General features: G+C 32.2%; 78 protein-coding genes, 1 tRNA gene, 3 pseudogenes and 1 riboswitch. Of the genes and pseudogenes, 57 read left to right on the top strand and 25 right to left on the bottom strand.

Going from position 1 to position 87,377, the window contains the following annotated elements; all coding sequences use genetic code 11:
* Window positions 1–377: 377 nt before the first annotated feature.
* The 3 genes from HMPREF2578_RS02625 to HMPREF2578_RS02615 are packed head-to-tail and all read left to right on the top strand — an operon-like array spanning window position 378 to window position 4,391.
* Window positions 378–2,441, top strand: a complete 2,064-nt coding sequence (locus HMPREF2578_RS02625) for a heavy metal translocating P-type ATPase (protein WP_049419869.1) — start codon at window positions 378–380, stop codon at window positions 2,439–2,441.
* Window positions 2,442–2,455: 14 nt separating this feature from the next.
* Window positions 2,456–3,889: a multicopper oxidase family protein gene (locus HMPREF2578_RS02620; RefSeq protein ID WP_049382181.1), complete on the top strand. Its 1,434-nt coding sequence runs from the start codon at window positions 2,456–2,458 to the stop codon at window positions 3,887–3,889.
* 19 nt (window positions 3,890–3,908) lie between these two features.
* Entirely contained in the window at window positions 3,909–4,391 is a 483-nt protein-coding gene (locus HMPREF2578_RS02615; protein WP_049419870.1) for a YdhK family protein, read from the top strand.
* A 460-nt stretch (window positions 4,392–4,851) separates the two neighbouring features.
* On the opposite strand, the gene HMPREF2578_RS02610 is transcribed toward HMPREF2578_RS02615, so the two are convergent.
* The 3 genes from HMPREF2578_RS02610 to HMPREF2578_RS02600 all read right to left on the bottom strand — a co-directional run bounded on the left by HMPREF2578_RS02610 (window position 4,852) and on the right by HMPREF2578_RS02600 (window position 8,393).
* Complete coding sequence (locus HMPREF2578_RS02610) at window positions 4,852–5,799, bottom strand: ketopantoate reductase family protein (RefSeq protein ID WP_049419871.1); 948 nt, start codon at window positions 5,797–5,799, stop codon at window positions 4,852–4,854.
* Between the two features lie 421 nt (window positions 5,800–6,220).
* Window positions 6,221–6,688 carry a DinB family protein gene (locus HMPREF2578_RS02605; protein WP_061544396.1) on the bottom strand — a complete coding sequence of 156 codons (468 nt, stop codon included), beginning with the start codon at window positions 6,686–6,688 and terminating at the stop codon, window positions 6,221–6,223.
* Window positions 6,689–7,241: 553 nt separating this feature from the next.
* Window positions 7,242–8,393, bottom strand: a complete 1,152-nt coding sequence (locus tag HMPREF2578_RS02600; RefSeq protein ID WP_049379057.1) for a zinc-dependent alcohol dehydrogenase — start codon at window positions 8,391–8,393, stop codon at window positions 7,242–7,244.
* 129 nt (window positions 8,394–8,522) lie between these two features.
* Between HMPREF2578_RS02600 and HMPREF2578_RS11430 the strand changes: the two genes are divergently transcribed.
* Window positions 8,523–8,669, top strand: coding sequence for a hypothetical protein (locus HMPREF2578_RS11430; RefSeq protein ID WP_128805162.1), 147 nt, complete (start codon window positions 8,523–8,525; stop codon window positions 8,667–8,669).
* Window positions 8,670–9,095: 426 nt separating this feature from the next.
* Here HMPREF2578_RS11430 and HMPREF2578_RS02595 read toward each other — a convergent pair whose 3' ends face one another.
* The gene (locus HMPREF2578_RS02595; protein WP_070508261.1) at window positions 9,096–9,635 is read right to left on the bottom strand and encodes a hypothetical protein; all 540 of its coding nucleotides are present in this window, start codon (window positions 9,633–9,635) and stop codon (window positions 9,096–9,098) included.
* Between the two features lie 316 nt (window positions 9,636–9,951).
* Window positions 9,952–10,995, bottom strand: a complete 1,044-nt coding sequence (locus HMPREF2578_RS02590; RefSeq protein ID WP_070508260.1) for an NAD(P)-dependent alcohol dehydrogenase — start codon at window positions 10,993–10,995, stop codon at window positions 9,952–9,954.
* Window positions 10,996–11,278: 283 nt separating this feature from the next.
* On the opposite strand from HMPREF2578_RS02590, the gene HMPREF2578_RS02585 reads away from it, so the two are divergent.
* The gene (locus HMPREF2578_RS02585; protein ID WP_049417538.1) at window positions 11,279–11,920 is read left to right on the top strand and encodes an NAD(P)-dependent oxidoreductase; all 642 of its coding nucleotides are present in this window, start codon (window positions 11,279–11,281) and stop codon (window positions 11,918–11,920) included.
* A gap of 260 nt (window positions 11,921–12,180) precedes the next feature.
* Complete coding sequence (locus HMPREF2578_RS02580) at window positions 12,181–12,672, top strand: TspO/MBR family protein (RefSeq protein ID WP_002454602.1); 492 nt, start codon at window positions 12,181–12,183, stop codon at window positions 12,670–12,672.
* Between the two features lie 141 nt (window positions 12,673–12,813).
* On the opposite strand, the gene HMPREF2578_RS02575 is transcribed toward HMPREF2578_RS02580, so the two are convergent.
* Together HMPREF2578_RS02575 and HMPREF2578_RS02570 are read right to left on the bottom strand one after the other, a co-directional pair.
* Window positions 12,814–13,014 (bottom strand): cold-shock protein, encoded by a 201-nt coding sequence (locus tag HMPREF2578_RS02575; RefSeq protein ID WP_017174716.1) that lies wholly within the window; start codon window positions 13,012–13,014, stop codon window positions 12,814–12,816.
* Window positions 13,015–13,317: 303 nt separating this feature from the next.
* A complete protein-coding gene (locus HMPREF2578_RS02570) occupies window positions 13,318–14,724 on the bottom strand; it encodes a glycosyltransferase family 2 protein (protein WP_070508259.1) in 1,407 nt (468 codons plus the stop codon).
* A gap of 417 nt (window positions 14,725–15,141) precedes the next feature.
* Between HMPREF2578_RS02570 and HMPREF2578_RS02565 the strand changes: the two genes are divergently transcribed.
* Window positions 15,142–16,503, top strand: coding sequence for an SLC45 family MFS transporter (locus HMPREF2578_RS02565; protein WP_037541663.1), 1,362 nt, complete (start codon window positions 15,142–15,144; stop codon window positions 16,501–16,503).
* A 293-nt stretch (window positions 16,504–16,796) separates the two neighbouring features.
* Window positions 16,797–17,996, top strand: a complete 1,200-nt coding sequence (locus tag HMPREF2578_RS02560) for a GTP-binding protein (protein WP_049416015.1) — start codon at window positions 16,797–16,799, stop codon at window positions 17,994–17,996.
* A gap of 214 nt (window positions 17,997–18,210) precedes the next feature.
* Here the strand turns inward: HMPREF2578_RS02560 and HMPREF2578_RS02555 are convergent, their stop codons facing one another.
* Window positions 18,211–18,543: a hypothetical protein gene (locus HMPREF2578_RS02555; RefSeq protein ID WP_070508258.1), complete on the bottom strand. Its 333-nt coding sequence runs from the start codon at window positions 18,541–18,543 to the stop codon at window positions 18,211–18,213.
* Between the two features lie 191 nt (window positions 18,544–18,734).
* Between HMPREF2578_RS02555 and HMPREF2578_RS02550 the strand changes: the two genes are divergently transcribed.
* The 4 genes from HMPREF2578_RS02550 to HMPREF2578_RS02535 all read left to right on the top strand — a co-directional run bounded on the left by HMPREF2578_RS02550 (window position 18,735) and on the right by HMPREF2578_RS02535 (window position 21,258).
* Window positions 18,735–19,199: a hypothetical protein gene (locus tag HMPREF2578_RS02550; protein ID WP_017174721.1), complete on the top strand. Its 465-nt coding sequence runs from the start codon at window positions 18,735–18,737 to the stop codon at window positions 19,197–19,199.
* Between the two features lie 85 nt (window positions 19,200–19,284).
* Window positions 19,285–19,797, top strand: a complete 513-nt coding sequence (locus tag HMPREF2578_RS02545) for a universal stress protein (RefSeq protein WP_061544159.1) — start codon at window positions 19,285–19,287, stop codon at window positions 19,795–19,797.
* A 196-nt stretch (window positions 19,798–19,993) separates the two neighbouring features.
* Complete coding sequence (locus HMPREF2578_RS02540; protein WP_093514785.1) at window positions 19,994–20,863, top strand: mechanosensitive ion channel family protein; 870 nt, start codon at window positions 19,994–19,996, stop codon at window positions 20,861–20,863.
* Between the two features lie 194 nt (window positions 20,864–21,057).
* The gene (locus HMPREF2578_RS02535) at window positions 21,058–21,258 is read left to right on the top strand and encodes a hypothetical protein (RefSeq protein WP_017174724.1); all 201 of its coding nucleotides are present in this window, start codon (window positions 21,058–21,060) and stop codon (window positions 21,256–21,258) included.
* A gap of 60 nt (window positions 21,259–21,318) precedes the next feature.
* Here the strand turns inward: HMPREF2578_RS02535 and arsC are convergent, their stop codons facing one another.
* From arsC to HMPREF2578_RS11280, 3 genes are all read right to left on the bottom strand, one after another.
* Complete coding sequence (gene arsC / locus HMPREF2578_RS02530) at window positions 21,319–21,717, bottom strand: arsenate reductase (thioredoxin) (RefSeq protein WP_061544158.1); 399 nt, start codon at window positions 21,715–21,717, stop codon at window positions 21,319–21,321.
* Between the two features lie 39 nt (window positions 21,718–21,756).
* A complete protein-coding gene (locus tag HMPREF2578_RS02525) occupies window positions 21,757–23,304 on the bottom strand; it encodes an SLC13 family permease (RefSeq protein ID WP_070508257.1) in 1,548 nt (515 codons plus the stop codon).
* 193 nt (window positions 23,305–23,497) lie between these two features.
* Window positions 23,498–23,629, bottom strand: a complete 132-nt coding sequence (locus tag HMPREF2578_RS11280) for a hypothetical protein (RefSeq protein ID WP_256096037.1) — start codon at window positions 23,627–23,629, stop codon at window positions 23,498–23,500.
* Window positions 23,630–23,768: 139 nt separating this feature from the next.
* Here HMPREF2578_RS11280 and HMPREF2578_RS02520 point away from each other — a divergent pair, with 139 nt between their 5' ends.
* The 6 genes from HMPREF2578_RS02520 (at window position 23,769) to HMPREF2578_RS02495 (ending at window position 31,419) form a co-directional block, all read left to right on the top strand.
* The gene (locus tag HMPREF2578_RS02520; RefSeq protein ID WP_070508256.1) at window positions 23,769–24,752 is read left to right on the top strand and encodes a metal ABC transporter solute-binding protein, Zn/Mn family; all 984 of its coding nucleotides are present in this window, start codon (window positions 23,769–23,771) and stop codon (window positions 24,750–24,752) included.
* Window positions 24,753–24,938: 186 nt separating this feature from the next.
* The gene (locus HMPREF2578_RS02515; RefSeq protein WP_019835027.1) at window positions 24,939–25,163 is read left to right on the top strand and encodes a hypothetical protein; all 225 of its coding nucleotides are present in this window, start codon (window positions 24,939–24,941) and stop codon (window positions 25,161–25,163) included.
* 212 nt (window positions 25,164–25,375) lie between these two features.
* Complete coding sequence (gene brnQ / locus HMPREF2578_RS02510; RefSeq protein ID WP_070508255.1) at window positions 25,376–26,734, top strand: branched-chain amino acid transport system II carrier protein; 1,359 nt, start codon at window positions 25,376–25,378, stop codon at window positions 26,732–26,734.
* Window positions 26,735–26,870: 136 nt separating this feature from the next.
* Window positions 26,871–28,991 carry an AAA family ATPase gene (locus tag HMPREF2578_RS02505; RefSeq protein ID WP_070508254.1) on the top strand — a complete coding sequence of 707 codons (2,121 nt, stop codon included), beginning with the start codon at window positions 26,871–26,873 and terminating at the stop codon, window positions 28,989–28,991.
* Window positions 28,988–30,022, top strand: a complete 1,035-nt coding sequence (gene mcrC, locus HMPREF2578_RS02500) for a 5-methylcytosine-specific restriction endonuclease system specificity protein McrC (RefSeq protein ID WP_070508253.1) — start codon at window positions 28,988–28,990, stop codon at window positions 30,020–30,022. The genes HMPREF2578_RS02505 and mcrC overlap by 4 nt, the downstream gene beginning before the upstream one ends.
* Window positions 30,023–30,117: 95 nt before the next feature.
* Window positions 30,118–31,419: an NtaA/DmoA family FMN-dependent monooxygenase gene (locus HMPREF2578_RS02495; RefSeq protein WP_017174730.1), complete on the top strand. Its 1,302-nt coding sequence runs from the start codon at window positions 30,118–30,120 to the stop codon at window positions 31,417–31,419.
* A 79-nt stretch (window positions 31,420–31,498) separates the two neighbouring features.
* On the opposite strand, the gene HMPREF2578_RS02490 is transcribed toward HMPREF2578_RS02495, so the two are convergent.
* Window positions 31,499–32,875 (bottom strand): amino acid permease, encoded by a 1,377-nt coding sequence (locus HMPREF2578_RS02490; protein WP_049335269.1) that lies wholly within the window; start codon window positions 32,873–32,875, stop codon window positions 31,499–31,501.
* Between the two features lie 307 nt (window positions 32,876–33,182).
* On the opposite strand from HMPREF2578_RS02490, the gene HMPREF2578_RS02485 reads away from it, so the two are divergent.
* The 4 genes from HMPREF2578_RS02485 to HMPREF2578_RS02470 all read left to right on the top strand — a co-directional run bounded on the left by HMPREF2578_RS02485 (window position 33,183) and on the right by HMPREF2578_RS02470 (window position 37,219).
* Window positions 33,183–33,803, top strand: coding sequence for a nitroreductase family protein (locus tag HMPREF2578_RS02485; protein WP_070508252.1), 621 nt, complete (start codon window positions 33,183–33,185; stop codon window positions 33,801–33,803).
* A gap of 208 nt (window positions 33,804–34,011) precedes the next feature.
* Window positions 34,012–36,021 carry a catalase gene (locus tag HMPREF2578_RS02480; RefSeq protein WP_048680502.1) on the top strand — a complete coding sequence of 670 codons (2,010 nt, stop codon included), beginning with the start codon at window positions 34,012–34,014 and terminating at the stop codon, window positions 36,019–36,021.
* Between the two features lie 244 nt (window positions 36,022–36,265).
* Window positions 36,266–36,799: a VOC family protein gene (locus HMPREF2578_RS02475; RefSeq protein ID WP_070508251.1), complete on the top strand. Its 534-nt coding sequence runs from the start codon at window positions 36,266–36,268 to the stop codon at window positions 36,797–36,799.
* 126 nt (window positions 36,800–36,925) lie between these two features.
* Window positions 36,926–37,219 carry a hypothetical protein gene (locus HMPREF2578_RS02470; RefSeq protein WP_019835036.1) on the top strand — a complete coding sequence of 98 codons (294 nt, stop codon included), beginning with the start codon at window positions 36,926–36,928 and terminating at the stop codon, window positions 37,217–37,219.
* 215 nt (window positions 37,220–37,434) lie between these two features.
* Here HMPREF2578_RS02470 and lip read toward each other — a convergent pair whose 3' ends face one another.
* The 3 genes from lip to HMPREF2578_RS02455 form a co-directional block, all read right to left on the bottom strand.
* Window positions 37,435–39,723, bottom strand: coding sequence for a YSIRK-targeted triacylglycerol lipase (lip, locus tag HMPREF2578_RS02465; protein WP_070508250.1), 2,289 nt, complete (start codon window positions 39,721–39,723; stop codon window positions 37,435–37,437).
* Window positions 39,724–40,117: 394 nt separating this feature from the next.
* Window positions 40,118–41,629 carry an MFS transporter gene (locus HMPREF2578_RS02460; protein WP_070508249.1) on the bottom strand — a complete coding sequence of 504 codons (1,512 nt, stop codon included), beginning with the start codon at window positions 41,627–41,629 and terminating at the stop codon, window positions 40,118–40,120.
* Between the two features lie 152 nt (window positions 41,630–41,781).
* Window positions 41,782–41,872: transfer RNA gene (locus HMPREF2578_RS02455), tRNA-Lys, on the bottom strand.
* Window positions 41,873–42,090: 218 nt separating this feature from the next.
* On the opposite strand from HMPREF2578_RS02455, the gene HMPREF2578_RS02450 reads away from it, so the two are divergent.
* Together HMPREF2578_RS02450 and HMPREF2578_RS02445 are read left to right on the top strand one after the other, a co-directional pair.
* Window positions 42,091–42,963, top strand: a complete 873-nt coding sequence (locus HMPREF2578_RS02450) for a trypsin-like serine peptidase (protein ID WP_048761071.1) — start codon at window positions 42,091–42,093, stop codon at window positions 42,961–42,963.
* Between the two features lie 121 nt (window positions 42,964–43,084).
* Window positions 43,085–44,008 (top strand): hypothetical protein, encoded by a 924-nt coding sequence (locus tag HMPREF2578_RS02445; RefSeq protein WP_070508248.1) that lies wholly within the window; start codon window positions 43,085–43,087, stop codon window positions 44,006–44,008.
* Window positions 44,009–44,034: 26 nt separating this feature from the next.
* Here the strand turns inward: HMPREF2578_RS02445 and HMPREF2578_RS02440 are convergent, their stop codons facing one another.
* Together HMPREF2578_RS02440 and HMPREF2578_RS02435 are read right to left on the bottom strand one after the other, a co-directional pair.
* Window positions 44,035–44,910, bottom strand: coding sequence for an HTH domain-containing protein (locus tag HMPREF2578_RS02440; RefSeq protein ID WP_061544154.1), 876 nt, complete (start codon window positions 44,908–44,910; stop codon window positions 44,035–44,037).
* A gap of 118 nt (window positions 44,911–45,028) precedes the next feature.
* Window positions 45,029–45,883: an oxidoreductase gene (locus HMPREF2578_RS02435; RefSeq protein WP_070508247.1), complete on the bottom strand. Its 855-nt coding sequence runs from the start codon at window positions 45,881–45,883 to the stop codon at window positions 45,029–45,031.
* An 82-nt stretch (window positions 45,884–45,965) separates the two neighbouring features.
* On the opposite strand from HMPREF2578_RS02435, the gene panB reads away from it, so the two are divergent.
* From panB to HMPREF2578_RS02415, 4 genes are all read left to right on the top strand, one after another.
* Window positions 45,966–46,793: a 3-methyl-2-oxobutanoate hydroxymethyltransferase gene (panB, locus tag HMPREF2578_RS02430; RefSeq protein ID WP_061544152.1), complete on the top strand. Its 828-nt coding sequence runs from the start codon at window positions 45,966–45,968 to the stop codon at window positions 46,791–46,793.
* Entirely contained in the window at window positions 46,777–47,628 is an 852-nt protein-coding gene (gene panC, locus HMPREF2578_RS02425) for a pantoate--beta-alanine ligase (RefSeq protein ID WP_061544151.1), read from the top strand. The genes panB and panC overlap by 17 nt, the downstream gene beginning before the upstream one ends.
* Before the next feature lie 5 nt (window positions 47,629–47,633).
* Window positions 47,634–48,017, top strand: coding sequence for an aspartate 1-decarboxylase (gene panD, locus HMPREF2578_RS02420; protein ID WP_002449536.1), 384 nt, complete (start codon window positions 47,634–47,636; stop codon window positions 48,015–48,017).
* Window positions 48,018–48,252: 235 nt separating this feature from the next.
* A complete protein-coding gene (locus tag HMPREF2578_RS02415; RefSeq protein WP_017174743.1) occupies window positions 48,253–49,062 on the top strand; it encodes an alpha/beta hydrolase in 810 nt (269 codons plus the stop codon).
* 104 nt (window positions 49,063–49,166) lie between these two features.
* Here the strand turns inward: HMPREF2578_RS02415 and HMPREF2578_RS02410 are convergent, their stop codons facing one another.
* A complete protein-coding gene (locus HMPREF2578_RS02410) occupies window positions 49,167–49,838 on the bottom strand; it encodes a M15 family metallopeptidase (protein WP_017174744.1) in 672 nt (223 codons plus the stop codon).
* 204 nt (window positions 49,839–50,042) lie between these two features.
* Here HMPREF2578_RS02410 and HMPREF2578_RS02405 point away from each other — a divergent pair, with 204 nt between their 5' ends.
* The 3 genes and pseudogenes from HMPREF2578_RS02405 (at window position 50,043) to HMPREF2578_RS02395 (ending at window position 53,964) form a co-directional block, all read left to right on the top strand.
* The gene (locus HMPREF2578_RS02405) at window positions 50,043–50,918 is read left to right on the top strand and encodes a hypothetical protein (RefSeq protein ID WP_017174745.1); all 876 of its coding nucleotides are present in this window, start codon (window positions 50,043–50,045) and stop codon (window positions 50,916–50,918) included.
* 185 nt (window positions 50,919–51,103) lie between these two features.
* Window positions 51,104–52,393 carry an arsenite efflux transporter membrane subunit ArsB gene (gene arsB, locus HMPREF2578_RS02400; protein WP_070508271.1) on the top strand — a complete coding sequence of 430 codons (1,290 nt, stop codon included), beginning with the start codon at window positions 51,104–51,106 and terminating at the stop codon, window positions 52,391–52,393.
* Window positions 52,394–52,570: 177 nt separating this feature from the next.
* A pseudogene (locus tag HMPREF2578_RS02395) lies at window positions 52,571–53,964 on the top strand (YfcC family protein).
* Window positions 53,965–54,083: 119 nt separating this feature from the next.
* Here HMPREF2578_RS02395 and HMPREF2578_RS02390 read toward each other — a convergent pair.
* Window positions 54,084–55,268, bottom strand: a complete 1,185-nt coding sequence (locus HMPREF2578_RS02390) for an MFS transporter (RefSeq protein WP_017174748.1) — start codon at window positions 55,266–55,268, stop codon at window positions 54,084–54,086.
* A 130-nt stretch (window positions 55,269–55,398) separates the two neighbouring features.
* Between HMPREF2578_RS02390 and HMPREF2578_RS02385 the strand changes: the two genes are divergently transcribed.
* From HMPREF2578_RS02385 to HMPREF2578_RS02355, 7 genes are all read left to right on the top strand, one after another.
* Window positions 55,399–56,289 (top strand): LysR family transcriptional regulator, encoded by an 891-nt coding sequence (locus HMPREF2578_RS02385; protein ID WP_048761092.1) that lies wholly within the window; start codon window positions 55,399–55,401, stop codon window positions 56,287–56,289.
* Window positions 56,290–56,395: 106 nt separating this feature from the next.
* A complete protein-coding gene (locus HMPREF2578_RS02380; RefSeq protein ID WP_017174750.1) occupies window positions 56,396–57,175 on the top strand; it encodes a (S)-acetoin forming diacetyl reductase in 780 nt (259 codons plus the stop codon).
* Window positions 57,176–57,639: 464 nt separating this feature from the next.
* Window positions 57,640–57,864: a hypothetical protein gene (locus HMPREF2578_RS02375; protein WP_231451787.1), complete on the top strand. Its 225-nt coding sequence runs from the start codon at window positions 57,640–57,642 to the stop codon at window positions 57,862–57,864.
* A 266-nt stretch (window positions 57,865–58,130) separates the two neighbouring features.
* Window positions 58,131–59,834 carry an ABC-ATPase domain-containing protein gene (locus tag HMPREF2578_RS02370; RefSeq protein ID WP_070508246.1) on the top strand — a complete coding sequence of 568 codons (1,704 nt, stop codon included), beginning with the start codon at window positions 58,131–58,133 and terminating at the stop codon, window positions 59,832–59,834.
* Between the two features lie 367 nt (window positions 59,835–60,201).
* Window positions 60,202–60,642 carry a MarR family winged helix-turn-helix transcriptional regulator gene (locus HMPREF2578_RS02365; protein ID WP_070508245.1) on the top strand — a complete coding sequence of 147 codons (441 nt, stop codon included), beginning with the start codon at window positions 60,202–60,204 and terminating at the stop codon, window positions 60,640–60,642.
* Window positions 60,643–60,659: 17 nt separating this feature from the next.
* Window positions 60,660–62,003, top strand: a complete 1,344-nt coding sequence (locus HMPREF2578_RS02360; protein WP_070508244.1) for a dihydrolipoyl dehydrogenase family protein — start codon at window positions 60,660–60,662, stop codon at window positions 62,001–62,003.
* 134 nt (window positions 62,004–62,137) lie between these two features.
* Entirely contained in the window at window positions 62,138–62,995 is an 858-nt protein-coding gene (locus HMPREF2578_RS02355; protein ID WP_070508243.1) for an ABC transporter substrate-binding protein, read from the top strand.
* A gap of 76 nt (window positions 62,996–63,071) precedes the next feature.
* Here HMPREF2578_RS02355 and HMPREF2578_RS02350 read toward each other — a convergent pair whose 3' ends face one another.
* The gene (locus HMPREF2578_RS02350; RefSeq protein WP_070508242.1) at window positions 63,072–64,067 is read right to left on the bottom strand and encodes a YeiH family protein; all 996 of its coding nucleotides are present in this window, start codon (window positions 64,065–64,067) and stop codon (window positions 63,072–63,074) included.
* Between the two features lie 113 nt (window positions 64,068–64,180).
* On the opposite strand from HMPREF2578_RS02350, the gene HMPREF2578_RS02345 reads away from it, so the two are divergent.
* Window positions 64,181–65,002, top strand: coding sequence for a LysR family transcriptional regulator (locus tag HMPREF2578_RS02345; protein WP_049382211.1), 822 nt, complete (start codon window positions 64,181–64,183; stop codon window positions 65,000–65,002).
* A 70-nt stretch (window positions 65,003–65,072) separates the two neighbouring features.
* Here HMPREF2578_RS02345 and HMPREF2578_RS02340 read toward each other — a convergent pair whose 3' ends face one another.
* Window positions 65,073–65,759: a type 1 glutamine amidotransferase domain-containing protein gene (locus HMPREF2578_RS02340; RefSeq protein ID WP_070508241.1), complete on the bottom strand. Its 687-nt coding sequence runs from the start codon at window positions 65,757–65,759 to the stop codon at window positions 65,073–65,075.
* Between the two features lie 291 nt (window positions 65,760–66,050).
* Between HMPREF2578_RS02340 and HMPREF2578_RS02335 the strand changes: the two genes are divergently transcribed.
* The 7 genes from HMPREF2578_RS02335 to HMPREF2578_RS02305 all read left to right on the top strand — a co-directional run bounded on the left by HMPREF2578_RS02335 (window position 66,051) and on the right by HMPREF2578_RS02305 (window position 72,607).
* Window positions 66,051–66,563 (top strand): DUF308 domain-containing protein, encoded by a 513-nt coding sequence (locus HMPREF2578_RS02335; protein ID WP_070508240.1) that lies wholly within the window; start codon window positions 66,051–66,053, stop codon window positions 66,561–66,563.
* Window positions 66,564–66,741: 178 nt separating this feature from the next.
* Window positions 66,742–67,938: a 3M3SH-releasing C-S lyase gene (locus HMPREF2578_RS02330; RefSeq protein WP_048678735.1), complete on the top strand. Its 1,197-nt coding sequence runs from the start codon at window positions 66,742–66,744 to the stop codon at window positions 67,936–67,938.
* A gap of 16 nt (window positions 67,939–67,954) precedes the next feature.
* Complete coding sequence (locus HMPREF2578_RS02325) at window positions 67,955–68,362, top strand: carboxymuconolactone decarboxylase family protein (RefSeq protein WP_061544142.1); 408 nt, start codon at window positions 67,955–67,957, stop codon at window positions 68,360–68,362.
* Window positions 68,363–68,557: 195 nt separating this feature from the next.
* Window positions 68,558–69,406, top strand: a complete 849-nt coding sequence (locus tag HMPREF2578_RS02320) for an SAM hydrolase/SAM-dependent halogenase family protein (RefSeq protein WP_049419895.1) — start codon at window positions 68,558–68,560, stop codon at window positions 69,404–69,406.
* A 16-nt stretch (window positions 69,407–69,422) separates the two neighbouring features.
* On the top strand, window positions 69,423–69,977 hold the full coding sequence (locus HMPREF2578_RS02315) for an ECF-type riboflavin transporter substrate-binding protein (RefSeq protein WP_049419896.1): 555 nt from the start codon (window positions 69,423–69,425) through the stop codon (window positions 69,975–69,977).
* An 87-nt stretch (window positions 69,978–70,064) separates the two neighbouring features.
* Window positions 70,065–71,771, top strand: a complete 1,707-nt coding sequence (locus tag HMPREF2578_RS02310) for an ABC transporter ATP-binding protein (protein WP_070508239.1) — start codon at window positions 70,065–70,067, stop codon at window positions 71,769–71,771.
* 2 nt (window positions 71,772–71,773) lie between these two features.
* The gene (locus HMPREF2578_RS02305) at window positions 71,774–72,607 is read left to right on the top strand and encodes an energy-coupling factor transporter transmembrane component T family protein (RefSeq protein WP_061544140.1); all 834 of its coding nucleotides are present in this window, start codon (window positions 71,774–71,776) and stop codon (window positions 72,605–72,607) included.
* A gap of 51 nt (window positions 72,608–72,658) precedes the next feature.
* Here the strand turns inward: HMPREF2578_RS02305 and HMPREF2578_RS02300 are convergent, their stop codons facing one another.
* Window positions 72,659–73,276: a CadD family cadmium resistance transporter gene (locus HMPREF2578_RS02300; protein ID WP_049419899.1), complete on the bottom strand. Its 618-nt coding sequence runs from the start codon at window positions 73,274–73,276 to the stop codon at window positions 72,659–72,661.
* Between the two features lie 259 nt (window positions 73,277–73,535).
* Here HMPREF2578_RS02300 and lpdA point away from each other — a divergent pair, with 259 nt between their 5' ends.
* The 7 genes from lpdA (at window position 73,536) to rarD (ending at window position 81,899) form a co-directional block, all read left to right on the top strand.
* Window positions 73,536–74,888, top strand: a complete 1,353-nt coding sequence (gene lpdA, locus HMPREF2578_RS02295; protein WP_054105533.1) for a dihydrolipoyl dehydrogenase — start codon at window positions 73,536–73,538, stop codon at window positions 74,886–74,888.
* A 41-nt stretch (window positions 74,889–74,929) separates the two neighbouring features.
* A complete protein-coding gene (locus HMPREF2578_RS02290; protein WP_002454646.1) occupies window positions 74,930–75,883 on the top strand; it encodes a thiamine pyrophosphate-dependent dehydrogenase E1 component subunit alpha in 954 nt (317 codons plus the stop codon).
* A gap of 69 nt (window positions 75,884–75,952) precedes the next feature.
* Window positions 75,953–76,993, top strand: coding sequence for an alpha-ketoacid dehydrogenase subunit beta (locus HMPREF2578_RS02285; protein ID WP_049335336.1), 1,041 nt, complete (start codon window positions 75,953–75,955; stop codon window positions 76,991–76,993).
* A gap of 14 nt (window positions 76,994–77,007) precedes the next feature.
* A complete protein-coding gene (locus HMPREF2578_RS02280; RefSeq protein WP_054105534.1) occupies window positions 77,008–78,291 on the top strand; it encodes a dihydrolipoamide acetyltransferase family protein in 1,284 nt (427 codons plus the stop codon).
* 95 nt (window positions 78,292–78,386) lie between these two features.
* Window positions 78,387–78,602, top strand: a complete 216-nt coding sequence (locus HMPREF2578_RS02275) for a zinc ribbon domain-containing protein (protein ID WP_017174769.1) — start codon at window positions 78,387–78,389, stop codon at window positions 78,600–78,602.
* A gap of 188 nt (window positions 78,603–78,790) precedes the next feature.
* Window positions 78,791–78,895, top strand: a riboswitch (TPP riboswitch).
* 203 nt (window positions 78,896–79,098) lie between these two features.
* Entirely contained in the window at window positions 79,099–80,841 is a 1,743-nt protein-coding gene (gene thiC, locus HMPREF2578_RS02270) for a phosphomethylpyrimidine synthase ThiC (RefSeq protein ID WP_070508238.1), read from the top strand.
* A 152-nt stretch (window positions 80,842–80,993) separates the two neighbouring features.
* Window positions 80,994–81,899, top strand: a complete 906-nt coding sequence (gene rarD, locus HMPREF2578_RS02265) for an EamA family transporter RarD (RefSeq protein ID WP_070508237.1) — start codon at window positions 80,994–80,996, stop codon at window positions 81,897–81,899.
* 71 nt (window positions 81,900–81,970) lie between these two features.
* Here the strand turns inward: rarD and HMPREF2578_RS11275 are convergent, their stop codons facing one another.
* Together HMPREF2578_RS11275 and HMPREF2578_RS11270 are read right to left on the bottom strand one after the other, a co-directional pair.
* Window positions 81,971–82,105: a hypothetical protein gene (locus HMPREF2578_RS11275; protein WP_002449300.1), complete on the bottom strand. Its 135-nt coding sequence runs from the start codon at window positions 82,103–82,105 to the stop codon at window positions 81,971–81,973.
* Between the two features lie 24 nt (window positions 82,106–82,129).
* The gene (locus tag HMPREF2578_RS11270) at window positions 82,130–82,252 is read right to left on the bottom strand and encodes a hypothetical protein (protein WP_017174772.1); all 123 of its coding nucleotides are present in this window, start codon (window positions 82,250–82,252) and stop codon (window positions 82,130–82,132) included.
* Window positions 82,253–82,855: 603 nt separating this feature from the next.
* Here HMPREF2578_RS11270 and HMPREF2578_RS02260 point away from each other — a divergent pair.
* From HMPREF2578_RS02260 to HMPREF2578_RS11220, 3 genes and pseudogenes are all read left to right on the top strand, one after another.
* Window positions 82,856–83,374, top strand: coding sequence for an immunodominant staphylococcal antigen IsaB family protein (locus tag HMPREF2578_RS02260; protein ID WP_070508236.1), 519 nt, complete (start codon window positions 82,856–82,858; stop codon window positions 83,372–83,374).
* 570 nt (window positions 83,375–83,944) lie between these two features.
* Window positions 83,945–86,203, top strand: coding sequence for an ATP-binding cassette domain-containing protein (locus tag HMPREF2578_RS02255; protein WP_070508235.1), 2,259 nt, complete (start codon window positions 83,945–83,947; stop codon window positions 86,201–86,203).
* 80 nt (window positions 86,204–86,283) lie between these two features.
* Window positions 86,284–86,394 (top strand): annotated as a pseudogene (locus HMPREF2578_RS11220) (winged helix-turn-helix transcriptional regulator); the annotation flags it as partial.
* An 82-nt stretch (window positions 86,395–86,476) separates the two neighbouring features.
* Here HMPREF2578_RS11220 and HMPREF2578_RS02250 read toward each other — a convergent pair.
* Window positions 86,477–86,626 (bottom strand): annotated as a pseudogene (locus tag HMPREF2578_RS02250) (alcohol dehydrogenase); the annotation flags it as partial.
* A 522-nt stretch (window positions 86,627–87,148) separates the two neighbouring features.
* On the opposite strand from HMPREF2578_RS02250, the gene HMPREF2578_RS10810 reads away from it, so the two are divergent.
* Window positions 87,149–87,244 (top strand): type I toxin-antitoxin system Fst family toxin, encoded by a 96-nt coding sequence (locus HMPREF2578_RS10810; RefSeq protein ID WP_000493114.1) that lies wholly within the window; start codon window positions 87,149–87,151, stop codon window positions 87,242–87,244.
* Window positions 87,245–87,377: the final 133 nt, after the last annotated feature.

Genomic DNA, 87,377 nt, shown 5'->3' with positions numbered 1-87,377 from the left:
CTAGAAAAATAGCCAGTAAATGAGTTTATTATGAATTCATTTACTGGCTTCATTAAATAATGATCTAGACAATTTGCTTTTCTAGACCTACTTTGAAATGCGTTATTTTCTTTAAGAATAGTAATATATGATTTGTGTTGATAATGCTAACCTTGGTCAGAGTGTATTGTCATGCGATAGTTCAGATGAGATTTTTTAATTAAAACCTTGTTTTAAACATCGATGACAAGGTCTAATGTAGGACGTGTAGACATCATTTTCAGAATGATATAAATAAATCCATAAATGGAGATAAATCGAAACTATTTATACCCTAGGGGGGTATATGTTATAGTATAAGTAGTTTTACTATAACATTTTTATTAGGAGGGGTTAATTTGAATAATAATGGTGAAGCGCATAATCATCAAAATCACATGAATCATTCCAATCACATGCATCATGATAACCATGAATCACATAATCATCATAGTGGCCATGCACATCATCATGGAAATTTTAAAGTTAAGTTTTTTGTTTCATTAATTTTTGGAATACCTATCATTTTTTTATCGCCACTGATGGGTGTTAACTTACCTTTTCAATTCACATTTCCAGGTTCTGAATGGGTAGTGTTAATATTAAGTACAATTTTATTCTTTTATGGTGGTAAACCGTTCTTGTCTGGTGGTAAAAATGAAATTGCTGAAAAAAAACCAGGCATGATGACCTTAGTTGCCCTAGGTATTTCAGTAGCTTATATTTATAGCTTGTATGCTTTTTATATGAATAACTTTAGTAGTGCAACTGGTCATACAATGGACTTTTTTTGGGAATTAGCAACCTTAATTTTAATTATGCTATTAGGACATTGGATAGAAATGAATGCTGTCGGAAATGCTGGAGATGCTTTAAAGAAAATGGCAGAACTGTTACCTAATAGTGCGATTAAAGTTATGGATAATGGCCAACGCGAAGAAGTTAAAATATCAGACATCATGACTGATGATATCGTCGAAGTAAAAGCCGGAGAAAGTATTCCAACAGATGGTATTATCGTTCAAGGACAAACATCTGTAGATGAATCCCTAGTCACTGGAGAATCTAAAAAAGTACAAAAAAATCAAAATGACAACGTCATCGGGGGTTCTATTAATGGGTCTGGAACAATACAAGTCAAGGTTACAGCTGTGGGAGAAGATGGATATCTTTCTCAAGTGATGGGACTTGTTAATCAAGCACAAAATGATAAATCTAGTGCTGAATTGTTATCTGATAAAGTAGCGGGTTATTTATTCTACTTTGCTGTAATTGTTGGCGTGATTTCGTTTATTGTCTGGATGCTCATTCAAAATGATGTTGATTTTGCATTAGAACGTCTTGTAACTGTGTTAGTCATTGCTTGTCCACATGCTTTAGGCTTAGCAATACCTTTAGTCACTGCACGTTCGACTTCAATTGGTGCACATAATGGTTTAATTATTAAAAATAGAGAGTCTGTAGAAATAGCTCAACATATCGATTATGTAATGATGGATAAAACTGGTACTTTAACTGAGGGTAACTTTTCTGTGAATCATTATGAGAGCTTTAAAAATGATTTGAGTAATGATACAATATTAAGCCTTTTCGCCTCATTAGAAAGTCAATCTAATCACCCATTAGCTATAAGTATTGTTGATTTTGCGAAAAGTAAAAATGTTTCATTTACTAATCCACAAGACGTTAATAATATTCCAGGTGTCGGATTAGAAGGTCTAATTGATAATAAAACATATAAAATAACAAATGTCTCTTATCTTGATAAACATAAACTTAATTATGACGATGACTTGTTTACTAAATTAGCTCAACAAGGTAATTCAATCAGTTATTTAATTGAGGATCAACAAGTCATTGGCATGATTGCTCAAGGAGATCAAATTAAAGAAAGCTCAAAACAAATGGTAGCTGATTTACTATCAAGAAATATTACACCAGTCATGCTTACAGGTGACAATAATGAAGTGGCACACGCTGTCGCAAAAGAATTAGGTATTAGGGATGTCCACGCACAACTCATGCCAGAAGATAAGGAAAGCATTATAAAAGATTATCAAAGTGACGGTAATAAAGTCATGATGGTCGGAGACGGTATCAACGATGCCCCGAGTCTTATAAGAGCCGATATTGGTATAGCAATTGGTGCAGGCACAGATGTTGCAGTGGATTCAGGTGATGTCATACTTGTTAAAAGTAATCCATCAGATATCATTCATTTCTTGACTCTTTCAAATAATACTATGAGAAAAATGGTGCAAAACTTATGGTGGGGTGCAGGTTATAATATTGTTGCTGTACCTTTAGCAGCTGGCGCATTAGCTTTTATCGGGTTAATATTATCACCAGCTGTAGGAGCAATATTAATGTCTTTAAGTACAGTTATAGTAGCGATTAATGCTTTTACATTAAAATTAAAATAAAAGAGGTAAACCTTATGTATAATAAAGTTTTTGCAATTTTAATTATAATTTTTTCCATAATAATTATTGCGTCTAATGATACTTTCGCAGAAAGTAAGAATGATATGATGAATATGAAAGAAGATAAGAAAAATACAATGGATATGACAAATATGAAACATCATGACGAAAGAAAGAAATTAAATTCTTCACAAGGAAAAAATGAAATAATATTTCCTGAAGTTGCAGAGTCAAAAAAAGATAACAATGGTTATAAAAATTATACATTAAAAGCTCAGGAAGGAAAGACAGAGTTTTACAAAAATAATTTTTCTAATACTCTAGGCTACAATGGAAATTTACTTGGACCAACTTTAAAATTAAAAAAAGGAGATAAAGTTAAAATTAAGTTAATAAATAACTTAGATGAAAATACAACATTTCATTGGCATGGATTAGAAGTAAATGGAAAAGTGGATGGAGGGCCTTCTCAGGTTATAAAACCAGGAAAAGAAAAAACTATAAAATTTGAGGTTAATCAAGATTCTGCTACGTTATGGTATCACCCCCACCCCTCTCCAAATACAGCTAAACAAGTTTATAATGGCTTATCAGGATTATTATATATAGAAGATAGTAAAAAGAATAATTATCCTAGTAATTATGGAAAAAATGATTTGCCTATAATAATCCAAGATAAAACATTTGTATCTAAAAAATTAAATTATTCAAAAACGAAAGACGAAGATGGCACTCAAGGTGATACTGTTCTTGTGAACGGAATAGTAAACCCCAAACTGACAGCAAAAGAAGAGAAAATACGTTTGAGACTTTTAAATGGTTCTAATGCTCGAGATTTAAATCTTAAGCTAAGTAATAATCAAAGTTTTGAGTATATTGCTTCAGATGGCGGTCAATTAAAAAACGCTAAAAAATTAAAAGAAATTAATTTAGCTCCTTCAGAGAGAAAAGAAATAGTAATAGATTTATCTAAAATGAAAGGCGAGAAAATCAGTCTGGTCGATAATGATAAAACTGTAATTTTACCGATTAGTAACAAAGAGAAAAGTTCTAACAAAGGTAATACACCAAAAGTAAGTAAAAAAATAAAATTAGAAGGTATGAATGATCATGTTACCATTAATGGTAATAAATTCGATCCTAACAGAATAGATTTTACACAAAAGTTAAACCAGAAAGAAGTATGGGAAATTGAAAATGTCAAAGATAAAATGGGTGGTATGAAACATCCTTTCCACATCCATGGAACGCAATTTAAAGTTTTATCTGTGGATGGTGAGAAACCTCCAAAAGATATGAGGGGTAAAAAGGATGTTATATCTTTGGAACCTGGACAAAAAGCTAAAATAGAGGTTGTATTTAAAAATACTGGAACATACATGTTTCACTGTCATATACTTGAGCATGAAGATAATGGAATGATGGGTCAAATAAAAGTAACAAACTAATCAATAGGGAGATTTTAATATGATGAAAAAAGATAAAGACACTAATGACCAAAAAAGTGAGAATCATATGAAGCATAATGATGAAAGTAAAGTTCCTGAAGATATGACATCGACTAATGAGGGTGAATTTAAAGTAGGAGATAAAGTAACCATTACAGCAGGGCATATGCCAGGTATGAAAGGTGCAGAAGCTACTGTAAAAGGTACGTATAAAACATATGCCTATGTTGTAAGTTATAAACCCACAAATGGAAATGAAAAAGTAAACAATCATAAATGGGTCGTAAACGAAGAGATCAAAGATGCACCTAAAGATGGATTTAGTAAAGGCGATACTGTTAAATTAGAAGCAAGTCATATGTCTGGTATGAAAGGTGCTACAGCCAATATAGATAACGTGAAAAAGACGACTGTTTACGTAGTTGATTACAAATCCAAAGATAATGGTAAAATCATTAAAAATCATAAATGGATGACAGGAAATGAACTGAAAGCACGATAAAAATCTAGTTCTAGATTGAGAAATAAATAGATATAAAGATATCCTCCTTAATCAATAATTTAAATAACTTATTATTGTTAAGGAGGATATCTTTTAGTGTGTAAATTAAAAAGAATTTTAGAAGAATAACATTTATCAAAAAACTGTTCATTACCTTATTAAATGAAATTATATAATTAAAAACCGCATCATTAACCGATACGCAGACGCTTATCATAAGTGATGCGGTTTTTCAGCAAGTTTAGAACAAATGAGACAAGAATTAGAAGAAAAATATATCATATTACTTAAAATATGTTACTTCATATCAGATTGATTAGCTTTCAATTCACATATATGATTAAGCAACAACCCCCTAAGCTATAATAAGTTTAGGGGGTTATACAATCATAAAAATGTATCAAAAGAGTAAACAATTTTTCAATCATTTACCAAAGTGATCTAGTTCGTTTCATATTACTTAATATTCATTTATATTTAACTTCATTTCTAATTGATGAATGAGATGAGTAATCAGTTCATTATTAGGAGTTTCGATACCTAATGATTTACCATAGTCCACAATTTGACCATTTAAGTAATCTATTTCAGTTAAACGACCATGATTATAATCTTGATGCATTGAAGGATAGTGTAAACCTTGTGCATGATCAGGATAAGCTGCTTCAATTTTCGAGATTAAGTCGTTAATATGAATATCTACATTTTTAGCATGTGCTACGTCGACAATTTCTTCAATGATTGGGCGTATCATTGCTCTAGAATGATCATAAGCGCCCAATTCACCGATTGTTTTATCTAATATCGTGCACAATGGATTTAAAACACTGTTAAGCGTAGCTTTAGACCATATCGCTTTAAATACATCATTACTGATAGTGGCATTTAAATGGGCTTGATTTAAGATATCTGCAATTTCTTGAGTACGTGGGTCTTTTTTACCATCAGCACGTTGAAAGTCAATTGAACCTTCACCTTCTAATAGCAATTGACCTGGACCACGTAATCCAGCTGTCCACATTGTTACGGCTAAGAAAATTTGTGATTTTGGAACAAATTGTGATAGACGTTCGTCATGGCCTAAACCATTCATCATACATAAGATGGCAGTATCCTCGCTAATTGCTCCCTGATTTTTTAAAGTTTGCATCATTTGTTCAGATTGCATTGATTTTGTCAAAAGTACAATAATATCATAGGTTTGATTGACCTCTTCAGGGAATGTGGCATGCATTTCAACAGTATAAGTATCATGTTCAGTTTGAACTTCTATTCCTTTTTCATTTATTCGATGAACATGATCTTTCCAGTAATCTATTAATGTAACATCTTGTCCACTTTGTTTTAGGTAAGTACCAATACGGCTTCCCATTGCACCCGCACCAGCAATTGCAATTTTATTAGCCATACTTAACACTCCTTATTTTCTTTATATAGTATGTATTTTCACACAGACAATTTTTTTAAACTTTTTTTACCTCGTGTTCATTTATTTTGGAATACAAATATGCATCAAGTAAAAATATATGTTCTATTAAATCAATAGTGATAAGGATAATTTTCAAATCATTACGTGTATAGTTTATTGAAAGAAGAATATAAATGTAATAAAAATAAATCCTGATACTTAGTTTCATTTAAATACGTTAGTATCAGGATTATAATTAGCACGAAAGTTATATTAGACTTTTAGATATCGTTTTAAGCCAATCATATTCATCGTAGTAAATATGATAATGAAAACAAACAGTCTTAATTTTTCACAACATACTATTCGCAATCATAATACGCAAATATCTTCTCGTAAACTATAAATGATGACCCTTAAATTATTCGTCGTGTTTAAGCACACGAGTCATTTCTTCAATCTTGCCGGCATGTAATGGAACATGGAAGGCATTTAGTACTAATAATTCATTGAGTGTTTGGCAACCAGCAACGGGTTCGTTAAGTTCTTGTGATAATTGTTCATCCGTTAGTTTGCGCGCACGTTCAGGAAGTGTTTTTAAGTTTTCTTTAATCGTTTCGATTGATGGAACATCTTGTCCTTCCCAGTTAGCAGGGCTAGATCCGTAACCAAATAGTTTAGTATATTTAGCGATATCTACGGCATTTTGACCACCTATTGATAAAGCAGAATCGAAAATCGTTAAAACGTGTCCAAATTGCCAATGTAACGTATTTGGAAAAACATCATTTTCTTTATCTAATACGTGTTCAACATTCCAATTATCATATACAGATAGTAAATGATTTACACCTATATCAATTACATCATAAACTGTTTTATCATTCATTTAAGTTTCCTCCTATATTTAAAAAGTGTATTACTAAAAGCCTACCCGTTAAAAATTAGTCACAAACACTATGATTAGAAGTACCCGTTTTATTTACTGTATAGCACAAATGGATGTAAAGAAGATGAAGACTAGACAAGTATCGAAGCTATATTACTGAAAAAATGTTATTAAAACTACAATAATAAATATTTATAGCAGAGAGACCGACAACATCATCTCTTCAATTTCTTAGAAGGTAACTTAAACTAGTCATCCTTAGCTCGTTTTGTTCTCTCGTCTTCTATTCTTAAAATGGAGAAATTTCTTAATCATAGCATCAAAATAATGTAAAAAAAGAGTGGAATAGAATGTATTTTAAATTCATCGTCCCACTTCACTAAGTTTAGTAAGAAGAACTGGGATTGAAAAAAGCTTAGCACAAGCGCATTTTCAACTCAGTCATCGACTGTTAACATATTAAAAATGCCCAAGACACTTAATAATGTCCTGGGCTTTTTTATCTATTTGTTCAAGAAGTTACGTATATATTTCTTGTTTATTTATATAGTCATTATTGTGGTTTTAAAATGACTTTAATATTGTTATCTTTTTTCTGATCGAAAATATCATACGCTTGTTTTGCTTCTTCTAAAGGCATGGTATGCGTTATAATTTCTGTTGGATCAAACACTTCATTTTTAATCATTTCATATAATTTTGGCATTTGATGAATAACTGGCGCTTGACCACTTTTTACTTGAACATCTCTATTAAAAATTAAATCTATTGGAAAATTATCTGCAGGTGTAGCATAAATACCAGTTAATTGAATGGTACCAAATTTTCTTACTGATTCTGCTGCTGTAATAATTGGACTAATATTACCGCGTTGTGCTGAATTTGAACTCATCTCTAAATCATCTTGAGCGACTTGTCCATCCATTCCCACACAATCTATCACAACATCTGCACCACCACGTGTAGTTTCACGAAGTAATTTTCCGATATTATCTTCTTTAGAAAAATTATACACTTCAGCACCATTGAATTTTTTCGCATGGTTTAATCTATGTTCCACATTATCAATGGCAATCACACGTTCAGCACCTTTTAATTTAGCAAATTTTTGTGCCATTAAACCGATTGGACCACAACCTAGAACAATAACAGTATCACCAGATTTTACGCCCGCATGTTCTACACTCCAATAAGCTGTTGGGACAACATCAGATAAAAATAATACTTGTTCGTCTTTCAAATCACTATCTGGAACTTTGAAAGAAGAGAAGTCAGCAAATGGAACTCTTAAATACTCTGCTTGTCCTCCCCAGTGATTCCCGTGCATGGCACCAAAACCGAAAAGTCCACCATTGTCCATTTTCCAATTTGCAGGGGATGGATTAGAGTTGTCGCATTGAGACTCCATATGGTTATTACAATAGAAGCAGTCACCACAACCGATGTTAAAAGGTATAACCACTCTATCCCCTTTTTTTAAGGTCTTAACGTCTTTTCCTACTTCTTCTACAATTCCCATTGGCTCATGTCCAATAACAAAGCCAGGATCCATAAATAAATCGCCTTGATGATAAAGATGTAAATCAGAACCACATATACCTGAAGCGGTTATTTTAATAATTGCATCTGTTGATTCTTCTATCGTTGGATCGTTTACTTCACGAACTTCCATATTTTTATGACCTTGATAAGTAACTGCTTTCATTAATATCGCCCTCCTCCTGCCAATCTACCCCTTGTAACATATTATAAACGCTGAAGAGTCATATATTATGTTGAGATGATATAGATATGTTCGAATTAGAGGTTATTTTAGTAGAAAGGATATAGACGCATCGATGTTACATTCATTTATGGAAATGAAGAAAAATTAGGGGAGAGTCTTGTAACAACAGGACTTAAACGTGAAGACGTATTTATCACTACTAAATTATGGTTAGACGATTTTAGACGAGACAACGTAGAAAAAGAATATCATTAATCATTAAACAATTTTAGTTTAGATTATTTGGAGTTATATTAAGTACACTAACCAGATACAAATGAGGTGGTAATGATTGATACATGAAAAGGGAAGAAAGATTTATATCAATCAGACAAAGTTAAAGTATTGGATTAAGTTACTTTAATAGAGAAGTTTTGCTTTAGAAATTTACATGATGATGAGCAATACTATTGAAGAAGATAAAAAAAGAGATTATACCATCCGTATAATCCCCGTAGATACATAATATATAATTGAACTCCCAACTCATACATAGTCTTTCTCCTAAGGCCATTATGCGACTATTCGTTTTATTTGTCTATGTTCAAATATATTAATAATAAAAAATGAGTATAACATTTATATAAACGTGTGCATTGTTTTTATACTATCTGCCTAGTTAGACCATGAGAAATGACATACTTAATCAAGGCCATAAGCAAATTTGATTTTATATAGTTCATGGTCACTTAAATGAAATTCATTAGTATGGAATACATATTTGCCAAATATATTTTTAGCTTCTTTAGGTGAGATAATATATTCATTTTTTAATTTTTCTAACTCTTGAGCTACACTTGTTGCAAAATTATATTGATCATCACGTGTGTGATAATCATTAAAACCATTTTCTGATTGTTTTATTAAGTTTTCTATTTGAGTTGAATTCTTATTATTTCTTGATAATCTAGATTTTCTAAGTCTTTCTAAAGTTCTCATTGCTTTAGCGTATTTATCTTCGATTGCTTTTACTCTATTTAATGTTTTTAATGAAGTTCTATTTGGTGTAACGCGAGGTGATGAATCATAAGCATATTTATCTTCAATTGCTTTTAAAGTTTCATTAAATTTATCTGTAGCTTGATCTTCATTGTTTTGACTTGCTCTATTTAATTCACTATATGCATTTTGTATCTCTAATTGCTTGGCGACTTCTTTTAAATATTGTGTTAATTCATTCATCTAGACAAACTCCTTTATTTAATGTTCTTTATTGAATATTTTCTCTATCTGTATATATATATCACTTAATACATATAATAAAACATTATGATTTAATTATAAATTGTTTAACAGGACATAATTATTCAGTATTAAGACCATTAGATATATTAAATGTAAAAAACGATAACAATCAATATTAAATATTGTAAAAAGTATAGTTGGAATCTATAACTGATGAACTGTTTATCTTAAATAGTGAGAGAAAGACTAACAGAAACTTAATATAATAGTTAAGTAATAAAAAAATGCCCATATCTCATGGGCATTTTTATGATTACATTGTACTGATATCAATAACAAAACGATATTTAACTTTAGATGCCAACACTCTTTCGTAAGCATCATCAATATCATCTGCTGTAATTAATTCAATTTGTGGGGCGATATGATGTTCGGAACAGAAATCTAACATGTCTTGCGTTTCTTTAATACCACCGATAGCAGATCCAGCAAATGAACGGCGATGACCAATTAAATTAAATACTTGTAAGGATACAGGCTCAGCTGGGGCACCAACATTAACGAGTGTACCATCTAAGGCTAATAATTTAAGATAGTCATCTATGTCTAATTTTGCACTTACAGTATTAATAATTAAGTCAAATGAACCAGCAAGTTCTTTAAATGTTGATTCGTCACTTGTTGCATAATAAGCTGAAGCACCAAATTTTAAACCATCTTCTTTTTTATTTAACGTACGTGATAACACAGTCACGTTAGCGCCCATTGCATGTGCAATTTGAACTGCCATATGTCCAAGACCACCCATACCAATGATTGCTACATTTTTTTTACCTTCATAGGCTTTCCAATGATTTAAAGGTGAGTAAGTTGTAATCCCCGCACATAGTAAAGGAGCAGCAACCTCTAAACTGATATTGTCAGGAATACGTAATACGAAATCTTCTTGGACAACAATATGTGTTGAGTAACCGCCTTGTGTTTTCTCACCATATTTGTCAGTACTTGCATAAGTACCTACACTTCCATTTAAGCAGTATTGTTCTTCGTTATTTTTGCAGTTTTCACATTCACCACAAGAATCCACCATACATCCAACACCTACACGGTCGCCAACTTTATATTTAGTGACGTTAGGACCGACTTCTTTAACAATACCTGCAATTTCATGACCTGGTACGAGTGGATAATCGACAGGCCCCCATTCTTCTCGAGCAGTATGGATATCAGAGTGACAAATACCCGCATATTTAATTTCTATTAATACATCATGTTTATCCAAATCACGACGTTTAATTTCAGTAGCGAAAAATTCAGAATCTGGGCCATTTACAGCTCTTGCTTTTACATTCATCACAGTCATTTCCCCTTATACATATAAGATAGAATATACGCGTTTGTATGATTCTTCATATTGACAATAGAGACTTAGATTAATTAAGTCAACACATTGAACTCAATATGTATAGCACAAGGTGATTTTAAACTAATCGTTGTGAAGCATGTTTCAATGACTTCATATTAGAAAGGAAAATAAAAACAGATCAATAGGCTTTTAATAAAAATGTAATTATATTGATAACATGTTGAGGGACATCCAAGAGACAGCTCTGATAAATATAGAAGTGGAGGAACAAACGATGAACATTGGTATTATTGGGGCAACAGGTAAATTAGGAACTAAAGTATTAGATGAAGCACAACAACGTGGACATGAAGTCACTGCGATTGTAAGAAATGTTGCTAAATTAGATGCTGATAAAGATGTTAAAGTGATTGAAAAAGATGTATTTGATTTAACTTCAGACGATATTAAAGATTTAGACGTGGTAGTCAATGCATTTGGCGCGCCATTAGGTGAAGAAGAAGTGCACGTTGAAGTAGGACGCATATTGATTAACATATTAAAAGATGTAGATACAAGAGCCATTATTGTAGGGGGTGCTGGTAGTCTATTCGCAGATGATGCGCATACTATACGTGTTATGGATACACCAGATTTCCCGGAAATAGTGAAACCAACAGCTAAAGGATCAAGTCGTAACTTACAAGACTTACAACATGCTGAAGGAATTACTTGGACCTTTATTAGTCCATCAGCGGAATTTGACTTTGAAGGTAAACGTACAGGCACCTATACGTTAGGAAAAGATCAATTATTATTTAATAGTAAAGGTAATAGTTATATCAGTTATGCAGATTTTGCTATTGCTATAGTAGATGAAGCTGAAAATAAAGCGCATATTAATGAACGTTTCACAGTTGTTGGTGAAGAAGAATAATAGTGACTCTAGATGCCCTTTAGGAGAAATAATTAAAAAGGCCAATCTAAATTAAAAGTAATTAGCCAAAATATAATGGTAGCCATAAAAACATTAAATGAACTGTTTAAAGAATGTCCTCCTATGTATCTACATGATGGTATTTAGGAGGATATTTTAGCGTGAGACTACATTATTTTGTTTTTTAATAATAGATTCATAACTCATTAATTATATAAAAGTAGGGTATTAAATATAGGAAGACTTTAAAGGAGAGAATTATGATTAATATTAAAAAAGTTACAAGAATTGTATTACCTTTAGCAGGTGGAATGGTTATTGGGAGATTAACAGCTAAAGCTCAAAATGATTATAAACATTATGAAAAACCACCTTTTTCACCTCCAGCTAAAGTATTTCCAATTGTATGGCCACTACTTTATACCTCAATGGGAGTAGCTTATCAATTATCATATGCGCATGCAGCTCATAAAAGAGAGAAACAGTCTATAACACGTGCTCATTATGCACAATTAGGATTGAATTATGCGTGGACGATACTTTATTTCAATTTAAAACTGAGAAAGACATCTTTAATTGAAAGTTATGTATTACTTGCAGCTGGAAATATTACTGCACATCGTTTTTATGCATCTAATAAGTATGCTGGTTTATTAATGTTACCTTATGTCATTTGGTTAAGTTACGCAAGTTATTTAAATGGAGGTAATTTAATCTTAAATGAAGATAAACCAGGTTATACTAGGGATTAACACTGAGTGATATGTATGACAGAATATATAGTAGGATATATTAAGTGACAGTAGGAGATTAATTTTAAGTATTATTCTTTTATAAATTATGTAAAAAAAGCACAAGCACGTATACATACATGCTTGTGCTAAAATTTATGTTTAAACAGGGACAACATTTGTTGCTTGTTCGCCACGTTGACCTTCAGTGATGTCAAACTCTACTTTTTGACCTTCTTCTAAAGTTTTATATCCATCAGTAGCGATACCTGAGAAGTGAACAAACACATCGTCACCGTCTTCTCTTTCGATAAATCCAAACCCTTTTTCTGCGTTAAACCATTTAACTGTACCGTTATTCATATAGAATACCTCCAAGTGCTTTTGCACATCATATTTGTAACAAATTCATAAATTAAAAGAGAATATTCTATAAAAATATACTACAATCCAAAATACGAGCTTTTATTACGTGAAACCAACTATACACCTTTTGAATGAATAAGTACAGCATTATTTTGAAATTTAGCATAATTTCTTTTGGAATTATAAAAATACATAGATAACAAGACTAAGATTTATAATTTATTAAGATCGTTATTTTACATATATCGAATAAATATATGTAAAATGAATGCTAAGGTGGCGAAACATCTAAGATTTTAATTACTTTTTAATATATCCTAAATTGCCACCAACAGTTTCATAAAAATCAAAACGCATGCCTGATTTGATAACTGAGCCATTTAAATCTTTATCTAAAACTGTAAGGGCTAATTTTCCATTAGGTAAATTCTTTGTTGTAAATTGAACAGTATATTCTCCAGATTTAAAACGATGTTTCTTAATATCTAATACGATGAATTGAGTTGGATTTTTTCGATGTTTTACTTCTAGATACTTTAACTCAGAGTTTTTAGAAAGTATTTTTAAGAACACCTTATCATTCTCTTGAGAGATTTTTAGTAATGTAGGATGCATTCTTTTTTTGTAATGTGTTCCTTTAAACGAATAGTAATATATATCGTTTTTCTCATGAAGCGGCTTATCATCTTTTTTAAGATAGAATTTAACAAAACTGATAATGTCTTCTTTATTCCCCTCACGTATTAGTTTGATGGCTTGTCGGTTTAAATCATCATCTGCATAGTCTAAAGCATCGAAATGTTCATCTACCATATGAATGATATTTTGAAAAATAGGAAGTAACTCATTTATGTTTTTAATAAAGCTTTTTTTATAGAATTTAGCTTCTAAAACATCTTTATTAATAATACGATATAGTAAATTAGGCATTAATTTATTATTTTTATACTTACTCATTAAGTGACGATAGGCTTCACCTTGCCATTTCATACGATTAATATGTGTTGATTTTTCTGATTTTACTAAAGAAATATTATCGTCGTAACGGTTAGCACAATAAACCACATCTTGTGTTGTACTAATACGTTTAGTATTGAAAAAGACTTCTGCGAAAAATTGTAAATCTTCTCCAAAAATCATTTCTGGAAATTGAATATGATTCTTTTTAATGACGCTAGCTTTAATCATACGACCAGCAGGTGCTAAATGATAAAATGATTTTCTAAAGTGTTTTAAATCTACTTTATTATATGCAATTTTAGATAGAGCAACGCCACTTCTAGCTATGCGATCACTATGCACATATTTTGTTAAGCCTGTAGCATAGTCTGTCTTGTTTGTTTTTAAAAGTGTATATAACCTTTCTAGAGCATCTTCAGGTAACCAATCATCACCGTCTATAAACATGATGTACTTTCCCTTACTTAAATCAATAGATAAATTTCGTGGTTTCGCAGGTGTACCCGAATTTTGATCTAATTGAATAAATTTGTAATTAGAAAAACTGTCTATTTTTTTAGAAACAATATCAACGGTTTGGTCAGTAGAACAGTCATCCACCACGATTAATTCAAAATCTCTCATATCCATCGATTGTTTTAAGACACTATCTAATGTTTTATTAATAAATTTTTCTTTGTTATACGTACTAATTAATACACTTACTTTAGGCCTATGATTGATTTCTTTACTCTTTATAACCTTCATTTTTATACTCCTTTAATTAGTAATCTTTTTGATAATCTAATGTATTTTAAAAAGTAGTTAAAATACAAATAATAATCTAATTATATTTAATATAATCAATTTTTTCTATCGTTATTTATTGTAATAATCTAATTATAGATTATGTTATATATTTTGTTTTTAAGTATTAATATATCTATTATCATCACAATAATCTTTAATTATCTATAAAAATACCTAAATTAGGTAATTATGATATATATGAGATTAGAAAATAAAATGAACTCTGATTTATTTATAGGAAATGCGAGCGTTCTCAAAGAAACTCAAAAATGTTATAATTACAGTTGAAAACGATTCCAACAAATTGTTATTTGATATAGCTATTTAATTATTGAATTAAATGACTATATCAAGTAATAAATAGGAGAGATAGAAATGAAAGATACAGATCAAATACATACTAAAAATACTGAAGAACAAGGTATTACGCTACCCTATTTAAAAAAAGCAGTTATTTTTTCTATTACATTTGGTTTCTTCGGAGTAAACATGGCATTTGCACTTCAATCAGCAATGATGGGAAGAATATTTCAAACGCTCGGCGCCGATCCTAATAATTTAGGTTGGTTTTTTATTTTGCCGCCATTAGCAGGAATGATTGTACAACCACTTATTGGATACTATTCTGATAGAACTTGGACTAGATTTGGACGTCGGATGCCGTATCTTTTAATTGCTGGTCCCATTGGAGCGATCGTATTAGTCCTACTACCTAATGCAGGTTCGTTTGGATTTGGATATGCATCACTTATGGCGTTGTCATTTGGTGCAATCATGACGTTACTTATGGATTTGACGTCAAATGCGTGTATGCAGCCCTATAAAATGATTATTGGAGATATGGTAAACGAAAAACAAAGAGATATGGCCTGGTCATGGCAACAAATCTTCTCAAATTTAGGTGGTATTATTGCTACACTATTACCATTTTTACTAACAATTATGGGAATGAGTAATGTAGCGCCTAAAGGGGAAGTACCGATGACAGTAAAAATAGCTTATTATATTGCAGCAGCGGTATTACTCATTGCTTCTATTTGGACGGTTCTTTCCGTTAAAGAATATGAACCTAAAACATATAACTATTATCACGGCATTTCAGATGACAATAGGAATGAGAAATTAAATTTATGGCAACTGTTAAAAACTGCGCCTAAACAATTTTGGCAAATTAGTGTAGTTCAATTTTTTAACTGGTTTGCATTAATGTATCTCTGGACGTATTCAACAGGTGCAATAGCAAAAAATGTATGGAATGCGACAGACCCTTCTTCAGCAGGATATCAAGCAGCAGGGAACTGGTATGGTGTGTTATACTGTATACAATTTTTAAGTTCAGTTATTTTTGGTTTTGTCATTGCAAAATCTAAACCCTCTCAAAGAAAATTTTGGTATAGTTTTGGATTAATTTTTGGTGGATTAGGTCTTATTTCAATGTTCTTTATTCATAACCAATGGTTACTCATTATTTCATTTATATTCATTGGTATTAATAACTTAACGATGAATACTCAACCATTTACACTATTAACCGAAGCAATTGATGGAGAAAATTCAGGTGCTTATCTAGGCTTATTTAACACAAGTATTTGTCTACCACAAATTGTTGCTTCTGTAGTAAGCTTTGCACTTTTCCCACTATTAGGAAGTTCAATGCCTGCGATGTTATTATTTGCAGGAATCATGATGCTTCTGGGTGCAATCTCAGTTAAATTTATTAACGCAAAATTTGAATGAAATACTAAAAAATAAAAAATTTATTTATAATTTGTAAGAGCGAAAAATAATTTTTCGCTCTTTTTTTATAAAAACTATCCGCAATGTTTCATAAACAATATCATTGATGTCATTAAAAATTTAATGCATTTAAGGAATATCAAACTTTGAAGTATAGGTGAGGACATACGCGGTAAATCACTCGCCATAGAAAAGTCATATCACACATCATTCATTTAATTCATATTGACATTATTAAAAATCTCTGTACAATTTAAATCGTAATAATTACGATTTAAAAGGAGAGAATATAAATGAGTAAGATACCTGTAACTGTATTAAGTGGTTATTTAGGTTCAGGGAAGACAACGTTATTAAATCATATTTTAAATCATCGAGAAGGCCGTCGTATTGCAGTTATTGTGAATGATATGAGTGAGGTTAATATTGATAAAGATTTAGTTGCTGATGGGGGTGGACTGTCTAGAACAGATGAAAAATTAGTTGAACTATCTAATGGATGTATTTGTTGCACGTTACGTGACGATTTATTAAAAGAAGTTGAACGACTGGTACATAAAGGCAATATTGATTATATCGTTATTGAATCTACGGGCATTTCTGAGCCAGTACCTGTAGCGCAAACGTTCTCGTATATCGATGAAGCGATGGGAATAGATCTCACTTCGATTTGTCGTTTAGATACGATGGTTACGGTCGTTGATGCGAATCGATTTGTTAATGATATTCATTCTGAAGATTTACTTGTGGATCGTAATCAAGGTGCGGATGTGACAGATGAACGTTCAATTGCGGATTTATTAATAGACCAAGTTGAATTCTGTGATGTACTTGTATTGAATAAAACAGATTTAGTTACAAATGAAGCGCTAGATAAATTAGAACATATACTTAGAACATTACAACCAGATGCAAAAATAATTAAAACAACGCAGTCTCAAGTAGATATTAATGATGTCTTAGATACAGGACGATTTGATTTTGAAAAAGCTAGCAATTCTGCAGGATGGATTAAGGAGCTAACAGAAGGCGGCCATGAGGCACATACACCGGAAACTGAAGAATATGGTATGAGTTCGTTTGTCTATTCAAGACGATTACCGTTTCACGCGAAACGTTTCAATGATTGGTTAGAACAAATGCCTCAAAACATTGTTCGTTCAAAAGGTATTGTATGGCTTGCGCAATATAACGAGGTTGCGTGTTTACTGTCACAAGCAGGATCGTCATGTAATATCAGCCCAGTTACATATTGGGTTGCATCAATGCCTAAAGAAAAACGTGAAGAGATACTTGCTCAACGTCGTGACGTAGCGGAAAGCTGGGATATTGAATATGGGGATAGAAAGACACAATTTGTCATTATTGGTACCGACTTAGATCAAGAAAAAATCGAAAAAAAACTCGATGAATGCCTGCTAAATAGTAGCGAAATGAATTCTGATTGGTATCAACTTGAAGATCCTTATCATTGGAAAATAAGAAAACCTTAAGAAATAATGGATATTAAACAAGTTATGATGATAAAAATATTGATTACAACTTTCATATAAACATCATACAACTTTTCGTAATATGGTATTGCCTTTTGTACTGAAAACGATAAAGTTTAAAATATTATGATGGGTCATTTTTTAGTTTAATACAATAAATGATTAATATAATTAAAGAGGAAACGACGAGATTATCGTCATTTCCTCTTATTTTTTATGGCATCATTAATTTAATACCTCTAATGATATTTTTTAAAAATAGCACCAGTGCCCATATAAAGAAAATAACTGCGATGAGGACTGCAATGATCCAGCCGATACCGTGTTCACTATTTACAAAAGCTGGGGAAATAGATAGGGTTACTAATCCTAATACCACCATAACCCAACTCATGATGTGATTGAATAACGCATTTCTAGCATGGGTCGAAGCTGGTGGTTGTGCGACGATCCATACAATAAGTGGAAATAATACTGGTGCAAAGAAGACACTTAAATAGCTAATGCCTCCTAAAATATCATTTTCTCTATAGTTTTCATTTGGCATATCATGATCACCTCAATTCTATAAAAACATATAATAAAATAAATAGTAAGTAAGATATTCTAAAATTACAACACTGTAAGTTAGTATAAGGTTGATGTTGAAAATAGTTAATTAAATATTTTGATGAATATAGCATATAAATGTATTAAATTGTACAATATTAATATATTAACTTTTAAAAGGTGGATATTATGCGGGAATTTTTAAATCTGTTAGGGGCATTACTAACAATGATCATTACATTTAGCATTTCAATTTTATTTAGTTTCTTAATACCTTTAATGGTCGAAGGAAATATTTTAAACATGGGGAAATTAAATCATCCGACATTTATTATGTTGTGGATTATTTTTAGTGTTATATTCAATATTATTATTCTTATTTTAGCTTTTTCAATGATTCAGTTTAGTAGTGACTTTGTAAATAAAATGAAATTAATGGCGATGTTAACTTTTTTTGTAATTATTAGTTATGCAAGCTTTAGTCATATAGATATGCAAGCTTTAACTGATCATTTAACATTAACGAGTTCTAAACATACCCGAGAGTTATCAATCAAACTTTTACCATTTGTTTTAACGATATCATTAGGATGTTATAGCGCTATTTTATCCTACTTACAGTATCAAATTGATAGCGAAGAACGTATGATATAAATTTTGAAAGCGCTTTACATATTAATACTAATTTTTTTGAAATAGTGCTAAAATAAAGATGAGAACAGATAAGGGGGAGATTAAAATGTTATCATACAAAAACATTTTAATTGCAGTTGATGGATCAAACGAAGCAGAATGGGCCTTTAATAAAGCCGTTGATGTAGCAAAACGTAATGATGCAAAGCTAACGATTGTGCATGTGATTGATACAAGAACATATACCGCTTATGAAGTGTACGCATCTCAATTCGATCCGTCTAAAGAGTATTCTGAGAAATTACTTGAAGGCTATAAAGAACTCGCTGTTACAGAAGGCGTGACAAATGTAGAAACACGACTTGAACTTGGCCCACCAAAATTACTCATTCCTAAAAATTTAGCAAATGAATTGAATGTTGATTTAATTATGTGTGGTGCTTCAGGCTTAAATGCAGTCGAACGTTTTATGATTGGTTCAGTATCAGAAGCAATTGTACGTCATGCGCCATGTGATGTATTAGTCGTACGTACTGAAGAAATTCCAGAAGACTTTGAATCAAAAGTAGCAACTCCAGAATTTAGAAGACGATATTTTGAAAGTTCAGACCATAAATAATAATGATTTAATATATGACTTCATTCTCACGAAGTAGTGAGGATGAAGTTTTTTATGGGAAGTATAAATCAAGAGATGATTTTAGATAAAATATAAAATATGGTATCATTTTTATTTAAGTGTCGTGTTCTAAATAATGGCGCACAATCATTTAAAAATATAAATATAAAAGGAGAATCATATCAACGTGAATCAAATGAAACAACTGTTTATTAAATTTGTTGAACCATTAACGAAGATAGAGTTTTATCAAAATTTACTAGCCAATATTTTAATTATTATTGCCTATATCTTATTAGGTATGATTGTTATTGCAATTTCTAGAAAAGTAGTAACAAAATTTTTTAAAGTCAATGAGAAGAAGAAGACACGTTATAAAATTAAAAGAAGTGAGACACTTTCAACACTTGTTCAAAATTTAATTAGTTATGTTGTTTGGTTTATTGTTCTTACATCGGTTCTCTCTCGTTTTGGAATTAGCGTCTCAGCTATTTTAGCTGGAGCCGGTGTCGTTGGTTTAGCCGTTGGTTTTGGTGCCCAGACTGTTGTAAAAGATATCATTACCGGCTTTTTTGTTATTTTTGAGGGACAATTCGATGTCAGCGATTATGTTCAAATTAATTCATCAGGTGTAACGATTGCAGAAGGAACCGTACAAACCATAGGATTACGATCTACTCGTATTCAATCTGATACTGGAGAAGTGTATACCTTACCTAATGGCACAATTAGTGAAATTGTAAATTATTCTAAGACAGATGTATCACCCCTTATTGCAATTCCAATTTCTCCAAATGAAGATTATGACGTTATTGAAAAAGAATTAAAAGCATTCTTACCAACATTAAAAGATAAATACGATATGTTCGTTGCGGCACCTGATCTACTCGGTTTAGATAGTATTGATGGTAATGAAATGGTAATTAAATTATTAGCTCATGTTAAACCGGGCATGCATTTCCCAGGCCAACGTTTATTAAGAAAAGAAATCATAAGTTACTTTAATGATGTAGGAATTCATACGCCTAAACCAACACTTGTGAAATTAGAAGATGAAGAAAAATAAACAAATGCTTATCATCATAGGTTTTTAAAATTTTTCCATAAGTTCTTTATAACAACTTTTAATGATCAAAAATTCATTTAATTATCATCATATAAACGGATAAATAATTAATAATTTCTAATTATTTAAGATTTGCCTACATTACACTTTGGGTGTAATATCAAACTGTAATAAATAGAAAGGGATGATAAGTAATGTGGGTGAAAGACTTTTATTATGATGGTAATGAGTACATCAATAAAACTGTATGGGAGTACATGTGTAAAGATAATGTGACGTTTGATAAAGCCATTGAGGTGCTTAATTTAAATTATAAAGATGCAGTTGCGAATGAGAGGGACATTCCAAATTTAGACATCGAGAGAAAAAGTATTGTAACAAGTGACTTTTGGTAAGCAATGGCTATATCAATAAACAGCAGTTTCTACGTCAAATACGTAGAAACTGCTGTTTTATTATGTTCTATATTTAAATTGTTCAATCGCATTTTTAATGTCATCTCGAACACGTTGGAATTCTGACCAATTTTTTCCGGCTGGGTCATCGAAGCTCCAATGTTCTTTTTTAACACCTGATGGAATAGTAGGACAATGTGCATCAGCATGACTGCATAATGTTACTACTAAGTCTGACTGTTTTAAAATCGTATCATCAATTAAATCAGAGGTATGAGTTGAAATGTCGATACCCACTTCTTTCATGGCTTCAACTGCCTTAGGATTAACACCATGTGTTTCAATGCCTCCTGAATATACATTCCACTCATCACCTAAAATTGCTTTTCCAAAACCCTCAGCCATTTGGCTACGACAAGAATTCCCTGTACAAATAAAATAAATGGTCTTTTTGATCATGATAAACCTCTCTATCTATAAAATTAATCTGACTTTATTCTACACTAAACCTAACCATTTCCAATACGTTAAGCTAAATAAAATCACAAGAATATAACCTATAATAGTGAGGGGGATACCTGATTTTAAGAAATCTTTAACAGTAAATGTATCCGTACCATAGGCCAACATATTTTGTGGTGCACTCACTGGTAATAAGAATCCAAAGCTAATCACAAATTGTTGTATTAAAACGAAACCGATAGAATGATCGCCTAAACCTAATGTTGAAGTTAATGAAATAAATACTGGGATCAATGCAGATGATAAGCTTGTTGCACTCGCAAAGCCTAAATGAATTAAAATATTGAATAATGTAATGAGTGCAATCGTTGCGATAATTGGTAACCCTTTTAGGCCCATTAATCCAAATGTTTTATCACTGAGCCATTGAGCAGCGCCTGTTTTAAGTAAAACGTTACCAAGTGAGATGCCTACACCAAAGACGATAATTGTTCCCCATGGAATTTTCTTTTCAACGCCTTTCCAAGTAATCACACCGATTTTAGGCATTAACATCATACCTAATGCAATTAGAGTAACACTTGCTGAATCGATAGGGTGAAGTACTTTTTCGGTAGACCAAAAGATCAGTAATAAGATAGAAATGACAATGAGTCGCCATTCTCTAGCACTCATTGGGCCTAGTTCGTTTAAGTCATGTTTAATCAATTCTTTACCACCTTCAATGGCATCTCGTTCAGGTGGCATCACTTTCATCATAATGAAATATAAGGCAATAGACATCAGTATAGACCATGGTGCAGCGTATAAAAACCATTCACCCCAAGACACGTTATAACCTAAGTTTTGATTAATGAAATTGATAGCGACGATATTTTGCGCAGCGGCAGTTTTAATACCGATATTCCAAATCGATACAGCTTGTACGGATGTAATAATAAGAAGTGATGCTAGTTTACTATCTTTACTCACTTTAAAGGCTGCAATCATTCCAAGTAAAATGGGTACGACAGCACCAGCACGAGCCGTAGCAGAAGGTACAAAAAAGGCTAATACAATTGATACTAAAATTGCACCGATAACAATATTTTTTGTTTTATTTCCTACAATTGAAAGGACATAAAGTGCTAGTCGTTTATGAAGATTGGTTTCTTGCATGGCAACTGCTAAGAATAAAGCGGCGGTCACAAGTGCCACTGCAGAAGTAGAAAAACCACTAAATGCCAGACTCAGAGCATTGTTTGTTCCTAATAATTCGCTTCCCTTAAGAATGGTGTCTCCACTTTTAGGATGACCAAGTTGTTCTGATAGATGTTGAACAGGACTAAAGCCAAGTAACAATATAATAAGCCCTAAAATTAAAGTCGCTGAAACTGGATAAGATACTGCTTCAGTAACCCACATGATTACGGCAAAAGCAAGAATGGCAAGTGCTGCTTTAGCCATGACCGGTAAGCTACTTGAAGTAGGTAGTAATAAAATCATTACTAATACGATAAAACTAATCACAATCCATAAGGGTTTATATCCTTTATTTGATTTCTCTTTTTTAGATTGATTAGTGATTTGATTCCCCTTTGTCATTATTATCGTCTCCCTTAAAATAGTTACATTATTATTTTAACAAGAAAACGCTTTATTTTAGGAGTTACATTTTAAAATACACAAAATTTTCAAAAAACTATTATTTACAGTTAATAATCATAGAAATATTGAGATGAAAAAGAGCGAAACACTGAATTCAATGGGAATTCTGTTTCATTCTGTTACTTATATATTAAAGCCGTCCGAAACCATTTTCCTTAATATTGTTAACTTGATCTAAACTAATAGTTTGTTCTTGAGGTTCAGTAATATGGATATGTTGATCATCTTTAATTTTATCTATAGCAATATATTCTCCACTCATTGTTTCAACACTTTTTCTGACTGTAGTAAAACAACAATTATAATTATTTAGTAATTTTTATTTTTTAATCGCCCATTGACAATTTCGATATGAAATGCGATTATTAAAGCGTAATAATTACGATTTAGGAGAGAAGAAAATGATTAAGAAAAGTTTAATGTTAGTCTTCATCAGTATTTTAACGTTGTCACTTGTAGCTTGTGGAACATCCAATAGCGGTAGTGAGACAGATAAAAAATCAGAGAACAATGAAAAACTTGAGGTAAAAACGACAGTATATCCGCTTAAATCGTTCGCACAACAAATTGGTGGTAAATACGTCCATGTTGAATCAATCTATCCGAATGGAATGGATCCACATACATATGAACCGAGTCAAAAACAAATGGTAGATATTGGTAAATCAGATTTATTTGTATATACAGGGGATAATCTAGACCCAGTTGCTAAAAAGATTGCAAATGCGATGAATGATAAAAATAAAACATTATCATTAGAATCATCTTTAAATAAGACCGATGTATTAAAAGGCGAAAAGGATGAACATGAACACGGTGAGCACGAGGAACACGAAGAACATGAACATCATCATGGTAAATATGATCCTCATGTTTGGTTAGATCCTGTATTAAGTCAACAATTTGCGAAAGATATAAAAGATGAATTCGTTAAAAAAGATGGTAAACATAAAGATGACTATGAAAAGAATTATAAAAAATTAGTTAGTGATTTGAAGGATTTAGATAAAGACATGAAACATGCGGTTAAAGGTCAAGAAGGTAAAACAGTATATATTTCACATGATTCTATCGGTTATTTAGCTGATCGCTATGGCTTTAAGCAAGAAGGCATCGAAAATATGAATGCTGAAGAACCAAGTCAAAAAGATCTTACAACTATTGTAAAACAAATTAAAGAGGATAAGGTAAACTATATTCTAGCTGAAGAAAATGTGTCGAATAAAGTTGCAGACACGGTTAGAAAAGAAACACATGCAAAAACAATTTCATTTTATAATATGGGTTCTCATACTAAACAACAAGACAATGACAGCAATACGTATCAATCATTTATGAAGAAAAATATTAAAGCTATTGAAAAAGCATTAAAAAATGAATCTTAAAATTAAAGTATATTAAAGTAAAGAAGTAAGATAGGAAGATCAAGTCAATTCTGTCTTACTTCTTGTTTTATAGACTTCCTTTTTCAGAAAAAAGTGGTATATTGAATTTAAATAATATGTAGAACATTATTTATTATTTTTAAGAAGTAAGGCTTTATCACTAATAGATTGGAAGGGGACAACATCATGAATATTTATAAACTGCGTTACCAACATCATAAAGACATTGTAGATGACAATATTTTAACTGTATTTGTATTAGCCAAAAATGAAGAAGATGTAAGAAAATTTGCGAAAACGGTAAATTACAAAGTTGAAGATGTTAAACACACAACATATGAAGCTTATGAAGAAGCTAAAGCAAAAGGTGAAACGTATCGCCTTGAACATGCAGATACATATATTAGCTAAGTCTGTATAACTAAAAATGATAACTAAGGATAAATATCGATGAGTATAAGGTTACACTTAAAACTTCTTTTTGCATAAAAAATGAATGTAATCATGCAAAGAGAAGTTTTTTTATGTATTATTATCTAATTTTTTTAAAAATTCTAAAGAAATTGATTTTAAAAAAATGTATAATATCTATTATGACTTTAAGAGGAAAACGAGGAAAGACAATGAAACAGAAACTTACATTTAAAGAGAATCTCTTTATTGGATCGATGCTTTTTGGTTTGTTCTTTGGAGCAGGAAACTTAATTTTCCCACTTCATCTAGGGCAAATGGCAGGCGCGAACGTATTACTTGCGAATTTAGGATTTTTAATTACAGCAATCGGGTTACCATTTTTAGGAATTATTGCTATCGGTATTTCTAAGACGAATGGTGTATTTGAAATTTCTTCACGTGTAAGTAAAATTTATGCATACATATTTACGATTGGTCTTTATCTTGTTATTGGCCCCTTCTTTGCTTTACCAAGACTTGCAACAACATCATATGAAATTGCGTTTTCACCATTTGTTTCTCCAAGCAGTGGAAAATGGATTTTACCTGTCTTTAGTATTTTGTTCTTTATTGTGGCTTGGTTCTTTGCACGTAAACCATCTAAAATCTTAGACTATATTGGTAAGTTCTTAAATCCAGTCTTTTTGATTTTATTAGGTATCGTGGTCGTACTTGCATTTATTCACCCAATGGGCGGTATTAGTCATGCACCAATAAGTCCTGACTACAATAAAAGTGTATTATTAAAAGGTTTTATCGATGGATATAATACATTGGATGCACTGGCATCACTAGCATTTGGAATCATTATTGTAACGACTATTAAAAAATTAGGTATTACAAACCCTAATGATATCGCTAAAGAAACAGTGAAATCGGGAGCCATTAGCATTATTGGCATGGGTGTAATCTATACACTTCTTGCAGTAATGGGAACAATGAGTCTTGGAGAATTTAAAGTAAGTGAAAATGGGGGCATTGCTCTTGCACAAATTGCCCAACATTATTTAGGTGATTTCGGAATTATTGTTTTATCACTTATTATTATTGTAGCTTGTTTAAAAACAGCAATTGGTTTAATTACAGCATTTTCAGAAACATTTACAGAACTATTTCCTAAAACGAACTATATTGTATTAGCCACTATTGTTAGTATATTAGCATTTATATTTGCGAATGTCGGATTAACAAAAATTATTATGTACTCATTACCCGTATTAATGTTTATTTATCCATTAGCCATTACACTTATTTTATTAACATTAGTAAGTCATTTATTTAATAACTCGCCAATTGTGTACCGCTTTACTACATTATTTACAGTGATTGCTGCATTTTTTGATGGTATTAAAGCGAGTCCAGAACCTTTTGTGAAAACGAACTTCGCACAATCATTAATCGGTTTTGCTGAGAACTATTTACCATTCTTTGATATTGGTATGGGATGGATTGTCCCAGCATTAATTGGATTTATTATCGGACTTATTGTCTATAAAGTTCGTGGCAACAAACACGAAGTTCAAGCATAATTAAGCCATTTACTATAAGCTATAAGAAGTTGAAATCATACGATCTTATAGCTTATTTTTTATATATTTAAAGGTATAAATATATTTATAAAATGCATTAAAATGAAGATAATAATGATTTTGAGGAGAAATAAAGATGGACTATAAAATAGATAAAACATGGGCAATCTTTTATAAAGCCTTAGCGCATAAATTGTTAGAATATCAAAATTGTCGTGATCAATTGATTGAGAAAATACGAGAACTTTATATTAACACTCAAATCAATATGCCTAAATTAGAAATTAATAATGAAATGATAGATATGGATCCATTTACTGTGTTTGGATTATTTAATAAGAGTTCTATGACTAAAAAAAATAGAATTAAAATTATAGAAGAAATGGCCAAACTATTTGATGTGAAAGCAGATATACCACGAAATTTTGATGGTATTCCGACAGTGATGAATTTACGTGCTACATTTTATAATTTTAAGAATGATCGTGAAGCACAAGACATTGAAAATTTATGGTCGTTGTTTGAAATTGCTTTATTGTATTCATCAGATAAAAGCGAAGATAATGAAAATAACTTTAAGAGAAAATTTAATCAAGTGATGGCTCAGCCTGGAATCGGTATGGGTAAGTTAACCAGTGGATTATTTTGGATTGATTCTGACACATTTGCCAATTTAGATTCTCGAGCGATTTGGTATATTTTTGAAGAAAGCGAGATAAGTACAAAGTATATCAATTTTGAAGTTAACTTAAAACAATCATTAACTGCAACAACGTATTTAATGATGATTGAAAAATTAAAATTATTTTTAAAAGACGATAACTATTTGAATGATTTTATTGATTTAAGTTATGAAGCATGGCGCAAGTCAAAGGAAGTCAAGCAAAGCTCAAAAGTCAAAGATATCGATGCAGATAAGGGTTTAGAAGTCGTGAATTATTGGATTTATTCTCCCAAACCACAAGATGTTGATTTTGCTTCTTTTATTGAGAATGGAGAAATGTCTATTGGATATAACGAGTTAGAAGATTTCTCGAACTATGCATCTAAAGAAGAGATTAATCAAAAATTACAACAATTGAACCACAATCAGCATCATTATATTCATACGGTTAATGCCATATGGGAATTTAGTAAAGAAATGAAGCCTGGGGATATTGTATATGTGAAAAAAGGACAGACTGATATTGTAGGATGGGGCGTTGTTTCATCAAATCATCAATATAAAAATGATAAAAATATCATTCAGCTTGTTTGGAAGGAGAAAGGAAACTGGAAGATTCCAATAAAAACATTAAATAAGACGCTCACTAAAATTACGCCATATAGTGAAACGATTCGGAAATTTAATGAGTTATTTTCAGTTGAACATTCTGATGGATTGGTTGCTACACAAACGACTTATCCCGTTTATACAGCAGAACAATTCTTAGACGACGTATTTATGAATGAAGAAGACTATGACACGCTTGTACAATTAATGAGAAGAAAAAAGAATGTCATCTTACAAGGGCCACCAGGTGTAGGTAAAACATATGCAGCTAAACGATTGGCTTATTCAATGATGGGTGTTAAAGATAAAGAACGTGTGAAACTTGTACAATTTCATCAAAGCTATTCATATGAAGATTTTGTGATGGGGTATCGTCCTACTGAAACTGGCTTTGAATTGCGTACGGGTGCGTTTTACAATTTCTGTAAGCAAGCAGAAGAAGATAGTGAGAAAAACTATTTCTTTATTATCGATGAAATTAATCGTGGCAATTTAAGTAAGATATTTGGTGAATTGTTTATGTTAATTGAAAACGATAAGAGAGGAATGGAAATAGAATTACTTTATGCAGATGAGAAATTCTGTGTTCCAGATAATGTTTATATTATTGGTATGATGAATACAGCAGATCGAAGCTTAGCCATGCTTGATTATGCACTACGACGTCGATTTGCATTTTTTGATATGAATCCTGCCTTTGAAACCATACAATTTAAACATTATCAAGAAAATTTAAAAAATCCACAATTTGATGCATTAATTGATACAATTCAAGCATTGAATGTCGACATTCGAGAAGATGATATGTTAGGTGAGGGGTTCGTCATTGGTCATAGTTATTTTAGCAATATAGTTAATATCACAGAATCTGAATTATCTAATATTATTGAATTCGAAATTATTCCATTATTAAAAGAATATTGGTTTGACGATCCTTCAAAAGTGGATATTTGGAAGGTACGTTTAAGGGATGCGATTCAATGATTAACATTCATAATATTTATTATATGTTGTCTTATGCGTTTACAGTTTTGAATAAGAAAGGCTATCAACATATAGCAACAGAATCATTTAATAATGTGGCAGATTTGTATAGTGCACTTCTCATTAAAGGCGTATCGAGTCAATTAAAATATGGTCTTCAACATGACTATTTAGAATACAATGACTCGCTTAATGTGATACGAGGAAAGATTAATGTCACAGCATCCATAAAACAAGGAACGATGATGCATAAACGGTTAAATTGCACGTATGATGAATTTTCAATTAATACGTATATGAATCAAATTCTAAAAACAACAATGCTTAATGTTCTAAAATTAGATATTTCGCGCACACGTAAAAAAGCGTTAAAACGACTGCTGATATATTTTGAACACGTAGATATATTAGATTATCGACATATTGATTGGCAGTTACGATTTGATCGTCATCATGAAACATATCGTATGTTAATGGCTATTTGTTATCTTGTTACGCAAGGACGAATTCAGTCAGAAAGAAGCGGTTCAAGAGAAACAATGATGTTCGAAGATGAACAACAGATGGCGCGTTTATATGAACGGTTTGTTAGGGCTTATTATAAAAAGGAATTTCCACAGTTAAAAGTCACCGCGTCTCATATTCCATGGGCCATTGATGATGATCATCGTCACATGTTACCGACAATGAGAAGTGATGTCATGCTCACTTATGGCAAACAATGCTTAATCATTGATACGAAGTATTATACGTCCACGTTACAACAATATTTTGATACAAGAACGATTCATTCTGGAAATTTATATCAAATATTTGCGTATGTAAAAAATGAAGCACTTCATTTAAAACCTAAGCAGATAAATGTTGCGGGGATGTTACTGTATGCGAAAACGGATGAACAACTTGTACCTGATAATACGTTTCAGATGAGTGGCAATACGATTAGTGTCAAAACATTGGATTTAAATCAAGATTTTATTCATATTGCTAAACAACTGGATAATATTGTATATAATTATTTTAAGATATAAAATAGTTAGTAGATATTGTAAAATTTCAACAATCCATATATGATATATGTAAATTAAAATGACAATTTTGACTTATAACAAAGGGGTTAATGACAATGAAACACATGCATTTATCTGTTTTAGCTTATAGTACAGGTCTACATCCTGCCTCTTGGAGACTACCACATTCATATGTTGAAGAAGTTGGAGATATTAATTTTCAAATTAAGTTAGCGAAATTAGCCGAAAAAGGTAAACTGGATGCTTTCTTTCTAGGAGACGGTCAATATATTTCTGGAGAAGAAACGGGACATATTTCTTATTATTTTGAACCACTAACGGCACTTGCTGCCATTTCACGTGAAACACATTCAATTGGCTTGATAGGTACCATTTCTTCTTCTTTTTATGAACCTTATCTTGCAGCACGTATGCTTTCAAGTTTACATCAAATATCTCATGGGCGTATTGGGGCAAATATTGTAACATCTCAATTTGATTTAGAAGCACAAAACTATTCGATGCAAGCTTTACCACATCTTGAAAAACGATATGAACGAGCAGATGAATTTATCAATGTAATGAAAAAATTATGGGAGTCATTTACTGTAGAGGCTATCGTTAATCACAAAGACTCAGGGATTGGCTTAAATCATCAGTATATTCATCCACTTCATTATCAAGGAAAGTATTTTCAAGTTGCCGGAGCTATTAACATTCCAACACCAAAATATGGTCGACCACGTTTATTTCAAGCAGGAACTTCCATTCCAGGGCGTGATTTAGCAGTACGACACGTGGATGCTATTTTTTCAATTGCATGGAATTTACAAGATGGCCAACAATTCAGACAAGACATTCATCAACGTGCCATGGAAGCAAATCGTCAACCACCTCTTGTATTACCAGGTCTCACCGTTTATGTTGATGAGAATGAAGAGGATGCTTATAAACTTAAGCAACAATTAGATGATATGATTCCACTTGAAAAACGCAAAAAACAATTATCTAAAGCCATTGGTCTAGATATAAGTGAATGGAAACTAGATGAAGTCGTACCATCATTACCACCTTATGATGCGTTAGAGAAAAAAGTTGTAAAATCTGTGTATGAAGCTGTACAGCGTGCTGTTATGACCGAACACCTTACCTTACGCGATGTATTAGATCGATTTGGTACTTGGGTAGGACATAAAACGATAGTGGGAACACCGGAACAAGTAGCGGATGAAATGATTGAATGGTTTGAAAAAGAAGCGTGCGATGGTTTTATGTTAATGTCACCAACATATCCAAATGCATTTGAAAAATTTATCGATTTAGTCATTCCAGTTCTTCAAGCGCGTGGCGTGTTTAGAAAAGAATATGAAAGCCATATGTTAAAAGATCATTTAAATATAAATACAGAGAAGCTATAATTAAGCTTCTCTTTTATTTAATAGATATCATGAAAAAAGACTTCCTCCATTAGGGGGGAAGTCTAAAATGTTCTTTATATTATTCCATTTTAACTTTCGCTTTGTCTGATTCTTTTTTATATTTTTGATACATAATCCAAAGAATAATTGCCCATACGGGTATAAATAATACTCCAATTCTAGTTGAACTGTTAATTAATAAGATAATAAAGATAAATGCGAAGAAAGCTAGAATCGCAAATGCCATATATTTTCCACCAGGCATTTTGAACTTACTATCTTTGTGTAATTCAGGATTACGTTTGACATAATTTAGATAGGCAATCATGATAAGTGTCCAAATTAAAATATTCAATACTGTTGAAAATATCGTAATTTGCACGAACACTTTTGTTGCATCTTTAAATATTGCATTTAAAATAACTGAAATACTTAATAAACCGCATGTAACTAAAATAGCATAGTGAGGTACACCATGTTTATTTGTTTTATGCAAGAATGGTGGGCCTTGTTTACGACCTGCTAAACCGTACATTGTACGACTATTTGCAAAAATACCACTATTACATGATGAAGCAGCTGCTGTTAAAACGACAAAGTTAATAATACCGGCAGCAAATGGAATACCAATCAGTCCGAATAATTTTACATAAGGACTATCCGCAGGGTTTAGTTTGTCCCAAGGTACTACAGACATAATCACTGCTAATGAGCCAATATAGAAAATTAAAATACGCGCAGGTACATTGTTAATTGCTTGAGGAATCGTTTTGTGTGGGTTTTTAGTTTCCCCAGCTGTAATTCCAATTAACTCAATACCAATAAATGAAAAGATAGCCATTTGGAATGCCATCAAGAACCCTTGAATACCATTCGGGAAAAATCCACCTCTAGACCAAAGGTTCGTTACACTGGCTTGCCCGTAAGAGGTTTTCATTCCAAGCACAATCATCACAATACCAACAATGATTAAGGCTACAATTGTTATCACTTTAATAATTGACAGCCAGAATTCTAACTCTCCAAATAGCTTTGCACTGAATAAGTTCAAAGCGACTAATACTAAGATAGTAAATGCCGCTGTTAGCCAGTTTGGTACTGTTGGATACCAATATGAAACATATTTAGCAACTGCTGTCACTTCTGCCATGCCTGAAATAATCCAAGTTAACCAATACGTCCATCCGACCATAAATCCAGCAATTGGTCCAATATAATGATGGGCAATATCCCCAAATGATTTGAATCCTAAATTTGATAAGAGGATTTCTCCCATTGCTCTCATAAACATAAATAATACAAAACCGACAATAACATAAGTCAATAAAATAGACGGTCCGGCTAAATGTACAGATTCACCTGATCCAAGGAACAATCCTGTACCAATTGCGCCCCCAATAGCGATAAGTTGAATATGTCTATTACTTAACTCTCTTTGCAGTTTATCTTCTGCCATAATTTTCTTCCCTTTCCTGAGTAACCTTATGACTGAAACATTATGACTGAATCCAATACCCTTTGTTATAACATAAATAATTTTTTAAAACTTCAAATTATTTAATTTGTTAAGTTTAAGAATACCCTATTTAGTTAATATTAATCAAATAATAGTTTAATAGATAAGTGTTAATACATTATTAAATATAGTTAATAATGTATTAAATTGAGTATCTTTTTAAATCTATAAGCAAATTACTTCTCTTTATTTTCAATTTATTTAATAATCTAAGTTACGTAATTAAAATATGAAAGTAGGGAAATGAATGAACGATTTTAACGAAATATTAGAAAGTAGAAAATCTGTTAAAGGATTTGATCCAAATTATAAAATTCCACATGACGAAATGAATGAAATCATTAGCAAGGCAACAAAAGCACCTTCATCAGTGAATATGCAGCCATGGCGTTTTGTTGTTGTAGAAAGTGATGAAGCGAAAGCAAAATTACGCCCGTTAATTCGATTTAATACATCACAAAATGATACATCTTCAGCGATGATTGTTATTTTTGGTGATTTACAATGTTATGAGGAAGGCGAATTCATCTATAACAAAGCAGTTGAAGAAGGACATATGCCTCAAGAAGTAAAAGACCAAATATTACCTTTTGTAATGGATACTTACAAAAATAGTTCACGTGAAGTTATGAGTGACATCGTAAAAGTGGATAGTAGTTTAGCTGCGATGCAATTAATGTTAGTTGCAAAACAATATGGCTATGATACGAACCCTATCGGTGGTTTTGAGCATGACAAAATTGGCGAAGCATTCGGATATGATTTAGAACGTTACGTTCCAGTGTTAATCGTTGCGATTGGTAAGAAAGAAAAAGAATCTCATACATCATATAGAATGCCAGTTGATAAGGTAGTAGATTATCAATAATTAAAGTTTAATATAAAATATCAAAAAATATATTTCCATAAACGATTATAAAAGAAAGTTCTTTAAATAAAAATTTATGGGAATATATTTTTTCTTTAAAATGATTAATTCTTTTATAAATGGGAATAACTAACTGTATTCCGTAATAAGGAAACAATGTACATAACAATGTATTTACGATACCAATCTATATCTAGGAGAGATAAGTATGGATCAATCAAACAAAAACAAAAAACAACAACAATTAGATGAGTTAAGAAAAAATAATGATGGTACAGCAATGACTACAAATAGTGGTATGAAAGTAAGTGAAGATGAACATTCACTGACAGTAGGGGATAGAGGTCCGACTTTACTAGAAGACTTCCACTTCCGTGAAAAAATGATGCACTTCGACCATGAACGTATTCCTGAACGTGTGGTACATGCTCGTGGATTTGGGGCACATGGTGAATTCCAAGTGTATGAAGATTTAAGTGAATATACAAGTGCTGATTTCTTAACACACCCTGAAAAAACAACACCTGTCTTTGTGCGTTTCTCTACTGTACAAGGTTCTAAAGGATCTCCAGATACAGTACGTGACATTCGTGGTTTTGCTACTAAATTCTATACTGATGAAGGTAACTTCGATTTAGTAGGTAACAACGCGCCTGTATTCTTTATTCAAGATGCAATTAAATTCCCTGACTTTGTACATGCATTAAAACCAGAACCACATAATGAAATGCCACAAGGTGGTTCAGCACACGATACATTCTGGGATTTCATTGGTCAAAATCCTGAATCTATGCACGCAGTATTCTGGGCAATGAGTGATAGAGGTATTCCTAAAAACTTCCGTCAACAAGAAGGTTTTGGTGTACACACATTTAGACTTGTAAATAAAGAAGGTCAATCTTACTTTGTTAAATTCCACTGGAAACCTAAACAAGGTTTAGAAAGCTTAGTATGGGATGAAGCACAAATCTTACATGGTAAAGACATTGATTTCCATCGTAAAGATTTATATGAATCAATTGATAAAGGTGACTATCCTGAATGGGAATTAGGCTTACAAATTATCAAACCTGAACAAGAATTTGACTTTGATTTTGATATTTTAGATCCAACTAAATTATGGCCAGAAGATCAAGTACCTGTGAAAATCGTAGGTAAAATGACATTGAACCGTAATGTAGATAACGTTTTTGCAGAAACTGAACAAGTTGCGTTCCACCCTGCGCATATCGTTCCAGGTATTGATTTCTCTAATGACCCATTATTACAAGGTCGTTTATTCTCTTACACAGATACACAAATTTCTCGTCTTGGCGGACCAAACTTTAACCAAATTCCTATTAACCGCCCAGTTGCAGAAGTTCATAATAATCAACGTGATGCAATGCATCAATCATATATTCATCAAGGTCAAACAGCCTACCATAAAAATGGCTTGAACAATAATAACCCTCATACAACACCTAAAGAACAAGGTGGTTTCGAGCATTATCATGAAAAAGTAGAAGGTTATAAAGTACGTCAACGTAGTGATAGCTTCAAAGATTACTATACTCAAGCTAAATTATATAAAAACAGCTTAACTGAAGCAGAACAGCAACATTTAGCCGATGCTTTTTCATTTGAAATTGGTAAATGTAAATCACCAGAAGTAAAACAAAATGCTGTTAATCAAATTAATAAAGTTGATCGTAAATTAGCTGAATACGTAGCAAACAATGTAGGCGTAGAAGTTCCAGCAGAAAATGAAGAAGTGCAATCAGATGCTAAAGATAGCCAATTAACATTAGAAAAATTTGATATTCCATTAAAAGGACACTCTGTAGCAGTGCTTGTAAATGGTGATATTAGCGCTGAAACATTAAAATCATATGCAGAAGTATTTGTTAACAACGACTTAAACTATGCATTTGTTGGACAAACAGCTAAAAATCTTAATGATGATGAAATTGGTATTACTGAAACTTATAGCACAGCAAGTTCAACAGTATTTGATAGTGTAATCGTTCTTTCAGATGGTAAAGAGATGTTACCGACTGCGATTGACTTTGCTGAAATGAGTTATAATCATAAAAAACCTGTTGTAATCACTGAAGAAGCGAAAAATGTATTACAAAGCAATCGTATTGATTTAGATGCGCCTGGTGTTGTAGTCTCTAGCGAACCACAAGCTATCCTTGACGCATTCAAACGTTACAGATATTTCGATAGAAAATAATGAATAAGTTTTTGAAAAAGCCTGAGACATAATGCGTTGTCTTAGGCTTTTTTAATATATTGGCAGTCGATGATTGAATTGAACATGCGTTTGTTCCAAATTTTTTTCAATTGTAGTCTCGGCGTCTAACATACAGACTTTCAATAAGAAAGTCTACGTCCAATGCAAGTTGAAGATACGTTACTGAGGTGAACGACAAATTCAAAATGAATGCTGTCTTGCACCTTTTGATTAAGGAGGAGATATGATGAATCGAGGTATTAATCATATCGGTCTTACGGTTCCTAGTATTGAAGAAGCCACTGCTTTTTTTAAACAGGGACTCGATGGAAAAATTGCATATGATAGTCAAACTAAAAAAGATGAGCCAAGAGGTGGCGAATATGTCGAGCATATCTTAGGGCTAGAAAAAGGAGCTTTAATTATTCATAAACGCATGATGGTGTTTGGTTGTGGTCCTAATATTGAAATGTTTGAATTCCAACACGCGCAACAACATGAACCACAATCACTACAAGATATAGGTTTTACACATATTTCTTTTTATATTGAAAGTGACGCATTTGACCATGTATTAGAGCGTGTGAAACAGGCAGGAGGAGAGCCATTATCTGAACCACATTCTAATACAAAATATGAGGATACAGAGAATAATAAAATCGTTTATATTCGAGCGCCATGGGGAAGCTTAATCGAACTTCAAACTGTACCTAATGGTTTTTACTATCCTGATGATAGTGAAGCGAAGGTATTTATTCCTAAAAGCAATGATGAGTAATAAAATGGACTCAATCATGCATAGAGTTTTTCAACAGTGACGATTTTGTGTATTTTTTCTCGAAACAGGGTAATAAACTAGAAAGCCTAGCAAAAGGTTTAATGACAGTTTAAGGGAGTAGAACAAATGATTGATATTCAAATTCAAAAATGTGACTTAATTGAAGTCATTGGATCAATAATTAATGAAAAAGTTGAAGTTGAAAATCAAGATGCATGTGAATATTTAGCAACTGAAATTGTGAATGGATTGGAAGATTACAATAGTGAAGAAACTCAAGCCAATAATTTATTAGGCTTGAACAGTGAATTACGTCATGAAGTCAAAGAATCAAATCACGCAAAAAAAGTAATCCTTTCAGCAAATGAAGAAGCATTCTCGTCAAACGATAATAATGTAGATGTACATTCACCTAACTAGATTGAAAAACTTACCACACTTTATAACATCATTTTCTTCTAAATTTTACATAATAAAAAGCACTTCCTAACGAGTGAAAATGTCTTCATCTCATTTGGAGGTGCTTTTATTTATATTAAATTAGAAAAATAATGCTTTAACTATTCTGAAGAAAGAACCAAGTAATTGAAAGAAATCACCAGACATTAGACAACCACCTTTCCATAAAAATGATATTAAGCTTCGTTAGTTGACGTTAGCGCTTCTGTTTGAACTAAATCATCAGCTAAATCATACCAAAACTGTTGTAGTTCTTCTCGCGTGCGTTTTGTATCTGTACTATCTTGACCTACAAAATCGACATGATCCCAGTCGTGTTTAGTAGGCGTTACTTGCCAAATGCCTTTTTGATTTGTATCTGTTGCTTCCGTATAAGCTTGATTGAAAGGATGTTGAGATGAAATCACAGATACAAGACCATCATTTTCTCTCCATTCTTTTTCAGTGGCTTTACCAATCAGATTTGCTGTCACTGTGAATGGTAAGAAGAGATTGTAATCTGCTTTATGTTTACCAAATAATGTAGAGTGTGTTGCTTCGCCTGTATATGTTTTATAAACGATATTTGGATTAAGTGACGTTTTGCGATTAAGATCCGTCGCGCCATCACGTGTTAAATCGTATAAAGCATTATCTTTCGTTTGCCATAACTTAGATGTTTTAGTACGTGAAAGGTATGATAAATAAGATTCATCAGGTTGTTGTTTTAGACCCCATTGAGACAGACCGAAGTCTACTCGAGAGTTTTTATTGCCTAGTCGCTTACCTAAATCAAAGGCGATTTGACGAACGATGGCTTCATTACCTATTTTATCAGAGGCATGTGTACCATTATGTGGCGTGCCTAGTGTTGTGATTGAAGAAACCATATTATCATGATTACCTTGGAATAATGGAGAAATGTCGCCTCCGTGTTCTTTTTGGTATTCAATTTCTTCTTGACTACCATTTCTTAATAATTCTTCTAATTGACGAACAGTTTGGCCTCCCATACTATGACCAACTAGATGCACTTTTTGACCAGGTTGCCAATCTTTATAAACACCTTCGTATGTTTTACCATAGCGTTCATGACCATATCTTTCTGCATGTGCAGCACCATAATCTACAGTACCACCTTTAATATAGTAATAAAGTTCAACAGCACGATCATAGTTACTACCAAACGCACTGATACTTGCTTCATAAGCGTTATAACCATTTTGTTCTAAGTCTTGACGAATGTTTAATTTATCGCCACCCCAATAATGTGATAAAACATTAGGATTAATATCATCTGTAAATCCATTAAAACCATGAACAAGAATAATTGGGTCTTGGTTTTTGTATTGACCTTGTTTAGCAACTTTATTAGTTTGATCTTTTGTTTCTGTTGTACCTTGTTGTTGAGATGTATTATTTGTTGTTGCTACTCCATTGTTAGCTAATGTCTCTATGCCGGCTTGTGAATTTTTTTGATCTTTAGCATCTTTATTTCCAATAGTTTCATTTGTTGTACCATCAATTGAGATCGCTTCATCTTTAGTGTTTAAAGTATTCTCTGTAGGTGTAGTAGAATCTGTTGGTTGTTTAGCTGTCACTGTTTGTTGTGTTTCAGTTGTGTCTACAGTATCATTTGTTTTTCCAGTAGACGGCGCCTCTACGTCATTATTTTTTATTGCATCCTGATTTACATTTGAATCTTGTTGAGTTTTTGATGGTGTTAATTCTTTACTCTCTGTTAGAGGTGTTGACTGAGATGTTTTTGTTGAATGACTGTCAGTTGTTTTTGAAGTATTGTCTTTTGTAGATGATGTGTTGGTTTCAGCAGTCGTTGTTTGAGTTGTTGAATGGTCATGAGTTGTTGTTTTCTCTTCTGTCGGACTTTCATTTGTCACGTTTTCTGAAGAGTGAGATTGATTTTTAGTAGTTGACGTTTCAGTTGTGTTATCTTTTTTATCTGAAGTGATTGTGTCTTTTTGAATTGTGTCTTTAGTATTATTTTGAGATTGCTCAGAAAACGCTTTGCTCTCTTTTGTTGAAGATGATTGTGATTCATCTGAAGGAGTTTCTTTAGTTAATGCGTCTTCAGATTGATTTGATTGATGTTTAATAGTTTGATCAGTTAGGTTATGTTCAATTGTTTCTTCATTAGTGTTTAATTGATCAGTATCATCTTTAACTTGAGTTGAAGTTTTATTTTCATTATGTAAGCGTTGTGTTTCATTTTCATTAGTTACTGATTGAGATGTAGAAGTAGCTTGTTCGTCAGATTGAACATTGTCTTGTTGTGTTTCTTGATTATCAGATTGTTTTTTATTATCCCCAATAGATTGTGCTACAGCTGATTCAGGATTTCCCTCTTCCTGATGTGTTTCTGCTGCCTGTGCAGCACCGCCTCCCATAAATAGCAATGTCGCTACTAAAATGGATGATGCACCCACACTGAATTTACGAATACTGTATCTGTTTTCACTTTTTTTCATAAATAGCACCTCTATTAATTGTTTTTTTGTTATAAAATATATAGGTTAAATAAAAATATTAATTATTGAACGTGGAATAAATCCGAAAAGTTTACTAAATATCGCTTTAATATTTTCCAAAGTAACCATCCTTTCTTAACAGACAATTTAGAAAGCGTTTACAAATATGATGAAAAATTGTCGTATGTAGAACAGAGCTACATACGAGATTTAACCATCAACGTTGTCTATTGAATGTAAATAGATAGTAACGCTATATGAAAGCGTTGTCAATAATCTGTCACAATTACATAGAGTAAATATACATTTTAAGGGTATATGAAATTGAAATGTGTAATAACATCGTAAACTAAGGAGCGAAACCCTAATAAAGTAAACTGTTCCTTAAAAATCATTACTTGTGTGTATTCAAATGTAACTCGGGGTTTTTAGGCGAACGAGGTGGTGTAATACGTCTCCCTTTTCCAAGAGACATTTGGATAATCGATGATACTAACATAATCGAATTGAAAATAATCATTAGTAGAAATACTTTATGATCAGCATCAATAGCAATATCTTTTATACGCTTAATATAAATTGAAGTGTTTGTAATATTTTCTGTATAAACAGATTGTGTTCCTTTTTGAATATTATATTTAATCAGATAGGCAATCACTGGAACAAGAAATGCTGCCGCGTAGTTACGTATTGTGTGCATCGTTTGAGAACGCTGACCAGCTTGAAGTAAATCGCCATCTAATAATGTTGCCATAGCACCACTTACAAGTGTCATACTTGCACCAAAACCAAGTAGGAAACCTTGAATGTAAAGTAAATGAATATTTACGATATCATGTAAAATCATCCAATGAACACTGACATAAAGTAACGCTGATGAGCCTAATGTGCCTAAAACACCAGCTCCTACTGCACTATAGATAAACATTTTAATAAATCCTGTCACAATGACACCTATGAAAAAGAATAAATAAAAATGTAAAGATATAGTGAAAGGTAATTGTAAGATTCTAATTATATACACATTAATTCCTGCAATACCACATAATAAGGCTAAATGTGAAGATATAGCCATTGTTGCACCAACAAGTGGTTTCTTTGTTAATAACGTTTTAAAGTGAACAAATGGATGTTTTGCTTCGTGATTAAAAACTACAAAATTTACAATGAATAAAATTGCTATAATTAGGATAGGCCAGACCCAGAGAGACCCGTACCCTTTTTGTGTAAGCATCCCCATCGGTAGCGTAAGAGCAATCGTACTAAGAACTAATGAAATAATCATAGGACGACTAATATGAATAGGTTCAGAATGTTGATATTCTTCTTTTGTTAAGAATATTGAACCTAAAATAAGACATAAGATAGCTGAAATAATATTAATAATAAAGATCCAATGCCAACGATCTAATTCTAAAGATAGACTACCTGATAGACCTCCCAATGCATTTGCGCCAAATAAACCTACAATAACCATTAATAAGAATACATTGCGGTATTGTTTAGGGAAATTGAGAAAGAGTTTTGGTAAAAGTGTGAAGAATAAGACGCCGGTACTTAAACTTTGTAACCCTTTAGCAATAGATAAAATAATTAAGTCGAAGGAAAAAAGCCCAATAATCGAGCCGATTAAAAATAGAGTTACAAAGAATAAAAAATTACGTCTAAACCCGAATTTGTGTGTCAATGTATGTCCAAGTGGCACGCCAAGTGCAAAGGCAAAGTTAGCAATCACAGAAGGTATAATGAGATATTGAGAACCTATACCAAATGATGTTTGTAAAATACCTTGATTTAAACTATAAGCCAAATTTGAAAAATATTGTGAACCAATGCCGAAGATAGTTAGTATGCCAAGTATTGATATTTCTAGCATTTTTCCTTTTTTAGATGACCAAAAGTCCATTTTTTTCACTCCGATATATGAATATGGTGTATCGTCATTTCGCAACTTAACTATTGTACTCTTATAAATGGGAAAAATAAATAAGAGTGTCTTATATATAAAATATGAAATAAAAAGAAACCTAAGAATTTAATCTTAGGTTTCTTAGATAGCGGAGGGAGAAGGATTTGAACCAACGCGAGCTAAAAGCTCCTACTAACCATAAAATGGTTAGCCTCTTAAGCCAGGCTTGAGTATCCCTCCATAATTTTACTTTAATACTATACTATATATTTTGAAGTTTGTAAAGAAAAATATTTTTTATGTAAATAATTTATAAATGTACATTAAAGTTAAAAATAAATTGTTTTATAAAAAAGACGCATACTGTCCTTTGTTTGTTTTATAATATTGATGTACATATTTTATTTTAAACATAAAACCAATTCATTTTTAAATGGAAGAAAGCAGGGGACAAATTAATGCTAAAATCTAAATTTGGTAAATCATTAGTAGCGAGTGTCGTTATTGGTGCTAGTGTACTAGGATATTCTGCCCAACATCAAGAGGCTAAAGCAGTAGAAACCAACTATTATTATGACGGGATACAAAGAGGATCATATCAAGCGTATTTAAAAGCGAAAAAAATTAGTAACAGCAGTATTTCAATCCAACGCTATCCAAATGCCTCACAAAATAATTTAAAGGCGATTGGCCGTGTATCTAATTTAAATGGCTGGAAAAAAGGCTCTCGCGATGCATCTGTAAGAAAGCAAGATTCTATGGGAACAGGAACAGTGATTGGGGCACATACATTTGTAACCAATGCACATGTTATCGATGATCAATATGGTCGTGCAGCGGCTCCGAAATATATTAAATTTCAAATGAATCGTGATGGAAGTCGTATGCCATATGTTTTCCAAGCAACAGAAGTGATTAAAGTACCACAATATGATATTGCAGTGGTTCACACAAAACAAAATATGTCTAAATATGTGAAACCAGTTAAAATTGCAACGGATTCAGAGATTAAACAATTGAAATTCAATTCGCCACTTTATTCATTAGGATATCCATGGCAATATAACGACAACACAAAAGCGTATTTTAATAAACTTCGTGTAACTCAATTCTCAACAAATGGTACAGAGATTCAAACGAAAGATATTTTTAGATCAGGTGCTTCAGGCTCACCAATGTTAAATAGTACATTTACAAAAATGTATGGCTTAAGAACATATGGATATAACTTAATGGGTGGTTCAACGGATGCTTATGCTAAACAAGAAATGTCTGGTGGCGAATCGTTTAAAGGATATGCTGGTCGTTTCGTACGTCAACATATTAAGTAATTGATATAAAAAAAGTACATGCTTTAGATAATGAAGTGTGTACTTTTTCATAACGACATACAGAGTCTGTTTAATATTGTCAGTTGAATATATATTTTTTATTTTAAAAGGAGCGAAATAAATGAAGAAACATTACTTAGCTATCGGCGCAATAACGGCGACAACTTTACTTGCAGGTTGTGATTTAGGAGATATGATTGGGCTCAATAATTCTAGTGAAAAATCAGAACATACTACATCACAAAGTAACCAATCATCAAATAAAAACACTTCAGATAATCATAAAAATAATACCCAACAAGATAGTAATAAAAGTTCAAATGATAGAAATCAACGAGAGAATAAAACAAATAGTAATATCGACAACTTATCTCAAGCTGAAAAAGTAGCGTTAGCTTTAAATGATCCTTCAGTGTCAGACTATGCTATTACTGCAAATGAATTAAGAAATCATTCATATTTTGCGAATTATAACGGTGGCGGCGAACAAAAAAGTATAGATACGTATCAATTAGAAGCATTAGACAATGGAGTAGAGGGTGCACCAAGTAATATGAAATTCTATGCTACTCAGCCTGCTAAAGGCTCATTTTCTACGCTTATTGGAGTAGGAGGCGATAGGGTTACAATTATCGCAACCCAAAGTCCAGGCACATACAGTCAATTTGTAAATTCACAAACAGGTCATGAATTAGATCTCCATACCTTACTTGAGAAATACGGTGAGAATTCTAATTATAAGGAGATTGTGAATCAAATCGTTTTTACTAATGGAAAAACATATACTGATTCAAACAATACAACTAGTGAATCATCTTCATCTACTGAAAAAGTAACACGTGCAAATGTCATTGATAAGGTAGAAGATTATGAAGGTCATCAATTAGATACTGATACGTACACATATAAAGAACCAGAACAAAATGAAAACGGAGATTGGGGCTTCTCAATTTTAGATAAAAATGGAGATTTAGTTGGCTCATATATCGTTACTTCTGACGGTGTAGTAACAAAATATGATGAACATGGAGATCCAATTGATTAATAAAAAGCAACAGCTGATTTTAATGGTCAGCTGTTGTTTTCTGTGTAAGTACGTTTAATTTCATCTAAACGCTCAATAAAACTATCGATATATGATTCTGGAGCAATAATTTTTGCTAAAGGAGCAAGTTGATAAGCAATGTAATAAGCATCAAACCGTGTGCAATTTACCCATGCCAAAATGGTGTCTTCATTACGTGAAACAATCTCTTTAATTGAAAATTGTTGTTTAAATTGATTCCAAATGGTTGTACTCATTTCAAATAATACTGCATTATTCGCGAAGTCTTTAGAAAATTTTGTATCTAGAACGTGTAAGGATTGTATCGATTTCAAAGAAACGGTATGTATTTTATGTTGAAATTCGTAAGTAAACCAATAATCATAATGCATATACAAAATAGATAATGGTTTAATAGTCATTTTGTTATGATCTACTTCAATACGCACCCTATGTTTATTGACGATTGCTTTTTGAAGGTCCATTAATATTTTTCCAGGAAGTAAATCATCACGTACTTTGAATTGATGTAACATCGTCATCAAAATATGTTTATCTTCTATTCTGACAGACGACATCGCATGTAGGAAAAATTTGTAAATATCGTAATGAAGAATAGGTGTGAGACTTTGTAACTTAATGAGTAAACTTAGTACACCAAGACTTTGTTTGTTCGTAGTATCATGGGTGAGTTCATAACCACCTAATTGATAATTATAGACAATTTTAGTATGATTGCTTCTCCAAAAATGACTTTCATAAAAAAATGTATTAATTGTATTAATATCACGTTGAATAGATTTTTTGCTGACATTTGTAAAGCGATCTAAGTCTTCTTGAGTGACAACATGACCATTTAATAATAATGTCAAAATATTAAGTATACGTGTTGCTTTATCCAAAGATATATCTCCCTTTTATTAAAGTGAAAAAGTTTTTAAAAATAATTATATAGCTTGTAATATGGTTTGTTACTATATAATTTGACAAAATATTAATAGTTAAACATTGATTTTAACATTAATATTGAATGGATAAAGAATGGTGAGACCGTAATAATGCATAAACTGTATCTAACGATGGCGTAGAGAGGTGATGTGTTCTAGCCTTACGGTAAATAAAACCTTGAATTGCTTCTACTTCAAGGGGCTGATGATTCATCACATCATAATACATACTTGTTCCCATATGATCTGGATAGCCAGCATAGATATGCATAATATCTTCAACAATCGTGTCAGGCAATGTAATACCTTCTGCCATAGCGACTTGTTTACCTTCTTCTAATAAGCGCGTGCATAATTGATAGACTTCTGAAATTTTTAGAATTTGTGCAGTATTGCCACCTAAAGCAGTAATCGAATTAATACCAAGATTGACGAGTAATTTATACCAAATCGTTGTTTCTATGTGATCTTCTAATATAAGTTCTATTTTAGTGTGTTCTAAATAGTGTTTAAGCTGTTCAGTCCGACGATCATGCTGAATATGCAAACGGTAATCTCTGAAATGGATCACTTCATCGTCTTTTTTCTGTCCACTAATATAGACCACAGCTTGGTAGACATATTTAAATGGTAAAGTTGAACGTAAACCATATCCATTTTGAGCTAAAATAATCGTTGTCTCCTCATGAGTAAGACGGTTTAAGTCTGGAATTAAAGATTCAAGTTGATGCGTTTTGACTGCCACGATAATCACATCGAAGGGGTCAGTCATAGACTTAATATCTTTAACCATGACATGTTGATTTGCAGTTTGAAAGTGAATGGACTTATTTGTTCTCCCAAGTAATGTGATATGAGGTAATATTTGTTGTAATTCATAAGCAATCGTCGTACCTATAGCTCCTGGCCCAATAATCGCAATACGCATTTATAACTTTCCTTTCTTTAAAATATTACATATAATTATACGTGATATTATTGAGATAATGTTATAGGAGATCGATAAAATAATGAAAAATTTGTCAAAACTTATGGAAATGAAGCAAAATGGTACAAAAATTTCAATGGTTACAGCATACGATTATCCCAGTGCAAAACAAGCGCAACAAGCCAATATTGATATGATTCTAGTTGGTGATTCGCTAGGAATGACAGTCTTAGGTTATGATACAACCACTCAAGTTACTTTAGATGATATGATTCATCATGGTAAAGCTGTTCGTCGAGGCGCCGATGATACATTTATCGTTGTAGACTTACCTATCGGAGCGGTAGGCGTAAGTGCGGAACATGATTTAAATCATGCGATAACGTTATATCAACAAACCAATGCGAATGCATTAAAAGCAGAAGGTGCCCATTTAACTGACTTCATTAAAAAATCGACACAAATGGGTATTCCAATTGTTGCACATCTTGGTTTAATGCCACAAAGTGTCGGTGTTATGGGTTACAAGTTACAAGGTGGTACAAAAGACGCAGCAGAACAACTTATTCGTGATGCACATGCCGTTCAAGAAGCAGGTGCAGTGGCGTTAGTATTAGAAGCTATTCCAAGTGACTTAGCTGGATTAATTAGTAAACAATTAGACATTCCAGTTATTGGTATTGGGGCAGGTAGAGATACAGACGGACAAGTATTGGTGTATCACGATATGTTAAATTATGGCGTAGAACGTTATGCTAAATTCGTAAAACAGTTTGCAGATTTATCTGTAGGCATTGATGGTATGAAGCAATATGATAAAGAAGTGAAAGCAGGAGCATTTCCTGCAGAAGCACATACGTATAAGAAAAAAGTATTAGATGAGGTTAATAAAAATGACACAAGTAATTAATACTGTAAAAGAGATGCAAACAATCGCACAACGCATAAAAGCGTCTGGTCAATCAATAGGTTTCATTCCAACAATGGGTGCGCTTCATGAAGGACATTTAAGTATGATGCGACGTTCAGTTGAAGAAAACGATGTGACAGTCATTAGTGTATTTGTAAATCCATTACAATTTGGACCTAATGAAGATTATGATGCATATCCTCGCCAAATTGATAAGGATGTTTCTTTAGTTAAAGCTATTCATGTCGATTATGTATTCCATCCTTCCGTTGAAGAGATGTATCCAGATGAATTAGGCGTCACATTAAAGGTGGGACGTCTAGGGAAAGTCTTAGAAGGCCCACAACGTCCTGGACATTTTGATGGTGTCGTTACAGTAGTTAATAAATTATTTAATATCGTAAGTCCTAATAAAGCCTACTTTGGTAAAAAAGATGCACAACAATTAGCAATTATTGAGAAAATGGTAAAAGATTTTAATCATCCTATTGAAATTGTCGGCGTCGATATAGTACGTGAAGACGATGGACTGGCGCGTAGTTCTCGTAATGTGTATTTGACTGATGAAGAACGTAAAGAAGCGGTTCATCTAAGTAAAAGTTTAAAATTAGCCAAAGACATGTATGCAGAAGGTGAACGTCGAAGTCATATACTTGTAGGTGCAATAAAAACATACTTACAAGAACATACAAGCGGTCATATCGACGAAGTCGCAATTTATAGTTATCCTGAACTTGAAGTTGTTAATGAAATAAATGGTCAAATTTTTATTGCTTTAGCTGTCAAATTTTCTAAAGCACGTTTAATAGATAATATTATTTTAGGGAGTAAATAGAGAAAATGATTAGAACAATGATGAATAGTAAAATTCATAGAGCACGTGTCACAGAATCCAATTTAAATTATGTAGGAAGTATCACGATCGATGCCGATATTTTAGATGCGGTTGATATTCTTCCAAATGAAAAGGTTGCTATTGTAAACAATAATAATGGAGCACGTTTCGAAACATATGTGATTGCGGGTGAACGTGGTAGTGGAAAAATTTGTCTCAATGGTGCTGCATCTCGCTTAGTAGAAGTAGATGATATTGTTATTATTATGACTTATGTACAGTTGGACGAACGTGAATTAATCGATCATGCACCTAAAGTAGCGATTATGAACGAAAATAATGAAATAATTCAAATGATTCATGAAAAAGAAAATACAATAATTAAGTAATTAAGTGAGCGTGCAGTCTTAAAGAGATTATTTTGGAAAGACTAGCACGCTTTTTATATATTAAGAGTATAGAGTTATGAGTTTTTTAGAAAGTTTTGATGCATAGTGATGTTATTATGGGAAAAATAAGAGGAAAACCATCAAACGAAATAAGAATATTAAGAGGTTTTATATGTGTTTATTCTAATTAACGAAGGGTAGATACGAGTAAAGGTAAATAAAAGGGATGATAAAAATGAATTATATAAAATATTTAGAATCAAAAGATGGAACTAAACTCTATACAAAAGTTAATGAAGTTAAAGAAAGTAAAGCAAATATTATAATTGCACATGGTCTTGCAGAGCATCTAGACCGTTATGATGAATTGGTCGCGTTTTTAAATGAGCATCATTATAATGTCGTTCGTTTTGATCAACGTGGTCATGGGCGTTCTGAAGGTAAGAGAGTATTTTATAGTCATGTGGATGAAATCATTGATGACTTGGATAGGATAATTAACTACACTAAGGAGAATTATAGTGGAAGAGTATTTTTAATCGGACATAGTATGGGAGGTTACGCGGTAACTTTATTTGGTACCAAATACCCTAATAAAGTAGATGGCATTATTACTTCTGGCGCACTAACGCGCTATAATAAAAGTACATTCGGAGAGCCAGATAAAAATATTTCAGCAGATACATATGTCAAAAATGAACTGGAAGACGGTGTTTGTTCTGACGAAGAAATTATCCAAAAATATAGAGATGATGATTTAGTCGCTAAAGAGATTTCTATAGGCCTCATATTTACCCTGATGGATGGTATTGCCTATCTAAAAGAACATCCAAGCCATTTTATAGATCCAGTACTCATCTTACATGGTAAAGAAGATGGTCTCGTAAGCTATAAAGATTCTATCGATTTATATAATGAAATTGCTTCTAAGAAAAAGTCTCTGTATATTTATGAAAATTTACAACATGAAATTTTCAATGAGTCGTCATATAATCAAAGTATTTTTAGAGATATCATTGATTGGTTGGATAGTAAAAATAGATAAAATATGATGTTTGACGTGAAACAATGAAGTTAATATTAAAACAACCATGAGTAGGAGTATTCTCACTCATGGTTTTTAATTGACTAATAATATGTGTGGCGAAGTTATTTTAATCCTACATATTCTTCTAAAGTTTTACCAGATTGATATACTTTGGTTGCAGTATCTTTTCCTAAATAACGTAAATGCCATGGTTCGTATTGATAACCAGTAATTTTTTCTTTTCCTTTAGGATATCTCACGATAAAGCCGTATTTATGTGCGTTTTTCGCAATCCATTGCCCTTCTTTTGTTTTTCCGAAACTTGCATATAAGTTTTTATCTGAATTAACGCCACCGATGTCAAATGTAAGACCTGTTTGATGTTCTGAGTAGCCAGGACGTGCGCTATATTTATCTGCAGCTTTTTTACCATCGCGTGCAGCATAACGATTGTATAGTTGAACTTGAGTAGGATAACTTCTGTAGCCACTCATTTTGTATAAGTTAATACCCTCTTTTTGTGCAGCACTAAATAATTGTTGTAAGGCTTGTTGGGCTTTTGGATCTTCACCAGGATTATAATTTGAAGGAAGACCTATATTTTTATTTACAATTAAAATACCATCGATATATGTACGACCCTCTTTAATAACTTTTTTATGTTTTTGTTGATTGTCATCACTTTTATTAGTTTGAGATGTTTGTTTAGTATTATTTTCATTTTCATCATTACTATGTGAGCAAGCTGAAAGTAATAAAGCGCTTGTCATTAGGACTGCAGAGAATTTTTTCATGCTTAAACTCCTTTAAATTTTAATTACTATAAACAATAATGAAACATTGTACACAGTGTAACATAGTTTTTTAATTATATAAGATACAACTTTTATGAAAAAATGGTATTTTAACAAAATTTATATTTATCTTCCTCTTCAAATAATGTATAAATAATGTATAGTATATTAGTAAAATAAGAAGAATGTATGAGGGGCCAATAGATGAAAAAATTTTTATTTTTGGGTAGTATCATGATGATGTTATTAGCTGCTTGTAGTACGCATGAATCTTCAAAAGAAGATAATAAATCAAAATCAAATCAAAATAACGTTCAAAAAGCTAAAAAGAACGAATCAGATAAAAAAGATGAAACGTCATTAACCAATACGTCTAAATTATCAACGAAAGAACGATTAGCATTAGCATTCTGTATTGATGGTGTCGATCAATATACATTGACTAAAAATGAAATTCTAACTGGAATTTATGAATATAGATTACCTACGGGCAAACATAATTATAAATTAGTTGATTTTACATTGGTTAAAGTGAAACAACCAGTAAAACATGCACCAAAACATATGCAGTTCTTTACGGTTTATCCAGATAAAAGTACCTATCAAGCGCTAATTGGAGTTAATAAAGATACAGTTTATGTAGGACGTATGCAAAAAGGTACATTGGATTATAACGATTTACTTGATAAAGGAAAAGAAGCTAGTTTAGAAGAAGTATATAAACATAATAAAGATAATAAAGCTTTACCAGAACTTATAAGTAAAATGCATATTTCAAACTCGTTACCTGATAGTGCTAATGATAATGGGAATCCGTTAGCTTCAAATGATTTAGAAAAATCTGGTAGTGTCAATACGCGTTATCGTAACGAAGTGTATCAATTAATTTCTGATTTTGATGACGTAGAATTAAAAAAATCAGGTTATTTATGGGATGATGTCAAAATGACAGATCATAATGGTAACTGGATTGTGAACTATCGTAACAAAAAAGGCGAGATTCTAGGTACATATAGAATGAAACACGGAAAAATTCAAAAATTAGATGAAAATGGCAAAATGGTAAAAGAAGAAAAATAAATGAATTGTTAATAAAACGTTGTGAGATGTTTAAATTAAGACATTTTACAACGTTTTTCTGTTTATTATGATACGATGAATAAGATTGTAGGAGGTTCGGAGCAAATGAAATATAAAAATACAACATTTCATTTTTCAAGGAATACATGGCAGTATTTAAAGTATAAAAGTGGTGATGATAGATGATGACTTTTTTAGCCATTACCATTTTTGTACTCACATTAATTTTTGTAATTTGGCAACCCAATGGATTAGATATTTCGATTACTGCTGTTATTGGTGCAGTTGTAGCACTTCTGACGGGCGTAGTAGGATGGTCAGATGTTATGGAAGTGACGAGTATAGTATGGAATGCAACGCTAACATTTGTGGCTATTATTCTTATTTCACTTATTTTAGATGAAATTGGCTTTTTTGAATGGGCAGCACTTCATATGGTAAAGGCATCTCAAGGCGATGGACGAAAGATGTTTATTTTCATTATGATACTTGGAGCGATAGTAGCAGCATTTTTTGCGAATGATGGGGCAGCACTTATTCTCACTCCTATAGTATTAGCAATGGTACGTCACTTAGGTTTCAAAGAAAAGATGATATTTCCATTTATTATCGCCAGTGGTTTTATTGCGGATACTACATCTTTACCGTTTACAGTGAGTAATTTAGTAAATATTGTTTCAGCAGATTATTTTAATATTGGATTTGTAGAATATTTAAGTCGTATGATACTTCCAAATATATTTTCATTAATCGCAAGTATTATTGTATTGTGGCTTTATTTTAAAAAGGCAATGCCAAAGCAAGTGGATATAAAAAAAATGAAGGCACCTCAATTAGTTATTAAAGATGCTTCATTATTCCGTATATCGTGGTTCGTATTAGTTTTATTACTTATAGGTTATATGATGAGTGAGTTTGTTCGTGTGCCTGTCTCTATTATTGCAGGTAGTATTGCTTTTATTTTTCTTATTTTAGCGGCGAAATCGAATGCCGTTCCAGTTAGAAAAGTTGTAAAAGGCGCACCATGGAATATTGTTATATTTTCACTGGGAATGTACTTAGTTGTCTTCGGTTTGAAAAACGTGGGGATTACTCATGTGTTAGGTCATATATTTTCAAATATCGCACATCAAGGTTTATTTACTAGTATTATGGGTGTTGGTTTTATCTCAGCTATACTCTCGTCAATAATGAATAATTTACCTACCGTACTCATTGATGCGATTGCCATTCATCAATCAGCAGCTACTGATGTACTTAAAGAGGGAATGATATACGCTAACGTAATAGGTTCAGATTTAGGACCTAAAATTACACCGATTGGTTCTTTAGCTACATTGTTATGGCTCCATGTTTTAGCTCAAAAAGGAATTAAAATATCGTGGGGCACCTATTTTAAAACAGGTATCGTTATTACCCTTCCAGTTTTATTCATGACCTTACTAGGTTTATATTTAACATTAAAATTGATATAGACAGACTTATTAAAAAGAAGCCAAAAATGATATGATTTTTGGCTTTTGTTATATAAAACAAAAAGTTTAAAATTATTAAAAATGTAATATTATCATTTTTGTTTAAATAGGTTATGATAAATTATATATATTTTGAGTTTTGATTATTATGTAATGAATAACAAGGGGATGACATAAATGAAAAAGAATAAAACTGGAAAGTTTAAACTAGAAATGCCGCACACCTATGCAATATTAATGTTGATTATAGTAATTTCCTGGTTACTTACTTATATTATTCCTGCTGGAGAATATGCGAGAGAAAAGAAAAACGGACAAACCATAGTTATTCCTGGTACCTATCACACAGTATCTTCAGAACATCTAAATTTTTTGAATATATTTAGAGCTGTCCCAGAAGGATTGATTAGTGGAGGAGAAATTGTTTTTTATGTATTTTTAGTGGGTGGCGCTTTTGGAATTGTCCACAAAACAGGTGCTTTTGAAAATGGTGTAAATAAAGCTATGAGAGTTTTGGGAAAAGCCAACTTTTTAATGATTCCACTAACGATGATCATCTTTTCAATATTAGGTTTTACAATAGGTTTAGCTGAAGAAACTATTATATTTGTTCCCATTGGTATTATTATTGCTCGTACCTTAGGTTATGATGCATTAACCGGTGCTGCCATGGTTATTTTGGGGGCAGCTAGTGGTTTTAGTGGGGGCATGTTAAATCCTTTTACAGTTGGGGTGGCTCAAACAGTTGCTGAACTTCCAATGTTTTCAGGTTGGGGCCTTCGAACTATCATATATCTTTTTATATTAGCAACGGCCATTTCAACTGTAATGTTATATGCTAGTAAAGTTAAAAAAGATAAAACTAAAAGTATTGTGTATCATTTAGAAAAAGAAGAAGGACAAGTTAATCAAGACATCGATTATCAACACTTTAGTAAAAAACAAGCATTTAGTTTAATGATTATTATGGCAACTATCCTCTTCAATATATTTGGTATTTTTAAATTTGGATGGAGTTTCAATGAAATGAGCGCTAATTTCTTATTTGCAGGAATTTTAGCGGGCTTAGTAGGTGGCTTAGGGTTTAATGGTACGTTTGATGCTTTAGTAGATGGAATGAAAAATATTCTATTTGGAGCAATGATTGTTGGTATCGCAAAAGGAATTATCGTACTGTTAGAAAATGGGAAAATCATAGATACCATTGTTCATGCATTGACGACCTTATTATCAGATGTACCAACGTCATTAGTGATTATAGCTATGTTTATTTTACAATTCATTCTTAATTTCTTTATTCCATCAGGTTCGGGTCAAGCATTAACGACGATGCCTTTAATGGTTCCTATCTCTGATTTGTTACATATTAATCGTCAGCTTACTGTCTTAGCCTTCCAATATGGTGATGCAATAAGTAATATTCTATTTCCTACATCAGCAATTTTAATGGGAGCTCTAGCTGTAGGTAAAATTTCTTATACTGAATGGTTGAAGTTTGTATGGAAACTATATTAATATGGATAATTATATGTAGCGTTGCTATGTCTATTGCTTTAGTAATAGGATACTAAAAAAATAAGGTAAGACTGACGGTTGTCTGAAGTTAGTGAGATGGATGTCTTGAAAATCTTGTGAAAATAACGAAAGAGCGTGTGTTCATGTTAAATGAGCGCACGCTTTTTTTTATACATTAACCTTTTGATGAAGTACTGTTTTGATAACGACCATGTACAAAGAAATATAAAATCATTGCAATAATAATTAGACCTGCCATTGCAAGATATAAATAGCGATAGCCCATAAATGGAATGAGTAGACCTAAAATGAAAGGACCCATGCCTGCACCAAAGTCCACAAAGATATAGAACGTTGATGTAGCTAATCCCATCTTACTAGTGGGTGATTGTTGAATGGCAATGGCTTGTGCAGTTGGAACGATGGTTCCATAACCAAAGCCAATAAATGCTGCAGATAGTAATAGTAAAAATGGAGAACTTACTATACTTAAAATAGCTAATCCTATTGCAAAACTTAGAAGTACAGGATACATGACTTTATTTTCGCCAAAATGATCATAAATTTTTCCAGTGAATGGACGTGTCACAAAGGTCACAACTGCAAATACAATAAAGAAGAAACTAGATGCAGTAACTAAATGTAACATTTCACTGTATATTGATAAGAATGAAAGTACACTTGCATAAGCAATTCCTACTAAGATGACGACACATGAAATAGGCAATGCTTCTTTTTGTAAGAAAGCACTGAGACCTTTAGGACGTGATTGTTCTTCAGTAACTATGTCATGATTCATCGGTAATTTTTTAATTAATAAAGTAAAACTAAATGAAACGACAATGCTAATCAAACTGATGCCAAAAATTGAAGAAAATCCTAAATTATTATTTAATACTAGTCCTAAGAATGGGCCAAAAGCGGAAGCAAGCGTTACGCTTAAACCGTAGTAACCGATACCCTCACCTTTACGTTCTTCTGGAATTAATCTAGAAGAAATCGTACCCGTTGCTGTTGAAGAGAAACCAAAGGCAATTCCATGAATAAAACGAACGAACATCAAAATAAGAATACTATGAATTGTAAAATATAAAGCGATAGCTATAATAGAGCCAATGACACCGCCAATGAGCACATTCTTAGGTTGCAGATGATCGATGATTCTTCCAGCGCCTAATCTTCCAGCTAGCATGCCAATGATAAATACACCAGCTGCTAATCCGCCAATACTTTCTGAAGCATGGTACGTTTCGATTGTGAATTGTGTAATTGTCACAATAAGCATGTAGTGAATTAAATACATAAATAAATTCACAATCGTTACAAAGATAAAGTCTTTTGACCATAAACGTTGCGACATGTTTAACCTCCTCTATTTAATCCTATTTATCTTAATTTATACTTAATTATTATAATATTAGCTAGACTTAATGTATAATTAGAATAATTTAATTTAATATAAGTAAAACTAATATAAGGGAGGAGAACATATGAATTTTGAACAGCTAATATATGTTAAATCAGTATACGAACAAGAATCAATGATTCGTGCAAGTGAACTGATGCATATTAGTCAATCTGCCATGAGTCAATCGATTGCTAATCTGGAAACAGAATTAGGATATTCATTATTTTATCGCTCCAGAAAAGGGACAATACCGACAGAAATTGGCAAACGATTGATTCCAAAAATATTGGAAATTTTGGAAGCGAAAGAACATCTCATGCTAGAAGTAGAACGTTTACAAACACATATAACAGGAAAATTAACCATAGCCACTATACCAACGTTATTTCACAAACTACTTCCTAAAGTCATTTCTCAATTTAAAGTTGATTATCCAAACGTAGATATTGAAGTTATAGAATCTGACCGTGAAAATATTATAAAAATGTTGAGAAATAATGAGATAGATTTAGGATTAATTGGTAAAAAAGAATCAGATAAAACAATGTCCTTAATTCATGAATTTCCTCTTAATTTATCGACGAATTTTAAACTTATTGTACCTGCTAAATCTAAACTTACGTTTAAAGATACTGTTAATTTAGAGGATATTAAAGACTATCCATTTATCCTCTATGATCGTAGCTTTTACCATCATCATTTGAAAAAATTCGAAGAAGAAAATGGAGAATTAAAAATTGTATTTCGTACGCATAATCCCATCGTTTTATTAAGAACTGTTGCAGAAGGCTTAGGTGTAGGTATGATTTCTAGTTACATGATCGAAGACGAACCCATTTTAAATGACGAATATATTGAGGCCATACCTCTAGGCCATCCTTTTGATTATTCAGTGTATTTTACAGCGATAGTCAATGACAACAGAAAAAATGAAACCTCTTTATTACGATTTATTGATTATTTAAAGAAGTAATCATTAACAAAACTTTGTTCAAAAGTTCACAAACTTTTCATAGTATTTTACATACAAAGTGCTAACATAATAATTGAAAGTTATATTACTTTAAGAGGTGTAGTAAATGGACAATTCTAAAAAAGTAGCACTTGTTACAGGTGCAGCACAAGGTATTGGTTTCAAAATAGCAGAACGTTTATTTAATGACGGTTTTAACGTTGCTATTGTCGATTTTAATGAAGAAGGCGCAAAAAAAGCTGCTGAAGCACTTTCAAAAGAAGGTCAAGAAGCAGTAGCATTTAGAGCTGACGTATCCGACCGTGAAAATGTTTTTGATGTGACACGTAAAGTTGTAGAACATTTTGGAGAGTTAAATGTAGTTGTAAATAATGCTGGTTTAGGACCAACAACACCTATTCATACAGTAACACCTGAACAATTTAATCAAGTTATCGGAGTAAATGTTGGAGGCGTATTCTGGGGCATTCAAGCAGCTTTAGAACAATTTGAAAAATTAGGTCATGGCGGTAAAATTATAAACGCAACATCTCAAGCAGGTGTTGAAGGTAATGCGGGATTATCTTTATACAGTAGTACTAAATTCGCAGTTCGTGGATTAACTCAAGTTGCTGCACGTGATTTAGCTGACAAAGGTATTACAGTAAATGCATTTGCACCAGGTATCGTTGAAACACCTATGATGGAAGGTATTGCTAAAAAATTAGCCGAAGAAAATAATCAACCAGAAGAATGGGGTTGGAAACAATTCACTGATCAAATCACATTAAAACGTTTATCTAAACCAGAAGATGTAGCCAATGTGGTTGGTTTCTTAGCTAGCAGTGATTCTGATTACATTACTGGTCAAACTATTATTGTTGATGGCGGTATGAGATTCCACTAATTTAAACAACAAATATATATTATTATTTTTAAAACTGATACGCACCCCAAAAGTTGGACTTAAAATCTAACTTTTGGGGTGCATTTTTATATTCTTTTAGTAGATACTATCTGCATATTGATGAAATACTTAACCTTATTGTTTTTTTATGTACTAGTCTAATTGATGACAACGTTACCTTTCCTATAAATATAGACCAATAATGATTGGACTCATCGCAATTGTATAACTCATTAAAAATGAGTAATTAGCAAAAATAATAAGCAATAAAAGCTAATACACCTACAAGTAACAAAAAGATTTAGAGACGCAATCAAAGATAAAATACGCTTACTTAGATATTTATTAATGAGAGTGTTTTATATTTTTAAAAAATAATGATATATAGTAAATTTAAATATAAATATAGTATATAATGTTATTAATATCTTACAGAAAGGAAGACATCAATGAGAATAAACAATATGAATATAGTTTCTGGTATCTTATGTGTATTATCATTTCTACTTGCAGTTTCGATTACATTTACAGATATGTTTTGGTATTTACCTGGTTTTTTTGTCATGCTATTGTCAGTGGTTTCAAGTGTTGTAGGTCTAATGAGTAGCAGCAAAGTATTTAATGGTATCACGTTATTTTTAACAATTATTTTCTTTCTTATTTTTTCAAGTCCATTATTACTTGCTTAGAAAAGAAAACGATTTTATATAATATTAATATGAATGGTAATATTTACAGCTATTGGTGTACTCGCGATGTTCTTTGTGATTAAGTATCTTTCAGAAACACGGGGGCGCAGTTTAGCTAAAATTGAACATGATTTATGATGACGAACAAATGTTAAATCTGAATAACGTAATGTATATCGCTACTTCAATGATTTGGAGTAGTGATTTTTTATTTTTTTAAAAAAGGGTAAACATAAAAAAGCAATGTTATGAACGGAGGAATTAAGATGAAACAGTCAAAAGATTTAGAACGATTACTTAAATCTTTAGACGGACAAAAATATGGCGCTTATAAACGAATGAAAGGGATATATCAATTTGATCAATTCCGTCTAGCTATCGATCATGTCCAAGTCGATCCTTTTGCGCCACCTTCAAAAATGCGTGTCATTATTGGGAAACAAGAGACTGAAATTCCTAATGAATTATTAGACACTAAAGATAAACGTATAGCGACTTCAGACTTTTTAACTCGAACAGTGGATACCCAGTTAAAACATTTCAATCGTACAGTGAAAGGCTCGGGTAAAAATGGAAAAATCTTTATCGATCATCCAGGACAAGAGATACTCGAACGTACATCTGTAGTGATTAATGATAAAGAGATTGAAATACGTATTGAAGTTGGACTACCGGCAGCTGGACGTAAGATTCTAGGAAAAGCAGCAGCATATACGATAATACAGGGCATTCCTCAAATGGTAGAAAAAGCGATACGATACGAAAATTTAAATCAACAAGCATTGAAAGAACAAGTCGCATTAAAACTAGACCAGATCTATATTAGACAACAACTTGAAACAGAACATTTAGTCGCATTTGTGGCAAATGGTTCAATCTTGCCAAGAAAAAGTGGTGTGTCAGACGCTCCAATGAAAGGTGCCATTCAATTCACAAGTCCTAAGAAATTTGAACATACATTCAATCTTCCAAGTGGTCGGTCAGTCACAGGGATGGCTATTCCACAAGGGATTACACTTATTGTCGGTGGAGGTTACCATGGTAAATCGACACTATTAGAAGCGCTTGAGCGTAGTGTATATGATCACATTCAACATGACGGTCGAGAATTTGTGGTGACTCAACATGATGCGATGAAAATATGTGCTGAGGATGGTCGAAACGTTGAAAATGTCGATATTAGTCCATTTATTGATAACCTGCCAGGAAAGAAAGATACGACACACTTTTCTACAGAAAACGCAAGTGGTAGTACATCTCAAGCCACAAATGTAATCGAAGCTTTAGAAGCAGAAAGTTCATTATTATTAGTTGATGAAGATACATCAGCTACCAATTTTATGATTCGTGATGGTCGTATGCAACAACTGATCGCTCCAGAAAAAGAGCCGATTACTCCATTTTCTAATAAAGTAAAATCATTATATGAAGATTATAGTGTTTCTACTATTCTTATTGTTGGCGGTTCAGGAGATTACTTTGATGTTGCTGACCAAGTGTTAATGATGGATGAATATCATTTAAAAGATGTAACAGAAGAAGCAAAAGAAATTGCGAATACTGACGGCTATAAGCGAGAAATTGATGGTGATCAGTCATTCGGAGTGCTATCTCACCGCATACCGTTAACAGATTCTTTCTCTAAAAAAGGAAAAGAAAAACGTTTTAAAGCAAAAGGATTACATTCTATTATGTATGGTCATGAGCCTATTAACCTAACAGGATTAGAACAACTTTTGGATGATAGTCAGACCAATGCTATTACGGTGATGTTAGATTACTTTAGACGTCATGGTATCAATAATCAAAATTCCATAATTCAAGCAACAAATGAGATGTATCACTTAATTGAGCATGAAGGATTAGAAGCGCTCTCTCATTTTAATGGACATCCAGGAAATCTTGCCTTACCTCGTAAACAAGAATTTATCGGTACCTTAAATCGATATAGAGGATTGAAAGTTAAATAAAAAGAGTATATCTTATCTTTTTTAGTAGGCAGGTAGTCTTACTTTTAAAAAATTAAAAGTCTGATTAATAGTGAAGCATCTGAATTAATAACGGAAGAATACGAAAAATCACGAAAAAAAGATTAAAAAATAAATATTTACCGATTGGATATAAGTAAACCATGGACTCATTTTCTTTTATTAAAGGAAAGTGAGTCTTTTCTAATTAAACTAGCAAAAGTGTTAGGGGAGTGGAACAGTAAATTTAAAATAAATTCTATTCTACACCTTCAATATTTTAGAAATATTTGGATATTTATCATTTGATTAATCGCGCACGATTGTTTATACTAAAATCAATCGTGAACGATAGAAAAGAGGTGCTGTGTTGAAAAAGGATGGAATGACATTAGCGAATCAATTATGTTTTTCTGCATATAATGTGAGCCGCTTATTTGCTCAATTTTATGAACAACAATTAAAGCCATTTGGATTAACGTATTCTCAATATTTAGTGTTACTGGCTTTATGGGAAGAAGATAATCGAACATTACATGAGATTGGTAGACAACTTGATTTATCAAGTAATACGTTGACACCACTTTTAAAAAGATTAGAACAATCAGGATGGGTCATAAGAGAACGTTCTGAAACTGATAAACGTCAACTGATAGTGACACTTACTGAAAAAGCACACCAACAACAAGAAGCAGTTTTTGAAGCTGTAGCCGAATGTTTACCTTCAAATTTTGATAAAACGAATTATAACCAAGCAAAAGACGTATTAGAACAATTAGAACATGGTTTGAAACAACTCAATAAAAAATAAAGAAGAGGATGAGTTAAATGAAAACATACGACGTTACATTTATTGGTAGTGGACATGCAGCTTGGCACGCAGCTTTAACGTTAAAACATGCAGGTAAAGAAGTAGCAATTATCGAAAAAGAGCGTATTGCGGGAACATGCACAAACTGGGGCTGTAATGCTAAAATCTTACTTGAAAATCCATTTGAAGTATTAGAAGAAGCAACCCACTATCCAGGTATTGTTGAATCACATGATCTTAAAGTAAATTGGTCAAACTTAATGGATTATAAACATAAAGTGATTGATCCAATGGCTGGTCATTTAAAATCATTATTTGAACAACAAGGTATTGATGTATATGATGGTGCGGGTGTAATTAAAGATGAACATACAGTTGAAGTAAATGGTGAATCTATTGAAACTGAAAATATCGTAGTTGCGACAGGTCAACATAGTAATAAATTACCTATCGAAGGTAAAGAATATACACATGATAGCCGTGACTTCTTATCGATGGAAGACACACCAAAAAGTATCACATTCATTGGTGGCGGAATTATCAGTATCGAATTTGCATCTATCATGATTAAAACTGGCGCTGACGTTCATGTGGTTCATAATACAGATGAGATTTTACCAGGATTTAACCGTAATCATGTAGATAAATTAGTTAAAAAATTAGAAGATGAAGGCGTTAAATTCTATCTAAATGAAAATACAGCTGCAGTTAAAAAAGAAGGAGACGCGTTTACACTAACAACTGAATCTGGATTATCAATCCATACAGAATATGTACTTGATGCAACAGGAAGAGTTCCAAATGTTGAAGGTATTGGATTAGAAAATGTCGGTATCAATTATAGTAAAAAAGGTATTGAAGTAGATGAGTACTTAAGAACAAATGTTAAAAATATTTACGCAAGCGGTGACGTTTTAGATAAAACGATTCCTAAATTAACGCCAACTGCGACGTTTGAATCAAACTACATTGCTGCACATATTTTAGGTATGGTACAAGATGAAATTAAATATCCAGCTATTCCTTCGGTACTTTATTCGCTTCCACGTTTATCACAAATTGGTGTAACTGTTGAAGACGCAAAAGAAAATGATCAATATACAGTAAAACATGTGCCATTCGGTAAACAAATGGTATTCGAATATAAGAATGAAACAGAAGCTGAAATGTATATTGTACTAGATGAACATAAACACTTAGTAGGTGCTGAAATCTATGCAGATGCTGCCAATGATTTAGTAAACTTACTTGTATTTATCATTAATCAACGTTTAACAGCCAAAGAATTAAGTCAATTGATTTTTGCTTTCCCAGGTGCTTCAAGTGGTGTGATTGATTTATTAAAAATGAACATGTTATAAGAATTTAAAAACGGTTAGTCCATGTGGCTAATCGTTTTTTTTATAAAAGAATGAAATGTTTAAATTTCTCTAAAACGTAAATAACTATATTGTACGAAAAATGAAACGTCATCTCATTTGGAGGGATTTATATTATGGGTAAAGAATTTGAATCGAATGGTGTTAACGTAGAAATACCAGATGAATTAGAATCAGTCGTTGCGTTAGAATATTCTTTTGTAGAAGCATTAGCTAAATTAGAATTGAATGTCACAGGTATTGCTGATGACAAAGATAAAAATAACTTAGAAAATTCTATTAAACACTTAGTAGGTAACTATACATCTGTTGGTTCACGTTTGGAGCCTGATACAGAATTAATTAAAAAAGCAGAACCACAATTAATCTTAGCAGATAAAACAAGACATGAATCAATGTTTGAAAAATTAAATACGGCAGCACCAACAGTATTATTAGAAAGTTTTGATGCTAACTACGACCAAAGTATTGAAACATTTAAACAAATTGCAGAACTCGTATCTAAAGAAGACAAAGGCCGTGAACTTGTTGTTCAACACAATGAAAAAGTTGAAGACTTAAGCAAAGATATTAAACTTGATAAAGACGTATCAACTATTGCTGCTGTACCAACACATGATGGCTTATATGTTCATGCATCACATTCATATGTTGGACAATTCTTGCAAAAAGTTGGTTTTAATGGTTCTATTCCTGAAGATATGGAGAACCACCTACCTGAATATATGGGTGCAGATTACTTAAAAGTAGATACAGACCGATTTGCAAGCTTCAATCCAGAACGTATATTGATTATGGTAGATGAAGATAACAAAGCAGATTATGAAAAATTAAAAGAATCAGAAGCGTGGTCAAATATTGAAGCAGTTAGAAATGATCGTGTACACGATGTAAACCGTGAACGTTGGGCAAAATATAGAGGATTAATCGCTTCAGAATTCATCTTAGAAGATTTAACAAAAATTGAAGAATAATGATTAAAAAAGCGTGCATTTCAAAATGGTGAAATGCATGCTTTTTATTTTAAATATAAGCATATAACATGTTTACTTATTTAAATATTATAGAAGTAACTAAGAGAGTCACACCAGACAGACAAATTGAAGTTATACATATCACTATGAAAGGTTTAAGTGCCTTTGAAATAACTTCTTTTAAAACGATATTCAATCCTAGAGCAACCATCGCCATTAACATACATACCGTTGTAATAACATTTATAATATTCATAAGTAATGAAGGAATAGGAACAAATGTATTGATACAAGCCATTATGATAAATCCAATGAGAAAGTAAGGAATATCGATTTTTTGTTGTACTTGACTTGAGTGTGACTTATAACGCATATACAAAATTAAGACAATGCTTAATGGAATAAGTAAAAACACACGGCCTAATTTTCCAAGTAAAGCAAATGTCATTGCCTCTGGCCCGCCAATATCTGCTGCTAAGACGACATGAGCGATTTCATGTAGACTGATACCTGTCCAAGCGCCATAAGTTATAGTAGGTATGTTAAAAATAGCCTCGATAGCTGTATAAATAAGTGCAAATATAGTTCCAACTAGTGCAATAATACCTACACTTATTGCAATGTCTTTTTCTTTAGATTTTAAGATTGGTGCTGTAGCTGCAATAGCTGCAGCTCCACATACTCCTGTACCAATACCAAGTAGTATAGAGATATCTTGATTTCCTTTAATAATTTGATTCAAAATTAAAGTTAAACTTATTGAAAAGATAATTACGATAATATCAATAAGTAGTAATTTCCAGCCTTTACCTAGAATATCTCCCATATTTAGTTTTAATCCATATAAGATAATCGCAAATTTTAATAAACGTTTCGATGCGAACGTAATACCTGGACGAATGTGTTCTGGATATCCCATCACTTGGCGATATAGCATCGCAAAAATAATAGCAATAGCTAATGCCCCAATCGTATGTAAAATAGGAAATTTAGCTAATATATAACTGATCATTGCGATCATAAATGTAAACATAATACCTTTCATAAATGAAGGCTGCGTGATTGATTTCATAGTACTTTCACCTCGATATGAAATCTTAGCACGTTATTGTTATAACGTTAAATAAATAATAAGTATAGTATATATATCAAAAATGTTATATTAGACTTAAAGGAGAATGATGTATGGATCCGTACAAGGTATTAATTGAAGTAATGAAAACAGAAAGTTTTACTAGAGCAGCAGAAAATTTATATACTTCGCAGCCTTCTGTGAGTCGTGATATTAAACGTTTAGAATTAAAATATAATATTAAAATATTTGAATTTAAATCTCCATATTTAAAACTAACTAGAGATGGCGAAAAGCTATTACAATATGCATTGCAGCGGGAAAGTATTGAACAAGAATTATGGCAAAACTTAACATCGGAATCTGAGATCATCTCAGGCACTTTAACAATTGGAAGCAGTTATACATATGGTGAATATTTATTATCAAAACAGCTTACCAGTCTTATGCAACAATACCCTAAGTTACATATTCATTTACGTGTTAATAATTCAGATTCTGTTATAAATGATATTAAACACAACAGAGTAGATATAGGTATTGTAGAAAAGGAAATTCAAGATAATGCAATAGAATGTAAGAAAATAATGGAAGACGAAATGGTGTATATTTACAAAAAATCGGTTCAACCTAGAATGGATATATGTTTCGTTAGAGAAAAAGGGTCTGGAACAAGGTTTTATCAGGAAGTAGGTCTTTCTGAGTTGAAATTAAATCCATATTTGATAGAAATTAATAATATTAAGATTATCAAACAAATGGTAGAGGATGGAAATGGGTTTGCGATTATTTCAAAATCAGCAATTCATCCCGAAGATTATGAAAAATTAATGATAACAACTTTAAATGTGAAACGTCACTATTACCTTGCTCAACATGTTGATAAATATATCGATAAAAATATTAGAGCTGTCATTGAAATGATTATGAAGTAGAGTAAATAAAAAAGCCGGATCTTTCTAAAGATTGAAAGGTCCAACTTTTTTATTAACACTGCGGGGTGTCTTATTTATTGTTTTTTAATTCAAAGAATTTTTCAGCTACAGCTTTACCAGATTGTGGATTTTGACCTGTGATAATGTGACCATCAATAACAGCGAATTGGCTCCAGTTGTCACCTTTTTCGTAATGTGCACCACGATTTTTAAGTTCATCTTCTGTTAAATAAGGTACTTTATCTGCTAAGCCAACTGCTTCTTCTTCAGTATTAGAGAAACCAGTTACAGTTTTACCATTAATAATAGAATTACCTTCACTATCTGTAACATTTAATAGTCCGATAGCACCATGACATACTGAAGAAACTGCACCGTTATTTTCATAAATTTTACGTGTTAATTCTTGTAAATCTTTATTATCTTTGAAGTCCCAAATTGTTCCGTGACCACCTGCGTAATAGATAATATCATAATCTTCAGCACGTACAGCATCTGGTGTAAGTGTACTACCAAGACGTGTCATGAAGTCTTTATCTTGATAATATTTCCAATCTAACTCAGACATCATATCTTCTTGTAGACTTGCAGGATCAATAGCTGTATAGCCACCTTCTGGACTAATATAGTCGATATCATAACCATTTTTGTACAATACATCTGCAAAGTGAACGACTTCACCTAACCATAATCCAGTTGGACGATTCATATCAGGATATTTTGAAACACTTGTAACAACTACTAATGCTTTACTCATTGTATACCTCCTAAATTGTTTACGTAATTCATAATTACCCATTTTTAAGGAGGAATAACACATGCTAGGTATATTTTTTATATTAAAATTATAAATTAATGTGATTGAAAATAATGTTACAAAAATTGTTTAAAAACGTTAAATAGTGGTACATATTAATATACAATTTACCAATTCTATGAATTCGTAAAAGTGGCCTCACTAATCAATCGATTAGTGAGGTTTTTTGTATTCCAATAATAGATAAATTATACTTGTAGTAATCTTTAAATATAAAAAGGAGAGATAATAATGGCCCAAGATAATGGAAAATTAAATTGGTCAAGTTTAATCATTGGTACGCTATTACTGATTATTGCCGTGGTTATATTTAGTAATCCAGTTCAAAACTTCTATACACTTACTTGGCTGATTGGCTTACTCATTATGGTAGGCGGTGTCATTCAACTTTTATTCCGTCGTACGGCAAAAAAACTCGTAGGAGTAAATACAAAATTAATTTTAATTAATGGTATTATCGATTTAATTTTTGGTATTCTTGTTGTATTTAATGTTGGAGCAAGTTCAGTATTCTTTGTATTTATGTTTGCGTTTTGGTTTATTTTCAGTTCGGTTATCGGTCTGTTTACACTATCACAACAACATCAATTACGCGGTTTATCAATTATCGTAAATATCCTAGGGATTATTTTAGGTATTATCTTATTATTTAATCCAATGATGGGTATGATTTTTGTTTCAACCTTAATCGCATTTACATTCGCAGTCCTAGGTGTGACATACGTTATTGATGGTCTAGCATAATGTATTTATGTCAAACGTATTAAATTTTAAACTCTTCACTGCTGTAAAAGTGAGGAGTTTTTCTTTTAAAAAGAATATCTGTTGTGTTGAATGAAAAGTAAAGTTGATATACAGAATATGACGTAAGTATTAGAATGATAATTGATAAAACACATGAACATGTTTAGGAGGAACTATCGTGAATTACAATTTTGATGAAATCATTGATCGTCGTTATACAAATTCAATGAATGTGGAAGGCTATAAAGGTTATCTTTTTGGTAATACAGATACGTCAGATTTAAAAGATAATGATGAACTGATTCGTATGTGGGTAGCAGATATGGACTTTAGTACACCAGAAGTCGTATTAAATGCGATTCGTGAACGTTTAAATAAGAAAATTTTAGGCTACACAAACGTCTTCGGTTCTGAATATTATGAAGCTTTTGTTTCTTGGACAAAGAAACGTTATGGTTTTACTTTTCCTCAAGAGCATCTTGTATTCTCTCATGGTATTGTGGCTGGATTAATTGAACTTGTAGGTTATATTTGTGATAAGGATGATAAAGCACTAATTTTTACGCCGAGTTATGGTCCATTTAAAATGGCATGTGATAAAAATCATATTTCAACAGTATATTCTCCACTAATCAATCATCATGGATATTATGAGATTGATTTTGACGATGTACGTAAAAAAGTAGAAACAGAAAATATTAAATTATGCATTTTTGCGAATCCACATAATCCAACGGGACGTGTCTGGTCAGAAGAAGAGTTAGACACATTGGGTCAAATTATGAAAGACAATGATGTATGGCTCATTTCAGATGAAATCCATTGTGATATCAAACGTTCAGATCAATCACATGTGCCATTTGCCAAAGCTGTCCCAGATTACGACAAAATCATCACTACTATGTCTCAAAGTAAAGCCTTCAACATTGCAGGTTTGATGTTTTCAAATATCATTATTCAAAATGAATCACTTCTAAAAACTTGGAACACCCATCACTTTGGTACGGAAAATCCTCTAAGTGTGGTTGCCACGCAAGCTGCTTATGAAAAAGGCGAAGATTGGTTACAAGCAATGAATAATTATTTAGATGATAACTTTAACTATTTAGCAGATTTCCTAGAAAAAGAACTGCCGCATGCAGAATTTAAAATTCCAGAGGCGACGTATTTAGCTTGGGTAGATTTAAGCTATTATATTAAAGAAAAAGATATTGATGAATCGATGGCGAAATTCTTTATTAAAAACGCTGGTGTCATCATTGAAGGCGCAGAGCAATTTGTTCATAACGCAGAGGGTCACATTAGAATTAATATTGCAGTGCCTAGAGAAGTGATGAAAAAAGGACTACAAAAAATAAAAGCGGCTTTAGTTTAAATGGAAGTGATATATCATGGCTATTATTGAACCCTCACACATAGGTCATACACCATTTCAACAATTATTAGGTCATCATGAGGACATTATGAAGACGTGGTCAGCATTGAGTGACACACTAGAAAATACTAATGCTTTAAACGCAGAACTCAAAGAAGAGATACGCCGTATGCTAGCGCAGAAAAATGGTTGCCAATATTGTAAAGCAAAAGGCAAGCCTACCGGGAGTCTAACAGATGAAAAATCAGCAATATGTATTGGATTTACAGAAGTCTATATCAAACTGGGAGATCAAATACCTACAACGTACACAGAAATCTTAAAGTCTCATTTGTCAGATAAAGAAATCGTCGAACTTATTACGTTCATTACATTTACAAATGCCCAACAACAATTTGGTGCGATTATGAAATTGCAACCTTAAATAAAAGGACTCTAGCTTAGGTTAGAGTCCTTTTATAATTTTAATTTAAAATAATATATAAAGTGAATACGAATTCATATTATTTTTATCGAAATTATATTGACTTTCATTATTTATAAAAGTAATATTTTAATATAATTCTGAAAATTCGGACATAAAATAAGGGAGAAATAAATAGCATTTGGGAGGTTATGTATGGGAAACCATTTAGTTTTACAATCAGATTTTGGTTTGGGGGATGGAGCAGTTAGTGCAATGTATGGAGTAGCATACACTGTGAGTGAAGATATAGAAATTAATAATTTGACCCATGATATCCCACCTTATGATATCTGGGTAGCTTCATACCGTTTATATCAAACAGTAAAATATTGGCCAAAAGACACAGTATTTGTTTCTGTAGTTGATCCTGGCGTTGGAAGCGATCGTCGTAGTATTGCTTGTCTTACTAAATCAGGACATTATATTATTACACCAGATAATGGCTCATTAAGTCATATTAATTATTATGAGGGCATTGAAAAGGTTATTGCAATCGATGAAGTAGTCAGTCGACTTCCTCATTCAGAGGAAAGTCATACATTCCATGGAAGAGATGTTTACGCCTATAATGGAGCAAGATTAGCTTCTAAACAAGTAGAATTTGAAGATTTAGGGCAATCAATTAGTTTAAATTCAATTGAAAAATTAGACATTACTGAAGCTATCGAAAGTGAATCTGAACTTTCTGGAAGTATCGATGTACTAGACATTCGTTTTGGATCGCTATGGACTAATATACCGCTTTCTTATTTAAAAAACGCAAATATTTCACATGGTGATGAATTAATTGTAAAAATCTACCATAAAGAAAAAAGAGTATATCAAAATATAATTAAATTTGTTCGTTCATTTGCTGATGTAAATGTAGGAGAACCATTAGTTTATGTCAATTCATTAGTTAATATTGGAGTTGCAGTCAACCAAGATTCTTTTTCAGATTTATACCACATTGGTACAGGTAATGATTGGACAATTAAATTATCAAAAGCACCAAAATTTTAAAGGAGGAAAATGTTTTATGAAAAATGAAGGTATTTCAGTTAAAACCATTGTCGCTATAGGTATTGGCGCAGCTGTATTTGTAATTTTGGGTAGATTTATCGTAATACCAACTGGATTTCCAGATACGAATATTGAAACAACTTATCCATTTTTAGCATTATTATCTGTAGTATTCGGACCAATCACAGGATTACTTACTGGACTAATTGGTCATGCAATTAAAGATTTTACAATGTATGGAAGTGCATGGTGGAGTTGGGTAGTATGTTCTGGTCTTATTGGTTTTTATTATGGATGGATTGGTAAAAAAATTAATTTATCTTCAGGCCAATTTTCATTTAAAAATATTGTTTTCTTTAATGTGGCACAAGTTATTGGAAATATTGTATGTTGGGCAATTATTGCGCCAATTTTAGATATTTTAATTTATAGTGAACCTGCTAATAAAGTATTTACACAAGGTATTTTGTCAGCCACACTTGATATTATTGCAGTAGGAATTATTGGGACTATCCTTCTAAAAGCTTATGCAGCTACTCAAATTAAAAAAGGTAGCCTTAAAAAAGATTAATTTGAAAATTTATCGAGAAAACATATTGAAATGTTTTCTCGATTTTCTCTATAATCAGTAAATACTAGATAAGGAGAATTTATGTATATGGCCGAACCGATTATTTCATTTAAAAATGTAAATTTTAAGTATCATAGTCAGGCAGAACCTACACTTCACAGTATAAACATTAATATTTATCCTGGAGAAAAAGTATTGGTAGTTGGCGCATCAGGTAGTGGTAAATCAACATTTATCAATTGTATTAATGGTTTAATTCCAAATAAATATGAAGGTGAATTAACTGGAAAAATAGAGATTAAAAGTAAAAATACTAATGATTACACATTTCATGAACGTTCGAATGTCGTAGGAACAGTACTACAAGATACAGATGGACAATTTGTAGGGCTGACAGCAGCTGAAGATATGGCGTTTATTCTTGAAAATAATAATATTTCAAACAGAGAAATGAAAGATAGAGTAAACCATTGGGCGAAAATCGTGGGTATTCAGCAACATTTATCTAAAAGGCCTCAAGATTTATCTGGAGGTCAAAAACAACGAGTTTCTTTAGGAGGTATATTAATTCATCAAACGCCCATTTTATTATTTGATGAACCATTAGCGAATCTTGATCCCAAGACTGGTCAAGAAACGATACATTTATTAGAAGAAATACATCACAAAACAAATTCTACTATTTTGATGGTTGAACATCGTTTAGAAGAAGCTTTAAATCAAACATTTGATCGAGTCATCTTATTTAATGAAGGTAAGATTATAGCTGATACTACGCCAGATCATTTGCTTAAAACTAATCAACTATTAGAAGCAGGTATTCGTGAACCTTTATATGTTACTGTTATGAAATATGCTAATGTACCATTGAAGAATTTAGATAATATTTCGAATAAAGAAAAAATATTAGAGTTTAAAACTGTTCAAAATTCGATACTGTCATGGTTTAACCATATAAAAATTAAAGAAATAGAGAATAGTAATAATGAAACATTACTAAGTTTGTCTAACATTACATATCAATATAATAAACGAGGCGTCAAAGTATTAAATAATGTTAATTTAGATATTAATAATAAAGAAATGATAAGTATTGTAGGTCATAATGGAGCCGGAAAATCTACACTTGCTAAAGCTATATGTGGATTTTTAAAAACTAAAGGTAAGATGTATTGGGAAGACAAACGGTTTGATAAATTGTCTATTAGCGAACGGTCTAGTTATGTAGGTTATGTTATGCAAAATCCAAATCATATGATATGCGAAAAAATGATTTATGATGAAGTTGCATTAGGATTAAGGCTTCGAAATATTGATGAAGAGAAAATTAAAGAAAAGGTTCATAGTGTTTTAAAAATATGTGGTTTGTATTCATTTAGAAATTGGCCAATTGCGGCACTGAGTTATGGACAGAAAAAACGTGTAACCATTGCATCAATACTTGTATTAGATCCTAAAGTTATAATTTTGGACGAGCCCACTGCAGGGCAAGATTTCTATCATTATACTGAAATGATGGAATTTCTTAGTAAATTAAACCAGCAAGGTAAAACAATTATAATGATTACACATGATATGCACTTATTAGTAGAATACACAGAACGTACAATCGTAGTATCTGAAGGACAAATTATAGCAGATTCAACTCCAATTGACGTTTTGTTAAATAACGAATTGTGCATGCAAGCTTCGCTACATACGACATCTTTATATGATGTAGCAAGAAAGTTAGATATCCAAAAACCTCAAGAATTTGTAAAAAAATTCATAGAATATGATAAAGAGGTGAGATAAATATGTCTGATTTAAATACATTAGGATATCATCCGGGTACAAGTTCTATTCATCATTTAAATGCAACAGCTAAATTAGTATTCTTTTTATTAGTTTCTGTTTCAGCAATGATTACATATGATACAAGATACTTGATTGTAGTAGCTATCATATCCATTTTATTATTTAAAGTGTCTCACCTTAAATGGTACCAAGTAAGTTTCGTGGTGAAATTTATATTTTTCTTTACTGTCTTGAATTTATTTGCAGTGTATCTATTTGATCCTGAATATGGAGTTCGTTTATATGATAAAAGAGATATTATTTGGAATGGAGTAGGACGATTTACGATTACATCTCAAGAATTATTTTATTTATCTAATTTACTATTAAAATATATTTGTACTATTCCTTTAGCTCTAGTATTCTTACTTACTACAAATCCAAGTCATTTTGCGGCTAGTCTGAATAAAATAGGAGTTAATTATAAAATTAGTTATGCAGTCGCTTTAGCATTAAGGTATATACCAGACATACAAGAAACGTACTTTAATATTTCTCAGGCACAACAAGCGAGAGGATTTGAAATGTCTAAAAAAGTAAATTTACTAAATAGACTTAAAGGGGCTTCTAAAATTGTCTTACCATTAATTTTTTCGAGTTTGGATAGGATTGAAATAATAAGTACGGCTATGGAATTACGCCAATTTGGACAACATAAATCGCGTACATGGTATGTAAGCGAGCCTTTTAAAAAGAAAGATATTATTGTAATCTTTATAGCATTACTTTTTATTGTGATAGTAATAACATTATTTTATATAAATGAAGGTAGATTCTATAACCCTTGGAAATAACTAAAAATAACTCCCCGTAACGTTAGAGTTAGTGGGGAGTTTATATTTAATTTAGAAGAAAAAGTTCCAAATCGTCTGCAAGGTATGGTTTTCGATAATAATAAATAAACCAAGTCCAATATAGACCACTGCCATTATCCAACGACTGAACTTCTCTACAGTTTCTCCGATTTCAGGAATAGATGCAAGCTTCTGTGCAGTAAACACTAAGACATAGATTAAAATTAAAAAGACGATTAATGTCACAATGAGTTCAGAGACACTTAATGTGACAAAGTAAGGGACAAATAATCCGATGTTATCTGCTCCGCAACTTGCGATCGTCACTAACGCAACCGTGCCAATTAGTTTAGTTAATCCGTGTTTGTCTAGTTCTTGTTTCGCTCTTTTTTCTCCTTCACAATCATCAAAAATAGCTACTTTTAATCCTAAATAGATAGGAATAAGACCAAGTAATCCTAAAATCCATTTTTCAGGCACATAATTTAAGACAAAGGCAAAGAATAAACTTACGACAATCAATGTCACAGATCCTACATATTGACCAATATAAATATTTCTATATTCTTTTTTTGTCTGTGCTCGCGCGAAAAAAATAAGCAAAATAACAAGTAAGTCGACTGCAGTTGCGATATACAATATCGCAGCAGTAATGATAGTTTGAATCATAGTTTAACTGTCCTTTTAAAAGTGATATTGAATAAAGTATAACGCATTTCAAATAAGAATTATATAGATTTTATTTTAAAATTTTCACCAAATTTTTAATGTCTACTTGCATGGAAAAAATAAAAAACAATAAATACTAAATAATTTGAAAATTCAAAATATAAAGTGTAAAATGAAAATGAAGAGATTAGAAAGCGCTTACAAATATCTCTTTATAATAAAATGATAAAAGTTCTCTTACGGAAGGAGGCGTTCATTCATGAGTGAATCATATGATTTGATTGTGATTGGTGCAGGACCTGGAGGGTATGTATCAGCCATTCGTGCCGCACAATTGGGTAAAAAGGTGGCAGTCATCGAAAAATTCAATGCTGGAGGCACTTGTTTAAATGTGGGTTGTATTCCATCTAAAACATTATTAGAACACGGGGAAAAAGCACATAGCATTCAAGTTGCTAATGACTGGGGAATGACGACGAAAGAATTAAATATCGATTTTCCTAAATTTGTACAACGTAAAAAGAAAGTGGTACAAACACTTACGGGTGGCGTTAAACAGTTACTAAAGAAAAATAAAGTAGCTTATATTGAGGGAGAAGCAAGCATTTCAAAAGACTTAAACGTAAAAGTAAATAATGAAACGTATCAAGGTAAAGATATTATTTTAGCGACAGGTAGTAAACCATTTGTACCACCTATTGATGGATTAGATAACATCGATTATGAAACAACAGATACATTTTTCGATTTAAAACAACTACCTAAACAATTAGCAGTGATTGGCGGTGGTGTCATCGCAACAGAACTCGCTTCATCAATGGCTGATCTTGGCGTGAACGTAACCATTGTTGAAGTGGCAGATGATATTTTACTTACTGAAATTGATGATACACGTGAGTTATTAAAAGCTCATTTAGAAAATCAAGGTATTAACATTATTACAAAGGCGAAAATTAAAACAGTAGATAAAACTAAAATTGTACTCGATGGTCAAGATGACGTCAGCTTCGAAACGTTACTTGTCGCGACAGGTAGACAACCGAATACACAAGTGGCTAAAGATTTAAATTTAGAGATGGATGGCAAGTTCTTTAAAGTGGATGACCATTATCAAACAAGTCAAAAACATGTCTATGCGATTGGTGATTTAGTCAAAGGTTATCAACTTGCACATGCTGCAAGTGCACATGGTATTCATGTAGCAGAAACACTTGCTGGAGAACACCCACCACTTGTTCGTCAAGAAAACATTACACGTTGTATTTATACACGACTTGAAGCGGCATCCATTGGCTTATCAAAAGAGCAAGCCAAAGAAGCGGGATATGATGTGAAAGTCATACAATCAGCGTTTCAAGGTAATGCGAAGGCGCTCATTAAAGGGGAAAATGAAGGAATTATAAAATTAGTTATTGATCAAACATATGGAGAAATACTTGGCGCCTTTATTGTAGGACCTCATGCGACAGACTTAATTGGTGAAGTCCTAGGAGTAAAAGCGTCAGAAGGTACCATCTATGAATTATCCGAAATAATTCAACCACATCCCGCATTATTAGAAGCGATTGGCGAAGGTGCGGATGCATACTTTGGTTCTGCAATTCACATGTAGTTATTACACTTACGCCCTATGAAAGATAGGAGGAATTGACAATGAAAATGGAAAAAGAACAAGCACGTTGGATTTATAAAACAATGAATGAAATTCGATTTTTTGAAGAGAAGGTACACAAAATTTTTAGTGATGGTCAAATCCCAGGATTTGTACATTTATATGTCGGTGAAGAAGCCGTTGCCACAGGTGTCATGTCACAACTGACTGACGATGATTATATTACAAGTACACACCGTGGTCATGGACATGCTATCGCAAAAGGTTGCGATTTAAACGGTATGATGGCAGAAATCATGGGTAAACGTGATGGTTTAGGTCATGGTAAAGGTGGCTCAATGCATGTTGCCGAAATTGACAAAGGGATGCTCGGTGCCAATGGTATCGTAGGTGGCGGTTTTGGTCTTGCGATTGGTGCAAGTATTTCAATTATTAACCAAGGTAAAGACAATGTCGCCGTATGCTTCTTTGGTGATGGTGCTGCAAATGAAGGGACATTCCATGAAGGTTTAAACTTCGCTTCAATTTTAAACTTGCCAGTTATCTTTGTCTGTGAGAATAACCAATTCGCTGAAGGTACGACACACGACTATGCAAGTGCATCTGAAACGATTGCAGAACGTGCTTCTGCATATAATATGCCAGGCGTACGTGTAGATGGCATGGATGTCTTAGAGGTTTATAAAGCAACACAAGAAGCAGTAGACCGCGCTAAAAAAGGGGAAGGGCCTACATTAATCGAATGTGATACGTATCGTAAATATGGTCACTTTGAAGGTGACGAACAAAAAGTTAAGTCACCAGATGATCGTAATGCGGATAAAAATGCCACTGTAGAATTCAGAAAACAAGCGATTGAAGAAGGTTGGTTAACTGAAGAAGAAGCAGATGATATTGAAAACACAGCTGAACAAGCCGTAGAAGATGCTGTGAAATTTGCGGACGAAAGTGAATTACCAGATGAAGATTCACTATACAAAGATGTTTTTGCATAAGAAACCTTTAAAGCACTAAAACGAAGAAATAGATAAGAACGAACCTAACCAGACGAGGAGGTTTTTACGATGAGTGAAGAACGTAAATTAACATTTATGGGCGCGATTAATGAAGCGATTGATCAATCTATGGAGAAAGATGAAAATGTCATCTTAATTGGTACAGACGTTTCAGGTGGCGCAAAAGTAGAACATATTCAAGACGACGATACATTTGGTGGCGTATTCGGTGTTACAAAAGGACTGGCTAAAAAATATAGTCGTAAACGAGTGATTGATACACCTATTTCTGAACATATTACATTAAGTGCAGCTGTAGGATCAGCAGCTACCGGATTACGTCCAATCGCAGAACTCATGTTTAACGATTTTATTGGCTTTGGTTTAGACCCAATTTTAAACCAAGGTGCAAAAATGAGATATATGTTTGGTGGTAAAGCTAAAATTCCATTAGTGGTACGTACCGTTCATGGCGCTGGCGCAAGTGCGGCAGCACAACACTCTCAATCTCTATATAATATGTTCGCAACAATTCCAGGTGTTAAAGTAGTTGTACCATCAAATCCATATGATGCAAAAGGATTATTAATGTCAGCGATTCAAGACGATAACTTAGTTGTATTTTCAGAAGATAAAACATTACTTGGTCAAAAAAGTAATGTCCCTGAAGAACCTTATACGATTGAGATTGGTAAAGCCAATGTTACACGAGAAGGTGATGATTTAACTATTGTCGCAATTGGTAAAATGGTTGCAGTGGCTGAAGAAACAGCTGACCGACTTGAAGAAGATAACGTTTCAGTAGAAGTCATTGATTTACGTTCAGTGTCTCCATGGGATCAAGATACAGTGTTAGAATCAGTGAAAAAAACAGGTCGCTTAATTGTTATTGATGAATCAAGTCCACAATGTAACATTGCTGGTGACGTCGCTTCTGTCATCGGTGATATTGGATTCGATTATTTAGACGGTCCAATCAAAAAAGTAACAGCACCAGATACACCAGTACCATTTGCATCAAACTTAGAAGCGGCATATATTCCAAATGCAGATAAAGTATTAGACGTAGCATCTGAATTAGTTGATGACTTAAAAAAGGCTAACGTGTAGGGAGGTGTATCACAATGAGTGAAAATATTATTATGCCAAAGCTTGGTATGACAATGAAAGAAGGTACTGTAGAAGAGTGGTTTAAATCAGAAGGCGATACAGTAGAAGAAGGCGAAAGCATTGTCACAATTAGCTCTGAAAAATTAACAAACGATGTCGAAGCACCTACAAGTGGAACATTACTAAAAATCAAAGTACAAGCAGGCGAAGATGCAAAAGTAAAAGCAGTGCTTGGTATCATCGGAGAAGAAGGCGAAGACGTAGGAAGCGATGACGATGATTCTGAAGAAACTACCCAAGAGAATAAAGATAACGACACAACGTCTGAAGATCAACAAGCTTCTTCAAATGAAGAACAATCTGATAAAAAAGATACAGAAAAAGAAGCGAAGCCTGAACAACGTGACCGTATCTTTATCTCTCCATTAGCACGTAATATGGCTAAAGATAAGGACCTTGATATCACAAGAATTAAAGGTACAGGTGGAAATGATCGTATTACAAAATTAGATATTCAACGTGTAGACTCAGAAGGCTATGATTATGAAGGTGAAGCGGATACGTCTAACGAAAATGCATCTTCAACGCCACAAAACTTCGATGTGTCTAGCATTGGTGAAGGTCTGAATCCAATGCGTCAACGTATTGCTCAAAATATGCGACAAAGTCTTAATAATACTGCTCAATTAACATTACATCGCAAAGTCAATGCAGATCGTTTATTAGACTTTAAAGCTCGATTATCTGAAGAATTAAAAGATGCAGATCAAGATGTAAAATTGACAGTCACAGCTTTATTAGCTAAAGCAGTAGTCCTAGCACTTAAAGAATATGGCGCAATGAATGCTCGTTATGAAAACGGTGAATTAACAGAATACGATGATGTACATTTAGGTATTGCGACATCACTTGAAGATGGTCTTATGGTGCCAGTCATTGACAATGCAGATACTAAAAGTATTGGCACTTTAGCAAAAGAAATTAAAACATCAGCTGAAGCAGTACGGGAAGGAAATACAGGTGACGTTCAACTTAGTGGCGCGACATTTACAATTACGAATATGGGTGCAAGTGGTATCGAATACTTCACACCAATTTTAAATTTAGGTGAAACAGGTATCTTAGGTGTCGGTGCTCTAGCTAAAGAACTTGTGCTTGAAGGAGATCAGGTAAAACAAGTCTCTCGTATCCCATTAAGTTTAACTTTCGATCATCAAATCTTAGATGGCGCAGGCGCAGCTGATTTCTTAAAAGTACTTGCTAAATATATTGAAAATCCATATTTATTGATGTTATAAAAAACATGAAACATCAATTTAATGAATAACCCCCAATTTTGGGGGTTATTGTATTATGTAAGCTAACAACAAATATAATAGAGGAGTGGTTCATTATGTCAGAAAATCAAAATCAAGGTTGTATAAAATGTGGTCATACAGAAGTAGAAGAAGGTACATTATCTGCAACAGGATCAGGATTGTCTAAATTTTTAGATGTACAACATAATAATTTTAAGACGATAACTTGTAAAAATTGTGGATATACCGAATTTTATAAACAAGATAGAAACAGAAGTAGAGACTTTATTGATTTGTTCTTTGGAGGATAAGTCAAAAAAATAGGACAGCAGTAACCCTTGTGGTTGCTGCTTTTTCAATCTTTAAGTAAGACTTCGGGTCGTGTGAAGTTAGACTTTCGGATGTCTAAAAGTTATAAAAAATATTTAATATATTGACTTGATATTCTTGGAATTTTAAGTCATTGTATAAGTATAGGTTAAGTAACCTATAATTTAATAATCTCTGCTAGGGGTGCTTTATATTGCTGAAAGGAAAATCATGTTCCAACCCTTTGAACCTGATCTAGTTAATACTAGCGTAGGGAAGCCAGTGAGTCACTTTACAATGACATATGGATGTTTTCATAATTTGATGAAAAGGTCAATTTAACGATGAATCATTTTCTTCATTATGATACTTACATATATTTTCGTATATATTCACTTATTCTTATGCATTCAGTATTAAGCTGAATGCTTTTTTTATGAATCATATAATCAGTGATATTTAGACCCTTCTAGTAACCTAACTTAGGAGGCATTGTTAATGAAACAAGAAAAAATCAATTTTAAAAGAACTTTTCCAGCAAGTAAACGTATTTTTAAAAAAGGCGAGGGTAAGGATAGTGATATCTTTGTGCCATTTCGAGAAATTGAACTTTCTGATACCCAATTAGAACAACGTAGTTTTCAAAATGAACCTGTCGTAGTGTACGATACAGCAGGTCCTTATCATGATGACAGTTATGAGGTTGATATCAATCACGGACTTCCAAAGGTTCGCGATGCATGGATTGAAGCACGTGAAGACGTTGAACATTATGAAGGTCGTCGTATTCAATCGATTGATAATGGTTTTTCAAAAGAAGGCCATAAAAACTATGTAGCTCATCCATTTGAATATCAACCAAGACGTAGCAGTAAAGAGACACCTGTGACACAAATGTACTACGCTAAACAAGGGATTATCACTAAAGAAATGAAATTTGTAGCAATTAGGGAACAAGTGGAACCAGAATTTGTAAGGGAAGAAATTGCGAGAGGACGCGCGATTATCCCTAATAATATCAATCATCCTGAATCTGAACCAATGATTATTGGTAAAAACTTCTCAGTAAAAATCAACGCAAACATTGGTAACTCTATTGTGTCATCATCTATTGAAGCAGAAATTGAAAAATTAGTTTGGGCCACACATTGGGGTGCAGATACGATTATGGATTTATCTACAGGAAAAAATATCCATACAACTCGTGAGTATCTCTTACGTAACTCACCTGTACCAGTAGGAACAGTGCCAATCTATCAAGCGTTAGAAAAAGTAAATGGGGTGGCAGAAGATTTAACATGGGAAGCGTATAGAGATACATTAATTGAACAAGCTGAACAAGGGGTCGATTATTTTACTATTCACGCAGGATTACGTCTTCATTATATTCCATTAACTGTTGATCGTTTGACTGGGATTGTTTCTCGTGGTGGCTCAATTATTGCACAATGGTGTCTTGCACATCACGAAGAAAGCTTTTTATATACACACTTCGATGAGATTTGTGAAATTTTAAGTCAATATGATGTTGCTATTTCTCTAGGAGATGGTTTGCGTCCTGGTTCAATTTATGACGCTAACGATGAAAGTCAATTTGCGGAGTTGAAAACGTTAGGTGAGTTAACGGATATTGCTTGGAAATATAATGTGCAAGTTATGATTGAAGGTCCAGGGCATATTCCAATGCATAAAATTAAAGAAAACCAAGATTTAGCAGATTTCTATTGTAAAGAAGCACCATTTTATACATTAGGACCTCTTGTAACAGACATCGCACCAGCATATGACCATATTACGTCTGCCATTGGTGCTGCTCAAATTGCGAGCCATGGTACGGCAATGTTATGTTACGTGACACCTAAAGAACATTTAGGTTTACCAAATAAAGATGACGTACGTGAAGGTGTCGTCACTTATAAAATTGCTGCACATGCAGCAGATTTATCTAAAGGCTTACCAGGGGCAACAGAACGCGACGATGCAATTAGTAAAGCACGCTTTGAGTTTCGTTGGATTGATCAATTCAACCTTGCATTAGATCCTGATCGAGCAAGAGAATTTCACGATGAAACATTACCCGCAGAATCAGCGAAAATTGCACATTTCTGTAGTATGTGTGGGCCCAAATTCTGTTCAATGCGCTTATCACACGATATTCGCGATTCCTACAAAGAACAACTTGAAGGCATGAAAAAGAAAGCCGAAGAATTTAGAGAAGGCGGCAATAAAATTTATCATTAACTAGAAAATAGATAGATGATGAAGAAAGGTAGCGATTATATCTCGCTACCTTTTTAAATAGAAAAAACTCCTTAGATATACCCATTTCGTCTAACTACTGATACGATAGTGTTATACATATTTCCAGGGTAATATTGCTAGGAGGGTTTAGCATGGATAATCATGCAGAATTTAAAAAAGGAATTTTATTTGCGTTAGGGGCGCATTTATTATGGGGGATTCTACCTATTTATTGGAGATTCATTCACGGTATTAGCGCATTTGAAATTTTAGCATATCGCATTATCCTTGCGATGGTTTTTATGATTCTAATGATTTTTGTATTAAAAAAATCACAAGCGCTTAAACATGATATCAATCAACTCGTAGCACATCCGATTCAACTTGTTGCGATTATTATTGCAGGTTATGTGATTACGATTAACTGGGGAACATTCATTTGGGCAGTGTCTAATGGTCATGTGCTACAAACCAGTTTAGGTTATTATATTAATCCATTAGTGAGTGTCTTACTCGCATTTATTTTCTTAAAAGAGCGTTTCAATAAGTTTGAAACGTTAGCGATTGTATCAGCCGTAATTGGCGTCATTTACATGACAATGAAGATAGGAGAATTTCCAATTATTTCTTTAATGTTGGCATTCTCATTTGGGATTTACGGTTTACTAAAAAAATTGGTACGTGTTGAAGCAATGAGTGGGATTGCGATTGAATGTATTGTGACAGCACCAGCAGGACTGATTTATATCATTTATTTATGGCAAGCACACCAATCATCAGTCGGTTTGAATATGAGTACATTTTTACTCTTATTCTCTGGAGCGGTAACAGCTGTCCCACTTATTTTATTCTCAGCGGGCGCTCGTCGCATTCCGCTATCACTGACAGGATTTATTCAATACATTAGTCCAACGATTATCTTTTTACTAGGTATCTTCGTATTTAAAGAAAAATTCGATATCCACCAATTCATTACATTTATCTTTATTTGGATTGGTATTGCGCTTTATAGTATCTCTCAATATATTAAAATGAAACGTAGTCCTAGACCAGAATAAAAAACAAGCCACCCCTCACTACTTGATGAGTGAAGGATGGCTCTATTTATCATCTATAAAAAATATTTAAATTAGCCTAAAGAACCGTTACCAGTTTGGTTTTCATTTTTAAGGTTTTTATAAAAAACGCCAGCAAATACTGCTACGATAGCAATAATGCCAATATATTCAGAAATTTTACGTCCTGGTGATTTATATCCAGCCATAACATGACCTCCATTTATTAAGTTTTACGTAGTTAAAGCGTATAGTGAAGTATTCCCGTTTTCAAAATAAAAAAACATGTCCATCGTTAATTTTAATAAAGGTATTGTAGAGTGAACAAGATACATAGCTACATCAATGATCTTCATTATAGACAATACCTCCTTTAAATCTAAGAATCTGCACGACATATTCTTCATTATTTTTATTATTTACATTTCTAGCAATTGATACCATGTCATGACGTTTTTTAACTTTTCATAGGATGACTACTGATATAGAAAGAAGTACCGTTAATAGAATGAAGCAGAAGTATGACAAATAAACATAGGTATTATCTATTAAGTTTCTTCGCAAAGTAAGCAAAATAACTCATCATTATAGCGAAAACAACAGATGAAATGAAACAACGCACAATACCTAGATCTAATTTTAAAAGTCGTTGTGCTAAATAAAAGATTATAAAATAAACGATAAAAAAGTATAGGAAATAACGTATTGTTTTCATTAGTTCTCTCCTTATCAATTAAAATATGTATGATTTAAGGCTAACATGTGTTGAATACAAATTAAAAATAATGAAAGAATAAAAAGTAGAGTAATATTATAAGTATTATATAATTAATTGGATTTTCAATTAATTATATTTCAATAAATTTATATTTTAATTTATAAAAATTTGAATATTTGAGTGTAATATTATATATTAAAAGTGGAAGTTCATTATAATTCTATAAGAGGAGTGATCCATAATGAAGAAATTTGCAAAAGCAATGGTCGTTGGTGGTATTACTTTAGGAACAGTATTAGGGTTTAATGTAACTGAGCATAACGGGGTATCAAATGAAGCACATGCACAAACGCAAACATCACAAGGCTATCATTATGATTATCATGGTTATACAAAGTCAGGTGGCGAATTCGTATTAAATCACACGTTCTATAATGCGTTAAAAGCTGGAAATGTGACATTTAACGGAATTAAAGTGAATGAGCAGTATCAACATGGTACATCAACAAAAAAAGTATACGACCAAACATTTAATCAAGTCAAAGGCAACACAGCAGCAATGATTGATTTTAAGGTCGCACCTAAAAAAGTAAGCTTAGAACAAGTGAAAGACGTTTACGGAGATCATTATCAATATCAACCATCACTGACTGAGAAACAAGCAGATAAAACAGAAGGATTATACGGTTACACAGTAGGTAAAGGTCATATTACATTCCATGTCACAAATGGATACGTTGATCACGTTGTTGTGTCTTAATAGAAGATATAAAAGGGCAGCACCTCATTGCGAGGTGCTGTTTTTTATTAATCGAGTATATTGATGAATGTCATAATGAAAGTCAGTATACAAGCAATAATAATGACTAACTTTCCTTTTTCTGTTTTCTCATGTCCATGTTGGTATTCTCGTAAAACAAATAACCATGAAATGATAACTAGCAATCCTAAAATAATACTGACAAATGAGTCATATTTTAAATTTTATAATTCTATTTATATTAATATGTTCGTAGATGACAAAAATTTCAGTATTAATAAATATTAACGCTATTGATATAAATATAGTGTAATTGAATTTTGAAAACATTTTTAAATTACTCGTTGATATTGTAAATGTATGAAAACAAGAACAGCCGCAGTTTCCTAATTATGACTCTGGAAGCTATGGACCTAAAGAAAGTGAAAAATTACTTAGTGAAGACGGATTGAATTGGTGGAATAATTTGTAATATAAAAGACTTAAAGTTGTCGTCTTTTGAATAAGTAGTTAATCATTGATTAATATGCAATAATCAATGTTGTAAAGATTATAAAGGGAGGATACTTAATGGATTTTATTAATATTACAAGTGCTTCACAAAATAACTTGAAAAACATAGATGTAAATATCCCAAAACACTTAGTAACCGTATTTACAGGACGTTCTGGTTCAGGGAAATCATCTTTAGTGTTTAATACTATTGCTGCGGAATCTGAACAGCTACTAAATGAAAGTTATTCCAGTTATATCCAATTTCATTTAAATCAACAACCTAGACCGAAAGTGAAAAAAATTAAAAATCTTCCTGTAGCAATGACAATTAATCAGAAAAGATTCAATGGGAATTCTCGCTCTACGGTAGGAACAGTTTCGGATATATATGCCTCCGTTAGATTACTGTGGTCTAGAATAGGCGAACCGTTTGTTGGCTATTCAGATGTATATTCCTTCAATAGTCCTAAGGGCATGTGTAAAACTTGTGAAGGATTAGGATATATTGAAGACATTAACTTAGATGAATTGCTAGATTGGGATAAGTCTTTAAATGAAGGTGCCATAGACTTTCCTTCTTTTGGACCAGATAAAGAGCGTGGTAAAGCCTATCGAGATAGTGGTTTATTTGATAATAATAAAAAATTGAAAGACTATACAAAAGATGAATTAGAATTATTTTTATATCAAGAGCCAATGACGTTAAAAAATCCTCCTAAAGAATGGAGAAAGTCAGCTAAATATGTAGGGCTAATACCTAGATTCAGTAGAATATTTTTAGGCGATAAAGAATTTAATAAAAAACGCTATGCCAAACATCTTAAAAATGTAGTAAATAATAAAATATGTCCTACATGTAAAGGTCAACGTTTAAACTCGAAAATATTAAGTTCTAAAATTATGAGTAAAAATATTTCTGATTTCACACAAATGACAATTAAGGAAAATTTAGAGTTTCTTAATAAATTAGAGGATCCAACAGCTAAATATATTATTGATCCTCTCAAAAAGCAGTTAGAAGCACTAAAATATATTGGATTAAGTTATTTAACGCTTAACCGTGTCACAACGACATTATCAGGCGGTGAAGCGCAACGTCTTAAATTAATACGTCATTTAAATAGTTCTTTATCGGATTTAGTTTACATTATAGATGAACCAAGTGTTGGTTTGCATCCGGAAGATATAGCTAAAATCAATGAAATTTTAAAATCTTTAAAAGACAAAGGCAATACTGTGTTAATTGTTGAACATGATCCCGATGTTATTAAAGAAGGGGACTATATCATAGATATGGGACCAGGTTCAGGAAAAAATGGTGGTGAAATCACATTTGAAGGAACATATAATGAATTACTCTCTTCAAATACTTCGACAGGTAACGCATTACGTCACAAACATAATTTAAAAGAGAATATTCGTGAAGCGAACCATTTTTATAATATCGGTCCTGTGACACAAAACAATTTAAATAACGTAAAAACGTCTATACCTAAACACGTATTAACAGTCTTAACAGGCGTTGCTGGTTCAGGTAAGAGTACCCTTGTTAAAGCAGGTTTTGAAAATAATGACCATACCATCTTTATTGATCAAAAAGCAGTTCAAGGATCTAATAAATCTAATCTGTTAACGTATTTAGGTGTTTTTGATAGCGTAAGAAGCTTTTTCAGTAAAGAAACAGGCTTAAATAAAGCTATGTTTAGTTATAACTCAAAAGGTGCCTGTCCAAATTGTGGTGGAAAGGGCTACATTAAAACGGAACTTGCTTTTATGGGTGATTTTTCACAGACATGTGAAGTTTGTCATGGTAAACGTTATAAACAAGAAGTATTAGATGCTACCATAGATGGGTATTCAATCGCCGATGTTCTCGATTTGACGGTTGACGAAGGTATTATTTTCTTTGATAAAAAGAATGATATTAAGTCAAAATTACAATCTGTAAGTAAAACAGGTTTGAATTATATGTCACTTGGACAACCTTTATCCACTTTGTCTGGTGGAGAGATTCAACGCGTGAAACTAGCACAACATTTAGATGAAGAGATAAAAAATAGTATTTTTATTTTTGACGAACCAACCACAGGCCTACATGAATCGGATATCCCTATATTGATGGAGTGTTTTGATGATTTAATTGATCAAAACAATACAGTTATTTTGATTGAACATAATTTATCGATTATGTGTGAAGCAGATTGGATCATCGATGTCGGTCCAGGCCCTGGGTTGGATGGCGGAAAGGTCCAATTTAGTGGAACACCTAAAAACTTTATTGATAGTTCAGAAACATTGACATCTAAACACTTGAAACGCTATATCAATCAGTAGAAATAGAAGAGTTGGATGAGTTTATATTTATTATATTCATTCAACTCTTTTCTTATCATAGATTCTTTCAATATAGAAATATTGAAAGAATTGTCTATCCAGTAGTTCCACCAAAAGTTGAGTATAAGTTAACAAACATAGGAAAAACACTCGATAAAGTAGTTTATGCAATTTGTGATTGGGGGGGATGAATTTCTGGAAGAAATTTCTAAATAGAAAAATGTTAAAATTTAAATATATAGGTAAAAGACGCCTCAACTTTGAACGAGTTATTCAAAGTAAGGCGTCTTTATCTATATAGTATTGTGGTTTTAAAATAACTTTAATAGTATTATCTTTTTTTTGATCAAAGATGTCATAAACTTCTTTTACATCTTCTAACGGCATAGTATGAGTGATAATTTCTGTTGGATTATTTACTTCACATACTTCCATATTTTTATATCCTTGATAAGTAACTGATTTCATACAATCATCCTCTTTTAGCAAATATGCGCCTGTTATTAAAATACAAACTCAAACGAGTAAATTAAGTAATTATTATTTTGTGTTAAATATACATAATTTACATATAAATCATGTGAATTTATTGAATATAATCATCTTTTTTTGAAAATAGTATCTATAACAAAAGGAGGATATTCCCCATTCATTCACCATCAAATTTATTTTCTTATACGCCTCACTATCTCAGAATATCAATGTAAATAATTTTTCTATTATTTACCCCAAAATAAAGTTTGAAAGTATATATATTAATATTACTCCAACAATGATTTTGAACCATATAGAAGAATTTGAAAAAATACAAGGAAAGAGAAAAACAGAAAATAATACATAATTTAACTTATCGGAAGTTATCTGTAACACAATTATTAGAAATGATATAATACAAAAGTCGTCGTTCACTTCTGTGCTGTATTTAGCATGGAAGGAGGTGACATCATGTTCAGTACACTATTTGTAACTATTATAGCTCCTATCATAGTAGGAGTTATACTCACGTTATTTTCTCATTGGCTGAATAATCGTGAAAAGTAATTTAGCGACGACATATAGCTAATACACCAAAAGAGCCCGATAACTATTCGCAGTAGTTATCGGGCTCGGTGTTTATCATGTTAGTACACTATTTGTTAATCAAATTATAACACTGGTTAGTAGAGGAATGCAA

The organism is Staphylococcus sp. HMSC072H03 (assembly GCF_001809305.1).
Lineage (GTDB): Bacteria > Bacillota > Bacilli > Staphylococcales > Staphylococcaceae > Staphylococcus > Staphylococcus hominis.
This window is presented reverse-complemented; position numbering and strand designations above follow the sequence as displayed.

What these genes read in the sequence shown, in the direction of transcription:
- HMPREF2578_RS02620 (WP_049382181.1), top strand. Translation starts at nt 2,456, where the DNA reads ATGTATAATAAAGTTTTTGCAATTTTAATTATAATTTTTTCCATAATA.
- HMPREF2578_RS02615 (WP_049419870.1), top strand. Translation starts at nt 3,909, where the DNA reads ATGATGAAAAAAGATAAAGACACTAATGACCAAAAAAGTGAGAATCAT.
- HMPREF2578_RS02610 (WP_049419871.1), bottom strand. Translation starts at nt 5,799, where the DNA reads ATGGCTAATAAAATTGCAATTGCTGGTGCGGGTGCAATGGGAAGCCGT.
- HMPREF2578_RS02605 (WP_061544396.1), bottom strand. Translation starts at nt 6,688, where the DNA reads ATGAATGATAAAACAGTTTATGATGTAATTGATATAGGTGTAAATCAT.
- HMPREF2578_RS02600 (WP_049379057.1), bottom strand. Translation starts at nt 8,393, where the DNA reads ATGAAAGCAGTTACTTATCAAGGTCATAAAAATATGGAAGTTCGTGAA.
- HMPREF2578_RS02595 (WP_070508261.1), bottom strand. Translation starts at nt 9,635, where the DNA reads ATGAATGAATTAACACAATATTTAAAAGAAGTCGCCAAGCAATTAGAG.
- HMPREF2578_RS02585 (WP_049417538.1), top strand. Translation starts at nt 11,279, where the DNA reads ATGAACATTGGTATTATTGGGGCAACAGGTAAATTAGGAACTAAAGTA.
- HMPREF2578_RS02580 (WP_002454602.1), top strand. Translation starts at nt 12,181, where the DNA reads ATGATTAATATTAAAAAAGTTACAAGAATTGTATTACCTTTAGCAGGT.
- HMPREF2578_RS02575 (WP_017174716.1), bottom strand. Translation starts at nt 13,014, where the DNA reads ATGAATAACGGTACAGTTAAATGGTTTAACGCAGAAAAAGGGTTTGGA.
- HMPREF2578_RS02570 (WP_070508259.1), bottom strand. Translation starts at nt 14,724, where the DNA reads ATGAAGGTTATAAAGAGTAAAGAAATCAATCATAGGCCTAAAGTAAGT.
- HMPREF2578_RS02565 (WP_037541663.1), top strand. Translation starts at nt 15,142, where the DNA reads ATGAAAGATACAGATCAAATACATACTAAAAATACTGAAGAACAAGGT.
- HMPREF2578_RS02560 (WP_049416015.1), top strand. Translation starts at nt 16,797, where the DNA reads ATGAGTAAGATACCTGTAACTGTATTAAGTGGTTATTTAGGTTCAGGG.
- HMPREF2578_RS02555 (WP_070508258.1), bottom strand. Translation starts at nt 18,543, where the DNA reads ATGCCAAATGAAAACTATAGAGAAAATGATATTTTAGGAGGCATTAGC.
- HMPREF2578_RS02550 (WP_017174721.1), top strand. Translation starts at nt 18,735, where the DNA reads ATGCGGGAATTTTTAAATCTGTTAGGGGCATTACTAACAATGATCATT.
- HMPREF2578_RS02545 (WP_061544159.1), top strand. Translation starts at nt 19,285, where the DNA reads ATGTTATCATACAAAAACATTTTAATTGCAGTTGATGGATCAAACGAA.
- HMPREF2578_RS02540 (WP_093514785.1), top strand. Translation starts at nt 19,994, where the DNA reads ATGAAACAACTGTTTATTAAATTTGTTGAACCATTAACGAAGATAGAG.
- HMPREF2578_RS02535 (WP_017174724.1), top strand. Translation starts at nt 21,058, where the DNA reads ATGTGGGTGAAAGACTTTTATTATGATGGTAATGAGTACATCAATAAA.
- arsC (WP_061544158.1), bottom strand. Translation starts at nt 21,717, where the DNA reads ATGATCAAAAAGACCATTTATTTTATTTGTACAGGGAATTCTTGTCGT.
- HMPREF2578_RS02525 (WP_070508257.1), bottom strand. Translation starts at nt 23,304, where the DNA reads ATGACAAAGGGGAATCAAATCACTAATCAATCTAAAAAAGAGAAATCA.
- HMPREF2578_RS11280 (WP_256096037.1), bottom strand. Translation starts at nt 23,629, where the DNA reads ATGAGTGGAGAATATATTGCTATAGATAAAATTAAAGATGATCAACAT.
- HMPREF2578_RS02520 (WP_070508256.1), top strand. Translation starts at nt 23,769, where the DNA reads ATGATTAAGAAAAGTTTAATGTTAGTCTTCATCAGTATTTTAACGTTG.
- HMPREF2578_RS02515 (WP_019835027.1), top strand. Translation starts at nt 24,939, where the DNA reads ATGAATATTTATAAACTGCGTTACCAACATCATAAAGACATTGTAGAT.
- brnQ (WP_070508255.1), top strand. Translation starts at nt 25,376, where the DNA reads ATGAAACAGAAACTTACATTTAAAGAGAATCTCTTTATTGGATCGATG.
- HMPREF2578_RS02505 (WP_070508254.1), top strand. Translation starts at nt 26,871, where the DNA reads ATGGACTATAAAATAGATAAAACATGGGCAATCTTTTATAAAGCCTTA.
- mcrC (WP_070508253.1), top strand. Translation starts at nt 28,988, where the DNA reads ATGATTAACATTCATAATATTTATTATATGTTGTCTTATGCGTTTACA.
- HMPREF2578_RS02495 (WP_017174730.1), top strand. Translation starts at nt 30,118, where the DNA reads ATGAAACACATGCATTTATCTGTTTTAGCTTATAGTACAGGTCTACAT.
- HMPREF2578_RS02490 (WP_049335269.1), bottom strand. Translation starts at nt 32,875, where the DNA reads ATGGCAGAAGATAAACTGCAAAGAGAGTTAAGTAATAGACATATTCAA.
- HMPREF2578_RS02485 (WP_070508252.1), top strand. Translation starts at nt 33,183, where the DNA reads ATGAACGATTTTAACGAAATATTAGAAAGTAGAAAATCTGTTAAAGGA.
- HMPREF2578_RS02480 (WP_048680502.1), top strand. Translation starts at nt 34,012, where the DNA reads ATGGATCAATCAAACAAAAACAAAAAACAACAACAATTAGATGAGTTA.
- HMPREF2578_RS02475 (WP_070508251.1), top strand. Translation starts at nt 36,266, where the DNA reads ATGATGAATCGAGGTATTAATCATATCGGTCTTACGGTTCCTAGTATT.
- HMPREF2578_RS02470 (WP_019835036.1), top strand. Translation starts at nt 36,926, where the DNA reads ATGATTGATATTCAAATTCAAAAATGTGACTTAATTGAAGTCATTGGA.
- lip (WP_070508250.1), bottom strand. Translation starts at nt 39,723, where the DNA reads ATGAAAAAAAGTGAAAACAGATACAGTATTCGTAAATTCAGTGTGGGT.
- HMPREF2578_RS02460 (WP_070508249.1), bottom strand. Translation starts at nt 41,629, where the DNA reads ATGGACTTTTGGTCATCTAAAAAAGGAAAAATGCTAGAAATATCAATA.
- HMPREF2578_RS02450 (WP_048761071.1), top strand. Translation starts at nt 42,091, where the DNA reads ATGCTAAAATCTAAATTTGGTAAATCATTAGTAGCGAGTGTCGTTATT.
- HMPREF2578_RS02445 (WP_070508248.1), top strand. Translation starts at nt 43,085, where the DNA reads ATGAAGAAACATTACTTAGCTATCGGCGCAATAACGGCGACAACTTTA.
- HMPREF2578_RS02435 (WP_070508247.1), bottom strand. Translation starts at nt 45,883, where the DNA reads ATGCGTATTGCGATTATTGGGCCAGGAGCTATAGGTACGACGATTGCT.
- panB (WP_061544152.1), top strand. Translation starts at nt 45,966, where the DNA reads ATGAAAAATTTGTCAAAACTTATGGAAATGAAGCAAAATGGTACAAAA.
- panC (WP_061544151.1), top strand. Translation starts at nt 46,777, where the DNA reads ATGACACAAGTAATTAATACTGTAAAAGAGATGCAAACAATCGCACAA.
- panD (WP_002449536.1), top strand. Translation starts at nt 47,634, where the DNA reads ATGATTAGAACAATGATGAATAGTAAAATTCATAGAGCACGTGTCACA.
- HMPREF2578_RS02415 (WP_017174743.1), top strand. Translation starts at nt 48,253, where the DNA reads ATGAATTATATAAAATATTTAGAATCAAAAGATGGAACTAAACTCTAT.
- HMPREF2578_RS02410 (WP_017174744.1), bottom strand. Translation starts at nt 49,838, where the DNA reads ATGAAAAAATTCTCTGCAGTCCTAATGACAAGCGCTTTATTACTTTCA.
- HMPREF2578_RS02405 (WP_017174745.1), top strand. Translation starts at nt 50,043, where the DNA reads ATGAAAAAATTTTTATTTTTGGGTAGTATCATGATGATGTTATTAGCT.
- arsB (WP_070508271.1), top strand. Translation starts at nt 51,104, where the DNA reads ATGACTTTTTTAGCCATTACCATTTTTGTACTCACATTAATTTTTGTA.
- HMPREF2578_RS02390 (WP_017174748.1), bottom strand. Translation starts at nt 55,268, where the DNA reads ATGTCGCAACGTTTATGGTCAAAAGACTTTATCTTTGTAACGATTGTG.
- HMPREF2578_RS02385 (WP_048761092.1), top strand. Translation starts at nt 55,399, where the DNA reads ATGAATTTTGAACAGCTAATATATGTTAAATCAGTATACGAACAAGAA.
- HMPREF2578_RS02380 (WP_017174750.1), top strand. Translation starts at nt 56,396, where the DNA reads ATGGACAATTCTAAAAAAGTAGCACTTGTTACAGGTGCAGCACAAGGT.
- HMPREF2578_RS02375 (WP_231451787.1), top strand. Translation starts at nt 57,640, where the DNA reads ATGAATATAGTTTCTGGTATCTTATGTGTATTATCATTTCTACTTGCA.
- HMPREF2578_RS02370 (WP_070508246.1), top strand. Translation starts at nt 58,131, where the DNA reads ATGAAACAGTCAAAAGATTTAGAACGATTACTTAAATCTTTAGACGGA.
- HMPREF2578_RS02360 (WP_070508244.1), top strand. Translation starts at nt 60,660, where the DNA reads ATGAAAACATACGACGTTACATTTATTGGTAGTGGACATGCAGCTTGG.
- HMPREF2578_RS02355 (WP_070508243.1), top strand. Translation starts at nt 62,138, where the DNA reads ATGGGTAAAGAATTTGAATCGAATGGTGTTAACGTAGAAATACCAGAT.
- HMPREF2578_RS02350 (WP_070508242.1), bottom strand. Translation starts at nt 64,067, where the DNA reads ATGAAATCAATCACGCAGCCTTCATTTATGAAAGGTATTATGTTTACA.
- HMPREF2578_RS02345 (WP_049382211.1), top strand. Translation starts at nt 64,181, where the DNA reads ATGGATCCGTACAAGGTATTAATTGAAGTAATGAAAACAGAAAGTTTT.
- HMPREF2578_RS02340 (WP_070508241.1), bottom strand. Translation starts at nt 65,759, where the DNA reads ATGAGTAAAGCATTAGTAGTTGTTACAAGTGTTTCAAAATATCCTGAT.
- HMPREF2578_RS02335 (WP_070508240.1), top strand. Translation starts at nt 66,051, where the DNA reads ATGGCCCAAGATAATGGAAAATTAAATTGGTCAAGTTTAATCATTGGT.
- HMPREF2578_RS02325 (WP_061544142.1), top strand. Translation starts at nt 67,955, where the DNA reads ATGGCTATTATTGAACCCTCACACATAGGTCATACACCATTTCAACAA.
- HMPREF2578_RS02320 (WP_049419895.1), top strand. Translation starts at nt 68,558, where the DNA reads ATGGGAAACCATTTAGTTTTACAATCAGATTTTGGTTTGGGGGATGGA.
- HMPREF2578_RS02315 (WP_049419896.1), top strand. Translation starts at nt 69,423, where the DNA reads ATGAAAAATGAAGGTATTTCAGTTAAAACCATTGTCGCTATAGGTATT.
- HMPREF2578_RS02310 (WP_070508239.1), top strand. Translation starts at nt 70,065, where the DNA reads ATGGCCGAACCGATTATTTCATTTAAAAATGTAAATTTTAAGTATCAT.
- HMPREF2578_RS02305 (WP_061544140.1), top strand. Translation starts at nt 71,774, where the DNA reads ATGTCTGATTTAAATACATTAGGATATCATCCGGGTACAAGTTCTATT.
- HMPREF2578_RS02300 (WP_049419899.1), bottom strand. Translation starts at nt 73,276, where the DNA reads ATGATTCAAACTATCATTACTGCTGCGATATTGTATATCGCAACTGCA.
- lpdA (WP_054105533.1), top strand. Translation starts at nt 73,536, where the DNA reads ATGAGTGAATCATATGATTTGATTGTGATTGGTGCAGGACCTGGAGGG.
- HMPREF2578_RS02290 (WP_002454646.1), top strand. Translation starts at nt 74,930, where the DNA reads ATGAAAATGGAAAAAGAACAAGCACGTTGGATTTATAAAACAATGAAT.
- HMPREF2578_RS02285 (WP_049335336.1), top strand. Translation starts at nt 75,953, where the DNA reads ATGAGTGAAGAACGTAAATTAACATTTATGGGCGCGATTAATGAAGCG.
- HMPREF2578_RS02280 (WP_054105534.1), top strand. Translation starts at nt 77,008, where the DNA reads ATGAGTGAAAATATTATTATGCCAAAGCTTGGTATGACAATGAAAGAA.
- HMPREF2578_RS02275 (WP_017174769.1), top strand. Translation starts at nt 78,387, where the DNA reads ATGTCAGAAAATCAAAATCAAGGTTGTATAAAATGTGGTCATACAGAA.
- thiC (WP_070508238.1), top strand. Translation starts at nt 79,099, where the DNA reads ATGAAACAAGAAAAAATCAATTTTAAAAGAACTTTTCCAGCAAGTAAA.
- rarD (WP_070508237.1), top strand. Translation starts at nt 80,994, where the DNA reads ATGGATAATCATGCAGAATTTAAAAAAGGAATTTTATTTGCGTTAGGG.
- HMPREF2578_RS11275 (WP_002449300.1), bottom strand. Translation starts at nt 82,105, where the DNA reads ATGGCTGGATATAAATCACCAGGACGTAAAATTTCTGAATATATTGGC.
- HMPREF2578_RS11270 (WP_017174772.1), bottom strand. Translation starts at nt 82,252, where the DNA reads ATGAAGATCATTGATGTAGCTATGTATCTTGTTCACTCTACAATACCT.
- HMPREF2578_RS02260 (WP_070508236.1), top strand. Translation starts at nt 82,856, where the DNA reads ATGAAGAAATTTGCAAAAGCAATGGTCGTTGGTGGTATTACTTTAGGA.
- HMPREF2578_RS02255 (WP_070508235.1), top strand. Translation starts at nt 83,945, where the DNA reads ATGGATTTTATTAATATTACAAGTGCTTCACAAAATAACTTGAAAAAC.
- HMPREF2578_RS10810 (WP_000493114.1), top strand. Translation starts at nt 87,149, where the DNA reads ATGTTCAGTACACTATTTGTAACTATTATAGCTCCTATCATAGTAGGA.